This window comes from Stutzerimonas stutzeri, assembly GCF_002890895.1.
GTDB lineage: Bacteria > Pseudomonadota > Gammaproteobacteria > Pseudomonadales > Pseudomonadaceae > Stutzerimonas > Stutzerimonas stutzeri_AB.
Genome location: NZ_POUL01000006.1, coordinates 225590 through 306514 on the forward strand (window position 1 = coordinate 225590; position 80925 = coordinate 306514).

Consider the following 80925-nt stretch of genomic DNA (forward strand, 5'->3'; position numbering starts at 1 on the left):
GAGCGGTTCTGAATGATCCGGCCTTCGTGCTCGGTGATGGAGCAGAAGGTACAGCCACCGAAGCACCCGCGCATGATGTTGACCGAGAAGCGAATCATGTCATAGGCGGGAATCTTCTCGCCGCCATAGGACGGATGCGGCACACGTGCGTACGGAGAGGCGAATACGTAGTCCATCTCCTCGGTTGTCAGCGGGATCGGAGGCGCGTTCAGCCAGATATCGTGATCGCCGTGTCGCTGCACCAGCGCGCGAGCGTTGCCTGGGTTGGTTTCCAAGTGCAGCACGCGGTTGGCATGAGCATATAGCGCCGGGTCGTTACGAACCTTCTCGAACGAGGGCAGACGGATCACGGTCCGATCGCGCTCGATCTTCGGGTTGGGAAGAAGCTGAACGACCTTGGCCTCGTTCGGGTCCTCAGTCGCACCTTTTTCCTGCTCGATGGCGCAGGCCTGCAAATCTTGAGTATTTACATAGGGGTTGATGATCTTGTCGACCTTGCCCGGACGATCGATACGGGTGGAGTCGATTTCGAACCAGCCCTCCGGGGCGTCACGGCGGATAAATGCTGTGCCGCGCACATCGGTGATCTGCTCGACCGCCTCACCGCGCGCGAGGCGTTGCGCCACTTCGACGATGGCACGCTCGGCGTTGCCATACAGCAGGATGTCAGCCGTGGCGTCCATCAGGATCGAGCGACGCACCTTGTCCTGCCAATAATCGTAGTGGGCAATGCGCCGCAACGATGCTTCGATGCCGCCAAGAACAACCGGGGTGTCGGTGTAGGCTTCCTTGCAGCGCTGGCTGTAGACCAGGCTCGCTCGATCCGGGCGCTTTCCGGCTTGCCCGCCCGGCGTGTAGGCGTCGTCCGATCGGACCTTGCGGTCAGCCGTGTAGCGATTGATCATCGAGTCCATGTTGCCGGCAGCGATGCCAAAAAACAGATTTGGCTGACCGAGCTTCATGAAGTCGTCTTTGCTCTGCCAATCCGGCTGGCTGATGATGCCAACGCGAAAGCCCTGGGCTTCCAGCAGCCGCCCAATGATCGCCATACCAAACGACGGATGGTCGACATAGGCATCACCGGTCACGATGATTACATCACACGAATCCCAGCCGAGCTGATCCATCTCCTGCCTGCTCATCGGCAGGAATGGCGCCGGACCGAAACACTCGGCCCAGTACTTGGGATAGTCGAACAGGGGCTTGGCTGCGTGCATGGCTAGAAACCGGGGCAACGAAAACGGGCGCGGAATATAGCACAAAAAATGATCAGGAAGGCCGACCACGATGGTCGGCTTTTACCGTCGCTGCACAGGCGAAACGGCGTTCAACCGTTGATATAACGCCGCGGTACGCGCTGGGTAACTTTGGTCAGCAATTCGTAGCCAATGGTGCCGCAGGCCTGTGCCAATTCGTCAATTGGAATCTCGTTGCCCCACAGCTCCACTGCATCCCCGAGCACCGCTTGCGGCAGATCGGTGATATCGACAGCGAGCATGTCCATTGAGACCCGACCAGCCAACGGAACTCGCCGGTCACAGATCACCACGCAAGTGCCGGCCGGCACCGTACGTGGATACCCATCGGCATAACCGCAGCTCACCGTGGCGATGCGCGAAGGACGCTGGGCGACCCAACTGGCGCCGTAGCCGACACTGTCGCCCACAGGAACCTCGCGGATTGCGATGATCGAGGCTGTCAGCGTCATCACCGGCTTCAGTCCCAGGGTTTCAGCGCTCAGCTCGGCGAAAGGCGTAGCACCGTAGAGCATGATTCCGGGACGTAGCCAATCCATGTGCGCAGCTGACATCGTCAGCACAGCGGCGGAATTGGCAAATGAGCGATTGTCGAATGCGAGATCCAGAAGACTGGTGAACTGCTCCAGCTGCGCTTCGTTCAGCGGATGCCCCCGCTCATCGGCGCAAGCAAAATGGCTCATAAGGTTCAGTTCGGCAACCTGCGGCGCGCCTTGCAGACGAGCATGGGCGCGGCGCAACGCATCGGCACTGAAGCCTAAGCGGTGCATGCCGGAGTCGAGCTTCAACCACAGATTCAAGGGCCGCTCGATAACTGCAGCTAGCAGCGCATCAAGTTGAGCTTCGCCTTGAACTGCAACGTCCAACCCAAGCTCGGCCGCGGCGACATACTCGCTCGGCTCGAAGCAGCCTTCGAGCAGTAACAGCCGTGCGTTCGCGTCGACCAACCGAACCTGCTCCGCCTCTTCCAGAGACGCCACCGCAAAGCCGTCAGCCAAGCCGAGCAAGCACGCGACCGCCGCTGCTGCACCGTGCCCATAGGCATTCGCCTTGACCACGGCAAAGGCTTTGCGCCCTGGAGCGCACTGCTTGGCTAGCTGATAGTTGTGACGAAGCGCGGCAAGATCGACCGTAGCAACCAGGGGACGCATGGAAAGCCCTTCAGGACAGGAGTGAGCCGTTATTGTCCGGCGCTTTCCGTCAGGCCCGCAAGCCGCTGGGCGTCGACGGGTTACTCATCGTCAAACTGATAACTGCCCGGCGCTAGGTTCTCGAAGCGAGAATACTTCCCGAGGAACGCCAGACGGGTAGTACCGATTGGACCATTACGTTGTTTGCCGATGATGATTTCTGCGACGCCCTTGTATTCCGTTTCGGGGTGATACACCTCGTCCCGGTAGACGAACATGATGATGTCGGCGTCCTGCTCGATGGCTCCGGACTCACGAAGGTCCGAGTTGATCGGACGCTTGTTGGGTCGCTGCTCAAGCGAGCGATTGAGCTGGGAGAGCGCGATCACCGGGCAATTGAATTCCTTGGCCAGACCTTTCAGCGAGCGCGAAATCTCGGAAATCTCATTGGTCCGGTTGTCGCCACTGGAACCGGGAATCTGCATCAACTGCAGGTAGTCGACCATGATCATGCCGATCTCGCCATGCTCGCGGGCCAGACGGCGTGTGCGGGCGCGCATTTCCGAAGGCGAGATACCAGCAGTATCGTCGATAAACAGTTTACGGTCGTTGAGCAGGTTGACCGCTGAGGTCAACCGCGGCCAGTCGTCGTCGCTGAGCTTACCGGTCCGCACCTTGGTCTGATCGATTCGGCCCAGGGAAGCCAGCATACGAATCACGATAGAGTCGGCGGGCATTTCCAGCGAGAATACCAGGATGGCCTTATCGGAGCGCAAGGCCGCGTTTTCCACCAGATTCATCGCGAAGGTGGTCTTGCCCATGGAAGGACGGCCGGCGACGATGATCAGGTCAGCGGGCTGCAGGCCGCTGGTCGCCTCATCCAGATCGGCAAAGCCAGTCGACAGCCCGGTAATGTCCTCACCCGCATTGAACAGCGAGTCGATCCGGTCGATGGCCTTGACCAGAATGTCATTGATCCCGATCGGCCCACCGGTATTGGGGCGCGCCTCGGCGATCTGGAAGATCATCCGCTCGGCTTCGTCGAGGATCTCGTCGCCTGTGCGCCCCTGCGGCGCATAAGCGCTGTCGGCAATGTCGTTGCTGATGCCGATCAGTTGGCGCAACGTTGCACGCTCACGAATGATCTGCGCGTAGGCTTTGATGTTTGCCACGGACGGTGTGTTCTTGGCGAGCTCACCCAGATAGGCCAGCCCACCGACCTGCGGCAGATGGCCTTCTTTATCCAGCTGCTCTGAGAGCGTCACTACGTCGAAGGGAGAGTTTCGCTCGGCAAGCGTGAAAATAGCGCGGAAGATCAGTCGGTGGTCATGGCGGTAAAAGTCACCGTCCGATACCTGATCCAACACGCGCTCCCACGCATTGTTGTCCAGCATCAAGCCGCCCAGCACGGCCTGCTCGGCCTCGATGGAATGTGGCGGCACCTTGAGCGCTGCGGTTTCCAGGTCGTACTGCTGGGGCACACTGATGTCGTTCATGGCACTCGGAATTCTTTGGCATTCAGAAAAACAAAGGGCACGTTCCACTCGCGTGGAAACGTGCCCGATGGTAACCGTCAGGCACCCGAGGTGCCAGACGATAGCCGCTGTTAGCCAGCGATGACGATCAGTTTGACGGTCGCTTCGACGTCGGTGTGCAGGTGCACAGCTACGTCGTACTCACCAACCTGGCGGATGGTGCCGTTCGGCAGACGGACTTCGCTCTTCGCCACTTCAACGCCGGAGGCGGTCAGTGCGTCGGCGATGTCGTGAGTGCCGATGGAGCCGAACAGCTTGCCCTCATCGCCCGCGGTAGCGGTGATGGTGACTTCCAGCTCGGCCAGCTGAGCGGCGCGAGTTTCGGCAGAAGCCTTACGCTCGGCAGCAGCTTTTTCCAGATCAGCACGGCGAGCTTCGAACTCGGCGATGTTGGCCGGAGTTGCAGCAGTAGCCTTGCGCTGCGGCAGCAGATAGTTGCGGCCGTAACCAGACTTGACGTTTACCTTGTCGCCCAGGTTGCCCAGGTTTGCGACTTTTTCTAGCAGGATGACTTCCATTTGAGTCTTACCTCTTTAACTTAACCTTCACCGTTCGCAGGTCCCGCATCGTCATCACGAGATGCCCGACCGCGAAAATCAAACAAGCTGTCGACAATGGCCATAACGGCCAGTAACGGATAAATCAACTGCATGAACAGCACCAGCGTGACGTAAAGCCCCACCAGCCAGAACCGTGACATCCGGTTCTTTGCCACCAACCCGTGTATCAGTGCGATACCGGCAAAGACCAGCGGAACACTGCACAACGGCGCCAGCATCGCCACCTGCACACCGAGACTTGGTCCCAGCAGCATGCCCATCAACAACACCATCGCAGGCAACGCTGAAAATCGCAGCGACCGAAACTCGAGGCCAAACCCACCCGGGTTGAACAACAAGGCCTGCCAGTACCGCCCGAGCATCAGACTGAGCAGCGTGGTGATCTGCAGTAGCCCCGCCAACAAACCGGTCAGAACCGGAGCCAGCAATGCTCCCAATCGGGCTTGCTCTTCCACCGAAAGCTGCTGATAGGCATCCGACAGCATGTCGGGTAGCACTTTCTGCAACTCGGTAGCGAGTGCCGCGATTGGCTCGCCGAAAACCATTCCCAGCGCCCAGGCGTACAACATCCCGAGCCCTACGCTGCACAACATCACACGAGACCAGGAGCTCTGGTTGCGCAACAGCAGCGCTAACCCGAACGATCCCAGCAGTACCAGCAAGGTCCGCGGATCACCGAAGTACCACCAGACCAGAGCGGGCAACAGAGCCCATGCCACTACGCCCAGTGCGTCGTTCAACCCGCGACGCAGCAACACCAGACTTCCCGCCGCAGCGGACAGCCAGAACAACATTGGCAGCGCTGCAGAGCCAGCCACCACAACAATTGCCTGCATACGGCCGCGCATGATGAACTCAGCCAGGGCGCGCATGCGATCTATCCTTTACGTCTGTCCAACAGTTCGATTAACGGCCGTGGCTGTCGGTGTAGGGCAGCAGGGCCAGGAAGCGGGCGCGCTTGATAGCGGTAGCCAGCTGGCGCTGATAACGTGCTTTGGTTCCGGTGATACGGCTAGGAACAATCTTGCCGGTTTCGGAAATGTAGGCCTTCAGCGTGTTGAGATCCTTGTAGTCGATCTCTTTCACGTTTTCTGCAGTGAAACGGCAGAACTTACGACGACGGAAAAAACGTGCCATGAAATAGGCTCCTCAATAGGTCCGTGGATTACTCGTCAGCGTTGTTGTCGCGGCTGTCGCTGTCACTGTCATTTTCATTGGCAGAGTCAGATTCAGGGCGATCACGACGCTCACGGCGCTCGCTACGGTTTTCCTCAGCCTTCAGCATCTCGGACTGCTCAGTCACGGCTTCGTCGCGACGGATGACCAGGTTACGGATGACGGCGTCGTTGTAGCGGAAGTTGTCTTCCAGTTCAGCCAGTGCCTTGCCGCTGCACTCAACGTTCAGCATCACGTAGTGAGCCTTGTGAACATTGTTGATGGCATAAGCCAGCTGACGACGGCCCCAGTCTTCCAGACGATGGATCTTGCCACCGTCTTCTTCGATCAGCTTGGTGTAACGCTCCACCATGCCGCCAACCTGCTCGCTCTGGTCGGGGTGGACCAGAAAGATGATTTCGTAATGACGCATTGTTGCTCCTTACGGGTTGCAGCCTGCCGCACCACGCGGATCAGGCAAGGAGTGAATCAGTTATGTTGACTTGCCAGCCAGAGAGGCGCGCAAACGCCTGCCATCCGGGCAAGGGGCGCAATTCTAGAGAAGCCCGGACAACCACGCAAGGCGATTTGGTGAATATTTAACCAACCCGCGATCAATCGCGCCCGGCGATGGTCCGCTCGGCGTGGATGCTCTCAAGCAACGATCGGACCTGGTGGATATCGTAGGGCTTGAGCATGGTACGCAGGTCATCCAGCCCCACTTCCCGCGCATCGACTGCGTAGCCCGAAGCGATAACGACACTCAGGCTGGCATCGCGCATCCTGGCCTCTCGAACCAGCTCTATGCCGCTCATGCCGGCCAGCCCGACATCAGTAAGCAAGACGTCGAATGAATGCTGTTCGAGTTGCTTAAGCGCAGCCTCGGCCGACTCGCAAAGGCTGACCTGGTGTCCCAGCTCGTCCATGACTTCACCTGTGAGCATGCGCAGCGTCGGATCGTCTTCAACGAAGAGAATCCTCAGACCTGAAGCGGACTCCGCCTCGATCTGTTCGGACGATGCTGGTACCGACCCGCGCTGCTCGGACATCCCAACAGAATCGATACCTTGTTCGCCCAAAGCAACCTTGCACGGCAAGTAGACCCGGACCGACGTACCCTCGCCTTCGTCGCTTTCCAGCACAACGAATCCACCACTTTGCTTGACGAAGCCATAAACCATGCTCAGACCTAGACCGGACGCGTTGCTGTCTTTACGCGTGGTAAAGAAGGGCTCGAACGCGCGCTCGAGGATTTCCGGACGCATGCCCTCGCCCACATCGGTAACTGCGAGCTCCACGAATGGACCGGGCTCGACCCCAGGCTGCCCGGCAAGCTCGCTTGAGCCCAGATCACAATTGCGCAGACGCAGGCAGAGGGTGCCGCCACCGCTCATCGCGTCGCGCGCATTGACCGCGAGATTGAGTATTGCCGCCTGCAGATTGCCGACATCGGCCAACACCGGCCACAGACCGGGCGCCACATCGACTTCAACCTGCACCGCGCGCCCCAAGGCGCCATTGAGCAGCTCACTCATCTGATCCAGCAAATTACCGATGTCCACGGACTGCGGCTGCAAAGGCTGGCGGCTGGCGAAGGCCAAAAGCTGCGAAGCCAGACGAGCACCTTTCTCTACACCACCAACGGCTGATTCCAGCCGCCGCTGAGCCGTCTCGTCATTGCCAATGTTGCGGCGCAACAGCTGCAGATTTCCCCCGATGATTTGCAGCATGTTGTTGAAATCATGCGCAATGCCCCCGGTAAGCTTGCCAACAGCCTCAAGCTTTTGCGCCTGCATCAGGGCTGCCTGTGCGGCGCGGCGCGCGGACTCGCTGTCCAGTAATTCGCGGGTGCGCTCACGCACCAATTCCTCGAGATGCTCGCGGTACTCACGCAGCTCCTGCTGACTGCGATGCTGCTCGGTAACGTCGCTGCCGAGCACGAAAATACCGGACGTCCGGCCATCGCGCTCGATGATTGGCTGAAACACCAGATCGACAAACACTTCCTCGGGCTCGGCGCCTGGACGACGACGCAGCAGCGCACGCATTCCTCTGCCGGTATAGGGCTCGCCCGTACGGTAGACCTCGTCGAGCAGCGACATGAAGACCTGCCCTTCTAGCTCGGGCAACCCGTCGCGCACCGGTTTACCGAGCAGCTGGCGGTGTCCGGTAAGCTGCTGATACGCCTCGTTGACCAGCTCGAATACGTGCTCGGGGCCGCGCAGAAAACAGACGAAACCAGGCGCCTGTGCAAACAATCGGCGCAGCTGATTGCCTTCATCCTGGATGAACCGCGCGCGGGAAATGATCGCCGCCTCGATCTGTTGCGCCGGTTGTCCAGACGATTCAGCCGAGCGCATGGAATCCTTCAGCTGCTGCAGCTCGGTGATATCCACAGTGTGCTGGAGGATGGCGACGACTTCGCCCTGGTCATCCAGCAGTGGCGTATGTGTCGCGCTCCAATAGCGGTCCTCATACGCCGCACCGCTGCTGGAGTTGACCGCGATTGAATAGCGGATCACGGGAAGAGTATCCAACGCCTTGGTACTCAGGACTCGAGCAAACGAGTCGAGCAGTTCGTCGACATGAGTCGACTCAGGAAACTGCGGGTCGGCGGCAAACGCATCCTGAATTCGCCGTCCCGCAATCTCTTCGAGGCTGCGCGCGGTCAGCTTCAGGTACGCCGCGTTCGCATCCAGGATCACCAGATCGGGATCGAGCAGCAGGTAGGCGTTTGGCGAAACCCTGAACAGGGCCTCGAAAGAAGGGCGTTGCGACATACCACCTCCGTGATGCAAGCCTGGCGCTGGCTGCAACCATAAGCTGGCGCCCGGACAACCCGACGCCCAGCCAAGCAAAAAGTGACGATCTTGCGTCAGATTCAGAACGGACAATTGACCGCAGCGAAAACGATCCGTTTCCGCTGAAGCCAACGTTCCTAACGGGAAAATCCCGGCTATGCGGGCACTAGCTGGCGCGCCGTGCAGAGCGTCGCTGACGCAGGGCTTCGAACAGGCATACCCCGGTGGCAACCGAGACATTGAGACTGCTGACGCTGCCGCCCATGGGCAAGCGAACCAGGAAGTCGCAGTGCTCACGGGTCAGGCGCCGCATGCCCTTGCCCTCGGCCCCCATTACCATGACGATCGGCCCACTGAGATCCTGATCGTAGATCTCCTGCTCGGCTTCTCCAGCCGTGCCGACGATCCACAGGCCCCGCTGTTGCAGTTTTTCCAGCGTTCGAGCCAAGTTGGTGACGGCGACCAGCGGAATGACTTCAGCAGCTCCACAGGCCACCTTGCGCACCGTAGCGTTCAGTGTGGCGGATTTGTCCTTCGGGATGATCACTGCCAGTGCGCCGGCCGCATCGGCAGTACGCAGGCAGGCTCCCAAATTATGCGGGTCCGTTACACCGTCGAGCACAAGCAATAAGGGTGCACCCTCGGTCCGATCTAGCAACTCCTCTAGCATCGCATCGCCCCAAACCTGACTGGGGCTGACCTCGGCAATCACGCCCTGATGCACGCCCTCGACCCAGGCGTCCATTTCGCGACGCTCGCACTGACCGACGCGCACTTTGGAGTAGGCAGCTAACTGCAGCAGGCTCTGCACGCGCGGATCGTCTCGCCCCTCTGCCAACCAGATCTGCTTGACCCGCTTCGGGTGATGGCGGAGCAACGCTTCGACGGCATGAAGGCCATAGATCTTTTCAAGATCACTCATGGCTTGGCCTTACGCTTGCGCGGCGAGGCACCGTCGGACTTTGGCGCCGCCTTGCCGGTTGCTTTCGGTTTCGTGCTACTGCGCTTGGGCTTGCTCTTCGAGGGCTTGCCTGCCTTGGCGTCGCTCAGCAGCGCCTTTTTCATTTCACGACTCTTGCGCACGTCATCGCTGACTGATTCCCGGCCCCTCGATGAAGGTGCATCGGCGCTCTTCTTGCTGCGGCCGTCCTTGCGCGCGCCGCGGGCGTCAGAGGCACCTCGCTCGCCGATCCCGGTATTGCTGCCACCGCCAATCAACTCGAAATCAATCTTGCGCTCGTCCAGGTCGACACGCATGACGCGCACCTCGACGCTGTCACCAAGACGGAAACTGCGCCCACTACGCTCCCCGGAGAGACGATGATGCAGGGGATCGAAGTGGTAGTAGTCGCCGGGCATCGCCGTTACGTGCACCAGTCCTTCGACGTAGATATCAGTCAGTTCGACGAACAGACCGAAGCCGGTCACGGCCGTGATGACGCCGGGGAAATTCTCACCGACGCGGTCTTTCATGAACTCGCATTTCAGCCAGTTCACAACATCACGGGTCGCTTCGTCAGCGCGGCGCTCGGTCATCGAGCACTGCTCGCCCAACTGCTCCAGCGCAGCCTCGTCATACGGGTAGATGCGCGCTTTAGGCATGCTGGTCGCGCCCGCCCGGCGGACATGGGACGTATCGCGCTTGGAGCGAATCACGCTGCGGATCGCCCGATGAATCAACAGGTCGGGGTAGCGGCGAATCGGCGATGTGAAATGTGCGTAGGCCTCGTAATTCAGGCCGAAATGCCCGTTGTTATCGGGGCTATAGACCGCCTGACTAAGCGAACGCAGCATGACCGTTTGAATCACGTGGAAGTCGGGACGACCCTGGATATGCTCAAGCAGCGCCTGGTAATCCTTGGGCGTCGGCCCCTCCTTGCCCTTGTGTAATGTAAGGCCCAGCTCACCGAGAAATGCCCGGAGCTTTTCTTGGCGCTCCAACGGCGGGCCATCATGCACACGGTACAAGCCAGGAATCTCATGGTCTTGCAGGAAACGTGCTGTGGCCACGTTAGCGCAGAGCATGCATTCCTCAATCAACTTGTGCGCATCGTTGCGCTCGGTTGGCTTGATTTCCGAAATCTTGCGCCCTGCACCGAAAACAATGCGGGTTTCTTGCGTCTCGAAATCGATTGCCCCGCGGGTATGGCGCGCCTTGAGCAGTATCTTGTACAGCGCGTAGAGCTGCTTGAGATGAGGCAGCACCTCACCGTACTCACCTACGAGGCGCTTACCTTCGGCTGAAGACGGCTGCTCCAGCATGCTGCTGACCTTGTTGTAGGTCAGCCGTGCGTGGGAATGGATGACCGCTTCGTAGAACTGATAATCCGTCATTTTCCCCGATTTGCTCAGGGTGATTTCGCAGACCATTGCCAGGCGGTCGACGTGCGGATTCAGTGAACAGAGCCCATTCGACAACTCTTCCGGCAGCATCGGGACAACCCGCTCGGGGAAGTACACCGAAGTCCCACGCACTTCGGCTTCCTGATCCAGCGCCGAGTCAACCTTCACATAGTGCGAAACGTCGGCAATCGCCACGTACAGACGGAAACCACCGGAAAACAGCTTCCAGCCACTGAGCTTCTCGCAATAGACGGCGTCATCGAAGTCACGCGCATCCTCGCCATCGATGGTAACGAACGGCAGATGGCGAAGGTCGACGCGCTTCTGTTTGTCCTTTTCCTCGACTTCCGGCTTGAGCTTGGAGGCTTCACGCTTGACCGCATCCGGCCAGACATGCGGAATATCGAAACTGCGAAGCGCGACATCGATCTCCATACCGGGCGCCATGTAGTTGCCGATCACCTCGACCACATCGCCCTGAGGCTGAAACCGCTGAGTGGGCCAGTGGGTGATCTTGATCTCGACGAACTGACCCGGTTTGGCATCCATGGAACGGCCGGGCGTGACCAGGACTTCCTGTTGGATTTTGGGGTTATCGGCCATCACAAAGCCGATGCCACTCTCTTCCTGATAGCGACCTACGATTGTTTCGTGGGCACGACCGATGATCTCCACGATGGCGCCTTCGCGGCGGCCGCGACGATCAAGGCCGGCTACGCGAGCCAGGCAGCGGTCGCCATCGAATACCAGACGCATCTGCGCCGGGCTCAGGAACAGGTCGTCGCTGCGGTCATCGGGAATCAGAAAGCCAAAGCCGTCGCGATGGCCGCTAACGCGACCGCAAACCAGGTCCAGCTTGTCTACCGGGGCATAGGTGCCACGCCGGGTATAGATAAGCTGGCCGTCACGCTCCATTGCACGCAAACGGCGGCGCAGAGCTTCAATGTCATCTTCGGAGGACAATCCGAACTCTTCCACCAGCTGCTCACGCGCCGCTGGCGAGCCGCGCTCGCTCAGGTGCTGGAGGATCAATTCGCGACTAGGGATGGGGTTTTCGTACTTTTCCGCTTCACGTGCGGCCTCGGGATCGAGGGATTGCCAATCGGCCATTAAGAGATGTCACCTTTCATTCATTTATAGAGGCAGAACGCCCTATATCTATTGAAGCGCGAAACGCCGTCCGACGGCAGCTTTCGCACAAATTATTTTTCCTGGACGGGGCTTTACAAGGCATAACCTCGCCCGTATAGTTCGCGCCCACAATGTCTGGTAGACGTTGTAACACGGAAACGATGAAGTATCATCGTTTGCAGTGCCCAGGTGGCGGAATTGGTAGACGCACTAGGTTCAGGTCCTAGCGGTGGCAACACCGTGGAAGTTCGAGTCTTCTCCTGGGCACCATTTATCCGATGAGACATTTGCAACAGCAAGCGCCTCATAGACACGAGGTTTGTCGGCCTCGACCAGCAATCGACAGAAGTCGGTGAGCAATCATCGCAATGTGCCCAGGTGGCGGAATTGGTAGACGCACTAGGTTCAGGTCCTAGCGATGGCAACATCGTGGAAGTTCGAGTCTTCTCCTGGGCACCACTCTTCAGAAAAAACCGAGCCACTGGCTCGGTTTTTTCGTTTCTGCTGCCTGGAGTCCACTCGAAGGGCCGCCAAGCCATAAGCGGTAGCTCCACGCTCTACTGACGCTCCTTCTTGGCAGCTACAAGCCATTAGCCTTGGCCCAAAAAAAACCGCCCGAGGGCGGTTTTTCAATATCACACCAGCGATCAGGCGTAGGGATGACGCAGCACGATGGTCTCGTTGCGGTCCGGGCCAGTTGAAATAATGTCGACTGGCGCCTCGACGAGCTCTTCAATGCGCTTGATGTAAGCACGCGCATTAGCCGGCAGCGCCTCAAGCGACTTTACCCCGACAGTGGACTCAGTCCATCCGGGAAGCTCCTCGTAAACCGGCTGCAAGCCCTGATAACTGTCCGCATCGGTCGGCGCATCGACCAGCACTTCCCCGTTGCGATCCTTGTAAGCGACGCAAATGCGGATGGTCTCGAGGCCGTCCAGTACGTCCAGCTTGGTCAGGCAGATACCCGAGACACTGTTGATCTCGATTGCGCGACGCAGGATTACCGCATCGAACCAACCGCAGCGCCGGGCGCGGCCGGTAGTCGAGCCGAACTCATGGCCACGCTCAGCCAGACGAGCACCCACGTCATCAAACAATTCCGTCGGGAACGGGCCGGAGCCGACGCGCGTGGTGTAGGCCTTGGTAATGCCGAGGATGTAGTCCAAATAGAGCGGACCAAAACCGGAACCCGTAGCTGTACCCCCCGCTGTGGTGCTGGAGCTGGTTACATAGGGGTAGGTACCATGATCGATGTCGAGCAGCGAGCCCTGGGCACCCTCGAACATGATGCGCGCACCCTGCTTGCGCAACTCGTGCAGCCGCGCCGAGACATCGGTCATCATCGGCCGAAGAATCTCGGCGTAGCCCAGTGCCTCATCCAGAGTCTTCTGGAAGTCGACAGGCTCGACCTTGTAGAAATTCTGCAGGATGAAGTTGTGGTACTCGAGCAACTCACGCAACTTGACCGTGAAGCGCTCGGGATTGAACAGATCACCAATCCGCAGGCCACGGCGAGCGACCTTGTCCTCGTAAGCCGGCCCTATACCACGCCCTGTGGTACCGATCTTACCTTCGGACCGCGATGCTTCACGCGCCTGATCCAGAGCGACGTGATACGGCAGGATCAGGGTGCAGGCCGGGCTGATGCGCAGACGCTCGCGAACCGGGACACCCTTTTCTTCGAGCTTGGTGATCTCACGCATCAGGGCATCCGGCGCCACGACCACGCCATTACCGATCAGACACTGGACGTTTTCCCGCAAGATTCCGGACGGAATCAGGTGCAGTACGGTTTTCTCGCCATCGATGACCAGTGTGTGCCCGGCGTTATGACCGCCCTGGAAACGCACCACGGCCGCAGCCTGGTCGGTCAGCAGATCAACGATCTTGCCCTTGCCCTCATCACCCCATTGGGTGCCCAGGACCACGACATTCTTACCCATAAACCTTGTCCTCTTGGCGAAGCATACCGGTCATGACCGGCGAAAAATCTGGAAAACCTGCCAGCACAGCCACATCAGCGGTCCAGCGGCGAAACAACCCAGGAACCTTCTTGCAACAGTAGCTGCCGGTCACAGCCAACGCCCGGCGCCGCATCAACCTGCTGCCCGCTCAACGCTTGAACCACCCGCTCGCCACGCGCACGCAGCTTACGGATTGCGTGCCACAACGCCGGATCCGTACCGTGCGGCGCCCACACACCGGCCGACGAGTCAACGAGCTCGGCATTGCCCAGCCTGACCAACGTTTTCAAATCGGTTGAAAAGCCGGTCGCCGGACGAGCTCGACCAAAATCCGCACCAATATCGTCATAACGCCCGCCTTGAGCGATCGACTGACCGACGCCTGGGACGAATACCGCGAAAACGACACCTGTGTGATAGTGATAGCCGCGCAACTCGCCCAGATCGAAATACAACGGCAGCTCGGGATACCGCATCGCCAGCTGGTCGGCGACCTGCGCCAAACCTTCCAGCGCCTCAAGAACTGGAGCAGGTGCACCGGCAAGCAGCTCGCGCGCAGCATCGAGCGTCTCGCGCCCACCACAGAGCCGCGCCAACGCGCGCAACATGGCTGCCAGCGAAGGCTCGACATCAGCGGTCAGCGCCGCGATCTCGTCCATGGCCTTACGCTGCAAGGCATCGAAAAGGCGCTGCTCTGCATCTCCAGAGAGGCCGGCGGCGCGCGCCAACCCGCGATAGATCCCCACATGCCCGAGATCCATGTGCAAGTCCGGCACATCAGCGAGCAGAAGGGTCTCCAGCATCAGGCTGATCACCTCAAGGTCGCTGGAAGTACTGCTGTCGCCATAAAGCTCAGCGCCCAACTGAATCGGGCTTCGCGACGTGGCGAGAGCCTGTGGCTTGGCGTGCAGAACGCTGCCGGCATAGCACAGGCGGCTAGGGCCTTCACGGCGCAACGTATGTGCGTCAACACGCGCCACCTGGGGCGTGATGTCCGCTCGTAACCCCATCTGACGGCCTGACAACGGATCGACGACCTTGAACGTCTTGAGATCGAGGTCCTGCCCAGCGCCAATCAGGAGCGATTCGAGAAACTCTACATGAGGGGTGATAACCAGCTCATAGCCCCAGCACTGGAACAGATCCAGCACACGACGCCGTGCAGTTTCGATACGCGCCGCTTCGGGGGGCAGCACTTCTTCAATGCCATCTGGCAGGAGCCAGCGGTCTATCGTTGCCATTTCGCCAATCACCTCTCGATACGGCAAGCCTAGTCAAGCAGACGAACGCCGGGGCAACAGCCTTAGCCGCCCATCGGTCGCGTGCGATTGTGTTCGAACCATTGCAACAGCGCCACGCCCCTCCCAGGGGATCAGCATGGCTGGCCATGCCCGGATCAGCCTGCTACCGCCGGGGCGCAGACGCAAAAAAGCCGGGCTTTTCCCGGCTCGCGGATCATAACAATGTTTCGCTAACGGGTCACCCGGCGGACAGTGCTCACCCCGCCGGACGACCCATTTGCTATCACTGCGCGGTTGCGGACTCCAGATAACGGAAGAAATCGCTTTTAGGGTCGAGCACCAGGACATCTTCTTTGTTGGCGAAGCTCTCACGGTAGGCTTGAAGGCTGCGATGGAAGGAATAGAATTCCCGATCTTGCCCGTAAGCAGCGGCATAGATGGCTGCCGCCTGCGCATCGCCATCACCGCGCAGCTCTTCAGCCTCACGGAACGCTTCAGCCAATAGCACCCGACGCTGACGATCGGCGTCGGCACGAATGCCTTCGGCCAACTCCTTGCCTTTCGCGCGATGCTCACGGGCTTCACGCTCACGCTCGGAGCTCATCCGCTCGAACACGCTGCGGTTCACTTCGCGCGGAAGATCGATGCCCTTGACCCGAACATCCACCACTTCAATCCCGAGTTCCTGTTGCGCAGCTCGGTTCAGACTGTTGGTTACCAGACTCATCAGCTCGTCGCGCTGACCGGACACCGACTCGTGCAAGGTCCGCTTACCAAACTGGTCGCGTAGTGCAGCTTCGAGACGCCGCGCGAGACGCTCGTCGGCGATCTGCTTCACACCCGAAGTCGCCGTGTAGAACCGCTCGGCATCGTCCACACGCCACTTGGCATAGGAATCAACCATCAACGCCTTCTTCTCCAGCGTCAGGAAGCGCGACGTCGTGGTATCCAGCGTCATCAGCCGCGCATCGAACTTGCGCACGCTATTGACGTAAGGAATCTTCAGGTGCAGGCCTGGCTTCACGTCGGGCTCGACGATACGACCGAATCGCAGCATTACCGCTCGCTCCGTCTGCGAGACGATGTAAAAGCTATTCCACGCCACGATCGCCAGCACCACACCCACAATAAGGGCGGTCAGGGATTTATTGCTCATTAGCGGACCTCCCTTGTACGCACTTCACGCGGATCCAACTCCGGCGGCAGCCTCGTGGTTTGGGTCGAAGCGCCTGACGCCGATGCCGCAGGGGATCGCTCGGACGCAGCACCGCGACTGTTGACCATCTTGTCCAGCGGCAGATACAGCAGATTATTTTGGCCCTGCTCGCCGGTGACGAGAACCTTGCTGGTATTGCTCATCAGCTCCTGCATGGTTTCCAGATAGAGGCGCTCACGCGTTACGTCTGGCGCTTTTCGATACTCGGTCACCAGCTTTGAGAAGCGATCCGCCTCACCCTGTGCCCGCGAAATCACCGCATCACGATAACCACTGGCTTCCTCCAGCATGCGCTGGGCCTGACCGCGCGCTTCAGGGATCACTCCGTTAGCGTAGGACTCGGCCTGATTCTTCTCGCGCTGCTCATCTTCTCGGGCACGAATAACGTCATCGAACGCTTCCTGCACCTCGCGCGGCGCAGCGGCACTCTGCAGGTTCACCTGAGTCACGATTATGCCGGTCCCATAATTGTCGAGAAACCGTTGCAGACGTTCTTTGACCTCGCCAGCCATGGCCTCACGACCCTCGGTCAGCACCTGATCCATCGCAGTCGAACCCACAACGTGGCGCACAGCACTATCAGTAGCGTGCTGCAGCGATGCTTCCGGATCTTCGACATTGAGAACGAACGCTTGAAGGTCGCTGATTTTGTACTGCACGGTCAAAGGCACTTCGATGATGTTCTCATCCTCGGTAAGCATCTGCCCTTGCTTGCTGTAGGAGCGCTCTCGAGTCACGTTCGCCTGGAACTTCCGATCAAACGGCGGGAAGTAGATATTCAGACCTGGGCCCACGGTTTCGTGATATTTCCCGAAGCGCAACACCACAGCCTGCTCTTGCTCATCGACAATGTAGATGGCATTGAACAGCCAGACAGCGAGCAACACCACCAGACCAACCCAGACCAGCGCAAACCCACCGCGGCGCCCGGAACCACCACCCGAGGAGCCACCACTGCGTTTCTTGCCGCCGAACATGCCGTTTAGGCTGTCCTGCAGCTTGCGAAAAGCTTCATCCAGGTCAGGCGGACCTTTCTGATCGTCACCACCGCGACGACCACCGCCACCACCACTACCCCAGGGATCCTGGTTGTTCGAGTTGCCACCCGGCTCATTCCAAGCCATAGCGCTCTCCATTCAAATAAAGCTAAAGACGCGCCAGCGGCGCGTCCGCCAATGCTACCGAAAGCCCGGAACGAACGGCTTAAAAGCCCCCCAAGCTTTATTGCAAAGTGTGTTGCTCGAAGAACTGTTCTGCCTCAAAGCCCGCGCGACTAATCAGTCGATGCAGCTCGACACGCTGCAAACGTACATCAAGCAGGCTGACACCCTCTTCATCGTGAACTTCGGACTGCACGGCCCCAAGGTCGAACAGCTGCGCACGCATGCGCCCAAGCTGCTGAGGCAACCGAAGCGTACCTATGTAAAGGTCGTTACCAAGCAGTTCGGCAATGGCCTGCTTCAGCAGATCCAGCCCCAATCCTTGCTGCGCCGAGACCCATACCCGCTGCGGTACGCCATCAGCATCGCGCTGGATCTGCGGCTCGATGCCTTCAAGCAGATCCACTTTGTTGTAAACCTCAAGAATCGGTAGCTCATTCGCACCGATCTCGGTCAACACCGCCAGCACCTGCTCGATCTGCTGATCCCGCTCAGGCTCGTGAGTATCGATGACATGCAGCAGCAGATCAGCATTACTCGACTCTTCGAGCGTGGCCCGGAAAGATTCGACCAGTTTGTGCGGCAAGTGACGAATGAATCCAACCGTATCAGCAATCACCACAGGCCCCAGGTCATCCAGATCCAGACGACGCAAGGTGGGATCCAGCGTAGCGAAAAGCTGGTTGGCGGCATAAACCTCGGATTCGGTCAAAGCATTGAAAAGAGTGGACTTACCCGCGTTGGTATAGCCCACCAGGGATATAAGCGGAATGTCAGCACGTCTGCGGCCACGGCGAGCCTGCTCACGCTGACTACGAACCTTTTCCAGCCGCTGCTTGATCTGGCGGATACGCACACGCAGCAAGCGCCTGTCAGTTTCAAGCTGTGTCTCGCCAGGGCCGCGTAGACCAATCCCCCCCTTCTGCCGCTCAAGGTGAGTCCAGCCCCGCACCAGTCGAGTGCTCATATGATCCAACTGAGCCAGCTCAACCTGCAACTTGCCTTCGTGCGTGCGCGCCCGCTGAGCAAAGATATCGAGGATCAGCCCGGTCCGATCAAGCACACGGCATTCGAGCGCTCGCTCGAGGTTGCGCTCCTGGCTGGGCGTCAGGGTGTGATTGAAAATGACCAGCTCGACCTCGCCATCCCTGACAAGGTCATGCAACTCTTCGACTTTGCCGCTGCCGATTAGAAATTTGGCGGAAGGTTGATGCTTGGCAACATTGACGAAACCAACTGTCTCAGCGCCAGCTGACCGCGCCAGCTCCCGAAACTCTTGGGGGTCTTCACGCGCCGCTGGATCCTGAGCATCCAGATGAACCAGGATAGCCCGCTCACCACCACCGGGACGTTCGAAGAACAAAGAAGGCTCCCTTTATTCGTTACCCGACTCGGACTGCTCAGCATCGCCAGCAGCAGGCAGGCGCACCGGACGGCCAGGAACGACAGTCGAGATGGCATGCTTGTAAACCATCTGACTAACCGTGTTCTTCAACAGAATGACAAACTGGTCGAATGACTCGATCTGACCCTGAAGCTTGATACCGTTGACCAAGTAGATGGAAACCGGAACGCGCTCCTTACGCAGGGTGTTCAGGTAAGGGTCTTGTAGCGAATGCCCTTTTGACATGTGCCGCACTCCTTAAAGGATCTTTTCATTAATTATTCGAAATCGAACACGGCCGATCAGTGATTGAGAATAGCCGGTCAAATAGCAGTGTCAGCTCAATATGGCGAGCCTATCCAAGTATTTCAATGCTCGCGGCAGATTGTCGCGGGCCGAACTTTCCAGCCAGTGAACCCCCTCCCATCCCCTCAACCAGGTCATTTGACGCTTGGCCAGTTGCCGGGTTGCGATCACCCCACGCTCAACCATTTCCGGCGCCGAATACTCACCGTCCAGATAGCGCCAAACCTGACGATAACCGACCGCTCGCATGGACGGCAGTTCGGCATGCAAATCAGGGCGCCCGCGAAGACCTTCGACCTCTGCAACAAAGCCCTGTTCAACCATCTGAACGAAACGCTGCTCGATACGCTGGTGCAAGACCTGCCGTTGAGCAGGCGCTATGTACAACTGCGCGACAGTATAAGGCAAGACGCAGCCGTCTGGCGTGCCGGCTCCGGCTTTTTGAGCGGATTGCCGAGCACGATGCTCGGTCATGCTGATACCGCTGACTCGATAGACTTCAAGCGCCCTGATCAGACGCTGCGGATCATTCGGATGGATACGCGCGGCCGATACCGGATCGATTTCGCTGAGTTGGCGATGCAGCACCCCAGCGCCCTCGGCCCGCATCTGTGCTTCGAGCGCCGCGCGCACCTCTGCATCGGCGGCCGGCATATCCGCCAGCCCTTCGAGCAACGCCTTGAAGTACAACATGGTGCCGCCGACCAGCAGCGGAATGCGCCCTGCTTCGGTGCTCTGAGCCATTGCGGCGAGGGCATCGCTGACAAACTCGGCGGCCGAGTAGCTCTGGACCGGGTCCCTGATATCGATCAGCCGATGCGGGAAGGCTCTCAACAGCTCCGCAGAAGGTTTGGCGGTTCCGATGTCCATGTCGCGGTAGACCAGGGCGGAATCGACGCTGATCAGGTCACATGGCAATGCACGAGCAAGCTCGATCGCCAGGTCCGTTTTACCGGCGGCGGTCGGACCCATGAGAAAAATCGCGGGAGGTAGTCGGGACATCGGATGCTCAAAGAAATGTATCGAGGGTGATGCAGGCGCCAGCGTAAAGGCCGGACCGCCTGCCTATCGCCCCCGGAGAAAGAGCTTGTCCAGGTCGCCCATGCCCAGCTGAGTCCAGGTCGGACGCCCGTGATTGCACTGACCACTGCGCTCGGTCTGCTCCATATCACGCAACAGGCCGTTCATCTCCGGCACGGTAAGGCGTCGGTTTGCACGGACCGCGCCGTGACATGCCATGGTGCCAAGCAGTTCGTTAAGGTGCGCCTGAATGCGGTCGCTGGTGCCGTATTCAAGCAGGTCGGCCAGCACATCCTGTACCAGCCGGGTCGCCTCGGCCTGTTTGAGCAAGGACGGAATCTGGCGGATCGCCAAGCTTTCCGGGCCCAATCGCTGCAACTCGAAGCCAAGCCTCTGAAACCACTGGGCATGCTCTTCAGAACAATCGGCTTCGCGCTGGCTGACGGCGATCGATTCGGGAACCAGCAGCGGCTGGCCACGCAGCCCTTCGCTGGCCATCGCGGTTTTCAGGCGCTCATACATGATTCGCTCATGGGCGGCGTGCATATCCACCAGCACAAGCCCTTGAGCATTTTCCGAGAGGATATAGATGCCCTTGAGTTGAGCCAGCGCATAGCCAAGCGGCGGCACATCGTCCTGGCTTTCCGGCAGGGCCGCTGCATTCGCCTCAGCCAGCGGCGAGAAGAACTCCCGGTAAGCGCCCTGCGCTTCTGCAAGGTTGCCGACTGGCATCGGCCGAGGCGCCTGATAACCCGCGCCGGCTCCGCGCCAGGCAGACTGCTCTGCTTGCGGCTGTTCCAGCACGTTGGCAGCAAGGCTCATTTCGTTCTGCCCGGCGAACTCTCCGGCATCACGACCGGAGACCTTGGTTACCGGCGCCACACTCGCTGGCGCGGCAAGCTGATCCTCCGGACGCACATCACCGAGCGCGCGGTGCAAGGTGCCGTACAGGAAATCATGCACCATGCGATTGTCGCGAAATCGCACCTCGTGCTTGGTCGGATGAACATTGACGTCCACTACCGCCGGGTCGACATCGAGGAACAACACGAAGGTCGGGTGCCGACCATTGAACAGGACGTCGCGGTAAGCCTGCCGCACCGCATGCGCGACCAGCTTGTCGCGCACCATGCGTCCATTCACATAGAAATACTGCAGATCCGCCTGGCTGCGGGAGAACGTAGGCAAGCCTACCCACCCCCAGAGATGCAAGCCGGTACGCTCAATCTCGACCGGCAACGCCTGCTCGAGAAAGGCCGGACCGCAGACCGATGCGACGCGGCGAGCCCTGGATGTCGGGTCATTCGCCGGGTGCAGCGCAAGAACCACCTTGCCGTTGTGCCGAAGGTGAAAGGCCACATCGAACCGCGCCAGAGCCAGCCGCTTGATCACTTCCTGCAGGTGATCGAACTCGGTCTTTTCGGTACGCAGAAACTTGCGCCGCGCCGGCGTATTGAAGAACAGGTCGCGCACTTCCACTGAAGTACCGACCGGATGCGCCGCTGGCTGAACGCGAGCCTCCATGTCCCGGCCCTCGGTTTCGACCTGCCACGCCTCGGCTGCCTCGGCCGTACGGGAGGTCAAGGTCAACCGAGAAACCGAACTGATCGACGCCAGCGCCTCACCGCGAAAACCCAGGCTCATCACCCGCTCGAGGTCTTCCAGGTCCCGGATCTTGCTGGTCGCATGCCGAGCCAGGGCCAGCGGCAAATCTTCGGCGGGGATACCGCAGCCATCATCACGCACCCGCAGCAGTTTGATGCCGCCTTGTTCGACGTCCACTTCGATCCGGGTCGCCCCGGAATCGAGGCTATTCTCCAGCAGCTCTTTGATCACCGAAGCGGGTCGTTCAACCACCTCACCGGCGGCAATCTGGTTCGCCAGCCGCGGACTGAGCAGCTGGATGCGCGCAGCCTCGATCATGGCTGTGAGGCCAGAGTCGTCGCTGGAATATTCAGCGTTTGGCCAACCTTGATCACGTCGCTTTTCAAGCTGTTGGCACTGCGCAACGCAGGCAAGCTGATCTGATAGCGCTGAGCAAGCAGCGCCAGGCTTTCGCCTGAACGAACGACATGCTCGCGCGCCGCGCTGGCAATCTTGCCGGAGTCGCGCATCCAGGCAACGTAGGTGCCGGGCGGCGGGTTTTCATGGAAGAACTGTCGCACGCCACTGTGGATTGAGCGCGCCAAGGCCTGCTGATGCGCTGCGGTTTGCAGCTTCCGCGCCTCGGATGGATTGGAAATGAACCCGGTCTCTACCAGGATCGACGGGATATCCGGTGATTTCAGCACCATGAATCCGGCCTGTTCCACACGGCGTTTATGCAACGGCGTGATCCGACCCATGTTACTCAGCACCTTCTGCCCGACGTTAAGACTGGAAGACAACGAAGCGGTCATCGACAAATCCAACAGCACGCCGGCAAGCATCTGGTCCTTGTCGCCCAGGCTGACATTTCCGGCACCGCCGATCAGGTCCGAACGGTTTTCACTGTCAGCCAGCCAACGTGCAGTTTCCGATGTCGCACCGCGATCCGATAAAGCAAACACCGACGCGCCGTAGGCCGACGACCGCGGCGCCGCATCGGCATGAATGGAGACGAACAGATCAGCGCCCTTCTTCCGGGCAATTTCGGTGCGTTTACGCAAGGGGATAAAGTAATCACCGGTGCGCACCAGCTCGGCGCGGAAGCCTTTGTCGGTATTGATCTGGCGCTGCAGCTCCTTGGCAAGAGCCAGCACCACGGTTTTCTCATAGATCTTGCCAGGACCGATGGCGCCGGGGTCTTCTCCGCCGTGCCCGGCGTCGATCGCAATGACGATATCGCGCTTGCTGCTTGGCAGCGGAGGCAGCTTGATCGCCGGCAAGGTCGGCGATACAGGAGCAGTTGGCGTACTCGGCGCGGCAGTCGCCGGGACGTTGGCGGTGGACGCCGCGGCCGCATCAGCAGCATTGTCGAACAGATCGACCACCAGCCGATGGCCGTACTGCTGGTTCGGCGTGAGCGTAAAGCTCTTTGGCGAAACCTCGGCGCTCAGGTCAATGACCACCCGCAAGGTGTCCGCATCGTATTTCGCTGCGCGCAGCCCCGAGATGGGCGTGTTCTGCAGCGGCAGCTGATCGAATGGCTTGGCCAGATTGGCGCCGTCAACGTCAATGACGATGCGATCCGGAGCCGTCAAGGTGAATACCTTGTGCTGGACAGGGCCGGACAGGTCAAAGACCAACCGTGTGTTGTCAGGCGCTCGCCATAGACGCACGCTCTGGACGTCGGAAGCCGCCAGAACCTGCATGGCCGCGAACATCAATGCCAAACCACTCACCAGCGCGCGCATGCGCATACCCAACCCCATGATGTTCATTGATTGCCGACGGTCAGGATGGAACACCAGCCTTCACCGCGCTCGCCCTGTGGCGTCAGGCGCAGCATACGACCGGCCCCGTGCGGCGTAATGGTAATGTCCAGGTCGGCCTTTGGCAAAATGCCGGCGCCACGCTCTGGCCACTCTACCAGGCACAGGGCGTCACCTTCGAAATAGTCGCGAATGCCGAGAAATTCCAGTTCTTCCGGGTCGACCAGACGGTACAGGTCGAAATGGAACACTCGTGCAGCCGGAGTCTCATAAGGTTCGACCAGGGTAAAGGTCGGGCTCTTGACCTTGCCCTCGTGCCCAAGCCCACGGATCAGCCCACGCGACAGCGTGGTCTTGCCGGCGCCAAGGTCACCGTGGAGGTAGATCACACCTAGGCCGCCGGTCGCCTGGGCGATGCGCGCCCCCAGCAACAGCATGGCGTCTTCGTCGGCAGCCAACAGTGTTAGGTCAGACATGGTGAATGCTCCTCGAGCAACTGGCGGACCATAGGAATCAGATCGGCGGCAACCAGCCCGCGCCCCCCGGCACCAAGACGCTCGCCTGCCACCGCATGCAACCAGACCGCAAAACAGGCCGCTTCGAAAGGCGCCAGTCCCTGCGCCAGCAATGCTCCCGCAACCCCCGCCAAGACATCGCCGAGGCCCGCGCTGGCCATGGCCGGATGCCCGCGATCACACAGCGCCAACCGACCGTCGTGATCGGCAATCAGGGTTCCGGCGCCCTTCAGCAATACGGCACAACCGAAGCGAGCAGCCAGAGCACGAGCAGCGGCGGGTCGGTCGGCCTGCACATCAGCCACGGAAATACCCAGCAGCCGCGCCGCCTCTCCGGGATGCGGTGTGAGCAGACAATCACTTGGCAACTCGACCGCACCTGCCGCCAGCAGATTCAGCGCGTCGGCATCCCACACCTGCGGGACACGGCACTGAGGTGCCAGCGACAGCAAACTGCGCCCCCAGGGCGCCTGGCCCAGGCCAGGCCCGATGACCAGCACATCGGCGCGTTGGGTCAGCGCCGTCAATGCATAAGTGGATTCGACGCCACTGCACATGATTTCCGGACGCCGCACCAGCGAGGCAGTGGCATGCTCGGGACGCGTCGCCAGGGTCACCATGCCGGCGCCGCAGCGCAGCGCGGCTTCGGCACTGAGCAATGCGGCGCCGCCGGTGCCGAGGTCGCCACCGATGACCAGCACCTGACCAAAGCTTCCTTTATGAGCAGTTGGCGAGCGGGGCGCGAGCGTCGGCAAGTTGGCCTCGCACAAGCGCAGAGCGGATGGCTTGATCTGTGCGACGACCTCCGCATCGGCCTGCAGGTCATCGAATACCAGCGCTCCGAAACAATCCGGACCCTGGCCTGTAAACAGGCCGAGCTTGAGGCCGATAAAGGTTACAGTCAGCTCGGCCCGCACTGCGTCGCCGAGCTGATGCCCCGTGTCGGCACACAACCCGGACGGCAGGTCGACCGAGAGGATCGGCTGCGCGCTTTCATTCATCGCGCGTATGGCGCTGGCATAGGGTTCACGCACCTCGCCGGCAATACCCGTACCGAGCAGCGCATCGACCAGCACGCCGCGCAGGTCCGTACCGGCTGCCCAGGGCGTGACCTTGACGCCGGCTGCCTGGGCTTCAGCAAAAGCCTGGGCGGCATCGCCCTGCAGTTGCTGCGGATCGCCCACGGCCAACACCCTGACCTGACGACCGGCACGCTGCGCCAACGCCGCAATCAAATAGCCATCCCCGGCATTGTTGCCCCGACCAGCAAGCACGCTGATCTCGTCTGCATCAGGCCAGCGGCGCTTTAAGGCACGCCACGCCGCATGCGCGGCACGCTGCATCAGTTCGTAACCGGGGGTCCCGGCCGCGATCAACCGAGCATCGAGCTCACGCACTTGAGCGGCAGAGTAAAGCGGGACGGGAAGTGTATCGGTGGTCTGGGACATGAATCACCCGAGCGAATATCTGGCAGAATTATACGCATGCGCAGCCCGACCCGCTCCCGCGCATCTGTGGCGGATCAAAGCGTCACAGTCGTCTCGTGGTGCGCAGCGCGGCAGATCGGCGATCGCCTCCGCAGGCTGCCTCGTTAACCCGCTCCCCCACCGCAATGCCCGACGATTCGAAGCCATGTCCAGCACCATCCTCGACCCAGCCGTTCTTGCCGACTCCATCAAGGAGTGGGGCCGCGAGCTCGGCTTCCAGCAGGTCGGCATCACCGGTGTCGATCTGGGCGAGCACGAGGCCCACCTCGAACGCTGGCTGGCAGCCGGCTACCACGGCGAGATGGACTATATGGCTGCTCATGGCAGCAAACGTTCCCACCCGGAGCAACTGGTGCCGGGCACGCTGCGAGTCGTGTCGTTGCGCATGGACTACCTGCCGGGCGACACGCGCATGGCCGAGCAACTGGCGCATCCGGAAAAAGCCTACGTGTCCCGCTACGCGTTGGGCCGCGACTATCACAAACTGATCCGCAAGCGCCTGCAACAGCTGGCCGAGCGCATTCAGCAGGTGATCGGCCCCTTCGGCTTCCGAGCCTTCGTCGACAGCGCACCGGTGCTGGAAAAGGCCGTGGCCCAGCAGGCCGGCCTTGGCTGGATCGGCAAGAACACCTTGGTGCTCAATCGCAAAGCCGGCAGCTGGTTCTTCCTTGGCGAACTGTTCGCCGACATCGCCCTGCCGGTCGACGAACCCACCGCACGCGACCACTGCGGTAGCTGCCATGCCTGCCTGGACATCTGCCCGACCGAGGCTTTCGTCGGCGAACGGGTGCTGGATGCTCGGCGCTGCATTTCCTACCTCACCATCGAGCTGAAAGGTTCGATTCCCGTCGAGTTACGGTCGAAGATCGGCAACCGCGTGTTCGGCTGCGATGACTGCCAGATCGTCTGCCCCTGGAACCGCTTCGCCAAACCCACCCAGCAGACCGACTTCCAGCCCCGCCACAGCCTGGACAATGCCGAGCTGGCCACGCTGTTTCGCTGGACAGAAGACGAATTTCTCAGCCGCACCGAGGGCTCGCCGCTGCGGCGGACGGGCTATCAAAACTGGTTACGCAACCTGGCCGTTGGGCTCGGTAATGCACCGTCCAGTATTCCTGTGCTTGAAGCGCTGCAGGCGCGCCGCGATGATCCCTCGGAGCTGGTGCGCGAACATGTCCAATGGGCGTTGGGACAGCATGAAAAACAACGCTCTTCGTCTGCCTCAAATAGCGGGAACTAAGGGCGCATCGGCTCTGCCGAGGCGCTGATTGAAGCAGCACTCAAGCTGAGTAACTCTTCACCTTCCAGCGTTTCCTGCTGCAGTAGCCTGCTCGCGCTGCGCTCGAGCAGCTCCCGTCGTGCCTCAAGCAGCGCCAGGCTGCGCTGAAAAGCGGACTGAACAAGCTCCTGCACCTCCTCATCGATCGCTGTGGCGGTACTTTCCGAGTAATCATGCTGCGGCTTGAGGCCGAGCATCGCTTCGTTGCCCAAAAAGGAGTTCGGCTCGCGCTCCAATGCCATATGGCCGAGGCGCCGGGACATGCCGTAGCGGGTGACCATGGCCCGGGCAATGTCGGTGACCTTGGCCAGGTCGTCCGCCGCACCGGTGGACAGGTGGGCAAACACCAACCACTCCGCAGCCCGGCCGCCGAGCAGTACCGCCATCTTGTTTTCCAGCTCTTCGCGCGTCATCAGGAAGCGATCTTCGATGGGTCGCTGAATGGTATAGCCCAGCGCGCCCATGCCACGGGGAATGATCGATACCTTGTGCACCGGGTCGACGCCCGGCAGCGCCATGGCGACCAGCGCGTGGCCCATTTCGTGATAGGCGACAATCTCGCGCTCACGTGGGTTGAGCAGCCGATTGCGCTTCTCCAGACCGGCGACGATGCGCTCGATGGCGGCGGTGAAGTCTTCCATGCTCACCGCCTCGCCGTGACGCCGGGTGGCCAGCAGCGTCGCCTCGTTGACCAGGTTGGCCAGGTCGGCACCGGTGAATCCAGGCGTCAACGCAGCGATGGCCTGGGGATCGACATCAGCGTCGAGCCTGGCTTTTTTCAGGTGCACGTTGAGAATCTGTACCCGCCCGACTTTGTCCGGGCGATCGACCAACACCTGACGGTCGAACCGGCCAGCGCGGAGCAGGGCCGGATCGAGAATCTCCGGCCGGTTGGTGGCGGCCAGCAAGACCAGTCCGCTGGAGGTATCGAAGCCGTCCATCTCGACCAGCAATTGGTTGAGCGTCTGCTCCTTCTCATCGTGCCCGCCGGACAGCGGCCCGGCGCCACGGGCGCGACCGAGGGCGTCCAGTTCGTCAATGAAGATGATCGCCGGTGCCTGGGCACGGGCCTGCTCGAACAGGTCACGCACCCGCGCCGCACCCACCCCGACAAACATCTCGACAAACTCGGAGCCGGAAATGGAGAAGAACGGCACCTTTGCCTCGCCAGCCACGGCCCGCGCCAACAACGTCTTGCCGGTGCCGGGCGGGCCAACCAGCAGCACGCCCTTGGGCATGCGTCCGCCGAGGCGGCCGTAGGCCTGCGGATCACGCAGGAACTCGATAATTTCCTTGAGTTCGTCCTTGGCCTCGTCGACGCCGGCCACATCAGCGAAGCTAACCTTCATGTCAGTCTCGACGTAGACCCGCGCTTTGCTCTTGCCGATCTGCATCATGCCGCCGCCAAGGCCACCGCTCATGCGGCGCAGCAGAAACAGCCAGATGCCAAAGAACAGCGCCGCCGGAACGACCCACGACAGCAGGTCGCGCACCAGTGTGCTTTCTACCCTGCCGGTGTAGCGCACCGGATATTGCTGCAGGTGCTCGGCCAACTGCGGCTCGACGCGGTTACTGACGAAGCGTCGCTGCCCGCTGGGCAACGGCTCCTTGAAGGTGCCTTCGATACGTCGCTCGGTGATCGCCAGCTCGTCGATGCGCCCATCCTTGAGGTGCTGCTCGAACTCGCTGTAGGGGATCGTCGCTACTTCCTGCTGCGCCGTCAGCAGGTATTGAATGCCGAGAAACGCCAGGACGGCGATAAACCAGTAACTCACGTGAAACTGAGCTTGTTCTTTCACCCTTCCCTCCTGGTCCTGACCACCATGTGCAACATATTGCAGATACGGCGACTATGGCCCTTTCCGTGGCTCCACGCTGGACCCAGATCAGTAACAGGCCAGGCAGCGTCACCTCAGAACGTTTCAGAGACCGCCGCTGACGCCAAGCCCAACACCCAATACGGCGGCGAGGGCAAAGGGCAACAACAGCGTGTCCAGCAAAGCGCTGGCTGGTAGGTCGAGCGCTGCATGCCTGGGCGCCTCGGCACCAAAGCGGTCCAGCGGGCAGCAACCGCCGTTGAGGCTGTACCAGTCCAGGCGAGTGCCGGAGTAGACAATGGGTGCGCCGGGTTTGGCGGCATTCAGGGTGCGCACTGTGCCGCAGCCGGAGAACAGCAGGACAGTCAGGAGTAACGAGCAACGCCGCATGACAGATCGTTTCATAACCGCTCCTGGTCAGCAGTCACGGCAGCGAGACGGTGACTCTGCCCGGTTACGCAGCCACACTCAATCGTCACTGACGATATGGTGCTCGCCCCAACGCGGCAGCATGTCCTGCGGGATGTTGAGCAGGTTGAGAATGCGCGCCACGATGAAGTCGACGAGGTCATCGATAGTCTGCGGCTGGTGATAGAAGCCCGGTGATGCCGGCAGGATGGTCACCCCGAGATTGGACAGCTTGAGCATGTGTTCCAGATGGATGCTCGAGTACGGCGCTTCACGCGGCACCAGGATCAGCTGTCGGCGTTCCTTAAGGGCAACATCCGCCGCACGCTCGATCAGGTTATTGCAGGCGCCGGTGGCGATGGCCGACAAGGTGCCGGTCGAGCACGGCACCACCACCATCGCGGTCGGTGCGCCGGAGCCGGAAGCCGGCGGCGCCATCCAGTCTTCCTTGGCAAACACACGGATCTGGCCCGCCGCGGCGCCGGTGTATTCGGAGAGAAACGCCTGCATGGCCTGCGGTTTGGCCGGCAGCACGACATCGGTCTCGGTGGCCATCACCAATTGCGCCGCCTTGGAAATCAGGAAGTGCACCTCGCGGTCTTCTTGAATCAGGCAATCGAGCAGGCGCAGACCGTATTGCGCGCCGGAGGCGCCGGTCATGGCCAAGGTGATGCGTTCCGGTCCGCTCATGAATGTGCTCCCAAAGCTGCTGCGCTTGCTTATGCTGCGTTGAAACCTTACTCGAAATGCTCACTTGCACCAGTAAGCTCCGCTTTCTCGCAAGGTTTCGCCTTGCCTAAGCTTCGCTCGCGACGCTTTGAGAACAAATTCGCCCTATTCGGAATCTCGTAGGGTGGAAAACCGCGAAGCGTTTTTCCACCGTTACGCCCGACACCAATTTCCCTACCAACTCTACGCGTGGAAATGCCTTCGGCGATTTCCACCCTACGCCAGAGCAGTGGCCAGTTTGACGTGCAACCCACCAAAGCCGCCGTTGCTCATCACCACTACCTGCGTCCCCGGCGTGGCGTCGGCCTTGACCTTGGCGATGATCGCCTCCAGCGAATCGCAGACGGTGGTTTCGACCGGCGAGCCGGCGACCGTAGCGGCCAGATCCCAGCCCAGGTTCGGCGGCGCGTACCAGATGGCCTGATCGGCCAGCGCCACCGACTCGGCCAATCCCTCACGATGCGCGCCGAGCTTCATCGAGTTCGAGCGCGGCTCGACCACCGCAATGATTGGCGTATCACCAACACGCTTGCGCAGCCCATCGAGCGTGGTGGCGATCGCGGTCGGGTGATGAGCAAAGTCGTCATAAATGGTCACGCCGTTAACCTCGGCGACCTTTTCCATGCGCCGCTTGACGCTGCGAAATTCGCTCAGCGCTTCGGCGCCCTGCTTCGGCAATACGCCCACATGCCGTGCTGCGGCCAGGGTCGCCAGTGCATTGTTGACGTTGTGCTGGCCGGTCAGCTCCCAGTCGACTACGCCCTGTACGTCACCGTCGAAAATCACCTCGAAGCGCGAGCCGTCGGCGCTCAACAGATTCGCCTGCCACTGCCCGCCTTCGCCAGTGGTCTGCACCGGCGTCCAGCAACCCATGCCGATAACGCGCTTGAGCGCCTGCTCGGATTCCGGATGGATGACCAGTCCTTCGCTCGGCACCGTGCGTACCAGATGGTGGAACTGGCGTTCAATTGAAGCGAGGTCCGGGAAAATATCCGCGTGGTCGAACTCGAGATTATTGAGGATCGCCGTGCGCGGGCGGTAGTGGACGAACTTGCTGCGCTTGTCGAAGAACGCGCTGTCGTACTCGTCCGCCTCAACCACGAAGAATGGCGTACCACCCAGTCGGGCGGAGATACCGAAGTTCTGCGGCACCCCGCCGATGAGAAAGCCCGGGCTCATGCCGGCGTGTTCCAGTACCCACGCAAGCATGCTGCTGGTGGTGGTCTTGCCATGGGTGCCTGCCGCAGCCAACACCCAGCGGCCCTGCAGCACATGGTCAGCCAGCCACTGTGGGCCAGACACATAAGGTAGCCCTTTGTTCAGCACGTATTCCACGGCCGGGTTGCCACGTGACAACGCATTGCCGATCACTACTAGGTCTGGCGCCGGTTCAAGCTGACTGGGCTCGTAGCCTTGGGTCAGCTCGATGCCCTGAGCCTCAAGCTGAGTGCTCATCGGGGGATAGACATTGGCGTCCGAACCGGTGACGCGATGGCCAAGTTCCTTGGCCAGCACTGCCAGCGAACCCATGAAGGTGCCGCAGATGCCGAGAATATGGATATGCATGAATGACCTCTGAAAAGCGCCGCGCCGAGCAATCGGAGCAAGTGGCACAGCCACGCCTGTGAGCGCCGAAAACTGCGGCGCAGATTAGCACAGCACTGGCGCTGCCAATGCCCGACCAGCGGTACACCGCACGTCGCCTCGCCAGCCGACGAACGGACTTTGTTCTACGCTGGATGACAGCAGTCCCAACACAATTACAAGCCCCGGAGACTCACCATGCGTTACGCCCATCCCGGCAGCGAAGGCGCTGTCGTTTCCTTCAAGTCCCGTTACGGCAACTTCATCAACGGCGAGTTCGTCGAGCCAGCCAACGGCCAATACTTCACCAACCTGTCACCGGTTAACGGTCAGCCCATTGCCGAGTTTCCACGCTCCGACGCTGCCGACATCGAAAAGGCGCTGGACGCCGCCCACGCCGCCGCTGATGCCTGGGGCAAGACCAGCGTACAGGCGCGCTCATTGATCCTGCTCAAGATCGCCGACCGCATCGAGCAGAACCTCGAGATGCTCGCCATCACCGAAACCTGGGACAACGGCAAGGCCGTGCGCGAAACCCTTAACGCCGACATTCCACTCGCCGCCGACCACTTCCGTTACTTCGCCGGCTGCATCCGCGCCCAGGAAGGCACCGCTGCGGAGATTGATGAGCACACTGCTGCCTACCATTTCCACGAACCGCTGGGCGTGGTCGGGCAAATCATTCCGTGGAACTTCCCGATCCTGATGGCCGCCTGGAAGCTCGCCCCAGCGCTGGCCGCCGGCAACTGCGTGGTGCTCAAGCCTGCCGAGCAAACGCCGCTGGGCATCGCCGTGCTGATGGAAGTGATCGGTGACCTGCTGCCACCCGGTGTGCTCAACGTGGTTCAGGGCTATGGCCGTGAAGCCGGCGAGGCCCTGGCAAGCAGCAAGCGCATCGCGAAGATTGCCTTCACCGGCTCGACACCGGTGGGCTCGCACATCATGAAGCGCGCCGCTGAGGCCATCATCCCGAGCACCGTTGAGCTGGGCGGCAAGAGCCCGAATATTTATTTCGAAGACATCATGCAGGCCGAGCCGACCTTTATCGAAAAGGCAGCCGAAGGGCTGGTGCTGGGCTTCTTCAACCAGGGCGAGGTGTGCACCTGTCCGTCTCGGGCGCTGGTGCAGGAGTCGATCTATGGCCCCTTCATGGAAGCGGTGATGAAGAAGGTCTCGCAGATCAAGCGTGGCGACCCACTGGACACCGACACCATGGTCGGCGCCCAGGCCAGCCAACAGCAGTTCGACAAGATCATGTCCTATCTGGAAATCGCCAAGCAGGAAGGTGCCGAAGTGCTCACCGGCGGCGCGGCCGAGAAGCTCGAAGGCTCACTCGCCACCGGCTATTACATCCAGCCGACCCTGCTCAAGGGCACCAACGAGATGCGCGTGTTCCAGGAGGAAATCTTCGGCCCGGTGATCGGCGTTACCACCTTCAAGGACGAAGCCGAGGCCCTGGCCATCGCCAACGACACCGAGTACGGGCTCGGCGCGGGCGTCTGGACCCGCGACATCAACCGCGCCTATCGCATGGGCCGCGCGATCAAGGCCGGGCGCGTCTGGACCAACTGCTACCACCTCTACCCGGCCCATGCGGCGTTCGGTGGCTACAAGAAGTCCGGCGTCGGTCGCGAGACCCACAAGATGATTCTCGACAGCTACCAGCAGACCAAGAACCTGCTGATCAGCTACGACATCAATCCACTGGGGTTTTTCTAGCCCATAACTTCTAGCCCATAAAGAGTGCCCGCCCGCGCCGAGAGGCGTCGGGCTGGTGCACCCGTGGCTGCACTTCCACTCAAGAGGCTCCCAAACGCCGTAGATCGCGCAAAGGCACAGCGCTTGCTTTAACGATCCTGCCGTACCCGACCCCATCAAAGGATGATCCTCCATGGCTCTCGAACGCAGCAGTGCGACACCCGCGACCCACGCCACCGATTTCGAAGCAGTTGGCAGTACCTATTTTCAGGAACGCGAGCTCAAGAAAGGCGCCGCCGGTTGGGTGCTGCTGGTTGGCCTCGGCGTCGCCTACGTGATTTCCGGTGATTACGCCGGCTGGAACTTCGGCCTCGCCCAAGGCGGCTGGGGCGGCCTCTTCATCGCCACGCTGCTGATGGCGACGATGTACCTGTGCATGTGCTTCTCGCTCGCTGAACTGTCCTCGATGATTCCCACTGCAGGCGGCGGTTATGGCTTTGCGCGTAGCGCGTTCGGCCCGCTGGGCGGTTTTCTCACCGGCACTGCGATCCTTATCGAGTACGCCATCGCGCCAGCTGCCATCGCCGTATTCATCGGTGCCTATTGCGAATCACTGTTCGGCATCGGCGGCTGGGCGATCTACCTGGCCTTCTACATCATCTTTATCGGCATCCACATCTTCGGCGTCGGCGAAGCCTTGAAGCTGATGTTCATCATCACGGCAGTCGCCGCGCTGGCGCTTGCGGTGTTCATCGTCGCGATGGTGCCGCACTTCTCCGTCGACAAGCTGCTGGACATCGCACCGACCACGGCCGCTGGCGCCAGCAATTTCCTGCCTTACGGCTATGTGGGAATCTGGGCAGCGATCCCCTATGCGATCTGGTTCTTCCTTGCCGTCGAAGGCGTGCCGCTGGCCGCTGAGGAAACCAAGAATCCACAGCGCGACATGCCGCGCGGGCTGATCGGCGCCATGCTGATTCTGGCCGCGTTCGCCGGGCTGATCTTGCTCGTTGGCCCTGGCGGCGCGGGTTCCAGCACGCTGGTCGAATCCGGCAACCCGCTGGTGGAAGCGCTGACCACCGCCTACGGCTCTTCGACCTGGATGAGCGGCTTCGTCAATCTGGTCGGCCTGGCCGGGCTGATTGCCAGCTTCTTCTCGATCATCTACGCCTATTCCCGGCAGATCTTTGCGCTGTCGCGGGCTGGCTACCTGCCGCGCAAGCTGTCGCTGACCAACAAGAACAAAGCGCCGGTCATGGCGCTGGTGATTCCGGGCATCATCGGCTTCCTGCTTTCGCTGACCGGCCAGGGCGACCTGCTGATCTTGGTGGCAGTGTTCGGCGCGACCATCTCCTATGTACTGATGATGGCCTCGCACATCGTCCTGCGCATGCGCCGGCCGGATTTGCCCCGCCCCTACAAGACGCCCGGCGGCGTGCTGACCTCAGGCGTGGCGCTGGTGCTGGCCTGCATCGCGGTGGTCGCCGGATTTCTGGTCGACCCACGGGTGGTCATCGCCGCCGTGGTGATCTACGGAATATTCATCGCCTACTTCGCCCTCTACAGCCGGCACCACCTGGTGGCCGGTACGCCGGAAGAGGAATTTGCGGCGATTGAGAACGCCGAGGCGGCATTGCATTAGCGAGCTGTTGAAACGTAAGCGAGGCAGGCAGTACAAGGCGAAAGCGGCCGAAACGGCGGACCGGGCTCGCGTGCGAGTTTACGTTTTGTAAATGAGTACGTTGAGGCCGCTTTTAACGCAGGAATGCCAACGCAGGTAGTTTTCATCAGCTTGCTAAGGGAGGCGGTATGGCGGCATACACCCACAGCGTAGGCGGCACCCAGTGGCGCTTCGACAGCCTGCGCGAGGTCATGGCCAAGGCCAGCCCGGCGCGCTCCGGCGACTTTCTCGCTGAAGTCGCGGCGGGCAGCGATGCCGAGCGGGTCGCCGCGCAGATGTGTCTGGCGCAGATCCCGCTCAAGCGCTTTCTCGAGGAAGCGCTGATCCCCTATGAAACCGACGAAGTCACGCGGCTGATCATCGACAGCCACGACGCCGAAGCCTTCGCCCCGGTCAGCCACCTGACCATCGGTGACTTCCGCAACTGGCTGCTCGGGGACGACGCAGACGAGGCAGCGCTGAACGCCCTGGCACCGGGGCTGACGCCGGAGATGGTCGCCGCGGTATCGAAGATCATGCGCGTGCAGGACCTGATTCTGGTGGCGCAAAAGGTCCGCGTGGTGACGCGCTTTCGCAACACCATCGGCCTGCGCGGGCGCATGTCCACCCGCCTGCAGCCCAATCATCCCACCGACGAAGCCGCCGGCATCGCGGCGAGCATCGTCGACGGTCTGCTCTACGGTAATGGCGATGCGGTCATTGGCATCAACCCGGCCACCGACAGCACCAGCGGCATCTGCGAGCTGCTGAAGATGCTTGATGCTGTCATCAGTCGCTACGAGATCCCGACTCAAGGCTGCATCCTCACCCATGTCACCACCTCTATCGAGGCGATCAACCGCGGTGCGCCGCTGGACCTGGTGTTCCAGTCCATCGCCGGCACCGAAGCGGCTAACAGCAGTTTCGGCATCAACCTCGCGCTGCTGCAGGAAGGCTACGAGGCAGGCCTGTCGCAGAAGCGCGGCACGCTGGGTGACAACCTGATGTATTTCGAGACCGGCCAGGGCAGCGCCTTGTCGGCCAATGCCCATCACGGCGTCGATCAGCAAACCTGCGAAGCGCGCGCCTATGCCGTAGCCCGTAAATTCAAACCGCTGCTGGTGAACACCGTGGTCGGTTTCATCGGCCCGGAATACCTCTACAACGGCAAGCAGATCATTCGCGCCGGGCTCGAAGACCATTTCTGCGCCAAACTGCTCGGCGTGCCCATGGGTTGCGACATCTGCTACACCAACCACGCCGAAGCCGATCAGGACGACATGGACGTGCTGCTGACCCTGCTCGGCACCGCCGGCATCAACTTCATCATGGGCATCCCCGGTTCGGACGACGTGATGCTCAACTACCAGACCACCTCCTTCCACGATGCACTCTACCTGCGTCAGAGCCTCGGCCTCCGTCCGGCGCCAGAGTTCGAGGAATGGCTGGCGAAGATGGAGATCCTGCGCCAGGACGGGGGCCGCTTGCAGATGGGCAGCCAGCTCCCACCGGCCTTCCGCCAGGCGCTGGAGCGCATGACATGAAGCCCCGCATCGCACGCACTGGTCGACCCGCCCCAAGGAGTGCTCTATGAGCCGCCCACCTCCAGCACCCACCGCGATCACCAATCCCTGGGCGCACCTGCGTCAACACACCCCGGCACGGATCGCACTGGGCCGAGCCGGCGCCAGCTTGCCCACTGAGGCTCAACTGGACTTCCAGTTCGCCCACGCCCAGGCCCGCGACGCTGTACACCTCACTCTGGACACCGGAGCTCTGGCCATGCAGCTGGAACAACGCGGCCATCGCGTCCTGCAGCTGCACAGCGCCGCACCGGACCGCGACACCTATCTGCAACGGCCAGACCTGGGACGGCGACTGAGCGACGAGTCGGCCGAGCGGGTAGACACCCACGCGCAGCAACAGGAGGCGGGCTATGACTTGGCCATCGTCATTGCCGACGGGCTTTCGGCGCTCGCCGTACAGCGCCACGCCCTGCCGCTGCTACAGCGAATCGAGGAGCAGATCGAGAAAGATGGCTGGAGCCTTGCGCCGATCAGCCTGGTTCAGCAGAGCCGCGTCGCGCTTGGTGACGAGGTGGGCGAGCGGCTGAAGGCGAAGATGGTGGTCATGCTGCTCGGCGAACGCCCCGGCCTGAGCTCGCCGGACAGTCTGGGTTTGTACTTCACCTATGCGCCCAAGGTCGGGCGCACCGATGCCGACCGCAACTGCATCTCAAACATCCGCCTCGAAGGCCTGAGCTACAACCTCGCCGCCCACCGCCTGATTCATTTGATGCGCGAAGCCTGCCGCAGGCAGCTTTCCGGCGTGAATCTCAAAGACGAAGCGGAAATGCTCAGCCTGGATGACGGCACGCCGAAGGTCGGCAATTTCCTGCTCGGTTAATGAATCGCCTGTCGCGACAGAGGATGCGCAGCCGATTTGCTGCCCGCGGCACGCGACTCAACCGCAGCCGCTTTGACGACTGAACGCATCGATAGGCCAGCGTCCGCACCATTTCGCCCATATAGGCGCGCCACTGGCGCACTTACCACAGAGCCACCCGCTTGCTGCCCATCGCCACCGCGCTTAAGGTGATCGCCCCCAGGTTGGAAGCTCGTTCATGTGGTCTTTTCGCGACTGGCGCCGCAAGCGCATCCTCGCCCGTCTCGCCATCGAACCGGCGCTCTGGCAAAACGTGCTCGACAGCCTGCCGATTCTCGATGGCCTCAGCACCGAGGAGACCGAGCGTCTGCGCGAACGCAGCTTGTTGTTCCTGCATGCCAAACGATTGACCGCCCTGCCCGGCGTCGAACTGGAGCCGGCTGACCGGCTGCGCCTGGCCGCCCAGGCCGAGCTGCCCTTGCTGCACCTGGCGGATCTGGACTGGTATCAGGGCTTCCATGAAATCGTCATCTACCCCGACGATTTCCACAGCCCGCAAAAGCACCGCGACTCCACTGGCGTGATGCACGAGTGGGACGGCGAGCACAGCGGCGAAGCCTGGTTGCAGGGGCCGGTGATTCTCGCCCTGCCAGGTGTCCGGCAAAGCGGCGCCTGGGAAGGCTACAACCTGGTGATCCACGAGCTCGCCCACAAGCTCGACATGCTCAACGGCGACGCCAACGGCCTGCCCCCGCTGCACCGCACCATGCGTATCGAGGATTGGGCTCACGCCATGCAAAAGGCGTACGACGCCCTCAACGCCCGGCTGGACGCCCATCCCCATGCCCACACCGCCATCGACCCCTACGCCGCGGAGAACCCGGCCGAGTTCTTCGCCGTCACCAGTGAGTATTTCTTCAGCGCCCCCGATCTCTTGCACGAGGCCTATCCAGAGGTCTACCGGCAGCTCGCGGCCTTCTATCGACAGGACCCGCTGGCACGCCTGCAGCAACTACAAGCCAGCCATCCGCAGTACGCGGAACCTCACTGATTTGCGACCGTCGAATGCGCGCATTGCCGGACCAGGGAGCATCGCCACCGCCGGCATGGCAAAACGCCCGACACTGCGCCTATAATCGCGCCCACTTTTTTCGCCCCAGGCCGCCTTGGCCGACCACGGAGCAATGTTCATGAGCTACAGCAAAGTCCCGGCCGGCAAAGACCTGCCAAACGACATCTACGTCGCCATCGAAATCCCGGCCAACCACGCACCGATCAAATACGAAATCGATCACGACACTGACTGCCTGTTCGTAGACCGCTTCATGGCCACCCCGATGTTCTACCCGGCCAACTACGGCTTCATCCCGCACACCCTGGCTGACGACGGCGACCCGCTCGACGTACTGGTCGTGACCCCCTACCCGGTCGCCCCAGGCTCCGTCATCCGCTGCCGTCCGGTCGGCGTGCTGAACATGACCGACGAAGCCGGCGGCGACGCCAAGCTGATCGCCGTCCCGCACGACAAGCTGACCCAGCTCTACACAGACATCAAGGAATACACCGACCTGCCGCCGCTGCTGATCGAGCAGATCAAGCACTTCTTCGAGAATTACAAGGATCTCGAGAAGGGCAAGTGGGTCAAAGTCGAAGGCTGGGAAGGCGCCGACGCCGCCCGCGCAGCCATCATGAAAGCTGCCGAGGCTTACCAGAAGTAAGCCGAAGCACTGAAGAAAAGCCGGCCACAAGCCGGCTTTTTTATTGCCTGCATGTTTCTCGTCAACAGACGCAGCCGCTCTTCGAACCGGCGGATGGCGTAAGCCGTAGACGTGCCCGCCTCCTGCTAAGCTTCAGCCGCGAGGCCGATCACAATTCTCAGGAAACTCCACCGCGACCGGGAACCCTGACACCAGTTGTGACTCGTCTACTCAACAGGGCGACTGCCATCAACGTCTAGCGGATTCAACGATGCCTGCCACCTACAACACCGCAATGGTGTGCCTCTCCATCCTGATCTCCATCGCCGGCTCCTTTACGGCCCTGGACCTCGCCAGCCGGGCACGCGCTGCAGAGAACTGGATGAAGCACGCCTGGCTGTGTGCGGCGGCCGTATGCATGTGACGATGCACGCCGAACTGACCTACGACCCGCTTTGGGTTGGCATTTCGTTCGCCATTGCCATTGGCGCAGCAACCACATCTCTCTGGCTTTCGGCACAAAGTCGGCGCTTTCTGTTGCAGGCTGGGTCAGCCGTTGCCATGGGTTTTGCCGTGGCGGGCATGCATTACTCGGCGATGATTGGCGCAAACTTCACGCCCATGGACGACGCGATGCCGGCCCCGTCCAGCAATCTGGATCTACTGACACTGGCGCTAGCGGTGGCCGGCTCAACATTCGTCGTGCTGTTTCTGGGTCTTACCGCCTCCATGTACGACAGACGCATGGCGATTATCAGCGATCACGAAGCGGCTGCATTGCGCCAGAGCGAAGAGCGCTTCCGGGAGCTGTACAGCAAGACTCCGTTGCCGCTGCATTCGCTGGATGACCAGGGCCGATTGGAATCGGTCAGCGATGCATGGCTCATATTGATGGGCTATCGCCGTGAGGACGTGATCGGCCGTCCACTGATCAATTTCATGACCGAGCGCTCGGCGCGGCAAATGCTGGATCAGGACTGGCCCGTGCTGCTGGGTACTGGCGAATGCCTGAACGCCGAGTATCGCTTGGTCGCAAGGGGCGGTGTCTTCATCGATGTACTGGCTTCCACTCGCCTGGAGAAGACCATCCAAGGCGCACTCATCATTGGTGGGCTGGTAAACATCACCGAGCGCCGTAACGCCGAGGCCGCCCTTCGCCAGGCTCAGAAGATGGAAGCCATCGGCAAGCTGACTGGCGGTATCGCACATGATTTCAACAACCTGCTCGCGGTGGTGAGCGGAAATCTCGAACTGCTGCGCAAGCGGTTGCCGCACGACCCGGCCCGGGCGAGTACCTTGATCGATAACGCGTTGCTGGCTACCCAACGTGGCGCAAGTCTGGTTCAACGCATGCTGGCCTTTGCACGCAAGCAGGAGTTGAACCCCAGTTCAGTCGAACTGCCGGACCTGGTACTGAACATGCGTGAGCTGCTGCAACGTTCAGTCGGAACCGGCATCACCATCGACACGCGGTTTCCTCTCAGTCTGCCTCCGGCCTACGTTGACGCAAATCAGCTCGAAATGGTGTTGATCAACCTAGTCGTCAATGCCCGAGACGCGATGCCGGAAGGCGGCCTGATCTGCATCGAAGGGCAGCTGCGAGCGCTGGAGTCCGCCGGACAACGGGCCCAGGAGTTTGTCGCACTGATTGTGAATGACAACGGCACCGGCATGAATCCGGAAACATTAGCCCGCGCAACCGAACCTTTCTTTACCACCAAAGGCCCCGGTAAAGGCACCGGTCTGGGTCTGTCGATGGCGCATGGGCTGGCCGAGCAGTCCGGCGGCCTAATGGGAATAACCAGCAGTGCGGGCGTGGGCACCACCATCGAGCTTTGGCTGCCCCTGGGCGTGTCTGCCAGAACAGCCGCTCCCGCAGCAGTCGATGGCAGTGAGCTGACTACTCGACCTCTATCAAACTTGACGATTCTCGTAGTCGACGACGATCCACTCGTGCTGGACAACACGGTCGCACTGCTTGAGGATCTGGGGCATCGAGTGACTGCTGTCAGCAGTGGCGACGCGGCCCTCGACGCGCTACGCCAAGCCCAGCCCTTTGATATTCTGATTACCGACCAGATGATGCCTGGAATGACCGGGACCCAACTGGCAAAAACCGTTAAAGCCGAGCACCCCGCCCTGCCAATCTTGTTGGTCAGCGGCTATGCAGATCTGTCTGATGAAGGTCGCCTGCTGCACACGCTGGCCAAGCCTTTTACACAGCAAGCGCTGAGCGGTGCGATCAGCGAAGCGCTGGGCCGTCCCAGTTCGAATGTCGTGGTCCCCCTGCTCAGCCGGCGCTGACCCGTCAAAGACGGCAAACAACCTTACCGCCGACGATCCTAGGCCCGACGGGGCTGCCGTAGGGCCGGCCAAGCCGCACACGGTTTCAAAATCGACGAACGGCGGCACCCTTTCTGATCGTCAAAACCGAAGGCTCGGCCGCCTCGACGCCGGCTTCTGGTCTGAATAGCAACGTCTGCCCTCATCTGCTCCTGCTCAGCTGACTGCTTCCAGAATCCTGATCGCACATCGATTTGCTGAAACGCTTGCCGCCCTCCGGCAGTCCAACCGTATCTCACTCCTGGTCCGCGCCTCGTCGCAGGAATCAGGACGGCGTGCGAAGAACGCTAGTCAGCAACCCGCTGCCGCAAGGCAGCCCAGCGATGGGGCAGACCATGGCCGATGACAACCGCAACCCTCCGGGCCAGGACGCCCGCGACAGCAACCCGCGCAACGGTGTCGAGATCCATGACCCCGACGCAGCATCCAGATCGCGCCGCGCCTTTCTCAAGGCGGTCGGGGCGACCGGCCTGGCGGCGGCGGCCGTGCCCGCATGGGGTCGGGTCGGGTACGTCAATGACGACAAGGAAGAGCCGGCTGCGCAGCGCGCGGATGGCGAAGCGGGCCCGGCGGCCGGCCAACAGCGAATCACGCTCAAGGTCAACGGCAAACCCCATACCCTGGATGTCGCAGCCAACATGGTCTTGCTCGACGTGCTGCGACATCAGCTCGATCTGACCGGCACCAAGAAAGGCTGCGATCACGGCCAGTGCGGCGCGTGCACCATTCACGTCAACGGTCAGGCGATCAATTCCTGCCTGAGCCTGGCAATTGCCCACGACGGTGACGAGATCACCACGGTCGAAGGCCTGGAGCGCGACGGCCAGATGCATCCCATCCAGCAGGCGTTTCTCGAACACGACGCTTATCAGTGCGGCTACTGCACCTCGGGCCAGATGATGACGGCCGTGGCCATCCTCAACGATCCCAGTGTGGGCAAGGACGATCTCTCCGTGCGTGAGGCCATGAGCGGCAACATCTGCCGCTGCGGTGCCTACAAGAACATCCTCAGCGCCATCCAGTCGGCGCGTAAGCAGATGAAGCCCGCCTAGGAGATCGCCATGCGCCATTTTGAATACAGCCGCGCCGACAGCGTTGAGCAGGCGGTCGCAACTTATTCCGGGGGCAAAGATGCCTCGTTCCTCGCCGGCGGCACCAACCTGTTGGATATGGTCAAGCTCGACATCATGCGTCCCGAGCTGATGGTCGACGTCAATCGGCTGCAACTCAGTCAGGTCGAAGAACTGGATGACGGACGACTCAAGGTCGGCGCCATGGTCTCCAACGCCGCACTGGCCCGCCATCCGCGTGTGGAACAGGACTACCGGGTGCTGTCCGAAGCGCTGCTGTCCGGCGCCTCGACGCAATTGCGCAACAAGGCGACCACCGGTGGCAACGTCATGCAACGGGTGCGCTGCCCCTACTTCCGCGATGGCACCTCGGCCTGCAACAAGCGTGACCCCGGCTCTGGCTGCTCGGCCATTGGCGGCTACAACCGCTCGGTGCATGCGGTGCTCGGGACCAGCGATCAGTGCATCGCCAGCCATCCCTCCGACATGTGCGTGGCCATGGCAGCCATTGGCGCCAAGGTCAACGTAGTCGGCCCCGATGGGGCACGTGATATCGACTTTCTCGACTTTCACCTGTTACCGGGCGACAAGCCCTGGGAAGAGTTCGCGCTCAAGGATGATGAGCTGATCACCCACGTCACCCTGGATGCGCCGCTGCAGGGCGGGAAGTCCGGCTATCTGAAGCTGCGCGATCGTTCCTCGTACCAGTTTGCCCTGGCCTCGAGCGCAGTCATCGTTGCACTCGATGGCAACACCATCCGGGACGCGCGCCTGGCACTCGGTGGCGTCGCGACCAAACCCTGGCGCGCCCTGGAAGCCGAGCAGGCCCTCAAAGGGCAACCGGCTAACACCGCCACGTTCGAGAAGGCTGCGCGCATCGCCATGCAAGGGGCCAAGGGCTACGAGCACAACGCATTCAAGATTCCGCTGGGGCAGCAAGCCATCGTGCGCACGCTGACCAACCTCACCGCCGGATGAAGCCAGCCAATACAGGACTGCAACCATGAGCGAGAAAATCATCGGTGCTGCCAAGCCACGCATCGACGGCCCGCAGAAGCTGACCGGCCGCGCCAAGTATTCCTCGGACAACAACCTGCCCGGCATGGTGAATGCCTACGGCGTGTTCAGCACCATCGCCCGCGGCGAAATCACCAACATCGATACCAGCGTGGCGAAACAGTCTCCGGGCGTGATCGACATCTTTCATCACAACCACTTCCCGAAGCTGTACCACACGCCCAGCAGCATGGCGCAGGAAAACAAGGTCGACGAGGTGCGCCTGCCGTTCGAGGACAACAAGGTCTATTACGCTGGCCAGTTCGTCGCGCTGGTGGTGGCTGACACCTTCGAGAACGCCCGTGCAGCCGCCTACAAGGTCAAGGTCGATTATCAGAAGAGCGCCGCCATCGCCAATCTTGACCAGGCTGTCGAACGCAACGGCAGCAAGATGCAGAAAAAATCCAACCATACACGGGGCAATCCTGAGGAGGCTTACGGGAGCGCGGCCAAGACCATCGATGCCACGTACTACACGCCGGTCGAGACGCACAACCCGATGGAGATGCACGCCACCGTAGCGGCCTGGAATGACGGCAAGCTGACCATGTACGACACGACGCAGGGCGTGGTGAATGCACGCAACGTCTACGCCAAGGTGTTTGGCCTATCGCCTGATCGGGTCGAGGTGCTGACGCCGTTCCTCGGCTCGGGTTTCGGCAGCAAACTCTGGCCCTGGCCGAACGCCATTGCCGCGGCGGCGGCCGCCCGTGAAATTGGTCGCCCCGTGCAGCTGGTGGTACCGCGCCAGGAAATGTTCACCACCACCGGCCACCGCCCCGAAACGCGCCAGCGTATGCGACTGGGCACCGACAATGACGGTCGACTGGTATCGCTGCGCCACGAGACGATCTACACCACGTCCACGGTCGACCAGGTCGATACCTACGTCGAGTCGTGCGGAAAGATGACCCAGGGCCTGTACAGCTGCGACAACCTGAGCGTGACCCACGCAGCGGCCCGTACCAACCGCGGCACGCCCACCTCAATGCGCGCGCCAGGCGCGGCGCCGGGCATGTTCGCGCTGGAATCGGCCATGGACGAGATGGCCGAGCAACTCGGCATGGACCCTCTCGAATTCCGCCGTCGCAATGTCTCCGACACGGACGAGAGCAAGGGACTGCCCTGGTCGAGCAATCAGATTCGTGAAGCCTACGACCAAGCCGCCGAGCGTTTTGGCTGGGCCAAACGCAATCCAGCAATCGGCTCGATGCGCGAGGGCAATGAAATCATTGGCTGGGGCATGGCGAGCTGCAACTGGGAGGCGATCCGCCGGCCCTGCGATGCGCGGGTTTCGCTGCGTGCCGACGGTTCCGCTTTTGCTTCCTGTGCAACCCAAGACATCGGTACCGGCACCTACACCATCGTGGCCCAGGCGGTCAGTGATGTAACCGGCGTACCGCTGGAGAAGATCGAGGTCGAGCTCGGTGACTCTTCCTATCCGTCCGGGCCGATCTCCGGCGGTTCCTGGGCGACGGCGACCACCCTGCCCGCCATCGCCGCAGCCGGGCGCAAGGCCATCGAGGTGCTCAAGGAGTATGCGACGTCGGAAAACGGGGCCTTTCCAGATGCCAAGCCAGAGGACCTTACTTTCGAAGACGGTCAGCTGAAGAACACCGATGGGAAGTCGATCGGTTTCACCGAGGTCCTCAAAGCCCGCCAGCTGGCCAGTGCCGACGGTGAGGCGCATACCGAAGGCGCCCCCACCGAGACCTATGCCTTCCGCTCGTTCGGTGCACATTTTGTCGAGGTACGCTGGGACCCGGGCATCTCCAACCTGCGCGTCACCCGCGTGGTCAGCGCCATTGATGTCGGCCGCGCCATCAACGCATTGACGTCGCGCAACCAGGTCGAGGGCGCCATTGTCATGGGCATCGGCATGGCGCGTTTCGAGCAGACTGACTATGACCACCGCGATGCACGCCCGGTGAACAACAACTACGCCGAATACCTGGTGCCGGTTCATGCTGACCAGCCGGACGTCGACGTCATCCTGCTCGACTATCCGGACTTCAAGTTTAACGAGTTCGGCGCGCGCGGCATTGGCGAAATCGGCATCACCGGGATACCCGCCGCGATTGCCAACGCGGTCTACCACGCCACCGGCAAGCGCATCCGCGACCTGCCGATCACCATGGACAAGCTGATGGACGGCTCGGCTTCGATGAAACAGGCGTAACGACGAAGGCAGCTGGAAGGCAGCCGGCTCGCTCAGGCGCGGCCGACCAGACAGCTGCAGGCTCTGGCCGCTTGGCCAGGGTTTTGCTGCCAGAGCTCTGCAGGTGGCGCTTCGATTCCGTCCCAGCGTTGGGACTGATGCGAGCCACAAATCCGCACACGCACACGCAGTTAGACGAAACGCTTCGACACCACTGCTCACCTGGCGGCAACGGGTCGTCCGACACGAAAAAGCCGGCCTGAAAGGCCGGCTCACGAGGCCGCAAACAGAACGCTACCGATGCGTCTGATTACAGACGAATCGGCAGCGTTCGCCCGTCAGCTCTTGCCTTTCTTGATTGCCTCTCCCGAACCGAGATCGGCACCAGTCATCGGATCGGCGGAGACGTCGGACTGGGTCCGCACCGCCATCTGCTGCACCACTTTCTGCTGTGCCTTGCTCAGATCGACGGAGGGTTTTCCATCTCCGCCATCTACAGCCGGCTCTGGGTTCTCGACGAACTCCCACTCCGGCCCCTGGTTCCAAGGGCCGCGCAAGTCGCCTTCGCCCTGCGAAAGGTTGTAGTAGACGTTGGCAAATTGCGGATCACCCGGCAGTTTGCCCTGAGGGAAGTTGGGCTGAATCGCGTGCAAGGCCTTCTCGAAGGATTTCTGGTGCGCAATTTCGCGGGTCATCAGAAATTTGAGTGCATCCTTGATGCCTGGGTCATCGGTCACGTTGATCAGACGCTCATAGACGATCTTGGCGCGCGCCTCGGCGGCAATGTTGGAGCGCAGATCTGCGGTCGGTTCGCCGATGGAGTCGACGTACGCCGCCGTCCAGGGCACACCCGCCGAATTGGTCAGCGCCGGACCGCCACCGTAGAGCAGCGAGGTGATGTGCGAATCGTTGCCGCCACCGGTCAGGGAGCGATACAAATCCGCTTCCTTTTCGACACCTTCGGACAATTCGCCCTTGGCACCCTTGTTGAGCATGCCGACGATGGAGCCAATGACTTCCAGGTGGCTGAGCTCTTCGGTCGCAATGTCCATGAGCATGTCTTTGCGGCCTGGGTCATCCTCAGCTACGCCCTGGACGAAGTAGCGCATCGCAGCGGCCAACTCGCCTTGCGGTCCGCCGAACTGCTCGAGCATCAGGTTGGCCAGTCCCGGATTCGGAGCGGCTACTCGCACGGTGTATTGCAGTCGTTTGTTATGGACGAACATGGTTCACCTCTCAGGTTGGGCTTCCCTAATTCACTGCCTCCTATGTGGTCAAAAATGGTCGCTGCGAACTGCACTGATTGCAGGCGACCCTAAAGATGGAGTGCAAGGCGCGGCAGCCGTCCGATTATTTTTTTCAATGAAGGCCATGAGAAATAGCAATGGCTTGTCGTCGCTGTTTGACGGTCTCCCGCCCGCCACTTTGCTGTTCCCCTCATGAAAAAACGTGAACGGTTCCAAACGAGACGACTCTATCGAAACCACAGCTTTTGCTGATCGAGGTCTCAGATGCGTCATCCCCTAGGTTCCATCCGTAACTACTCCGCCACCTTGATGCTTGCAGCCGCAGCACTCTCGCTCGGCAGCACGCCAGGCTTTGCTGACTCGCCACAGGTGCTCGGTTGGGTCGAGGAAGGGTTGATCCTTCCTGAAAGGGTCGCGGTGAAATTCAAGCTCGACACCGGCGCACTGACTTCTTCCATGCATGCGGAAAACATCGATCATTTCGAGAAGGATGGCGAAGACTGGGTACGATTTACCGTCGAGCTGGAAGACATCAACACCGACAAGCAGGTGCGGACTCGCCTGGAACGCCCGCTGATCCGCGACATCAAGGTGCGCGGTGCAGGCGGCGCTGAAGAGCGGCCGGTGGTGCTGATGAAGGTCTGCCTCGGCAGCCAAATGTATGAAGAGCAGTTCTCGCTAAACGACCGGGACAAGATGAATTACCCGGTGCTGATTGGCCGCCGCACGCTGGAAAAGGTCGGCCTGGTGGATTCATCCAAGACCTTTACCGTCGAGCCAAGTTGCTCCGCGCCTGAGCAGTAACAGCCATCAAACCCGACCGGGCACTGCGCGCTAGCCAGCATGCTGAGTGCTGCGGTCGGCGTCGATCCGCAAGCCCGGCGCTTTTTCTGCAACTCACCCAAGCCCCTCCGGTCAACTGAACAGCAGCCTGTCGCCGCCAGCGAAGCGACAGCCCTGGCTGCCTGGGCAGATCTCAGCAAAACGACCGGTCATGCGGGGGATTCGTGGAGCATCAAGGTGAATACCTGAGACAGGGCGCCATGCCGTCCGACATGAGCATGGACGCACACATGCAGATGATGGAGCGACGCCGGCTCGCCACGCTCTGGTGCCATTTCGTCAATGCACTGCTGGGGCTATGGGTGCTTAGCGCCCCCTTCATCTTTGGCTACCTGAACATCGCACCAACCGATCTCGACTTGCCGAGGCTGGCGACCGAGCGCGAGCTGCCAGACGTCGCCACCCGCGCCCTGCTGATGACCTGGAACGACGTCGTCAGTGGTGCGTTGATCGTGCTGTTTTCGATCCTTTCGCTGAAGCGTATCGCCTGGGCGCAATGGGCTAACACGGTCATGGGTCTCTGGCTGATGCTGGCACCGCTGCTGTTCTGGACGCCCTCGCCCGCCGGCTACGGCAATGCGCTTCTGGTCGGCGGGCTGGTGATCGCCTTCTCGACCCTGGTGCCGATGATGCCCGGCATGAGCATGAGCGGCATGATGCAGAAGGCAGCCGTGCCGCCGGGCTGGGACTACAATCCATCGACCTGGCTGCAGCGGTTGCCCATCGCCTTTCTGGCGGTGATCGGCATCCTGCTGGCTCGGTATCTGGCCGGCTATCAGTTGGGGCATACCGCCGGCGCCTGGGACCCGTTCTTTGGGACCGAGCCCAACGGCACCGAGACCATCATCACCTCCGACATGTCCCGCGCCTGGCCGGTCTCCGACGCCGGAGTCGGCGTCTTGGCCTACATGATCGAACTGTTGATGGCGGTGATGGGCGATGCGCGGCGCTGGCGGACCATGCCCTGGATGGTCGCCGGGTTTGGTGTGGTAGTGGTGCCATTGGGCGCGGTGAGTATCTTTTTCATCATCGCCCAGCCGATCTTCATCGACACCTGGTGCACGCTCTGCCTGGTCCAGGCGCTGGCGATGCTCGTGATGATGCCCTACGCCTTGAATGAGCTGGTGGCCATGGGCCAATTCCTCAAAGACGCCAAGCGGCGTGGTAAGCCGTTCTGGAAAACCTTCTGGCAAGGCGACGCGATGGAAGGCGCGCGCGAGGACAACACACCCGAATTCGATAACAGCCTTTCGTCCATGGCACTGAAAGGGCTTCGCGGCGTGAATCCCCCGTGGGGCCTTGCGCTGCTCTGCATCCTCGGCGTCTGGCTGATGTGCACACGGCTGATATTCGGCACCGAGGGTTCCATGGCCAACAGCGACCACCTGATGGGCTCATTGTTGATCACCGTCTCGGTGCTGGCCTTTGCCGAAGTGGCGCGCCCGCTACGTTTTTTCAACTTGCCGATCGGTGCCTGGCTGATCGCCGCTCCGTCCTTTCTGGAGGGTGCCGGCTTCGCCGCCACCGTTGGCAGCCTGATCGCCGGCGTACTGGTCATTGGCCTGAGCCTGCCGCGCGGACCGATTCGCCACCGCTATGCGGGCTGGAACGCGCTGCTGCGCTAACCCATCAAAGACAAGGAGCTTTTAGATGAGCGACCGCGAACAGACTGCCGTGATCTGTGGAGGCACTGCTGGCGTAGGCCGCGCAACGGCCCATTCGTTCGCGCAGGCGGGCTTTCGCGTGGCGGTAATCGCGCGCGGTGAGCAGGGCCTGGCCGACACACGCAAAGAGCTGGAAGCGGCCGGGGCGAAGGTGTTGGCGATTTCAGCCGATGTCGCTGATGCCGAAGCGGTCGACCACGCTGCCGAGCGAATCGAAGCAGAGCTGGGCCCGATCGAGGTCTGGGTCAATGCCGCCATGGCCACAGTGTTCGGGCCGGTCAACAAGACCAGCGCCGCGGAATTCAAGCGGGTCACCGAGGTGACTTATCTGGGCTTCGTTCACGGCACGCTGGCGGCGCTGCGCTATATGGAGGCCCGCAACCGGGGCACCATTGTTCAGGTCGGCTCGGCGTTGTCCTACCGTTCGATTCCGCTGCAATCCGCCTACTGCGCGGCGAAATTCGCGATCCGAGGTTTCACCGATTCGCTGCGCTGCGAACTGATCCATACCAACAGCAAGGTCCGGTTGACCATGGTCCAGCTTCCTGCGCACAACACGCCGCAGTTCGATTGGTCGCGTAACAAGATGGGCAAACGCCCGCAGCCGGTTCCGCCCATCCATACGCCGGAGGTGGCCGCACGCGCCATTCTGCGTGCCGCCACCGATGCACCGCGTGAACTCTGGTTGGGGCGCGCCTCGTTCCAGGCGATCATCGGCAACATGTTCATGCCCGGCCTGCTCGACCGGATGATGGCCAAGCAGGCCTGGAGCGGACAGATGACCGATGAGCCGGTCAGTGATGACCAGCCTGACAACCTGTTCCAGCCGGTCGACGGACTGCACCGAATCGACGGCCGGTTCGGCAGTCAGGTGAAAGACAAGGCACTCGGTTTGAGTGCCGAAACGGTCGGTAAACTGGCCGCCGGTGGCCTGGCAGTGATCGCCGTACTCGTCATCGCGCTGGTCGCCGCCATCGCCAGCTAGGGCCATGCACGGGCGGCCTGCCACGGCCGGCGGCCAGCTTTCGATCAGTGGCTCCGTCAACCCGCCTTGGTGTCTGTCGAAACAGCTTCGCCAAGAGTCGCTGAGTGGGACTTCAACTCCTGCCGCGCCTGCCGAACGACCGAGAAGCCGGCTGACAACGCAAGCCCGGCCATGACCAGCGCCACGACCAGATCAGGCCAGCCGGCGCCAGTGCCGAACACCCCGGCAGCGGCGATCATTACAGCGACGTTACCAATCGCGTCGTTGCGGCTGCACAGCCAGACCGAGCGCATATTCGAATCGCCCTCGCGAAAGGCATAGAGCATCAGCGCCACAACGACATTGGCAATCAACGCCAGCGCACCGATGATGCCCATGGTCAGCGGTTCGGGCACCACGTCGGCATAAATCGACCAGCCTGCGCGAGCCAGCACGAATACGCCGAACGCGAGCATCGTCAGACCTTTGACCATAGCCGCCCTCGATCGCCAGACCAGCCCCATCGACAACACCACCAGGGTGATCCCGTAGTTGGCCGCATCGCCTGCAAAGTCGATGGCATCGGCCAGCAAGGAAACCGAGCCGGAACGAATCCCGCTGATGATTTCCACGACAAACATGAGCAGATTGATCGCCAGCGCGACCCACAACGCCTTACGGAAGCCCGGATTGACCGCCGGGGTAGAGCAACCGGAATCACAGCATCTCGACGACATGGGATGTCCTCCTGAACTATATTCGGAGCCATTGCACACCCTGGAGCAACTCCAGGGTCAAGCCCCATTTACCGAATCAAGCCGACACACAGGAGGCCATGATGCGCATAGGCGAGCTGAGCACAGCGACCGAGGTCGACGTCGAGACCATTCGCTATTACGAAAAGATCGGCTTGATGCCCGCCCCGCAGCGCGGCGCCAACGGCTATCGGTCCTATTCATCCAAGCAGCTGGCGCAGCTGACGTTCATTCGCCATTGCCGCGCACTGGACATTGGCCTGGCTGATATACGCCGGCTTCTGGAGTCCTCCAACCACCCGGATGCCAGCTGCGGAGACATCAACCTGCTGATCGACGAGCAGCTCGTACGCGTCCGCACGCGACTGGAAAACCTCCATGCCCTTGAACGTCAGTTGCAGGAATTGCGCAGCTGCTGCACTGGCAACAGCGCGATGCACGGCTGCGGCATCCTCAACGAGCTGAGCAGTGCGCCGCTGGCTGGCGACGATACGCAGCCGTAGGCAGTAGTTCCTCGCTTGCGGCCAGTCCGGTGTCAACGAGACCTGGCATGCGCACCGTTTCATCCGAGAACAAAACACGGCCTGCAGGCGCCTCGCTGACACGGGTCGCGGCTAAGAGCTGCAAACGGGATGCTTGGCGCAACAAAGCGGCAGCGATACTCTTCGGCTCTTTTGCCGCGAGGCTTTCCAATGCCCCTGTTCGATATGCTGCTGTTGATCGCCGCCGGCTTTGCTGCGGGAGGCATGAACGCACTCGCAGGCGGCGGCACCTTCTTTTCGTTTCCCGCACTGCTGGCAACCGGCTTGCCACCCGTGACCGCCAACGCGACGAATGCCGTAGCGCTCTGGCCCGCCAGCCTCGCCGCCGCCTGGGCCGCACGCTCGGCCTTGCGCCCCCTTGGTCGCTACCTGATCCCCCTACTGCTGGCGGGCCTGGTCGGGGGTCTGCTGGGCGGCCTGTTGCTGCTGGCCAGCGGCGATGACGTCTTCAGTCTGCTCATTCCCTGGCTGCTATTGCTCGCCACCGCACTGTTCGCCGCCAGCCCCTGGCTGAGCCGCTGGCTCGCGGCGCGCCGCAAGGACACCAATGCGGTGCCGCCTCACGCACCAACATCGCTGGCCGCTCACGGACTGGTCTCGATCTACGGCGGCTACTTCGGCGCCGGCATGGGCATCCTGCAACTGGCGGCCTTTTCCATCGAAGGCCATCAGCTGGTCCGCGCCAACGCGCTGAAAAACCTGATCTCTGCAGTGATCTACAGCGTGGCAACGGCGACCTTCGTGATTGCCGGACGAGTCAGCGGCTACGAGCTGGCGATCCTGCTGGTGGGCACCACGCTCGGCGGCTACGCGGGCGGCGCGTTGAGCAAGAAACTACCCGCCACCTGGCTGCGTTTGTTCGTCATCCTGGTCGGCAGCGTCATGACCGTTTACTACTTCAAGGCCATGTACCTGCCTTGACCGACAGGCATCTAGCCCGCTCGGCTTATGGCTTCTGCCGCAGAGCTCTGCTAGTGTCGCGCCCGATTCAGAGCAGCCGCAGAGAACAGGTTCCCGCATGGCCCGCAAGAAAGTCGCCCTCGATTTCGAACAATCCCTCGCCGAGTTACAGCAGCTGGTCGAGCGTCTGGAAAGTGGCGAGCTGTCGCTGGAGGATTCGCTGACCTGCTTCGAGCAGGGCATCGGCCTGACTCGCGATTGCCAGGCTGCTTTGAGCCAGGCTGAGCAGAAGGTGCAGATCCTCCTCGAGCGCGACGGCAAACTGCAGGAAGCGCCATTCGAGGTGGACCCGGAAGCATGATCGGCGCCTACCAGAAACGCTGCCAGCAACGCGTAGACAGCTGCCTAGACACGCTCTTCTCCTCGCCTCGGCCGCAACTCGACCGTCTCTATCAGGCCATGCGCTACAGCGTGATGAATGGGGGCAAGCGCGTCCGCCCGCTGCTGGTCTACGCCGCATGCGAAGCGCTCGAGGGCGAGGTTGCGCTGGCAGATGGTGCAGCCTGTGCTGTCGAACTGATTCATGCCTATTCGCTGGTCCATGACGATCTGCCAGCGATGGATGACGATGACCTGCGTCGTGGCCAGCCCACCACGCACAAAGCGTTCGATGAAGCCTGCGCCATTCTCGCCGGAGACGGCCTGCAGAGCCTGGCGTTCGAGGCCCTGGCGCTCGATGCTCATAATCCTCCGGATCCGTCACTGCGCCTGGAGATGGTCGCCAGCCTCGCGCGCGCAGCCGGACCGGCCGGCATGGTCGGTGGCCAGGCCATCGATCTCGGCTCGGTGGGCCTGAAGCTTGATCGAACCGCGCTGGAGCTGATGCACCGGCACAAGACCGGTGCACTGATCGAGGTCAGCGTGCGCCTCGGCGCCCTTGCCAGCGGCCGTGCTGACGCGTCGACGCTGTCAGCGCTGCAGCAATACGCGCAAGCCGTGGGCCTGGCCTTCCAGGTACAGGACGACATCCTCGACGTTGAAAGCGACACCGCAACGCTGGGCAAGCACCAGGGTGCCGACATCGCGCGCGACAAACCCACCTACCCGGCGCTGCTGGGCATGGGCAGTGCCAAGGCTTATGCGCTGGAGCTGCGCGACCTGGCGCTCGCCGCACTCGCCCCGTTCGGACCTAGCGCCGAGCCGCTGCGCCAGCTGGCCTGCTTTATCGTCGAACGCCGCAGCTGAAGGTGATGCTCGCCGCATAACCGGTCCGCAACGACCAGGGCGCGCGGCCGGCATGCTTGCCTTCCGATCAACAGCCAACCTATCTAGCAGGATAAGTGGCGGGCCATGCGGTATTTCGCCACCCGCGCAGTAGTAGCAGCCGGTTTTCATCGTTCAGGGGCAGGGTGTAGTCATGCGCGGCCAGAACGATACCCCGCTGCGGCTGGATGACTTTCAAGTTGATATACACCTGGTCTCGGCTGACCGCATAGGTTCCCACAACCACAGCCTGTGCGTTGTGGCTCGTCACCAGTTCACCAACCTCGCGACTCAGCATCAGCTCGGCCTGGTCCTTGAGCATGTAGGCCCGGTTACGCAGCTTCATTTCAACCATCGGATAGCCGGCCATCGTGAAGCGTGCGGAGATCTGATCGGTCGTTATTCGGCCAAAGGTTGAAGAGCGGTCCAAAGCATCAGTATTAACCAGCGTCCCAATCAGTATCGCCCCCCGCTTGAGCGGAAGACGGTAGCGCAACTGCGCCAACAACGATTCGGCAGCCCGGTAGTTCTCTCGCACCAGCGGGTTGCTTGGCGGCGACCCTACCTCCATGGATTGTGTCGGAGAGACGCCGCAGCCCTGCAGTACCAGGCAGCACAGCAGTGAAGCGGCGACCCTCAATGCTCGATAGGTCATCTGCTCTCACCCCCGATGACCGGAATATTGACTCCGGCCCAACCCGGTGCATAAAGCTGCCATTCCGGATCCACCGTGTAGTAAGCATTGGAAACCTGAGCGTAGTAACGGTCCCGATCCGATACGCTCGTGTTGATTACCAGCTCGATTTCAGGTGTCGGCCCTTTGGCAAACTCCGTGTGATACCACTGTGCGGCGTCCAGCCCTACGGCAGCCGTGACCATGGCAGCGCCGGGCGATACGTTGCGGTAAATGTTGCGCAGCACCCAAAGCCCGCTGGTCAGGGTAGTTGCCGTGCCGACATAACGATACTGCAGCCGGTTGGGCGAAAAGCGCACCGGCTCTGCGTTTACATCCACAACCAGAACGTTGGCACTGTCGCGCTTGTGAACTGGGTAGCCGGCGCTCAGCAGCGAACTGATGAGTTGCTGGCTAAACACCCGCGCAAAGGGACTTTGCGTATCAGCCTGATTCACATACAGCGGACGATCATCGGGCAGCGAACGAATCAGTTGCCTAGCCGTGTCCTCGGCGATCAATTGCCAGTGAGATGCAGCTTGAAGCTTTTCCTGCTTTGCATACGGAAAGTTGACCGCAACCGGAACCGGTGTAAAAGGCGCCCGGCAGCTTGCGCAAAGGAGCGCGGCGCCGAGCAGCCCCACATTTACGGCGAACCGTCGCGACCGAAAGACAAGCGACCTATCACCGGCGCCTGTTGACACAAGTCTCTTACCCATCAAAACATTCCATATTCAGCGACGACTGACGATTCCTGGCGAAAAGCCTTAGATGTGATGGCGCAATAGTGGCGTGCCCATGTAGCCGCTTATCGGCCAAGCTTGGAAGAACTTAAGACATCAGATGGCAGGGCCACCGTTGACGCCTGGTTCGCTGCAGACTGTCAGGTATCGTCTGCTCGCTTAAAGCGGAAAGGCTTTTTCGGTTAAACTGCCGCTCTTTTTTCAACTAAAACGACTCGCCCGATGCCCAAGACGTTTCATGAGATTCCTCGGGTCCGCCCTGCGACGCCCGTCCTAGATCGCGCGGCGACGCCCGAGCAGCTGCGCCGGCTGGGCGAAGCGGAACTCGAAGAGCTCGCCAACGAACTGCGGCAGGATCTTCTCTACAGCGTGGGCCGGACCGGCGGGCACTTCGGTGCTGGCCTTGGCGTGATCGAGCTGACCATTGCCCTGCATTACGTCTACGACACGCCGAAAGACCGCCTGGTCTGGGATGTCGGTCATCAGGCCTATCCGCACAAAATCCTCACAGGGCGCCGCGAGCGCATGGAAAGTCTGCGTCAGAAGGATGGCCTCGCTGCCTTTCCGCGCCGCAGCGAGAGCGAGTACGACACCTTTGGCGTCGGCCACTCCAGCACCTCCATCAGTGCCGCCCTGGGTATGGCCATCGCCGCTCGCATGCAGGGCAAGAAGCGCAAGTCGATTGCGGTCATCGGCGACGGTGCGCTTACCGCCGGGATGGCCTTCGAAGCGCTGAACCATGCACCGGAAGTCGGTGCGGACATGCTCGTAGTACTCAATGACAACGACATGTCGATCTCGCGCAACGTTGGCGGCCTATCCAACTATTTGGCGAAGATTCTCTCCAGTCGTACCTATTCGAGCATGCGCGAAGGCAGCAAAAAGGTCCTCTCGCGCCTGCCCGGCGCCTGGGAAATTGCGCGGCGCACCGAGGAATACGCCAAGGGCATGCTGGTCCCCGGCACGCTGTTCGAAGAGCTCGGCTGGAATTACATCGGCCCCATCGACGGCCATGACCTGCCGACCCTGATCGGCACCCTGCGTAACATGCGCGACCTCTCCGGCCCGCAGTTTCTGCACGTGGTGACAAAAAAGGGTAAAGGCTTCGCCCCGGCCGAAGTCGACCCGATCACCTGGCATGCGATCAGCAAGCTCGAACCCATCGGCGCGCCGGTCAAGCCGAAGAAACCCAGCGGTCCCAAATATTCCAATGTGTTCGGCCAGTGGCTGTGCGATATGGCTGCGGCAGACCCGCGCCTGATGGGTATCACCCCTGCCATGAAGGAAGGCTCGGATCTGGTCGATTTCAGCGAGCGCTACCCTGACCGCTACTTCGATGTCGCCATTGCCGAACAGCATGCGGTTACCCTCGCTGCCGGCATGGCCTGTGAAGGCGCCAAGCCAGTGGTGGCGATCTATTCGACCTTCCTGCAGCGTGCCTACGACCAGCTGATCCATGACGTCGCGGTGCAAAACCTCGACGTACTCTTCGCCATCGACCGCGCCGGTTTGGTTGGCGAGGACGGTCCGACCCACGCTGGCAGCTTCGACCTGACCTATCTGCGTTGCATCCCCGGCATGCTGGTGATGACCCCAAGCGATGAAAACGAGATGCGCCGGATGCTCACCACCGGCTATCACTACGAAGGCCCCGCCGCCGTGCGATATCCACGCGGTACCGGCCCAAACGCAAGGCTGGAACCGGGCCTCGAACCGCTGGAAATCGGCAAGGCAGTGGTGCGGCGCGAAGGTAAGCAGGTCGCTTTGCTGGTGTTCGGTGTGCAACTGCCGGAAGCCATGCAGGTTGCCGAAGCCCTGGACGCAACCGTCGTCGACATGCGTTTCGTCAAACCCCTGGACGAGGCGATGGCTCGCCAGATGGCCGACAGCCACGACCTACTGGTGACCATCGAGGAGAACAGCATCATGGGCGGTGCTGGCAGCGCGGTCGGCGAGTTCCTCGCTTCGCAGAACCTGAGCACACCGATCCTTCATCTGGGCCTGCCCGACTATTATGTCGAACATGCCAAACCCACCGAGATGATCAAGGAGTGCGGACTGGACGCCGCCGGTATCGAAACCGCAGTTCGGGCGCGCCTAGCAGACTTGCACAGCCGATCATAAGGTCCAGCGCCACCGCAGGTAGCAGCGAGACGGCTCGCCACACCACGAAAGTAGCGTCACCTCGATCCGCCCCATGCTCAGCGGATCGAGGACAGCATGATCCGCCCTGGGCTTCTACAGCCGGCTTGGCAGGTCGACCTAGCGCACCATGCGCCACATCAAGATCCAATTGACCAATTCTGACCGTCGAAACGTTTGCGTTGAGGCGCACCATTCATTCGCTTGTCTTTCCCCAGCCCAGGCCGTAAGGTTCGCGCGATTTCCAATCCGCCCAGGTGTGCGCGACCTCCAGGTCCGCATTAAACGGGAAGCCGGTGCGCTCGAAGAGCAAGGCCGGCGCTGCCCCCGCAACGGTAATCGACCGTGATCAGAGGATCACCGCCCGCTCAACCGCCACTGTGCACGTCACGGGAAGGCGAGCAAGGTGCGTGTCGAAAGCCCGGAGACCGGCCTGACGGATTCGACTGGTGTTGCGGAGGGCAGCACCGTCAAGCGCGGCTGCCCGTCATTCCGCCCTTGTTCCTGCCCTTCTCAAAAGCGTTGAACTTTTGAGGATCGAACCTGATGAAACTGTCTCCTATTGCCTTGGCCGTGGCGCTGCTGCCGAGCATTGCTGCCGCCCTGGAGCCTTACCAAGCTCCTCCAATGGTCATCACCCGAGCGACTGCCCTGGAAAAGCCTGCTCCGGCCAGCACTCGAGTGATCGACAGGAACGAAATCGAGCGGAGTGCAGCCAGTAGCCTGATAGAGGTGCTGAACGGGAAAGCTGGTATCCAGATCCGTGACACGCTCGGTGACGGCAACCATGCCTCCATCAGCCTGCGTGGTTTCGGGGACAACGCGGTGAACAACGTGCTGGTTCTGGTCGACGGCCGGAGGCTGAACAATCCAAGTCTCAGCGGCCCGGACCTGAATAGCGTACCGCTTGCAAACATCGAGCGGATCGAGATCTTGCGCGGCGCCGGAACAGTCCTATACGGCGACCAGGCTGTCGGTGGGGTGGTCAACATCGTTACGCGACGCCCGTCCGGCAACGAAGCCTATATCGAAACCACCCAAGGCAGTCATGATCTGGAGGCATACCGAGGCCATGTTTCTCAGTCATTCGGAGGTGGTATTTCGGCGTATATCAGCGGCGAGACCCGGAATACGGACAACTATCGCGACCACAACGACGCCAGCTACCGCGACCTGTTCGGACGCCTCCGCTATGACCATGACAGCGGCTGGCTTCTGTACGAATACCAGAACATCGACGATGAGCTGCTCTACCCGCGCAGCCTCACCATCGCGCAACGCCGCGCCGACCGCAGAGCAAGCACCTCGAACGAATGGAACAACAGCAAGACGGACGTGCATCGCTTTGCGGGCGAACAGGCATTAGGTCGCCATTGGACCGCGAACCTGGACTACAGCATCAGAGACAGCGATGGGGCGGGCCTGATTTCAGGTAGTCCGTTCACAGAAGGGACCCGCGTCGAAACCATCAGCCCTCGCCTCACCGCCAATTGGGACAGTACGTCAGGCCGCGGCGAGTGGCTGTTGGGCTTCGATTACCTGAAGGCTGATTACCAGGCAGCGTATGCGTTCTACCCGACGCTAAGCAGCGACGCCGAGCAAACGCAGCGAGACTGGTACACGCAAGTCAACCAACCGCTAACTGATCGCCTGACTCTAAGCCTCGGCTATCGCATCAGTGAAGTGAATGACAGACACAACGGCCGTACGCGCAGCGACAGCGAAGACAGCTCGAGCGTAGCGCTGAGCTGGCAGGTGACTGACCAGACTCACGCATTCATTAAACGCGAGGAAGTTCTGCGCTGGGCCAACGTCAACGAAAACGCGCTCGTCGAGCCTGGCATCGAATTTCTCAAACCACAGACGGGCGAGTCATGGGAAGCGGGAATCGCCTGGCAAGACGCCACCCAACTCTACCAGGCCAGCCTCTACCGGCTCGATCTCGACGATGAGTTGCTCTACGCGCCTTATGCCTTTGGTGGCTGGGGCGCTAATGTAAACTTGGACCAGACTCGGCGCGAAGGCCTGCTGCTCGAGGCTGAGCGTAAACTGACCGATCGACTTCGCGTCGGAGGCCAATACAGTTTTACCGATACGGAGCTGCGTGCTGGTGCCAACAAGGGCAATGAAATCCCCTGGGTATCACGCCACAGTGCCGCCATGCATCTGGACTACCAGATCATTGCTAATCTTCACGGATATCTTGAGGCCATCTATACAGGCCCGCGTTACTTAGCCAGCGATGATGGCCTGGCGCTACCAAAGGAGGGTGGTTATACGTTGTTCAATGCCGCTATCCGGTACGAATACCGAAACCTCAACGCCAAACTTCGCATCAATAACCTGACTGGAAAGCGCTACGACAGCTACGCCGTTTACAACAGCTGGCAAGCAGGCAACAAGGCTTTGTACCCAGCGCCAGAAGAAGATATTCAGCTAAGTGTGGGCTATCGCTTTTGAACCCAGGGGGATAAGGCCGGCTGTCCAGTTCGCAGTGGAGTGCGAGCGTCTTGCGCCCGGTCAGTAAACCGCCTGCCCCATCACCTCGCAGAGCTTCTCGATCGCCCCAAGCATCTGGAAGCTCGGTCGTTCCAACCCCTTGTCGGGCACTTCCCAGAGTTGCCCTTTACGCACTGCTTTCAGCTGGGGCCAGGCGCTCCATTCGGACAGCTGAGCACCGCTGCCAGCCAGGATTACGTCAGGGTTACGGGACAGCACGGACTCCACGCTGACCTGCGGCGCGGGCAGTTGCAGATCGGCGAAGACGTTGCGACCACCGCAGATTTCGATGGCTTCACCAATGATCTGAGGACCGCCGAGCGTGTAAAGCGGACGATTCCAGATCTGGTAGAACACGTCCAGCGGGGGCTCACGGCGATAGCGCTGACGCAGCTGATCCAAACCCTGATTGAACTGGCGCTGGAGTGCTTGCCCCTGTTCGCTTCGCCCCACGCGTTGACCGATCACGGCAAACTGGTTGGCGAGTTGCGCTAGGGAGGTCGGCTGAGCGACAAGTACCGGAATGCCAAACTGAGTGAGCTGGTCGCGCTGCGCACGGCTGATACTGTCTGGCCAGAGCAGCACCAGGGTTGGCTGCAGCTCGAGCAGGCTCTCCATTTCGAGCTGTCCCACACGCCCGACCGGGGGCACCCCCGCCAGCGCCACCGGCCGTTCGCCACCGTCGAGAACGCCGACCAGAAGATCGCTGGCGTCCAGCTCCAGCATGATCTCGCTGAGCGAGGGCGCCAGGCTGATTACGCGCTCGACGGCCGGCAATTGCGGCGACACCACCAGCGCAAGGCACAGCAGCAACGTACGCATCACTGGAGCTGACGTGGGACGCGATAGAGAACAAGCAGCATCAGGCTGCCGCACACCAGCAGCAGCTGTGCCACCGGCTCGACCCCGAGCGGTGCGCCAACCGCAGCGACCCAGGCCGGCAGCCCGGCAATCCGCAGTGCGCGTAGACGAACATTTCGCAACGCGGACCACGCTGAGGGCTCGGCATCGCTGTCGAACGCTCGCTCGGTTTTAATCAGGGCATGCTTGTACGCGGTGAAGCGCGGCAAGCTGAGAAACAACAGGCCCAGGCCGATAAAGAACAACGGGAACGCAAGGAAATCTTGGTGGCTACCAGTCAGCTCGGGAAGCTGGTTGGCAGCAAGCACCGGCACTACTACCAGCAGCAGTTGCAGCCAGCCGTCACGTGACAGCTGGCGACGGGCAGCAGCACGATTCACGACTGCTCGGCTTCGCCCTGATGGATTTCGCCGAGCATGTGACCGAGCTTGCCGGCCTTGGTAGCGAGGTACTTTTCGTTATGCGGGTTGTGTGCGATTTCCAGCGGCATGCGCTGGGCTACACGAATGCCGAACCCTTGCAGCGCCTTTACCTTGCGTGGGTTGTTGGTCATCAGCTTGATTTCGGCGATACCCAGATGCTCGAGCATTGGCAGGCAGATGGCGTAGTCACGCATGTCCGGGGCAAAGCCCAGGCGTTCGTTGGCCTCGACAGTATCGGCGCCGGCATCCTGCAGCTCGTAGGCGCGGATCTTGTTCAGCAAGCCGATGCCGCGGCCTTCCTGACGCAGATACAACAACGCCCCACGACCCTCGTCGGAGATCGCACGCAGCGCAGCTTCTAGTTGAAACCCGCAATCGCAACGCAGGCTGAACAGGGCATCACCGGTGAGGCACTCGGAATGCAGGCGACCCAAAACGGGCTTGCCGTCGGCCACATTGCCCAGGGTCAGTACGACATGTTCCTTGCCAGTGTCCTGATCGAGAAAACCATGCATGGTGAACACACCGAACGGCGTCGGCAGTTGGGAAGCGGCGACGAACACGACTGACACCGGAGAAACTCCAGAAGGCGGAAAAGCGGATATTGTAACAGCAGTGCTGCGGCAAGCTGTATCGGAAGATACCGCAGACCTCGGTGGATATAGGCAAGGCTCTATCACGAGGGGCCTCGCCTATATCTTGGATTCGAGCTTCAGGACGCCTTGATCCTCGCGCCAGCTGACGCGACTGAGAAAGCTCATGCCAAGCAGGGCGTCGGTAGGTGAGCTGCCTTCCACCACCACGGCTTCGACCCCGAGCACGTCGATCGCCCCGACTTTCACGCTGTTGAGGTTGACCCGCCAGGCCTTCGCCGTGCCGCTTGCCGTGCCTACGACGATCTGCCGGCCGTCAACTCGATAGTCGATACCGAGGCGCCGCGCCTGGATTTCGTTGATCGCCACCGAGGTGGCGCCGGTATCGACGAGAAACTGCACGGGCTGTCCATTGACCGAACCGGCTATCCAGTAGTGACCGCCCTGCCCCTGAGCGATGCTCAGTTGGCGACGATCAGGCTCGGCGAACCCGGAACTCAGCTCACGGGAAAGCCCGTAATTGCGCTCATTGCCATCTACCCGCAGAACGGCGCCTTTCGAATCTGCGCTGACCACCTCTACACCGCCCGGCCCCACCTGGCCAACCCGTACGAGCTTGCGCTGGCCATCGACATTCAATACCGCAGCGCCAGGAAACAGGCCGACAACCTGCACCCGGGGCGCGGCCGTGACAGCGAGCGAGACGAGCGAAAGGCCAACGGCGAACAGCAGGGCAACAGGGCGCATCAGCGGCGGCTCCTAGAATCTGGGCAGGTCGCATTCTTTCATAGAGCATCCAGGCCTTACAGCGATCCGATGCACAGCCAGAGCCCAAGCCGGGTCAGGCCAGCAACCGCACTGCAATATGCATCACACCGCAAGCGGCGAAGCCGGCGAGGATGTCGTCAAGCATGATGCCCAGCCCACCATGCACCTGACGATCCACCCAACTGATCGGCCAGGGCTTGAGGATATCCAGCAGGCGGAACACGACAAAACCGAGCAGCAGCCAGTACCAGCCCGCCGGCACTAGCCAGAAGGTAATCCAGATACCGGCAAACTCGTCCCAGACAATGCCCTCGTGGTCATGCACGCCCAGATCCTGGGCGACCTTGCCACATAACCAGATGCCGAACAGCATGCTGGCGAGGATTAGCGCGCCGTAGCCCCACGCCGGCAGCATCTGCCACAGGGGCACGAACGCCAGCGCCACAAGGGATCCCCAGGTGCCGGGTGCCTTGGGCAGCGTGCCGGAGCCGAAACCAAAGGCCAGGTTATGCCACGGATTGCTCCACACCGAATGAGGGATTGGTTCGGCGACAGGCTGCAGGGAATCGGTCAAACGGTGGTCCTCTTGTTCTAATCGAGCAGCAACGGCTCAGCTCGTGAAGTGGTTGTAGCCCTGATGGCTGACGTCCACGAAATGCCCTTCTGCATCGACCAACCGAACACCCTCACCTGCGGCCACGTGGCCGATCGCATGAATGGGCCAGCCTTCAGCCTGCATGATGGGAAACGCATCAGCTGGCAAGGTAAACGCAAGAACGTAGTCATCGCCTCCTGCCAAGCCGCACTGCAGCGCCCGCTGGGCACCGGCAAAACGCAGCAGCGAATCCGACAGCGGCACCCTCGCTTGCTCGACGACCAGCGAAACAGAGGACGCGTTGGCAATATGCGAGCAGTCGGCCAAGAGGCCATCGGATATGTCCAACGCCGCGGTTGCCTTGCCCCGCAGCGCCTGACCGAGCGCGAGCTGCGGTTGCGGCGACCAGTAGCGCCTTAGCAGCGCTGCAGCCTCGACTGAGCTCGCTTCTCGCTCGCCGAGCACCACCGGCAAAGCCCCGGCCGCATCGCCAAGCGCTCCACCAACACACAGCAGATCGCCTGGTTGCGCGCCGCTGCGCAACAACGCCTGACCTACCGGTACGCGCCCAAAGACCGTCAGCGTCATGCTCAGCGGGCCGCGCGTAGTGTCGCCGCCGATCAGGCGCATGTCACAGCCAGCAGCCATGGTGTCGAGACCACGGGCGAACTCACTCAGCCAGTCGGGATCAACGGAAGGAATCGTCAGCGCCAGCGTGAAACCAATGGGCGTCGCGCCCATCCCGGCGAGATCGCTGGTCGATACAGCCAACGCACGCTGACCAAGCAGATAGGGATCGCACGGATCGGAGAAATGCACGCCAGCGACCAGCGTGTCTGTGGAAACTGTCAGCTGCTCGCCGACCGGGACCGTCAGCAACGCGCAGTCATCGCCGATGCCCAACGCGACATCGCCGCCAGCCCTGGCACAAGCGGCGGCGGCGAAGTAGTGGCGGATCAGCTCGAACTCACCCATCAGCCGGATGGCTCAGCGCTTGTGTGCGCTGACCTCGGCACTGCGCAGGCTGGGCGCCAGCTTGTCCAGCACACCATTGACGAACTTGTGCCCGTCAGTGGCGCCGAACACCTTGGCAAGCTCGATGCCCTCGTTGATCACCACGCGGTACGGGACGTCGACGCGATGCATCAGCTCAAAGGTGGACAGGCGCAGAACGGCCAGTTCTACCGGATCGAGCTCTTCGAGCGGACGATCGAGATGCGGCACGATGGCGCCGTCGACTTCAGTCTTCGCGCGCGCAACGCCAGTCAGCAGCTCATGGAAGTAGTTGCCATCGACGCCGGAGAAATCGTTGTCGACGCGAAACTGCGCCTCGATTTCGTTGAGACTTTGGCCTGCCATGTGCCACTGGTACAGCGCCTGCATTGCCAGGCTACGCGCGACGCGGCGCGTCGCGATCTTGCCCTTGGCCTTTGGCTGCGGAGCATCCTGACTGTCGTCGTGATTAAGGCTCACTTGGCCTCCAGCTGCGCCAGCAGACTCACCATTTCAAGCGCGGACAGGGCAGCTTCGGCGCCTTTGTTGCCAGCTTTGGTGCCGGAGCGCTCGATAGCCTGTTCGATGGAATCGACAGTCAACACGCCGAAGGCGACCGGCACACCGAATTCCATGGAAACCTGCGACAGGCCCTTGGTGCATTCGCCAGCCACGTATTCGAAGTGCGGGGTGCCACCACGGATGACCGCGCCGAGGGCGATGATCGCGTCGTACTCGCCCTGCTGGGCAACTTTCTGTGCGACCAGCGGAATCTCGAAGGCACCCGGCGCGCGGATGATGGTGATGGCGTCTTCAGCGATGCCGTGGCGCACCAGCGCATCGACTGCGCCACTCACCAGGCTCTCGACAACGAAGCTGTTGAAGCGGCCGACGACCAGGGCGAACTTGCCCTGCGGGGCGATGAAGGTACCTTCGATGGTCTTCAGTGTCATAGGTGGTTTCTCATCTCTTTAAAGAACGAAGGCGCCGCGTTGCATCGCGGCGCCCTGACATCGTTTATTCGGCGGGCAGGTATTCTACAACTTCCAGATCAAAGCCGGATATCGCATTGAACTTCATCGGCGAGCTCAGCAAGCGCATCTTTCGAACACCGAGGTCGCGGAGGATCTGAGATCCGGCACCCACGGTGCTGTAAGTTGCCGGGCTCGGAGATTGCTGACGGTTGAGCTGGGCCAACAAATGCGGTCCGGTCAGCGGATTGCCCAGCAGCAGCACCACGCCGCTGCCGGCTTTTGCCACTTCGCTCATCGCCGCGCGCAGACTCCAGCGCCCCGGCACGGTCACCAGCAACAGGTCGCGCAGGGGCTCCATGTTGTGCACGCGCACAAGGGTCGGCTCTTCCGGGGAAATCTCACCGCGCGTCAACGCCATGTGCACCGTGTCTTCCACGTCGTCGCGATAGGTGACCAGCGTGAACTGACCCAGCTCGGTTTCCAATGGCTGCTCGGAAACCCGCTCGACGGTGCGCTCGTGAATCATGCGGTAGTGGATCAGGTCGGCGATGGTGCCGATCTTCAGGCCGTGCTGCTCAGCGAAAAGCTCGAGCTCTGGGCGACGCGCCATGGTGCCGTCGTCATTCATGATTTCGCAGATCACGCCAGACGCCTCGAAACCGGCCATGCGCGCGAGGTCACAGGCCGCTTCCGTATGCCCGGCACGCGCCAGGACGCCGCCCGGTTGCGCCATCAGGGGGAAGATATGACCGGGGCTGACGATGTCTTCGGCCACGGCATTCCTTGCCACCGCGGCCTGCACGGTGCGTGCGCGGTCAGCGGCAGAGATACCGGTGGTGACACCCTCAGCCGCCTCGATGGAGACGGTGAATTTGGTGCCAAACCCGGAGCCGTTGCGCGGCGCCATCAGCGGCAGCTGCAGGGTTTCGCAGCGCTCGCGGGTCATCGGCATGCAGATCAGGCCACGGGCGAAACGAGCCATGAAATTGATGTGCTCGGCAGTCACGCATTCGGAGGCGATGATGATGTCGCCCTCGTTTTCCCGGTCCTCGTCATCCATGAGGATGACCATCTTGCCGGCGCGAATATCTTCGATCAGTTCTTCAGCGGTGTTCAGAGCCATGGTGGCCATTCCTTCTATTCGTTTACCGAGCCGGGTTCAGGTAGCCGTGTTCGGCGAGGAAGCTTTCGGTCAGGCCCGAGGCATTGGGTTCGGCGGCCTTGTCACCCATCAGCAGGCGCTCCAGGTAACGCGCCAGCAGATCCACTTCCAGATTCACTTTCCGCCCGGGGCGGTAGTCGACCATGATGGTTTCGGCCAGGGTGTGCGGAACAATGGTGAGTTCGAACTCCGCGCCATTGACCGAATTGACCGTCAGGCTGGTGCCATCGACGGTGATCGAGCCCTTGAGCGCAATGTACTTGGCCAATTCGCGTGGCGCGCGGATACGGAACTGCACGGCGCGGGCATTCTCTTCACGCGAAACCACCTCACCCACGCCATCGACGTGACCGCTGACCAGGTGCCCGCCGAGGCGACTGGTCGGCGTCAGGGCCTTCTCCAGATTCACCCGGCTACCGGTCTTGAGATCAACGAAGGCGGTGCGCGCGAGCGTCTCACGGCTGACATCGGCCCAGAAGCCGTTGCCCGGCAGCTCAACAGCGGTCAGACAGACGCCATTGACAGCAATACTGTCGCCGAGCTTGACGTCGCCCAGATCCAGTTTGCCGGTCTCGACCAGCACGCGAACGTCGCCGCCCTTCGGCGTCATAGCACCAATGGTCCCGATGGATTCGATTATTCCTGTGAACATGCGGCCTCCCGTGGAAGGCAGTTGAAACGATGCATATGACGAACTCCTGTTTTGGATAAAACAGGGCGCTGCAGATCGATAGGGAGTGGACGCGCGCACGAAAGGCGCCCGTCGAGGCATCCCGCTCTCTCTCATCCGGACTATACCGTCGGCCCCGGAATCACACCGGGTCTGCTGACCTTGCCTGGGCAAGCGCTCGCGGGCTAGGCACTGAACTGTGCCATTACCGCCGGTGGGGAATCTCACCCCGCCCTGAGAACGTGGGCCCTTTCAGGCCCGGCGCAGTTTTTACCACAGTTGCGTCGATTCTGCAGCCGACAAACGACCGCCAGACCGGCGCTGCGGCAGCGAAACATTTTTAAACATCTACGCAACTACCGTTGCGTTTGTTTGTCCATACGCGTCGCAGCGGTCTATTCGCGCGCCGACGCCGCCAGCTGCACCCGTGCAACACAAGACGATCAGGAAGGAACGTCACGCCCGCATTCTTCGTACCGACACGCCGAGCCAGGATCCGCTCGTAGTTGCAGATCCTCCGCGCCGACCAGGACACGATCAGGACGAACGCTCCGAACCTTCACATGTGCCATGAGGGATGGGTATGTCAGAGGTTACGGCTATGGAACCGTCGGCTGAGGCACATGCTGCCCAGATCGACCGCAAGGGCTACACGGTCATAGAGCACTACATCTCACCCGAACAACTCGAACTGGGCCGCGCCTTCATCAAGCAACAAGCGGCCACCCGCGAGGGTGAGTATTTCTGCATTCATGGTATTGAAGAGCTGAGCGGCACCATGTTTGCGGGATTGGCGCTCTCACCGCCATTCAAGGACCGAATGGCGCAGCTTTATCGCCTTCAGTCGGGTCGAGAGCCGGCCACTGAGGAGCAGGTTTTTCCGGTTATTCGCTGTCTGCAAGGGCGCAGTGGGCTCAGCCAATCGCACTTCTACCACTTCGACGCCACGGCCGTTACCGCGTTGCTACCGCTGTACATTCCGACTGAAGGCGAACACTGCGGCGACCTGATCATCTTCCCCAATACGCGGCATATCCGATTCAACGCGTTGCGCAACGTCATTGAAAAGGCCGTGCTGCATAACACTGTCAGTCAGAAGCTGGTCGCCTTTGCGGTGCGGCGCGGCTGGCTGAAACCGATCCGCCTGAAGCTGGTGCCCGGCAACCTGTATCTGTTCTCGGGCTACCGCAGCCTGCATGCCAATGACGTATGCGATCCCTCCATGCTGCGCGCCACGGCGCTGTTTCACTTCGGCAATCCGCATCACGAAAGCGCGCTGGCGCGATCATTACTGGGAGCGAACAAACGCCGGGCCAAGCTGGACCATAACGGGCTGAGGCCGGTGAACTGAGGGTTCTGCGCAACGGTGCTGTCGGTCGGGCGGCTATCCAGCGCCTGATCAGACGCTGGGGGTGGCGGTGATTTTCCAATCGTCGCCAACTGCCCGGATATCCTTGATCTGCAGTTCGCGCGCCTCGCTCATGCGATCGAGCGGCAGATCGAGCAGCGGCCGCGCCGAGGAGCCAAGGAACTTGGCGGCAACGAATATTTGATATTCGTCGATCAGGCCCAGCGCGGCAAAGGCGCCGGCCAAGCGCGGCCCGGCTTCGAGCAGCACCTCGTTGACATCGCGCTTGGCCAGTTCATGCAACAGACGACGCAGATCGACACGCCCCGCCTCACAGGGAAGCGCCAGCAACTCATGGCCCGCCGACTTATAACGAGCGGCCTGATCCTCACTATTGCTGACGACCAGTGCGGGTCCAGCCAAAAAGAACGGCGCGTCCAACGGCACACGTAGTCGCCCGTCGACCAGAACCCGCAGCGGTTGCCGTTGCATCGCCAGCGCGGACAGTTCGTCATCCAACCGCAGCTCGGCAGCACGCACAGTCAGCCGAGCGCTGTCCATCAGCACCGTGTCGGCGCCGGTGAGCACCACGCTCGACTGCGCTCTCAAACGCTGTACCTCGGTGCGTGCATCCGGCCCGGTGATCCATTGGCTTTCGCCGCTGGCCATCGCGGTGCGCCCATCCAGGCTCATCGCCAACTTGGCCCGCAGGTAAGGCAGCCCCGTTTCCATGCGCTTGATGAAACCAGGGTTCAACGCGCGCGCTTCGCTTTCCAGCACGCCGCTGGCGACCTCGATGCCCGAGCTGCGCAACAGCTCCAGGCCACGACCGGCCACCTGTGGATTGGGGTCCTGCATGGCTGCGACTACCCGGCCAACCCCCGCCTTGACCAGCGCCTCGGCGCAGGGCGGTGTGCGGCCGTAGTGGCTGCATGGCTCAAGGGTGACATAAGCGGTTGCGCCAGCGGCGCGCTCGCCAGCCTGACGTAGGGCGTGGACTTCGGCATGCGGCTCGCCAGCACGCACGTGCCAACCTTCACCCACCAGTTCACCGCTCTTGACGATGACGCAGCCGACCCGCGGATTAGGGTGCGTCGAATAGAGCCCCTTGCGCGCCAGTTGCAGCGCACGGGCCATCCAGAGGTGATCGTTGGCGCTCATTCGGTTTTGGCGGGTTCGCGGGACAGGCGCTCGATTTCCTCACGGAACTCGTTGAGGTCCTGAAAGCGGCGGTAGACGGACGCGAAGCGGATATAGGCGACCTCATCGAGTTTCTGCAGCTCGACCATCACCAGCTCGCCGAGCACGCGCGACTTGATTTCGCGTTCGCCGGTGGCACGCAGGCGATGCTTGATATGAGCGATGGCTTCTTCGAGGCGCTCGACACTGACCGGGCGTTTTTCCAGCGCGCGCTGCATGCCCGCACGGAGCTTTTCCTCGTCGAACGGCTGACGGCTGCCGTCCTGTTTGATCAGCCGAGGCATGACCAGCTCAGCGGTCTCGAAGGTGGTGAAACGCTCACCGCAGGCGAGGCACTCACGGCGACGGCGCACCTGATCGCCTTCGGCCACGAGGCGCGAGTCGATGACTTTGGTGTCATGTGCACCACAGAAGGGACAATGCATGGGCTAGAGCTGTCAGACGTCGGGAGAGCCATGGTAGCGCATCCCGCCAGCAAGACAAATCGAGCGGATTGTTGCTATACAGGCGCGCATCTACGTCATGTTATGGAGCCGTTCGTGCTGTTACGCCACTTTGTTCTACCTGCTCTGCTGCTGGTTCTGGTTGGTTGTGCGAATGAGCGTTCCCAGCGCCCTACCGCGGCCGTCACCTTCGAAGAGCCGCCCGAGGCCAGCACCTTGATGCACGAATTGCACGGCAGCCTGATCGGCGTACCCGCTGACAGTGAAGTCGAGCTGGCGCTGCTGGAGGTCAACCGTCGTGACCAGCCAGACCGACTGCTGAGCAATGTGAGGCTGCAAGGCCGGGGAACCGAGCTGCCGTTCATTCTCAAGTTCAATGCCGAGAAATTCCCCAAGGGCCGGGATGTGGAACTGCGCGGACGCGTGACCCGGTCTGGGCAACTGATCATGCGCCTGCCCGCCGTGCAAGTCAGCAGTTCGGCCAACCAGTCCCTCGGCCCGTTGCATCTGGTGCCAGCACCATGAAGCCACCCGCTGCGCTGCAACAGGCACTGGCAGAACTGCTCGGCGATGCTTCGCTGAGTATCGAGTCATTGCCCGGCACGGATATCAAACTGTGGTTGATCGATGCGCTGAACATGGACCGCGCCTTCAGCCCCGAGGAAACCCGGAGGATTCTCGAAGAGCCGCCCTATTGGTGCTTCTGTTGGGCCAGCGGCCTGGTCCTGGCCCGCTGGCTGGCCGAGCGACCGGAATGGGTGCGAGGCAAGCGCGTCCTGGACTTCGGTGCGGGGTCAGGTGTCGCGGCCATTGCCGCAGCAAAGGCCGGCGCCGCAGAGGTTGTGGCCTGTGATCTGGACCCGCTGGCCCTGGCCGCGTGTCGCGCCAACGCGGAGCTCAACGGTGTGCAGCTCAACTATTCGGACGATTTTTTTACCGAGGCTGACCGTTACGACCTGATCATCGTCGCCGATGTGCTCTATGACCGGGCCAACCTGCCCCTGCTCGATGAGTTTCTCAGCCGCGGCCAGGTGGCACTGGTCGCCGATTCCCGCGTGCGGGACTTTCAGCACCCCCTGTATGAGCGCCTGGACATTCTCGACGCCTGCACCTGGCCGGATCTGGCCGAACCGGCGGAGTTTCGCCGAGTCAGCCTCTACCACGCCCATCGCCAAGCTGTGCCCGTCGCAATGTGCTGAAGCGCAGCGCAGGCTTTGCTCTGGAGGACACATGCAGACCGACAAACCATTACGCCTGTTCTTCGCCCTGTCCTGCCCTTCCGACCTTGCGGATGCTATTTGCAACTGGCGCGACAGTCACGCGCTGGGCGGTCGCCCTATCGCCCAGGCCAACCTGCATATGACTCTGGCTTTTCTCGGTAACCAACCGGCAACAGCGGTGGATGGCTTGAAGCAGCTTGCGGACAGCCTGCGTGTTGACGCTTTCTTGCTGCAGCTCGACCAGCTGCAGATGATCGGCAAGAATTTCGCCTGTTTGACGCCCAGCCTGAGCCCCTCGCCCTTGATTGACCTCATCGGGCAATTGCACGCCGGACTGTCCGCGCACGGTGTCGTGCTTGATTCTCGCCCGTTCCTGCCGCATGTCACCCTGTCGCGGCAGGTTCACGCCTTGCCCACTGTGGAGCCACGGGCTTTCCGTTGGGCCGTGAACCACTTCGGGCTCTACCTCTCAGAAAACACCACACAAGGTGCTCATTACACCGAGCTGGCAAGCTGGCCGCTGGCTACACCCTGCGGCTGAGCATCTGCAACCTGCACCCTTGCTTCCGAATCGCCTCGCCCCCACTTAACATGCACGCCTACTTCGCATGTGCCCATTCCGAGAATTTCAATGAGCCAGACTCCCTACATCTTTGACGTCACCAGCGCCAATTTCGAGCAGCTGGTGCTGGAAAACTCCTTTCACAAGCCGGTGCTGGTGGACTTCTGGGCCGAGTGGTGTGCGCCGTGCAAAGCGCTGATGCCGCTGCTGGCGAAGATTACCGAGGAGTATCAGGGCGAACTGGTACTGGCCAAGGTCAACTGCGATATCGAGCAGGACGTGGTGGCGCGTTTCGGCGTACGCAGCCTGCCTACCGTGGTGCTGTTCAAGGACGGTCAGCCGGTCGACGGCTTTGCCGGTGCCCAGCCGGAATCGGCGATTCGCGCCATGCTCGAGCCACACGTGCAGGCGCCAGGCGCGCCGGAAGCTGATCTGCTAGAAACCGCCCAAGCGCTGTTCGCCGAAGGGCGCATCAGCGAAGCGGAAAATCTGCTCAAGCAATTGCTGGCCGAAGACAACGAAAACGCGGCAGCACTGATTCTCTATGCGCGCTGCCTGGCCGAGCGTGGCGAGCTTGGCGAAGCCGAACTGGTGCTCGACGCGGTCAAGGGCGACGAGCACAAGCAGGCACTTGCCGGCGCCCGCGCGCAGCTGACCTTTCTGCGCCAAGCCGCTGATCTGCCGGAAGTGGCCGATCTGAAAAGCCGCCTGGCGCAGAACGCCGAAGATGACGAGGCGGCTTACCAGCTGGCCATTCAGCAGCTGGCACGCCAGCAGCACGAAGCGGCGCTGGACGGTTTGTTGAAGTTGTTCGTGCGCAATCGCGGATACGCGGACGGCCTGCCGCACAAGACGTTGCTGCAGGTATTCGACCTATTGGGAAGCGACCATCCGCTGGTCACCACCTACCGCCGCAAGCTGTACCAGGCGCTTTATTGATATCTACGAATGGGACCAGCCCTGGGCTGCACTGACATCCATGCGGCGGGTCCCGCCTGAACCACCCTGGATCGGTACAACGTGAGCTACCCGATAACGTTGCATGCCGATCCGGGGATGACAGTTCGCCCGCTAGCCCTCGAGTAACTGGCGCAACGCCAGGCAATCACGGGCGTGCAGCTCGGTCAGCTCAGGCCAGGGGTTCTCCGGCAGGTTGACCAGCACGCCGCACGCGCCTGCCGCCTTGGCGCATTCCAGGTCGAAACGGAAATCACCCACCATCACCAGCTCGCTGGGTTCGATGCTCCATTTGTCCGCCAGGTGCAGCAAGCCGCCCGGATCGGGTTTCGGTGGTGCTTCGTCACGGCCGAGGATGTCATCACTGGCGAAGCAGTCACCCATGCCCACCGCCTGCAGGGTTACCAGCGCCAACTCGTGTGCGTTGCGCGTCAGCACGCCAAGCCGGCAACCCCGCTCACGCAGCATATGCAGGAGCTCACGAGCACCTGGCGCGGGTGTCGCGGCATGAGCCAGCTCGCGCTCGTGATCGAGCAGCCAGGCGCGCTTGCTGGCGGCTTCGTCAGCCGGCAGCGCAGCCAGGTGATGCAGGATGTCGTCTTCCTGGGGAATGTCGAGCGCCCGCTTGATCGCCGGGAAGTCATGCACGGCAAGGGTCAGGGTGCCGTCCATGTCGAACACCCAGTGCCGCGCATCGGCCAGGCTCACTTCCAGTCCTCACGCACGCGAATCAGGCCTTCCTGCGCCACCGAAGCGACCAGCTCACCCGCGCGGTTGAAGATACTGCCGCGGGCGAAACCACGCGCGTTGCCGGCCCAGGGGCTGTCCATGGAGTACAGCAGCCATTCATCGGCGCGCACTTCGCGGTGGAACCAGATGGCATGGTCAAGGCTCGCCAGCTGGATAAACTTGCTCCAGGAGCTGACGCCGTGTGGCTGCAGGGCGGTGCCGATAAAGCTGAAGTCCGAGGCGTAGGCGACCAGGTACTTGTGCAGGGCCGGGTTGTCCGGTAGCGAGCCATCGGCGCGGAACCAGATGTGCCGAACAGGCTCGATCGGCTGCGGATTGATGGGGTCCTGCAGCGTGACCGGACGGATCTCGATGGGTTTTGGACGGCGCAGCTTTTCCGCCACGCGCGCCGGGACCAGTGGTGTCAGCTTGTGCAACAGCTCCCATTCGCTGAGCAGGTCTTCGGGGCCGACCACGTCAGGCATCGGCAACTGATGCTCGAACCCGGTCTCGTCGGCCTGGAACGAGGCGCTGCAGGTAAAGATGGTCTGCCCTTTCTGGATCGCGCTCACGCGGCGCGTGGTGAAACTGCCACCGTCACGCACCCGGTCGACGTCGTAGACCACCGGATGATGCGAATCCCCAGGGCGCAGGAAGTAACCGTGCATCGAATGCACGTGACGCTCCGGCGCCACCGTCTGGCTGGCGGCGGACAGCGCCTGACCGACCACCTGGCCGCCGAACAGCTGGGGAAAGCCCAGGTCCTGGCTGGCACCGCGGAAGAGGTTTTCTTCGATACGCTCCAGCGACAGCAGGTTGACCAGCGTGTCTAGGGTGTCGCTCATGGTGTAAGTTCCTTTATGTATGCGAGGCACGAGGCAGGCGCGCAATGTTACGGATTCCTCCGAAGCGGCTCCACTGCTTGCGCTTATCGACGCCGTTCAGCCCAGTTGTCCTGCGTCATTCGATACAGCACGTGAGGGCGCAAGGGATCACCCTCGGAAATCATCGGATGGTCGAAGTCATCCTCAGGTTCGTGCCTCATGCCAAGCGCCTGCATCAACGCCAGTGAAGGCTCATTGATTGCTGCCGTGTAAGCCACCACCTCCGGCAGCTGCAACTGATCGAAACCGCATGCCAGCGACGCCTCCGCCGCTTCGCGGGCGAAGCCTTGCCCCCAATGCTCATGGGCGAGCCGCCAGCCGATTTCCACAACCGGGCAGAACGGCAGCGGCAAACGGCTCCAGGACAGCCCGGCTATACCGATGAAACGGCCGTCACTCTTGAGCTCCAGCGCCCAGAAACCGAAGCCGAATCGCGCGAAGTGCATCCGGCTGCGCGCCATCACCGCAGCGCATTCATCGCGTGAGAGCAGCTTGGGGAAATAGCGCATCACCAGCGGATCGCTGCACAACTCATGCAGATAATCGAGATCGGCATCATGCCAGGCGCGCAGGCGCAAACGCGGTGTTTCCAGTTCAATACGTTCCATCGGTTCGTCCGTGCTGTTTCCTTGAAGATTTCGGTGGCGGCTCTGCATACTCGCTGTTGACCTCAATGGGCCCGATTCGATGTCTCTGCCGCTGGTTTTTCACGACGATTACAGCCCAGCCTTGCCGCCGGGGCACCGCTTTCCCATGGAGAAGTTCCGGCTGCTGCGCGACCACCTCGTCGATTGCGGTTTGACCACGGATGCAGCGCTGTTACGTCCCGAACTCTGCCCGCCCGATAGGCTGGCACTCGCCCATGACCGTGGTTATGTCGAGCGCTACTGCAGCGGCGACATGAGCCGCGAAGAGCTGCGCCGCCTGGGCCTGCCATGGAGCCCGCAACTGGCGCAGCGCACCGTACGCGCGGTCGGCGGCTCGCTGCTGGCCGCGGACCTTGCGTTGCAGCACGGGCTGGCCTGTCACCTGGCGGGCGGCACCCACCATGCCCATTACGACCATGCCTCTGGGTTCTGCATATTCAACGACCTGGCCATTATCGCCCTTTCGCTGCTGGAGAGCGGCCGCGTCGGCCGTGTACTGATCTTCGACTGTGATGTGCATCAGGGCGACGGCACTGCACGAATTCTCGAGCAGGTGCCGGACGCGGTCACCGTGTCGCTGCATTGCGATAAGAATTTCCCGACGCGCAAGGCCCGCAGCGACTGGGACATCGGTTTGGCGCCAGGCCTGGGCGATGCCGACTACCTGAAAGTCGTCGACGATACGCTCAGCTACCTGCTGCCGCTGTATCAGCCGGACCTGGTCATCTATGACGCCGGCGTCGATGTACACCGCGACGACGCGCTGGGCCTGCTCGCGCTCAGTGACGAAGGCCTGGCCATGCGCGACAGCGCCGTGATCGAACACTGTCTGGGTCGGGACATTCCGGTGGTCGGCGTGATTGGCGGCGGGTACGACAAGGACCGCGCGCTGCTTGCCCGGCGCCATGCGCAGCTGCACATCAGCGCCGCCGACGCCTGGCAGCGCCACGGCTTAGGCTGACACCACTGGTCACACCGAAGACCGCAGTGCGGAACTTCGATCGACAGCGAAACCCTCACTTCTATGTGTGAATGAACTGCCCCGGCACGTCTGGACCGCTGTTCAAGCACTGGCAAACATAACAATGAGGACGCTCCAATGCTCGAAACTGACCGCGACACCACGGCCTATCGCAACGTTCGCACTCGCTACCGGCCCCACGCATCCTGGAGTGCCGTGTTCGCCGGCATCGCATTGGCTCTGGCCATTTCGTTGCTGCTGCACCTCCTGGGTACAGCCATTGGCACAGCCACCATCGACCCGGCCACCGAAGCCAACCCTGTTGCAGGCCTTGGAAAAGGTGCCGTTATCTGGATGGTGCTCGCCGGCATCGTGTCGCTGGCCATAGGGGGTTATGTCGCGGGTCGCATGGCGCCTCGTCACGGCATGCTGCACGGCTTGCTGGTCTGGGCAGTGACGACACTGGTCACAGTCTATCTGATCGCCAGCCTGGTCGGTTCCGCCGTATCGGGCACGGCCAGCATGGTCGGCTCGGGCCTGCAGGCAGTCGGCTCCGGCATTGCCTCGGTGGCGCCAGCGATTGGCGGTGAGATCAAGCAGCAGGTCAAAGAGGCGGATATCAACCTTGACCTCAGCGACATCCAGGCCGAAATCAAGCAGGCGCTGCGTCAGACCGGCAAGCCGCAGCTGGCGCCACAGAATCTGGAACAGGACGCCGAAGCGGTTCAGCAGCAGGCGCAAACCCGCGTCGAACAGGCTCAACAGCAACCGCAGCAGGCCGATGAGCAACTGACCCAGCTGATCGAACAGATCCAGCAGAAGGCTGAGGAAACGCTGAACGCCGCCGACCGCGAAGCGCTGGTCAACCTGATGCAAGAGCGCGGCAACATGAGCGAGCAGCAAGCCGAGCAAATGGTCAGCCAGATCGAGCAGCAGTATCAGCAGGCCTACATCAAGTTCCAAGAACTGCGCGCTCAGGCCGAGATGAAAGCCCGTGAAGCTGCCGAGCAGGCTGCCAAGCGTGTTTCCCAAGCGAGCTGGGCGCTGTTGATCACCCTGTTGATCAACGCCGTTGTGGCTGGTTTCGCCGGCATGTTCGGCTTCCGCCGTCAGCCAAAACAGTCCGACGCGGTTTAACCCGCTACACCCCGGCGCTCCCAGCGCCGGGGCTTCTTCAACTCCGTAACCCGCCCCACTCTCTCCTCCCTCGCTGCAGACTTCCCATCGCGAACCGCTAGAATGGCCGCCTCCGAACCACGGCCACGTTATTCAATGCGCACACCAGAATCTCGCGTCGCCATTATCGGCGGCGGCCCCGCCGGGTTGATGGCGGCCGAAGTGCTGAGTCAGGCAGGCATTGCCGTCGACCTGTATGACGCCATGCCCTCGGTCGGCCGCAAGTTTCTGCTGGCCGGCGTCGGCGGAATGAACATCACCCATTCCGAGCCTTTCGAGCCTTTCGTCGCGCGCTATCGCGAACGCGCAACGGCGCTTCGTCCTCAACTGGAGGCGTTCACACCCGAGCAGCTGCGCGAGTGGATTCACGGGCTTGGCATCGACACCTTCGTCGGCACCTCAGGGCGTGTGTTTCCCACGGACATGAAAGCTGCACCGCTGCTGCGTGCCTGGCTGCGCCGCCTGCGTGACGCCGGCGTACAGATTCATACGCGTCACCGCTGGCTGGGCTGGCACGCTGACGGCAGGCTCAAGCTGCACAGCGCGGATGGCGACCTAAGCGTCCGCGCGGACGCCGTGCTGCTTGCTTTGGGTGGCGGCAGCTGGGCTCGCCTGGGTTCCGACGGCGCCTGGGTTGCACTGCTGGAACAGCGCGGTATCTCGATTGCTTCACTGCGCCCCGCAAACTGTGGCTTCGAGGTGGAAGCCTGGAGCCAGCATCTGCTGGATAAATTTGCCGGCGCGCCGCTGAAAACGGTAAGCCTCGCACTTACCGGTGGCGCCCCGCGCAAGGGTGAGTTCGTCGTTACGGCCAAAGGAATCGAAGGCAGTCTGGTCTACGCGCTGTCCGCCGAGATCCGCCAGGCAATCGAGCAGAACGGCAGCGCTACCGTCACGCTGGACCTGCTGCCCGACCATGCACCGGAGCGTATCCTTCGCTCGCTGGCCAAGCCGCGCGGTTCGCAATCGATGGCCAAGCACCTCAAGCGTCAGCTCGGCCTTGATGGCGTCAAGGCGGGGCTGTTGCGCGAGCTCGCGCCCGCCGAGGCCTTCGATGATCCGCAGCAGTTGGCAGCCGCGATCAAGGCGCTGCCGATCAGGTTGCTGCGCACGCGTCCGTTGGACGAAGCCATCAGCAGTGCCGGCGGCGTGCCGTTCGAAGCACTGGACGAGGGCCTGATGCTGCGCCAGGCGCCCGGCGTGTTCTGCGCCGGTGAGATGCTCGACTGGGAAGCGCCCACCGGTGGCTATCTGCTGACCGCCTGTTTTGCCAGTGGTCGAGCAGCTGCGGTGGGTATGCTGCGCTGGCTGGGGATTGATGGCTCGACCAAGCCCTGACCGGATGGCATTCGCTTAAGCCAGATGCCTGAACAGCGCCACGGCGACGATCCCGGCCGTGATCGCCGGCAGCGGCTTCTTGACCAGGAGCATCGTCACCGCGGTGGCCAGAAAGGCCAGTCGCGCGCCGTTATCCCCGTTGACTGCCATCGGCGTCAGCAGGGCCACCAGCACCGAGCCGGACATAGCACTGATGAATTGCTCCGTTCGCCGGCTGATGGGCACGAACGACATGGCAAACACTCCGCCCCAACGGGTCACCAGGGTGACCACCGCCATGATCAGAATGATGACCAGCGCTCCGGATCCCGCCGTCTGCAGCGTCACTTCGACTTCTCCATCCACAGCGCGCCCAACAGGCCACCGGCCAGCGCTCCGACTACCACATGGCTGTTGGCGGGCAGGTACCAGTACGCCAACATCGACGTCCCGCCGGCGACGATCCAGATCACGGTCATCCGCAGATCCTTCTTGCCGCCGACGACCATCGCCAGCAGGAAACAGCCCATGACCATGTCCAGTCCCCAACTGACCGGATCATGGATGGCACTGCCGAAATAAAGCCCCAACCAGGTGCCCAGCACCCAGAACGTCCAGAGCGCCAAGCCACCGCCGAAGAGGATGCCAAGCCCCGGCTTGCCAAGATTGAAGGCTTGCATGGACATCGCCCAGTTGGCATCCGAGACGACCAACATCACGGCATAGCGCTTCGCCGGCGGCAAATGGCGCAGATAGGGATACAGCGTCGCGCCCATCAACAGATGTCGCGCATTGACGGCAAACACCGTGACCACCAGCGGAGCGACCGGAACATGGGTGCCCCAGAGCTCCAACGAGGCGAACTGCGAAGCCCCGGCGAATACCAGCGCGCTCATCATCAGGATCGAATAGTCGTCTAGCCCGGCCTGTGTCGCGGCCAGACCAAAGGCCAGTCCGAACACCACGACGAACAGCGAAATCGGCGTCAGCTGCTTGAAGCCAGCCCATACGTCAGCTCGGCCAAGCGAGTACAGCTCCGCTTCCGCGTTTGCCACAAGAGACCTCTCAACTGTCTGTCAGGATGATTCACGGAAAGCCCCGAGCCGCTGACGGGTTCCAGCGATGCTCGGCGTTGTCGATATGACAGCCGCGTTGACCAGCGTTTCATTCGGATGCTTCTGCTACTCAATGGTGGCGAGGCAACCACAGCGCGTCAGGGCATATGCCGACTAGCGTTTTTTCGCCGGTTTCGAGCCGCCCAGGCTCGGCACCTTGCGGATCGGCTTGGCGTTGGGCTTCTCGCTTTCATCGAACCAGTTGCCCAGGTGGATGCGGCCCTTGCCGGCACCCTCCTTGGGTTTCTTTGGTTTTTTCGGTTTCTTGATGATCTGCCCGCCCGGCTGGGTCGTCGGCACCCGATGATCCGGGACGAAGCCCGGCTCGTCGTGGCGCGGCAGAACCTGCTGGATCAGGGTTTCGATGGCCGCCAGCTGATCGACTTCGTCAGCAGCCACCAGCGATACAGCTTCGCCCGTGGCGCCCGCCCGCCCGGTGCGGCCGATGCGGTGCACGTAATCCTCGGCGACGATGGGCAGGTCGAAATTGACCACCTGCGGCAGGTCATGGATGTCCAGGCCGCGTGCAGCCACATCGGTTGCCACCAACACCTGTACCTCACCGGCTTTGAAGCGCTCCAATGCGCGCAGCCGCGACGCCTGCGGCTTGTCCCCGTGGATCGCGTCACTGGCGATGCCTTCGGCCTGCAGCTCCTCCACCAGCTGGTCGACGCCCTTGCGTGTTTTGACGAACACCAGTACCTGGCCCCAGCGCTTTTCCGCCAGCAGATGCAGAAACAACTCAGACTTGCGCTTCTTGTCGACGGGCACCAGCCACTGTTTGACCGTCTTGGCGGCGGCATTCCGCGGGCTGACCTCGATGGACAGCGGGTCGCGCAACAGCTTCTGCGCCATCTGCCGGATCGCATCGGAAAAGGTCGCGGAAAACAGCAGCGTCTGGTGCTTTTTCGGCAGCGCACTGAACAGCGCTTCGAGCTCTTCGGAGAAGCCGAGGTCGAGCATGCGGTCGGCCTCGTCCAGCACCAGCGCCTGCACCTGGCTGAACTTCACGGCATTCTGCCGGTACAGATCGAGCAGCCGACCAGGCGTTGCCACCAGCACGTCGATGCCCTTGCGCAAGGCCATCATCTGCGGGTTGATGCTGACGCCGCCGTAGACCGCATAGGTGCGCAGCGGAAGGTCCTGCCCGTAAGTCTTGAAGGACTCGTGCACCTGCTCCGCAAGCTCCCGAGTCGGCACCAGCACCAACGCCCGGACCGAATTGCTGGTCACCTGCGGGCCTTCATGGAGCAGCCGCTGCAGCAGCGGCAAGGCGAAACCCGCAGTCTTGCCGGTGCCGGTCTGCGCCGCGGCCATCAGGTCGCGGCCCTTGAGCACGGCCGGAATCGCCTTGGCCTGGACGGGCGTCGGCTGGGTGTAATCAAGCGATTCGAGGGTGCGTAGCAGCTGATCGATCAGGCCCAAAGAGGCGAAGGTCATGACGGTAACCGGGAAGACGAAAACAGGCTGCGCAGTCTACTCGAAAGCAAGCTGGAAGCTCGAAGCTCGAAGCTCGAAGCCAAGCGTAGATACCGTCTTCCCCATTACCGAGCAAGGGCCAGTTGAGGGTCGAAACGCTGGCCCGATTTAAGTACCCCATAGGCGATGTGCAGCAGCTTGCGCATCGCTGCACAGACGATTTGTTTTCCGGA

At 61.6% G+C, this 80925-nt stretch carries 76 protein-coding genes, 2 tRNA genes, 1 pseudogene and 2 riboswitches (1 of these 81 running past the window's edge); of the genes and pseudogenes, 31 read left to right on the forward strand and 48 right to left on the reverse strand.

From position 1 onward, the window contains the following. The 10 genes from CXK96_RS13645 to rnr form a co-directional block, all read right to left on the reverse strand. Window positions 1-1217 carry the 5' portion of a YgiQ family radical SAM protein gene (locus CXK96_RS13645; RefSeq protein WP_102836989.1) on the reverse strand. The gene continues 1069 nt to the left of window position 1, outside the view, so 1217 of the gene's 2286 nt are visible here — the first part of the coding sequence; the start codon lies at window positions 1215-1217; the stop codon falls past the left edge of the window. A gap of 110 nt (window positions 1218-1327) precedes the next feature. Further along, on the reverse strand, window positions 1328-2407 hold the full coding sequence (gene alr / locus CXK96_RS13650) for an alanine racemase (RefSeq protein WP_102836990.1): 1080 nt from the start codon (window positions 2405-2407) through the stop codon (window positions 1328-1330). An 80-nt stretch (window positions 2408-2487) separates the two neighbouring features. Continuing rightward, a complete protein-coding gene (gene dnaB, locus CXK96_RS13655) occupies window positions 2488-3882 on the reverse strand; it encodes a replicative DNA helicase (protein ID WP_102836991.1) in 1395 nt (464 codons plus the stop codon). Window positions 3883-3992: 110 nt separating this feature from the next. Further along, complete coding sequence (gene rplI / locus CXK96_RS13660) at window positions 3993-4439, reverse strand: 50S ribosomal protein L9 (RefSeq protein WP_102836992.1); 447 nt, start codon at window positions 4437-4439, stop codon at window positions 3993-3995. A gap of 20 nt (window positions 4440-4459) precedes the next feature. Further along, entirely contained in the window at window positions 4460-5353 is an 894-nt protein-coding gene (locus CXK96_RS13665; RefSeq protein WP_102836993.1) for a hypothetical protein, read from the reverse strand. Between the two features lie 34 nt (window positions 5354-5387). Then, window positions 5388-5618: a 30S ribosomal protein S18 gene (gene rpsR, locus CXK96_RS13670; RefSeq protein WP_019340128.1), complete on the reverse strand. Its 231-nt coding sequence runs from the start codon at window positions 5616-5618 to the stop codon at window positions 5388-5390. Window positions 5619-5646: 28 nt separating this feature from the next. Further along, a complete protein-coding gene (gene rpsF / locus CXK96_RS13675) occupies window positions 5647-6069 on the reverse strand; it encodes a 30S ribosomal protein S6 (protein WP_045424432.1) in 423 nt (140 codons plus the stop codon). Window positions 6070-6250: 181 nt separating this feature from the next. Then, window positions 6251-8416: a PAS domain-containing protein gene (locus CXK96_RS13680; protein ID WP_102836994.1), complete on the reverse strand. Its 2166-nt coding sequence runs from the start codon at window positions 8414-8416 to the stop codon at window positions 6251-6253. A gap of 187 nt (window positions 8417-8603) precedes the next feature. After that, a complete protein-coding gene (gene rlmB / locus CXK96_RS13685; protein ID WP_102836995.1) occupies window positions 8604-9359 on the reverse strand; it encodes a 23S rRNA (guanosine(2251)-2'-O)-methyltransferase RlmB in 756 nt (251 codons plus the stop codon). Then, window positions 9356-11890 (reverse strand): ribonuclease R, encoded by a 2535-nt coding sequence (gene rnr, locus CXK96_RS13690; protein WP_102836996.1) that lies wholly within the window; start codon window positions 11888-11890, stop codon window positions 9356-9358. The genes rlmB and rnr overlap by 4 nt, the downstream gene beginning before the upstream one ends. 204 nt (window positions 11891-12094) lie before the next feature. Here rnr and CXK96_RS13695 point away from each other — a divergent pair. After that, a tRNA-Leu gene (locus CXK96_RS13695) sits at window positions 12095-12181 on the forward strand. 102 nt (window positions 12182-12283) lie between these two features. After that, window positions 12284-12370 (forward strand) — tRNA-Leu (locus CXK96_RS13700). Window positions 12371-12558: 188 nt separating this feature from the next. Here the strand turns inward: CXK96_RS13700 and CXK96_RS13705 are convergent. The 11 genes from CXK96_RS13705 to CXK96_RS13755 all read right to left on the reverse strand — a co-directional run bounded on the left by CXK96_RS13705 (window position 12559) and on the right by CXK96_RS13755 (window position 25518). Further along, window positions 12559-13854 (reverse strand): adenylosuccinate synthase, encoded by a 1296-nt coding sequence (locus CXK96_RS13705; RefSeq protein WP_102836997.1) that lies wholly within the window; start codon window positions 13852-13854, stop codon window positions 12559-12561. Window positions 13855-13928: 74 nt separating this feature from the next. Further along, a complete protein-coding gene (locus CXK96_RS13710) occupies window positions 13929-15116 on the reverse strand; it encodes an ATP phosphoribosyltransferase regulatory subunit (protein ID WP_102836998.1) in 1188 nt (395 codons plus the stop codon). Between the two features lie 283 nt (window positions 15117-15399). Then, the gene (gene hflC, locus CXK96_RS13715; RefSeq protein ID WP_102836999.1) at window positions 15400-16272 is read right to left on the reverse strand and encodes a protease modulator HflC; all 873 of its coding nucleotides are present in this window, start codon (window positions 16270-16272) and stop codon (window positions 15400-15402) included. After that, entirely contained in the window at window positions 16272-17456 is a 1185-nt protein-coding gene (gene hflK / locus CXK96_RS13720; protein WP_102837000.1) for an FtsH protease activity modulator HflK, read from the reverse strand. The genes hflC and hflK overlap by 1 nt, the downstream gene beginning before the upstream one ends. Before the next feature lie 97 nt (window positions 17457-17553). Further along, on the reverse strand, window positions 17554-18855 hold the full coding sequence (gene hflX / locus CXK96_RS13725; RefSeq protein ID WP_102837001.1) for a ribosome rescue GTPase HflX: 1302 nt from the start codon (window positions 18853-18855) through the stop codon (window positions 17554-17556). Window positions 18856-18867: 12 nt separating this feature from the next. Beyond that, window positions 18868-19122 carry an RNA chaperone Hfq gene (gene hfq / locus CXK96_RS13730; protein ID WP_019340119.1) on the reverse strand — a complete coding sequence of 85 codons (255 nt, stop codon included), beginning with the start codon at window positions 19120-19122 and terminating at the stop codon, window positions 18868-18870. Between the two features lie 90 nt (window positions 19123-19212). Beyond that, entirely contained in the window at window positions 19213-20184 is a 972-nt protein-coding gene (miaA, locus tag CXK96_RS13735) for a tRNA (adenosine(37)-N6)-dimethylallyltransferase MiaA (protein WP_102837002.1), read from the reverse strand. A 63-nt stretch (window positions 20185-20247) separates the two neighbouring features. After that, window positions 20248-22125, reverse strand: coding sequence for a DNA mismatch repair endonuclease MutL (mutL, locus tag CXK96_RS13740; RefSeq protein WP_102837003.1), 1878 nt, complete (start codon window positions 22123-22125; stop codon window positions 20248-20250). Beyond that, on the reverse strand, window positions 22122-23543 hold the full coding sequence (locus CXK96_RS13745) for an N-acetylmuramoyl-L-alanine amidase (RefSeq protein WP_102837063.1): 1422 nt from the start codon (window positions 23541-23543) through the stop codon (window positions 22122-22124). Before CXK96_RS13745 ends, mutL begins: the two co-directional genes overlap by 4 nt. A gap of 17 nt (window positions 23544-23560) precedes the next feature. Next, complete coding sequence (tsaE, locus tag CXK96_RS13750; protein WP_102837004.1) at window positions 23561-24031, reverse strand: tRNA (adenosine(37)-N6)-threonylcarbamoyltransferase complex ATPase subunit type 1 TsaE; 471 nt, start codon at window positions 24029-24031, stop codon at window positions 23561-23563. Then, window positions 24019-25518: an NAD(P)H-hydrate dehydratase gene (locus CXK96_RS13755; protein WP_102837005.1), complete on the reverse strand. Its 1500-nt coding sequence runs from the start codon at window positions 25516-25518 to the stop codon at window positions 24019-24021. The genes tsaE and CXK96_RS13755 overlap by 13 nt, the downstream gene beginning before the upstream one ends. Window positions 25519-25702: 184 nt before the next feature. On the opposite strand from CXK96_RS13755, the gene queG reads away from it, so the two are divergent. After that, window positions 25703-26797, forward strand: coding sequence for a tRNA epoxyqueuosine(34) reductase QueG (queG, locus tag CXK96_RS13760; RefSeq protein WP_102837006.1), 1095 nt, complete (start codon window positions 25703-25705; stop codon window positions 26795-26797). Here queG and ftsH read toward each other — a convergent pair. The 4 genes from ftsH to mpl all read right to left on the reverse strand — a co-directional run bounded on the left by ftsH (window position 26794) and on the right by mpl (window position 31356). Beyond that, window positions 26794-28635 (reverse strand): ATP-dependent zinc metalloprotease FtsH, encoded by a 1842-nt coding sequence (gene ftsH, locus CXK96_RS13765; RefSeq protein ID WP_102837007.1) that lies wholly within the window; start codon window positions 28633-28635, stop codon window positions 26794-26796. The genes queG and ftsH overlap by 4 nt on opposite strands. Window positions 28636-28758: 123 nt before the next feature. Next, window positions 28759-29043, reverse strand: coding sequence for a YceK/YidQ family lipoprotein (locus tag CXK96_RS13770; RefSeq protein WP_102837064.1), 285 nt, complete (start codon window positions 29041-29043; stop codon window positions 28759-28761). A gap of 78 nt (window positions 29044-29121) precedes the next feature. Further along, window positions 29122-29751, reverse strand: a complete 630-nt coding sequence (ubiX, locus tag CXK96_RS13775) for a flavin prenyltransferase UbiX (RefSeq protein WP_102837008.1) — start codon at window positions 29749-29751, stop codon at window positions 29122-29124. A 255-nt stretch (window positions 29752-30006) separates the two neighbouring features. Beyond that, entirely contained in the window at window positions 30007-31356 is a 1350-nt protein-coding gene (mpl, locus tag CXK96_RS13780) for a UDP-N-acetylmuramate:L-alanyl-gamma-D-glutamyl-meso-diaminopimelate ligase (protein ID WP_102837009.1), read from the reverse strand. 216 nt (window positions 31357-31572) lie between these two features. Here mpl and exaC point away from each other — a divergent pair, with 216 nt between their 5' ends. From exaC to CXK96_RS13830, 11 genes are all read left to right on the forward strand, one after another. Further along, window positions 31573-33093: an acetaldehyde dehydrogenase ExaC gene (gene exaC / locus CXK96_RS13785; protein WP_102837010.1), complete on the forward strand. Its 1521-nt coding sequence runs from the start codon at window positions 31573-31575 to the stop codon at window positions 33091-33093. Window positions 33094-33265: 172 nt separating this feature from the next. Then, a complete protein-coding gene (eat, locus tag CXK96_RS13790; RefSeq protein ID WP_102837011.1) occupies window positions 33266-34714 on the forward strand; it encodes an ethanolamine permease in 1449 nt (482 codons plus the stop codon). Between the two features lie 167 nt (window positions 34715-34881). After that, window positions 34882-36276: an ethanolamine ammonia-lyase subunit EutB gene (locus CXK96_RS13795; RefSeq protein ID WP_102837012.1), complete on the forward strand. Its 1395-nt coding sequence runs from the start codon at window positions 34882-34884 to the stop codon at window positions 36274-36276. Between the two features lie 46 nt (window positions 36277-36322). Then, entirely contained in the window at window positions 36323-37138 is an 816-nt protein-coding gene (gene eutC, locus CXK96_RS13800; RefSeq protein ID WP_102837013.1) for an ethanolamine ammonia-lyase subunit EutC, read from the forward strand. Window positions 37139-37355: 217 nt separating this feature from the next. After that, a complete protein-coding gene (locus tag CXK96_RS13805) occupies window positions 37356-38168 on the forward strand; it encodes a zinc-dependent peptidase (RefSeq protein ID WP_102837014.1) in 813 nt (270 codons plus the stop codon). 139 nt (window positions 38169-38307) lie between these two features. After that, complete coding sequence (gene ppa, locus CXK96_RS13810; protein WP_102837015.1) at window positions 38308-38835, forward strand: inorganic diphosphatase; 528 nt, start codon at window positions 38308-38310, stop codon at window positions 38833-38835. Between the two features lie 250 nt (window positions 38836-39085). Then, window positions 39086-39238: an MHYT domain-containing protein gene (locus CXK96_RS20990; RefSeq protein WP_256061615.1), complete on the forward strand. Its 153-nt coding sequence runs from the start codon at window positions 39086-39088 to the stop codon at window positions 39236-39238. Between the two features lie 2 nt (window positions 39239-39240). Then, window positions 39241-41118 (forward strand): response regulator, encoded by a 1878-nt coding sequence (locus tag CXK96_RS13815; RefSeq protein ID WP_256061614.1) that lies wholly within the window; start codon window positions 39241-39243, stop codon window positions 41116-41118. A gap of 314 nt (window positions 41119-41432) precedes the next feature. Further along, the gene (locus CXK96_RS13820) at window positions 41433-42209 is read left to right on the forward strand and encodes a (2Fe-2S)-binding protein (RefSeq protein ID WP_256061613.1); all 777 of its coding nucleotides are present in this window, start codon (window positions 41433-41435) and stop codon (window positions 42207-42209) included. Window positions 42210-42218: 9 nt separating this feature from the next. Beyond that, window positions 42219-43205 carry an FAD binding domain-containing protein gene (locus CXK96_RS13825; RefSeq protein ID WP_102837016.1) on the forward strand — a complete coding sequence of 329 codons (987 nt, stop codon included), beginning with the start codon at window positions 42219-42221 and terminating at the stop codon, window positions 43203-43205. 25 nt (window positions 43206-43230) lie between these two features. Then, a complete protein-coding gene (locus tag CXK96_RS13830) occupies window positions 43231-45462 on the forward strand; it encodes a xanthine dehydrogenase family protein molybdopterin-binding subunit (RefSeq protein ID WP_102837017.1) in 2232 nt (743 codons plus the stop codon). Between the two features lie 317 nt (window positions 45463-45779). Here the strand turns inward: CXK96_RS13830 and CXK96_RS13835 are convergent, their stop codons facing one another. Next, window positions 45780-46667 carry a manganese catalase family protein gene (locus CXK96_RS13835; RefSeq protein WP_102837018.1) on the reverse strand — a complete coding sequence of 296 codons (888 nt, stop codon included), beginning with the start codon at window positions 46665-46667 and terminating at the stop codon, window positions 45780-45782. A 285-nt stretch (window positions 46668-46952) separates the two neighbouring features. Between CXK96_RS13835 and CXK96_RS13840 the strand changes: the two genes are divergently transcribed. The 3 genes from CXK96_RS13840 (at window position 46953) to CXK96_RS13850 (ending at window position 50180) form a co-directional block, all read left to right on the forward strand. After that, window positions 46953-47492, forward strand: a complete 540-nt coding sequence (locus CXK96_RS13840; RefSeq protein ID WP_102837019.1) for an ATP-dependent zinc protease — start codon at window positions 46953-46955, stop codon at window positions 47490-47492. 203 nt (window positions 47493-47695) lie between these two features. Beyond that, entirely contained in the window at window positions 47696-49156 is a 1461-nt protein-coding gene (locus CXK96_RS13845; RefSeq protein WP_256061612.1) for a vitamin K epoxide reductase family protein, read from the forward strand. Between the two features lie 25 nt (window positions 49157-49181). Further along, window positions 49182-50180 (forward strand): SDR family oxidoreductase, encoded by a 999-nt coding sequence (locus CXK96_RS13850; RefSeq protein ID WP_102837020.1) that lies wholly within the window; start codon window positions 49182-49184, stop codon window positions 50178-50180. A gap of 56 nt (window positions 50181-50236) precedes the next feature. Here the strand turns inward: CXK96_RS13850 and CXK96_RS13855 are convergent, their stop codons facing one another. Continuing rightward, complete coding sequence (locus tag CXK96_RS13855; protein WP_102837021.1) at window positions 50237-50896, reverse strand: cation transporter; 660 nt, start codon at window positions 50894-50896, stop codon at window positions 50237-50239. A gap of 98 nt (window positions 50897-50994) precedes the next feature. Here CXK96_RS13855 and CXK96_RS13860 point away from each other — a divergent pair, with 98 nt between their 5' ends. The 4 genes from CXK96_RS13860 (at window position 50995) to CXK96_RS13875 (ending at window position 53601) form a co-directional block, all read left to right on the forward strand. Further along, on the forward strand, window positions 50995-51417 hold the full coding sequence (locus CXK96_RS13860; protein WP_256061611.1) for a Cd(II)/Pb(II)-responsive transcriptional regulator: 423 nt from the start codon (window positions 50995-50997) through the stop codon (window positions 51415-51417). A 189-nt stretch (window positions 51418-51606) separates the two neighbouring features. After that, window positions 51607-52377: a sulfite exporter TauE/SafE family protein gene (locus tag CXK96_RS13865; protein ID WP_102837023.1), complete on the forward strand. Its 771-nt coding sequence runs from the start codon at window positions 51607-51609 to the stop codon at window positions 52375-52377. Window positions 52378-52474: 97 nt separating this feature from the next. Beyond that, window positions 52475-52717 (forward strand): exodeoxyribonuclease VII small subunit, encoded by a 243-nt coding sequence (locus CXK96_RS13870; protein ID WP_102837024.1) that lies wholly within the window; start codon window positions 52475-52477, stop codon window positions 52715-52717. After that, window positions 52714-53601, forward strand: coding sequence for a polyprenyl synthetase family protein (locus CXK96_RS13875; protein WP_102837025.1), 888 nt, complete (start codon window positions 52714-52716; stop codon window positions 53599-53601). The genes CXK96_RS13870 and CXK96_RS13875 overlap by 4 nt, the downstream gene beginning before the upstream one ends. Before the next feature lie 79 nt (window positions 53602-53680). Here CXK96_RS13875 and CXK96_RS13880 read toward each other — a convergent pair whose 3' ends face one another. Together CXK96_RS13880 and CXK96_RS13885 are read right to left on the reverse strand one after the other, a co-directional pair. Further along, on the reverse strand, window positions 53681-54274 hold the full coding sequence (locus CXK96_RS13880; RefSeq protein WP_102837026.1) for a FlgO family outer membrane protein: 594 nt from the start codon (window positions 54272-54274) through the stop codon (window positions 53681-53683). Beyond that, window positions 54271-54936: a hypothetical protein gene (locus CXK96_RS13885; protein WP_146030704.1), complete on the reverse strand. Its 666-nt coding sequence runs from the start codon at window positions 54934-54936 to the stop codon at window positions 54271-54273. Before CXK96_RS13885 ends, CXK96_RS13880 begins: the two co-directional genes overlap by 4 nt. A 321-nt stretch (window positions 54937-55257) precedes the next feature. On the opposite strand from CXK96_RS13885, the gene dxs reads away from it, so the two are divergent. Continuing rightward, window positions 55258-57159, forward strand: coding sequence for a 1-deoxy-D-xylulose-5-phosphate synthase (gene dxs / locus CXK96_RS13890; RefSeq protein WP_102837028.1), 1902 nt, complete (start codon window positions 55258-55260; stop codon window positions 57157-57159). Window positions 57160-57414: 255 nt separating this feature from the next. Further along, window positions 57415-57628, forward strand: a riboswitch (cobalamin riboswitch). A gap of 95 nt (window positions 57629-57723) precedes the next feature. Continuing rightward, entirely contained in the window at window positions 57724-59637 is a 1914-nt protein-coding gene (locus CXK96_RS13895; protein ID WP_256061610.1) for a TonB-dependent receptor, read from the forward strand. A gap of 60 nt (window positions 59638-59697) precedes the next feature. Here CXK96_RS13895 and CXK96_RS13900 read toward each other — a convergent pair whose 3' ends face one another. The 10 genes from CXK96_RS13900 to CXK96_RS13945 all read right to left on the reverse strand — a co-directional run bounded on the left by CXK96_RS13900 (window position 59698) and on the right by CXK96_RS13945 (window position 66696). Continuing rightward, window positions 59698-60498 carry a cobalamin-binding protein gene (locus CXK96_RS13900; RefSeq protein WP_102837029.1) on the reverse strand — a complete coding sequence of 267 codons (801 nt, stop codon included), beginning with the start codon at window positions 60496-60498 and terminating at the stop codon, window positions 59698-59700. Beyond that, window positions 60498-60917 carry a hypothetical protein gene (locus CXK96_RS13905; RefSeq protein WP_102837030.1) on the reverse strand — a complete coding sequence of 140 codons (420 nt, stop codon included), beginning with the start codon at window positions 60915-60917 and terminating at the stop codon, window positions 60498-60500. The genes CXK96_RS13900 and CXK96_RS13905 overlap by 1 nt, the downstream gene beginning before the upstream one ends. Further along, window positions 60914-61531, reverse strand: a complete 618-nt coding sequence (ribA, locus tag CXK96_RS13910) for a GTP cyclohydrolase II (protein ID WP_102837031.1) — start codon at window positions 61529-61531, stop codon at window positions 60914-60916. Before ribA ends, CXK96_RS13905 begins: the two co-directional genes overlap by 4 nt. Window positions 61532-61651: 120 nt before the next feature. Then, on the reverse strand, window positions 61652-62299 hold the full coding sequence (locus CXK96_RS13915) for a retropepsin-like aspartic protease family protein (protein ID WP_102837032.1): 648 nt from the start codon (window positions 62297-62299) through the stop codon (window positions 61652-61654). Between the two features lie 94 nt (window positions 62300-62393). Next, the gene (locus CXK96_RS13920) at window positions 62394-62894 is read right to left on the reverse strand and encodes a phosphatidylglycerophosphatase A family protein (RefSeq protein WP_102837033.1); all 501 of its coding nucleotides are present in this window, start codon (window positions 62892-62894) and stop codon (window positions 62394-62396) included. A gap of 36 nt (window positions 62895-62930) precedes the next feature. Further along, complete coding sequence (gene thiL / locus CXK96_RS13925; RefSeq protein ID WP_180981526.1) at window positions 62931-63890, reverse strand: thiamine-phosphate kinase; 960 nt, start codon at window positions 63888-63890, stop codon at window positions 62931-62933. A 12-nt stretch (window positions 63891-63902) separates the two neighbouring features. After that, on the reverse strand, window positions 63903-64388 hold the full coding sequence (gene nusB, locus CXK96_RS13930; RefSeq protein ID WP_102837035.1) for a transcription antitermination factor NusB: 486 nt from the start codon (window positions 64386-64388) through the stop codon (window positions 63903-63905). Beyond that, entirely contained in the window at window positions 64385-64861 is a 477-nt protein-coding gene (gene ribE, locus CXK96_RS13935; protein WP_019340068.1) for a 6,7-dimethyl-8-ribityllumazine synthase, read from the reverse strand. Before ribE ends, nusB begins: the two co-directional genes overlap by 4 nt. Before the next feature lie 64 nt (window positions 64862-64925). After that, window positions 64926-66005: a bifunctional 3,4-dihydroxy-2-butanone-4-phosphate synthase/GTP cyclohydrolase II gene (ribBA, locus tag CXK96_RS13940; RefSeq protein ID WP_102837068.1), complete on the reverse strand. Its 1080-nt coding sequence runs from the start codon at window positions 66003-66005 to the stop codon at window positions 64926-64928. A gap of 22 nt (window positions 66006-66027) precedes the next feature. Beyond that, window positions 66028-66696 carry a riboflavin synthase gene (locus tag CXK96_RS13945; protein WP_102837036.1) on the reverse strand — a complete coding sequence of 223 codons (669 nt, stop codon included), beginning with the start codon at window positions 66694-66696 and terminating at the stop codon, window positions 66028-66030. A 119-nt stretch (window positions 66697-66815) separates the two neighbouring features. Next, window positions 66816-66960: riboswitch (FMN riboswitch) on the reverse strand. A 355-nt stretch (window positions 66961-67315) separates the two neighbouring features. On the opposite strand from CXK96_RS13945, the gene CXK96_RS13950 reads away from it, so the two are divergent. After that, window positions 67316-68065 carry a hypothetical protein gene (locus CXK96_RS13950; protein WP_102837037.1) on the forward strand — a complete coding sequence of 250 codons (750 nt, stop codon included), beginning with the start codon at window positions 67316-67318 and terminating at the stop codon, window positions 68063-68065. Between the two features lie 48 nt (window positions 68066-68113). Here CXK96_RS13950 and ribD read toward each other — a convergent pair whose 3' ends face one another. Together ribD and nrdR are read right to left on the reverse strand one after the other, a co-directional pair. Continuing rightward, window positions 68114-69223, reverse strand: coding sequence for a bifunctional diaminohydroxyphosphoribosylaminopyrimidine deaminase/5-amino-6-(5-phosphoribosylamino)uracil reductase RibD (gene ribD, locus CXK96_RS13955; RefSeq protein WP_102837038.1), 1110 nt, complete (start codon window positions 69221-69223; stop codon window positions 68114-68116). Beyond that, entirely contained in the window at window positions 69220-69687 is a 468-nt protein-coding gene (gene nrdR, locus CXK96_RS13960) for a transcriptional regulator NrdR (RefSeq protein ID WP_045424280.1), read from the reverse strand. The genes ribD and nrdR overlap by 4 nt, the downstream gene beginning before the upstream one ends. 102 nt (window positions 69688-69789) lie before the next feature. Here nrdR and CXK96_RS13965 point away from each other — a divergent pair, with 102 nt between their 5' ends. The 4 genes from CXK96_RS13965 to trxA all read left to right on the forward strand — a co-directional run bounded on the left by CXK96_RS13965 (window position 69790) and on the right by trxA (window position 72426). After that, the gene (locus tag CXK96_RS13965; RefSeq protein WP_102837039.1) at window positions 69790-70230 is read left to right on the forward strand and encodes a YbaY family lipoprotein; all 441 of its coding nucleotides are present in this window, start codon (window positions 69790-69792) and stop codon (window positions 70228-70230) included. Continuing rightward, window positions 70227-70904 (forward strand): class I SAM-dependent methyltransferase, encoded by a 678-nt coding sequence (locus CXK96_RS13970; protein WP_102837040.1) that lies wholly within the window; start codon window positions 70227-70229, stop codon window positions 70902-70904. Before CXK96_RS13965 ends, CXK96_RS13970 begins: the two co-directional genes overlap by 4 nt. Before the next feature lie 31 nt (window positions 70905-70935). Next, window positions 70936-71466 carry an RNA 2',3'-cyclic phosphodiesterase gene (thpR, locus tag CXK96_RS13975; protein ID WP_102837041.1) on the forward strand — a complete coding sequence of 177 codons (531 nt, stop codon included), beginning with the start codon at window positions 70936-70938 and terminating at the stop codon, window positions 71464-71466. 90 nt (window positions 71467-71556) lie between these two features. After that, window positions 71557-72426 carry a thioredoxin gene (trxA, locus tag CXK96_RS13980; protein WP_102837042.1) on the forward strand — a complete coding sequence of 290 codons (870 nt, stop codon included), beginning with the start codon at window positions 71557-71559 and terminating at the stop codon, window positions 72424-72426. A 132-nt stretch (window positions 72427-72558) separates the two neighbouring features. Here the strand turns inward: trxA and CXK96_RS13985 are convergent, their stop codons facing one another. From CXK96_RS13985 to CXK96_RS13995, 3 genes are all read right to left on the reverse strand, one after another. Next, a complete protein-coding gene (locus tag CXK96_RS13985; RefSeq protein WP_102837043.1) occupies window positions 72559-73152 on the reverse strand; it encodes an HAD family hydrolase in 594 nt (197 codons plus the stop codon). After that, window positions 73149-74018 carry an acyl-CoA thioesterase II gene (tesB, locus tag CXK96_RS13990; RefSeq protein WP_102837044.1) on the reverse strand — a complete coding sequence of 290 codons (870 nt, stop codon included), beginning with the start codon at window positions 74016-74018 and terminating at the stop codon, window positions 73149-73151. The genes CXK96_RS13985 and tesB overlap by 4 nt, the downstream gene beginning before the upstream one ends. Before the next feature lie 83 nt (window positions 74019-74101). Further along, the gene (locus tag CXK96_RS13995) at window positions 74102-74665 is read right to left on the reverse strand and encodes a GNAT family N-acetyltransferase (protein ID WP_102837045.1); all 564 of its coding nucleotides are present in this window, start codon (window positions 74663-74665) and stop codon (window positions 74102-74104) included. Between the two features lie 79 nt (window positions 74666-74744). Between CXK96_RS13995 and CXK96_RS14000 the strand changes: the two genes are divergently transcribed. The 3 genes from CXK96_RS14000 (at window position 74745) to CXK96_RS14010 (ending at window position 78179) form a co-directional block, all read left to right on the forward strand. Beyond that, a complete protein-coding gene (locus tag CXK96_RS14000; protein ID WP_102837046.1) occupies window positions 74745-75665 on the forward strand; it encodes a histone deacetylase family protein in 921 nt (306 codons plus the stop codon). A 138-nt stretch (window positions 75666-75803) separates the two neighbouring features. After that, window positions 75804-76802, forward strand: a complete 999-nt coding sequence (locus CXK96_RS14005) for a YrzE family protein (protein ID WP_102837047.1) — start codon at window positions 75804-75806, stop codon at window positions 76800-76802. 135 nt (window positions 76803-76937) lie between these two features. After that, window positions 76938-78179, forward strand: a complete 1242-nt coding sequence (locus CXK96_RS14010) for a TIGR03862 family flavoprotein (RefSeq protein ID WP_102837048.1) — start codon at window positions 76938-76940, stop codon at window positions 78177-78179. 15 nt (window positions 78180-78194) lie between these two features. Here the strand turns inward: CXK96_RS14010 and CXK96_RS14015 are convergent, their stop codons facing one another. From CXK96_RS14015 to CXK96_RS20995, 4 genes and pseudogenes are all read right to left on the reverse strand, one after another. Then, on the reverse strand, window positions 78195-78506 hold the full coding sequence (locus CXK96_RS14015) for an AzlD family protein (RefSeq protein WP_102837049.1): 312 nt from the start codon (window positions 78504-78506) through the stop codon (window positions 78195-78197). Beyond that, on the reverse strand, window positions 78503-79213 hold the full coding sequence (locus CXK96_RS14020; protein WP_102837050.1) for an AzlC family ABC transporter permease: 711 nt from the start codon (window positions 79211-79213) through the stop codon (window positions 78503-78505). The genes CXK96_RS14015 and CXK96_RS14020 overlap by 4 nt, the downstream gene beginning before the upstream one ends. A 174-nt stretch (window positions 79214-79387) precedes the next feature. After that, entirely contained in the window at window positions 79388-80713 is a 1326-nt protein-coding gene (locus tag CXK96_RS14025; protein ID WP_102837051.1) for a DEAD/DEAH box helicase, read from the reverse strand. A 104-nt stretch (window positions 80714-80817) separates the two neighbouring features. Beyond that, a pseudogene (locus tag CXK96_RS20995) lies at window positions 80818-80925 on the reverse strand (IS110 family transposase); the annotation flags it as partial.

Coding starts and splice junctions, on each gene's coding strand:
- alr (WP_102836990.1), bottom strand. CDS start 2,407: ATGCGTCCCCTGGTTGCTACGGTCGATCTTGCCGCGCTTCGTCACAAC.
- dnaB (WP_102836991.1), bottom strand. CDS start 3,882: ATGAACGACATCAGTGTGCCCCAGCAGTACGACCTGGAAACCGCAGCG.
- rplI (WP_102836992.1), bottom strand. CDS start 4,439: ATGGAAGTCATCCTGCTAGAAAAAGTCGCAAACCTGGGCAACCTGGGC.
- CXK96_RS13665 (WP_102836993.1), bottom strand. CDS start 5,353: ATGCGCGCCCTGGCTGAGTTCATCATGCGCGGCCGTATGCAGGCAATT.
- rpsR (WP_019340128.1), bottom strand. CDS start 5,618: ATGGCACGTTTTTTCCGTCGTCGTAAGTTCTGCCGTTTCACTGCAGAA.
- rpsF (WP_045424432.1), bottom strand. CDS start 6,069: ATGCGTCATTACGAAATCATCTTTCTGGTCCACCCCGACCAGAGCGAG.
- CXK96_RS13680 (WP_102836994.1), bottom strand. CDS start 8,416: ATGTCGCAACGCCCTTCTTTCGAGGCCCTGTTCAGGGTTTCGCCAAAC.
- rlmB (WP_102836995.1), bottom strand. CDS start 9,359: ATGAGTGATCTTGAAAAGATCTATGGCCTTCATGCCGTCGAAGCGTTG.
- rnr (WP_102836996.1), bottom strand. CDS start 11,890: ATGGCCGATTGGCAATCCCTCGATCCCGAGGCCGCACGTGAAGCGGAA.
- CXK96_RS13705 (WP_102836997.1), bottom strand. CDS start 13,854: ATGGGTAAGAATGTCGTGGTCCTGGGCACCCAATGGGGTGATGAGGGC.
- CXK96_RS13710 (WP_102836998.1), bottom strand. CDS start 15,116: ATGGCAACGATAGACCGCTGGCTCCTGCCAGATGGCATTGAAGAAGTG.
- hflC (WP_102836999.1), bottom strand. CDS start 16,272: ATGAGCAATAAATCCCTGACCGCCCTTATTGTGGGTGTGGTGCTGGCG.
- hflK (WP_102837000.1), bottom strand. CDS start 17,456: ATGGCTTGGAATGAGCCGGGTGGCAACTCGAACAACCAGGATCCCTGG.
- hfq (WP_019340119.1), bottom strand. CDS start 19,122: ATGTCAAAAGGGCATTCGCTACAAGACCCTTACCTGAACACCCTGCGT.
- miaA (WP_102837002.1), bottom strand. CDS start 20,184: ATGTCCCGACTACCTCCCGCGATTTTTCTCATGGGTCCGACCGCCGCC.
- mutL (WP_102837003.1), bottom strand. CDS start 22,125: ATGATCGAGGCTGCGCGCATCCAGCTGCTCAGTCCGCGGCTGGCGAAC.
- CXK96_RS13745 (WP_102837063.1), bottom strand. CDS start 23,543: ATGCGCATGCGCGCGCTGGTGAGTGGTTTGGCATTGATGTTCGCGGCC.
- tsaE (WP_102837004.1), bottom strand. CDS start 24,031: ATGTCTGACCTAACACTGTTGGCTGCCGACGAAGACGCCATGCTGTTG.
- CXK96_RS13755 (WP_102837005.1), bottom strand. CDS start 25,518: ATGTCCCAGACCACCGATACACTTCCCGTCCCGCTTTACTCTGCCGCT.
- queG (WP_102837006.1), top strand. CDS start 25,703: ATGTCCAGCACCATCCTCGACCCAGCCGTTCTTGCCGACTCCATCAAG.
- CXK96_RS13770 (WP_102837064.1), bottom strand. CDS start 29,043: ATGCGGCGTTGCTCGTTACTCCTGACTGTCCTGCTGTTCTCCGGCTGC.
- ubiX (WP_102837008.1), bottom strand. CDS start 29,751: ATGAGCGGACCGGAACGCATCACCTTGGCCATGACCGGCGCCTCCGGC.
- mpl (WP_102837009.1), bottom strand. CDS start 31,356: ATGCATATCCATATTCTCGGCATCTGCGGCACCTTCATGGGTTCGCTG.
- exaC (WP_102837010.1), top strand. CDS start 31,573: ATGCGTTACGCCCATCCCGGCAGCGAAGGCGCTGTCGTTTCCTTCAAG.
- eat (WP_102837011.1), top strand. CDS start 33,266: ATGGCTCTCGAACGCAGCAGTGCGACACCCGCGACCCACGCCACCGAT.
- CXK96_RS13795 (WP_102837012.1), top strand. CDS start 34,882: ATGGCGGCATACACCCACAGCGTAGGCGGCACCCAGTGGCGCTTCGAC.
- eutC (WP_102837013.1), top strand. CDS start 36,323: ATGAGCCGCCCACCTCCAGCACCCACCGCGATCACCAATCCCTGGGCG.
- CXK96_RS13805 (WP_102837014.1), top strand. CDS start 37,356: ATGTGGTCTTTTCGCGACTGGCGCCGCAAGCGCATCCTCGCCCGTCTC.
- ppa (WP_102837015.1), top strand. CDS start 38,308: ATGAGCTACAGCAAAGTCCCGGCCGGCAAAGACCTGCCAAACGACATC.
- CXK96_RS20990 (WP_256061615.1), top strand. CDS start 39,086: ATGCCTGCCACCTACAACACCGCAATGGTGTGCCTCTCCATCCTGATC.
- CXK96_RS13815 (WP_256061614.1), top strand. CDS start 39,241: ATGCACGCCGAACTGACCTACGACCCGCTTTGGGTTGGCATTTCGTTC.
- CXK96_RS13825 (WP_102837016.1), top strand. CDS start 42,219: ATGCGCCATTTTGAATACAGCCGCGCCGACAGCGTTGAGCAGGCGGTC.
- CXK96_RS13830 (WP_102837017.1), top strand. CDS start 43,231: ATGAGCGAGAAAATCATCGGTGCTGCCAAGCCACGCATCGACGGCCCG.
- CXK96_RS13835 (WP_102837018.1), bottom strand. CDS start 46,667: ATGTTCGTCCATAACAAACGACTGCAATACACCGTGCGAGTAGCCGCT.
- CXK96_RS13840 (WP_102837019.1), top strand. CDS start 46,953: ATGCGTCATCCCCTAGGTTCCATCCGTAACTACTCCGCCACCTTGATG.
- CXK96_RS13850 (WP_102837020.1), top strand. CDS start 49,182: ATGAGCGACCGCGAACAGACTGCCGTGATCTGTGGAGGCACTGCTGGC.
- CXK96_RS13855 (WP_102837021.1), bottom strand. CDS start 50,896: ATGTCGTCGAGATGCTGTGATTCCGGTTGCTCTACCCCGGCGGTCAAT.
- CXK96_RS13860 (WP_256061611.1), top strand. CDS start 50,995: ATGATGCGCATAGGCGAGCTGAGCACAGCGACCGAGGTCGACGTCGAG.
- CXK96_RS13865 (WP_102837023.1), top strand. CDS start 51,607: ATGCCCCTGTTCGATATGCTGCTGTTGATCGCCGCCGGCTTTGCTGCG.
- CXK96_RS13870 (WP_102837024.1), top strand. CDS start 52,475: ATGGCCCGCAAGAAAGTCGCCCTCGATTTCGAACAATCCCTCGCCGAG.
- CXK96_RS13875 (WP_102837025.1), top strand. CDS start 52,714: ATGATCGGCGCCTACCAGAAACGCTGCCAGCAACGCGTAGACAGCTGC.
- CXK96_RS13880 (WP_102837026.1), bottom strand. CDS start 54,274: ATGACCTATCGAGCATTGAGGGTCGCCGCTTCACTGCTGTGCTGCCTG.
- dxs (WP_102837028.1), top strand. CDS start 55,258: ATGCCCAAGACGTTTCATGAGATTCCTCGGGTCCGCCCTGCGACGCCC.
- CXK96_RS13895 (WP_256061610.1), top strand. CDS start 57,724: ATGAAACTGTCTCCTATTGCCTTGGCCGTGGCGCTGCTGCCGAGCATT.
- CXK96_RS13900 (WP_102837029.1), bottom strand. CDS start 60,498: ATGCGTACGTTGCTGCTGTGCCTTGCGCTGGTGGTGTCGCCGCAATTG.
- CXK96_RS13915 (WP_102837032.1), bottom strand. CDS start 62,299: ATGCGCCCTGTTGCCCTGCTGTTCGCCGTTGGCCTTTCGCTCGTCTCG.
- thiL (WP_180981526.1), bottom strand. CDS start 63,890: ATGGGTGAGTTCGAGCTGATCCGCCACTACTTCGCCGCCGCCGCTTGT.
- ribE (WP_019340068.1), bottom strand. CDS start 64,861: ATGACACTGAAGACCATCGAAGGTACCTTCATCGCCCCGCAGGGCAAG.
- ribBA (WP_102837068.1), bottom strand. CDS start 66,005: ATGGCTCTGAACACCGCTGAAGAACTGATCGAAGATATTCGCGCCGGC.
- CXK96_RS13945 (WP_102837036.1), bottom strand. CDS start 66,696: ATGTTCACAGGAATAATCGAATCCATCGGGACCATTGGTGCTATGACG.
- CXK96_RS13950 (WP_102837037.1), top strand. CDS start 67,316: ATGGAACCGTCGGCTGAGGCACATGCTGCCCAGATCGACCGCAAGGGC.
- ribD (WP_102837038.1), bottom strand. CDS start 69,223: ATGAGCGCCAACGATCACCTCTGGATGGCCCGTGCGCTGCAACTGGCG.
- nrdR (WP_045424280.1), bottom strand. CDS start 69,687: ATGCATTGTCCCTTCTGTGGTGCACATGACACCAAAGTCATCGACTCG.
- CXK96_RS13965 (WP_102837039.1), top strand. CDS start 69,790: ATGGAGCCGTTCGTGCTGTTACGCCACTTTGTTCTACCTGCTCTGCTG.
- CXK96_RS13970 (WP_102837040.1), top strand. CDS start 70,227: ATGAAGCCACCCGCTGCGCTGCAACAGGCACTGGCAGAACTGCTCGGC.
- thpR (WP_102837041.1), top strand. CDS start 70,936: ATGCAGACCGACAAACCATTACGCCTGTTCTTCGCCCTGTCCTGCCCT.
- trxA (WP_102837042.1), top strand. CDS start 71,557: ATGAGCCAGACTCCCTACATCTTTGACGTCACCAGCGCCAATTTCGAG.
- tesB (WP_102837044.1), bottom strand. CDS start 74,018: ATGAGCGACACCCTAGACACGCTGGTCAACCTGCTGTCGCTGGAGCGT.
- CXK96_RS13995 (WP_102837045.1), bottom strand. CDS start 74,665: ATGGAACGTATTGAACTGGAAACACCGCGTTTGCGCCTGCGCGCCTGG.
- CXK96_RS14000 (WP_102837046.1), top strand. CDS start 74,745: ATGTCTCTGCCGCTGGTTTTTCACGACGATTACAGCCCAGCCTTGCCG.
- CXK96_RS14005 (WP_102837047.1), top strand. CDS start 75,804: ATGCTCGAAACTGACCGCGACACCACGGCCTATCGCAACGTTCGCACT.
- CXK96_RS14010 (WP_102837048.1), top strand. CDS start 76,938: ATGCGCACACCAGAATCTCGCGTCGCCATTATCGGCGGCGGCCCCGCC.
- CXK96_RS14025 (WP_102837051.1), bottom strand. CDS start 80,713: ATGACCTTCGCCTCTTTGGGCCTGATCGATCAGCTGCTACGCACCCTC.